A 115,343-nucleotide genomic window follows, 5' to 3' on the forward strand; every position below is an offset into this window, starting at 1 on the left:
GCGTAAAACGGACCACCGAGTGTGGTCTGGGCGGATGGTCCGTGGCCTCGAGGGGGTGGGCCCCCCGGGGCGGGGGGGCGCTCCTCGGGGCCGGCCCGGGTGGGCCGGGGTGCGAGCACGGTCCGTGCATCATCCGTTCATCCGCGCCCTTTCGAAGCCTCGTCGAGCTCGTGTACCCTCGGCGGATGGCCGATGATGTGTTCGGGATCGTCGGCACGACCCAGGGGGCGTTCAAGGTAGAGCGGGTCGTCGCCGAAGGTGGGTTCGGCGTCGTCTATCGGGCGTACCACGAGGCTTTTCGAGCGCCGGTCGCGCTGAAGTGCCTCAAGGTTCCGGCGACGCTGCCCGAGCAGCTGCGCGTGCAGTTTCTTGAAAAATTTCGTGAGGAAGCGGAACTGCTGTTCCGCCTGTCGGCCGCGATCCCTGCCGTCGTCAGGCCGCTGCACCACGACGTGATCTCGGCCGCGACCGGCGCCTTCGTGCCGTTCATCGCGCTGGAGTGGCTCGAGGGCCGCACGCTCGCGAGCCACATCGCCTCCCGCGCGGCGATCGGAGCGCCGCAGCTCTCGCCGGCGGAGGTGATCCGGCTGCTCGCGCCCGTCGCGCGGGCGCTCGAGGCGGCGCACCACTTCCCCGGGCCGAGCGGCCCCACGTGCGTCGTGCACCGCGATCTCAAGCCGGCGAACATCTTCCTCGCCCAGATCCACGGCGCGGAGGTCGTCAAGATCCTCGACTTCGGGATCGCCCGCGCCCGCGACGCCGCGACGGTCATGGCCGGCCAGACCGCCACCACGTCGGGCGGCCTCTCGACGGCGTTCACGCCGGCCTACGGGGCGCCCGAGCAGTGGGCGCCGAAGCGCTTCGGCAAGACGGGCCCCTGGACCGACGTCTGGGGGCTCGCCGTGACGGTCGTCGAGGCGCTCGCCGGCCGCGAGATCATCGGCGGGGATCACGTGGCGATGATGGGCACGGTGCTCGACGAGAAGCGCCGCCCCACGCCGAGGAGCGAGGGCATCTTCGTGCCCGACGCGCTGGAGGCCGCCTTCCGGCGGGCGCTGGCGGTGGACCCGCGCGAGCGCTTCCGGGACATCGGGGCGTTCTGGGACGACGTCGAGCAGGCGCTCGGGCTGCCGCGGAGCGCTCCGCCGATCGCGGTGCCCAGCCGGAGCCACGCGCCGCCCGCCGCCCGCGCCCGCTCCTCGGTGCTGCCCGCGTCGCCCTCGTCGCCGGGGTCGACGCGGTCGCAGGATCTCCTCCAGAGCACCGGCCTCGCGGCGCCGGCGGCGTTCACGGAGGCGGCCCGGGAGCTCCACCTGCCGGAGCGCGGCGGCGGCCGCTTGCCGCCGCACAGCCTCCCCACCGAGCCGGTGGTGCCGCTCGCGCTCGACTGGTCTCCTCCCGCGCCCTCGCCCTTCGCGAGGCCGTCCTACTCGCCGTCGAGGATGCCGCCCCCGATGATGGAGCGCGCGCCCGCCCGGCCCAGCCCGAGCACCGCGGAGCTCATGGCGATGTTCGCGTTGCCGGTGCGGCTCGCCGGCGCGGGCGTCGTCATCACCCTCCTCGACCTCGCGGCCGCGTCGCTGCTCTTCGACGGCCAGCGCATCGGCGTGGGCCCGATCGGGCTCTTCCACGTCGCGGTGGGCCTCGTGGTCCTGGGCATCGGGGTCGCGGTGTTCCGGCTGTTCTCGTCGGACCGCTAGCGCAGCCCATGCCCGCGAAGCCGCAGGACCTGGGCGACACGCGGTGGGACGACGTCCGCGTCTTCCTCGCCGTCCACCGGCACGGGAGCTTGGGCCAGGCGGGCGCGCGCCTCGGTCTCGACACGTCCACCGTCAGCCGCCGCTTGACGGCGCTCGAGGCGTCGCTCGGAGCGCGCCTCTTCGACCGCACCCGCGACGGCCTTGTCCCCACGCGCGTCGCCGAGCTCGTCCTGCCCGCCGCCGAGGCGATGGAGGCCGCGCACCGGCGCCTCGCGCGCGACGCCTCGGGCGCCGAGGCCGACGCCGAGGGCGTCGTCCGCCTCAGCGTCGCGCCGGGCTTCGCCGACTCGTTCGTGACCCGGAGGCTCCCGCGCCTCCGCGCCCTCCACCCCAGGATCCGCATCGAGCTCGACGCGTCCGTCCGGGTGCTCGATCTCACCCGGCACGAGGCGGACCTCGCCCTCCGCTCGATCCGGCCGGAGGGCGCCGATCTCGTCGTGACGAAGCTCGCGTCGGCCCGCTGGATCGCCGCCGCCTCGGAGCAGCTCGTGAAGGACGCCGGGCCCGTGGCGGCGTGGGACGCCGTGCCGTGGATCGCCTGGGATCGCGACCTCACCAGCTTCCCGGCGGCGCGCTGGCTCGCGCGCCACGCCCCCGGGGCGGAGATCGCCCTGCGCACGAGCTTCTTCGTCTCGCAGCTCACCGCGGCGGAGATCGGGCTCGGCGCCCTGCTGGTCCCCGAGCCGTACCTGCAGGTGCACGCCCTCGTGCCGCTCCGGTTCGCGAGCGCGCTCGAGGCGAGCGCGGCGGAGTGGCCCACGGACGATCTCTGGCTCGTCGGCCACCGCGCCCTGCGCGACGTCCCCCGCGTCGCCGCTGTGTGGAGCTTCCTGATCGACGAGCTCAGGTCGCCGTGAGCTCTGTCGCCCCTAGCGCCCCTCGCGAGCGGCGGAGCTAGGGCTCCTCGCGCCGCACGCCCGTCGAACCGTAGCCGCCCGCGCCGCGCGCCGTCGGCGCGAGCGCGGGGACCAGGACCACGTCGGCGAGGGCGACCGGGCAGATCACGAGCTGGGCGATCCGATCGCCGCGGTGCACCGTGAACGGCGCCGCGCCCAGGTTGATCAGGACGACCTTGATCTCCCCGCGGTAGTCCGGATCGATCGTCCCGGGGCTGTTCAGCACGGTGACGCCGTGGTGCAGCGCGAGCCCCGAGCGCGGCCGCACCTGCCCCTCGTGGCCGTCGGGGAGGGCGACCGCGTAGCCCGTGGGCACGAGCTTCCGCTCCCCGGGCGCGAGCGTCACCGGCGCGTCGATGGCCGCGCAGAGATCGAGCCCGACGGCTCCCTCGGACTGGTAGGCGGGGGGAGGGACCTCGATCGGCCCCACGCGAAGGAAAGGCACCTGGATGCGCACGCGGCGGAGCCTAGCCGGTCACGGGCGCGGCAGCACCGCCTCGAGCGCCGAGCCCCGGAGCGCCTCGAGCGCCGAGTCCGACCACGCCCGCGCCCGATCCGAGAACCCGGCCTCCACCGCGCGCCGGAGCAGCTCGATCGCCCCCTCGAGGTTCCCGTCCTTAGCGCTCGCGCGTGCCGCGCCGTACGCGTCCTCGCCGAGGCCCACGCGGCGGAAGATCGCCTCGTAGAGCCGCGCCGACCAGTCGAACGCGCCGCGCTCGAACGCGATCTCCGCCATCCGCCGCGCGTCTTCCTCCGAGAGCTGCTCCACGATGTCCAGCGCCACGGCCGCGGCCCGCGCCACCTCGCCCTGCTCCACGAGCACCCGGATCAGCGGGCCCGCGACCTCCTTCCGGTCGTCGCCGGCCTCCCGGGCCGCCTCGAGCGCCTTCCGCGCCTGCTTCAGGTCCCCGAGCGCGAGGTGCACCGCGCCGACCAGCGCCGGGTCCGGCTCGCCGTGCTTGCGCGCCTGCGCGACCGCTTCCCCCGCGCGCTTCGCGTCGCCGAGGAGCAGGTGCGACCAGCCGATGAGCTCGTGCGCCTCCCGGAGCGCGCGCTTCGGCGGCGCCGGCGACTGCGCGAGCACCTCGGCGGCGAGCGCCATCGCCTCGCCCGTCCGCTCGTCCTCCAAGGCCCGGCGCGCCCGCTCGAGCAGCACGGTCGTCTCGGGCGGCATCGGCTCCTCCTGGAACTCCGCGCGCCGGCGGTTCACGGAGGGCGACGGCGCCGCCGGCTCGGCGCGGAACCGCTGAAGGCTCTGGAACGCGGACATGACGAGGATGAAGGAGAAGAAGAAGAACCCCGCCCTCAGGAAGAGGATGGCGAGGAGCACGGCGGCGACGCCCGAGATGGCCGCCGTCAGCCGGGCCCGCTTCGGGCCGAGCGCGTGCTCGAGGACGTGGCCGCCGTCGAACGGGAGCACGGGGATCAGGTTGAGGAGGCCCCACCACACGTTGACCGTGATGAGCATTTCCATCCCGCTCAGCAGCATGGCCGGGAGGGCGTAGAGCGCCGGGGTGTAGCTGAGCACCAGGTGCAGGAGCCCGGCGACGAGGAAGCCGGCGAAGGGGCCTGCCAGGCTGATCAGCACGTGCTGGAGCCGCCCGACGGGCAGGAGCGAGCGCCAGGTCGTGGTCCCGCCCATGAAATGCAGCGTGATCTCCGGCTCGATCCGGTGCCGCTTGATGGCGAGCGCGTGCCCGAACTCGTGCATCAGGACCGACAGGAAGACGACCAGGATCCAGACGAGGAACGTCTGGTACTGCTGCCTGGCCAGGATTCCGTACCCGAGCAGGGCGGCGGAGAGCCAGAACCCGAGCTGGACGTCGACCGAGACTCCAAACAGACGGAAGCTCATGCGCATGTAATAAGCCGTGCGGGCCGTTCGCTCAATGATTGCCGTGCGGACGCGGCCGGCCGTAGAGTGCGCCGCGATCTTCCGCGCAGCCGCGCGCGCGTGCCCATCGGGGCGCGCCGTGCCCCTCTCTGGCCGCGCGGAAGCGGCGTCGGGAGCGAGCATGGGCAGGGAGATCCGGGTCAGTAGTTGGGCGCTCGCCGGGGTTGCCGCGGCGGGCATCGCGTGTGGGGCCGCACCGGCGCCCGCGCCGTCCCCCGGGGCCGCGGCGGCGCCCGCGCCGCCGTCCGAGGCCTCCGCGCCGGCCGCCGCCCGTCCGCCCGCGGCCTCCGCGCCGGTCGAGGCCGCTGCCGCGCCAACGGCCGCACTGCCGCCCGAGTTCGAGGTCCCGCCCAACACGGCGGTCCTCCACGTCGGCGACTCGTTCGCGGTGGCGGGCTTCGCGCAGGCGCTCCGCCCGCGGATGCAGGAGCACCACGTGCGCTACGCGGTGAAGGCGGAGACGAGCTCGTACACGGTGACGTGGGCCTCGAGGATGGAGCTCCTTGTCGCGAACTACCAGCCGGACCTCGTGATCATCAGCCTCGGCGCCAACGAGGTGGAGAACGTCAACCCGCCGGCCCACGCCGGCGCGATCCGCCGCATCGTCAAGGCGATCGGCGGCCGCCCGTGCGTGTGGGTCTCGCCGCCGCTCTGGCGCAAGGACACCGGCATCATCGACGTGATCCGGACGAACTCGGCCCCGTGCCGCTTCTTCGACTCCGACGCGCTCGTGCCGGGCCCCCTCCCGCGCCAGAAGGACAAGATCCACCCGAACGAGGTGGGCGGCGCGCGCTGGGCCGAGGCCTTCTGGGGCTGGCTCACGGCGGAGCACCTTCCGGCCGGCGGGGAAGAAGGCGCAGCGGCGCCGCAGCGCAGCCCCTGGGCGCTCCGGCCGTCTCCGCCGGAGGAGCACCGCTCCCGCGCGGACGCCCCGGAGAGCGCGGCCCATCGGGGCGAGCAGGTGTCGGAGCGGCGGGCGGAGTGACTCCGCGCTGACCGGCCGGCGCCCTACGCCGGCGACGTCGCGACGCCCGCGCCGCGGTGGATCAGCCCGGGATCGTGGCCGAGCGCCCCTGCGATCGCCGCCCTCACGTCCCGCATCAACCGGTTGCGGCCCCCGGCGCCATAGGGTGCCGGATCGATCGGCGGCATGATCGTGACAACCACCCGGTGGTGCTCCTGGACCACGAAATTCTTCGCCCGGAGCACGTGCCGCGTGCCGTCGATCGCCACCGGGAGGATGGGCGTGTTGGTCTCGATCGCCATCCGGAACCCGCCGCTCTTGAACGGGAGGAGCGCGCCGGTCTTGCTCCGCGTCCCCTCCGGCGCGATCCAGACCCGGGTCCCGTCCTGCAGCATCGACGCGCCGACCTGCAGGCTCGCGCTGGCCTGGACGTGATTGCTCCGGTTGATCCGGATGAACCCGGCCGCCTTCATCGCCTGGCCGAAGATCGGCACGTTGAACAGCTCTTTCTTGGCGATCATCCGGAGCCGCCCGGGGATCGCGCGGAACACCACCGGGATGTCGAAGAGGCTCTGGTGGTTCGACATCACAACGAACGGCCGCGCGCCCGAGGCGTTCTCGCGCCCGCGCACCACCAGATCCACGTCCGCGTCCTCGAGCACCTTGCGCGCCCACCAGTCCAGCCGCTCATCGCAGCGCTCGAGGGTCACACGCCCGATCATCGCGTCCACCACGGTCGGAAAGCAGATCCGGGCAGTGTCGAAGATTCCCATGAACGTCGTCTGAAGGCTCATCGCTCTCTTCCCGCTGATTCCGCTGAAAGGTGAGGGGATCGCGTGGCGCGCCGACGACCGAGCAGGCCCTGCCTTACGCGGCGGGCAAGCAGCCCCCGAGGGGCGCCGAGCTCATCCGGTGCTCATGCAGCGCTCATCCAGCACTCGTCCGTATGCGAACGCCGCAAAGTATACCACTCAACCCCCGGCTGTGGTGCCGGTCACGGTCACTACCACGCGGCGCCCGTGGGGAGAACTACGGTGCTCCCAGACATACAGGGCTTGCCAGGTCCCGAGCGCGAGGCGGCCGCCGGAGATCGGGATCACCTCGCTCGAGCGGGTGACGGCGCTCCTCAGGTGGCCCGGCATGTCGTCGGGGCCCTCGTCGTCGTGCTCGTAGTCGCGGCCCTCCGGGGCCAGGCGCGACATCCAGCGCTCCAGGTCGCGGAGGACGGCCGGATCCGCGTTTTCCTGGATGATGAGGCTCGCCGACGTGTGCTGCAGGAACACGGCGCAGAGCCCGACGTCGACGCCCGCGCCGGCGACGACGCGCGCGACCTCGCGCGTGATATCGACGAAACCCCGGCCGTTCGTGCGGATCTCGAGCGTGCGCTGGACGATGGTGGTCACCGCGCCATCTTAGCCGCCTTCAGCGCGCGCGCCCGGCACGACGTCGACGATGAGCCCCCAGCTCGTCCAGCGCTGGAACCACGCGCCCACGCGCTCGGCCAGCGCCGCGCCCGCCCCCTCTCCGGCGCCCTCTTCCTCGGTGCCGGCCGGCTCCCGAGCTCTGCTCGCCACCTCCTCACACGCCGGGACGAGCGGCACGCCCCGCCCGAGCGCCTCGAGGAGCGCGAACGCCTGAGGATCGAGCTCCTCGAAGCGGATCGTGAGGTCGGCGCCGCGGAACACGGCGAGGTGGACCGGGCGGGGCGCGGGCAGCGCGGGCGACAGGCCTTGCTTGAGCTCGCTCCGGAGGACGTGCGCCGGGTGGCCGAGCCGCACCAGCGCGAGCAGCGGGTGCAGGACGATCCTGGCGGTGGACCAGCCGTCCGCCGGCATGTCCGTCACCTTCGCCGGATCGAGCGGAGGGGGCGAGGCGCCGTCGAACAGATCGACGAGGGTGTGCTCGTACCGCGCCACGTCGCGCGCGAGATCCCGCAGGGCAGGGGGGAACCCGTCGTGGGCGCCCGCGAAACCGGCGACGTCTCGCCCGAGGTCGCGCAGCGTGAAGCTCGCGGGCGGGTGCGCCGCGAGGTAGGCCCGCGCGAACGCGTCGAAGCCGTCGTCGCCGAGGACGTGCGCCAGCGCGGGGTAGTCCTCGCGGAGCGCGTCCCTGTGCCGCAGCCAGAACTGCCGCCGGTAGATGTCGGCCTGCTCGGCGGGCGCGAGCCGCTCGCTCCCGGCGACGTGCTCGCGGCACAGGCCGGCGAGCACGGCGTCGTCCGCGAGCGGCGCGCCGGCCGTGAACATGCGGGTGAGCTGCCGCATCAGGGCGGCGAGGCCGGCCGGGGGCGCGGGGTCAGGCGGCGCGCGCACGCGCCACCTCCTCGCGGATCGCCCGCGCCTTCTCCGCCTCGGCGGCGAGGACCTCGAACGAGGGGATGTCGTCGTCCCACTCGATCAGCGTCGAGACGTCGCCGGCGCGGGCGACCGCGCGCCGGTAGAGCGCCCACACGGCGTCGACCACGTGATCGCTGTGGGTGTCGAGGATGTACGCGCCCTGGTGCGTGTGGCCGGCGAGGTGGAACTGCACGATCCGGTGGTGCGGCACGCCGTCGATGTAGGCCTCCGGATCGAAGCCGTGGTTGTACGAGGAGACGTAGACGTTGTTGACGTCGAGCAGGATGCCGCAGTCGGCCTCCTCCGCGACCGCCGAGAGGAACTCCCACTCGCTCATCCGGCTCGCCGTGAAGGTCAGGTAGCTCGACACGTTCTCGAGCGCGAGCCGGACCTCGAGGAAGTCCTGCACCACCCGCGCCCGCGCCGCGACGTGCCGCACGGCCTCGTCGGTGTACGGCAACGGGAGCAGATCGTGCAGGTTGATCCCGTGCGCGCCCGTCCAGCACAGGTGATCGCTCACCCAGGGCGAGCCCACCCTGGCCAGCAGCGCCTTCAGCCGGCGCAGGTAGTCGAAATCGAGCGGATCCGTGCTGCCGATCGACAGCGAGACGCCGTGCTGGACGAGGCGGTAGCTCGAGAGGAAGCGCTCGAGGTTGGCGATCGGCATGCCGCCGTCCACCATGAAGTTCTCGCTGATGATCTCGAACCAGTCGACCCGGGGCTGGTGCTCGAAGATGTGGCGGTAGTGCGGGATGCGCAGCCCGACGCCGACGCCGAGGTCGGGGAGTCCCAGCCGCATCCGTTCGAGGTTCACCATGGTTCACCGCGAGCCTGGATCAGGGGTGGAGGGATGCGCCGCGGCGCCTCACGGCCCAGCGGATCCGCACAGCTCGGCCCAAGGGCCCTGGCGGATCCGTGCAGATCGGCCCGACGGGTCCGGCGGATCCGCGTGGATCCGCCGGATTCCGCCGGGCCGGGCGCGCCGAACCTACGACGAGCAGTCGGCCGGCTTGCAGCCGCCCTTGCCCTTGCACTCGTTCTTGCCCGAGCACTCGTGGCCGGCGCCCTTGCAGCCGCCCTTGCCCTTGCACTCGTTCTTGCCGGCACAGCACTCCTTGGCGGCGGCCGCAGGCGCCTCGGTCGCCGCCGGCTCGGCCGCGGGGGCGGCGCCGCCCGTCTCAGGCGCGGGCGGAGGCGACGAGGCGCAGCCCGCGAGGCCCGCCACCATGCCCGACACCGCCGTCAACGCCAACGTCTTGCCCATGTCGATCGTCATCTGATCCTCCACGCTCGTCTTCGTCGCGATCACCGGGCCCACCGCGCGACTCGCCAGAATGGCGCGCCCGCACGCTGGAGCCCGTCGGGTCTCGCCGGCCTCTCGACCGCGCTGAGCCCATCGGCTACGCGTCACTACGCCCGACCGGTTCCACGGTTTCACTCCGGACGCGTTGATTCTTCATTCAACTCCCCGTAAGTGAGCGGGGTTGACCTCCACGCCCACGCGAGCCCCCCCTGCGTGCACGGCGTCCGGCGGCGTAGCCTCGGTGGCTGGGGCGCGCGGCCAGCGTGCAGCGTTCCATGCACGACGTAACTCGCTTCGGACGGGAGGCGCAAGACAAAGCGTCCAGCGCGGCGCGCCGGCGCCGTGGCGGGTCCTCGTCCACCCGCGTCGCGGGGCGCTCCCGGTGCTCGCGGCGCTCTCGCTGGGGGCGGCCGGCTGCGGGGGGGGCCCGAGTGGAGGGGCTCCACGTGGGGGGGCCGGCACGCCGGGCAGCGCGGCGGGTGATGCGGCCTCCGGGCGCGAGCTCCCTGTCGAGGCGATCGCCGCCGAGCTCGAGGCGCTGAGCGGCGCGATCCTCGAAGGGCGGGAAGCGACGTTCCGGGACATCCTGGCCGACGCGCTCGCGAAGGACGCGTACCTGTGCCAGCCGGCGCCGCGCCGCGTCTTTTCCGGAGCGCGCGGCGACGTGCCGGAGGGGGAGCGGCGGATCGCCGGGGTGATGCCGCACTACGGCCTCTTCTTCGGTCCGATGAGCTACCTCGTGCGGCGGCGCGGCGGCGCCTGGGAGGTCGGCGTGCGCATCGCGGTCGACCCGCCGGAGGGCGCGGGCTGGCTCGAGCTGCCCGACTGCGGGCTGGCCGCCCGGCTCGGGGGCGCCATCGCGTGCCGCGGTACGCCGTACGCGCGCTCGGGATCGACGGACGCTTGCCCGGGGTCCGGCGTGTTCACGGCGAGGGCGACGCCGGCCGCGATCCGCGCCCTGCTCGCGCGCTGGTCGGACGAGGCCGAGGGGTACTGGAACCGCGACGCGCGCGCCTTCGGGCTGCCGGTGCGCTACGACTTCGACTTCGTTCTCGCGGACGAGGCGCGCGCGCGGGCGCTCCGGGTCGATCTCGCGGTGCCGCTCTCGCCGACGTGCGGCAGGACGCCGTACTTCAGCGCGATGCGGGCCGGCTGGTCGCTGCCCGTGCTGGCCCACGAGGTGGGGCACGTGCTCGGGCTGCTCGACGAGTACGAGGCGCTCTCCGGGATCGTCCGCTGCTATCCGAAGACGCCGTTCCCGGGCGCCGAGATCAGCCGGATGGGGCTGTCGATGAAGGAGGAGACGCGGCTCCTGCCGATCCATCACTACCTCGTGCTCCGCCGCTTCTTCTGCCGCGAGCCCGCGTCCATCGACCCGTATGCCGGCGCGATCCGCTGACCTGATGCCAGCGCGATCCGCTGACCCGATGCCGGCGCGATCCGCTGACCTGATGCCGGCGCGATCCGCCGAGCGCCCCACGTGCCCCCGCGCCGGCCGCCGCCTCGCGGTAGCGGCGCTCGCCTACGTCAGCGCAGCGGCGCTCGCGTGGACGGGGCTCGCGGGCTGCCGCTCGGAGCGAGAGCGCGGCGGGGCGGACGCGGGGCCGAGCGCGGCGGACACGGGAGCCAGCGCGGCGGACACCGGGGCCGGGGCGCCGGACGTGGCGCCGCCGCTCGTGGGGGCGCCTCCGAGGCCGAGGCCGATTGCGCCGCCGGCGGAGCCGCGCTGTCCGCCGGAGATGGTGCGGGTCGCACGCCGGTTCTGCGTCGATCGCTACGAGGCGGTGCTGCTCGACAAGGAGACCGGGCTCGAGATCTCCGCGTTCTATCCTCCGTCGCGCCAGGCGGCCGCGTCCGTCGAGCGGGTGTGGTCGAAGATGCGGCTGCAGCTCGGGGACGACGAGGCGCGCCGCATGGATCTGCCGCTGCTGCCCGGCTGGCAGAAGCAGCGCGAGTTCGAGCCGCGCGCGGTGTCGCGCAGGGGCGTGCTCCCGCAGGGCTACACGACCGGCGCGCAGGCGGAGCTCGCGTGCCGGAACGCGGGCAAGCGGCTCTGCTCGCTCGAGGAGTGGCGGACGGCGTGCCGCGGCGAGCGGGACGAGCAGTTCCCGTACGGACCGACCTACGCGGACGGGCGGTGCAACGTGTTCCGCGAGGCTCACCCGGCCGGCGTGCTCCACCGCGACGTGACGCTCGGGCACAGCGATCCGCGGCTCAACCTGGTGCGCGTCGCCGGGGCGCCGCTCCTGCGGCGGACGGGCGAGACCGCGACGTGCGCGAGCGCGTGGGAGGACGACGCGGTCGCCGACATGGTCGGCAACCTCGACGAGTGGATCGACGATCCGGAGGGGACGTTCGTCGGCGGGTTCTACGCGCGCGCGACCCGGGAGGGGTGCATGGCGCGCGTCGCGTCGCACGACTTCACCTATTTCGACTACTCGACCGGCGTCCGCTGCTGCGCGGATCTCCGCGCGCCGCCGTGACGGGCGCGCGGTCGCGGCGGAGCGGGGCGATCTGGTAGCATCGGCCGCTGCGCGGAAGGACGTCGCGCTCGCGCGACACCGCGGGGAGGACCATCGATGCTCGCAGCCCGATATCACGTCTACGATTCAGCGGTGCTCGACGCGCCCATCGAGGAGGCATGGAGAGAGCTCCGCGATGTCGTCGCGCTCCTGCCGATCGTCTTCGGTGACGGCGTCAAGGACTACCGTTACGTGGACGGCGGCTCGGCGGAGAAGATCCCGTCGCGCTTCGAGTTCACGCTCCACCCGTCGGGAGACAAGGCCGTGGAGGAGGTGGTCGCGCGATCCGAGACCGAGCACTCCGTCACGTACCGGCTGCTCGGGCAGGTCCTGGGCATCGAGGGGTACATCGCGACGTACCGGCTCCGCCGCATCACGACCGAGCCGGGCAAGACGTTCCTCGAGTGGCCCCGGGAGTTCGGCGTCGCGCCGGGCCAGGAGCCTGAGAAGGTCGTCCCGTCGGTCGCGGCCCTCACCGCGAACGAGGTCCTCGCCATCAAGGAGCACTTCGCGAAGCGCCGCCGCTCGGTGTGATGCACAGCGGCCTCGGCCGAGCGGACGGGGCCGAGGTGGAGCCTCCGCCGGGGGTCTTCAACGGATCGCAACCGTTGGGAGGGGCCCGGCGCCGGGGGTCTCCAACGGATCGAGTGAGCGCGAGGGGCCCGCCGCCGGGGGCTGAAGCGGAGCCACCCGCTACGGCGACAGGACCCGGCTCACCTCGGTGACCTGGTGGTCGAGCGGGTACTCCAGGGCCGGTATCCAGCTATAGACCCGTGTCTGGATCACGCTGCCGGGGGGCGCCGTGAAGCCGAGCTCGAACTTCTGCCACCCGCCGTTGGAGTTGACCTCGGTGAACTGTGACGGCGCGAAGCGGCGGCGCGCCAGCACCTTGTTCGTCGTCGTGTCGAACACGTCGACCCACCCGAGGATGTGGCGGTCGTTCGGCATCAGCACGCCGTCGCGGTACTTGAAGTAGAAGCGCGCCACGTAGTTGCCGGGGTCGACCGACGTCGACGCGGAGGTGTCCACGTTCACCACCTGGTTCGGGCCGCCATTGGGCTGGCGGACGGTGCGGAGGGCGCCCTTGGCCGGGTCGTAAACCGTGTTGCTCGTTCCCGGGGTGAGGTCACACGCGCCCTGCGCGCACGCCCCGGCCCACCACTGGCTGAAATGCCCCGACGGCGTCGTGAAGTTGCCGGCGATCCACGGCAGACGCGGCCCGCTGGCCATCAGGCGGCTGCCGAACCTCGACGGCGCCGCGGCGCTGTATTCCTGGCCGAACTGGGCCAGGATCTCATCCACCGGGACCGTCCACAGGCCCTTGGAGTTCTGCGCCAACGGCTTCGTCACGGTGCTCCCGTTCAGGGTGGCCTGTACGTACGGACTGCCGCTGCCGTAGAAGGCCTGCAATACCAGGCCGTCCGTGAGGGCCGCCGAGTTGCTCCCGTGCGGGTCGAAGCAGCCGGGGGTGGCGTTGCAGGCCGCCGCGTTCGCCTTGCGCACGTGCAGGGTATAGGCCGTGGAGCTGGGCGTCGTCGCGTCGAGGGCCACCACCACGCTCAAGCTGTTGGGGTTGAACGCGTCGCGCGCCTCCCGCCCGCTCGGATCCATCGCGTTCCCGATGACGAGGATCTCGCCGAACTTGAGGAAGACGGGGTAATCCACCCGCTGGGTGGTGGACAGGGCGAAGGCCCGCATGCCCGCGTCGTACACGGTCGACGCATGCCCGCTGATGAACTCCATGTAGCGACCAGGCGGGAAGTACACGTTCATGGATAGCCCGGCCTGCTGCTGGGCGAGGGTGTCCGTCGCCCGCAGCAGCGGGCGCACAAGCAGGGCATTGCCGAAGAAGAACTCGTCGATGGGGTCTGACGTGTTTGCGGCAGACGGCGCTGCGTAGATCGTGTGCGCCGTGTCGGAGGCGTCGTCCAGCCACAAGGGGCGCATCAGGTGAGGCTGACCATCATCGAAGGTCCGGACGGCCTGATCGTAGGCGTACTGCTGCAGCCGCATGCGGAGCTGGTACGCCCACGTGACGATGTCCGCCCCGGAGCCGAGGTGCCAGAAGCCGAGCGAGCCGACAGCGCCGGGCATGAAGGCGTGGAGCTGCGCCTCGCGGACGAAGGAGGAGACCTCTCCATCGCCGATGCGGCAGCACTGATCGAAGCGCGAGGGCACCTCGTTTCCCTCCATGGGCTGGAGGACCCCATGGCTGTCCGCCGAGCACCACTTGCCGTCCACCGGTAGCAGGGTGCCATTCGCGTCTTTCTCCCCGGGGCAGACCAGGTTGGCGCAATCCGGCGAGCTGTCGCGTACCGAGGGCGACTTGACGCCCGCCTGCTCCAGCTTCGGGTGGAAGTAGCCGGAGGCCACGTGGGTGAGCATCTGATCCAGCCCGAACTTGAAAGGCCAGTAGCTCAGCAGCGATCCTGCCGTCGTGCTGAGCGTCTCCACGGAGCCCGGGCCATTCTGGAGATCCGTCGCGGTGCTGAACCAGTCGTTGCGGCCGAGGATGACGCTGTCGTCGATGTTCTTCCGGTAGTAATCGTACATGAGGCGGAACGAGCCGTCCGGAAGGTAGCGGTCGATCGGAGCGTTGGGGGGGCTGCCGGCCCCGCACTGGGTGATGGACTTGTCCTCTTTGTTGCGATCTGCAAGATTTTGATAGGACTCACGGTTCGTCGGAACGTAGCCGCTCGGCAGCATCCGCGTGTGCACGCCGATGAACATCTCGTCTTCCTTGATCGCGCGGAAGTTGCCGTAGCCCAGGTGCCCGTTCGACAACCCGGGCACCTGGTGCGCCGTCTGCACGAATTTCGTCATGGCGGCCGCGTTGAGCTGATCGAACGGGATGATGGCGCCGACCACGGTGTCCGTGGGCGCCATCCGCATGAACGCGAATACGCTATGTTCCGCCCGCTCCGGGAAGCGCAGGAACGGGTCCATGCCGAGCGTCTTGAGGACCCACTCGTAACCCTTGTATCTCGAGAGCGGTCTCCCGTCGATCACGGGGCTCTGGCACGGCGAGGCGGACCATGTCACGTCCGGCGGGCAGGCATTGACGTCGATGTCACCGTTCAGGTGCTCCATGAATTCCGACGAGCAGGCATTGGCGTCGAATTCACCGTTCAGGTACATCATGGCCAGCTGCGCCGCCCCGTGGTGGCGCATCCCGATACCGGGAGCGATGCGATAGCTATCCTCTAGCTCCTGCTCCCAGTCCGAGTACGAGGTGCCTTCCCGGAGCACGAGCGACTCCGTCGACGGGTGCGTCCAGATGCCGCCGAAGAACTTGGTCCAGGCGTTCGGGTGACACATGTTCGGCTTGGCCCAGTACCCGGAGCCCTGGATGAAGACGGATGGCGCGACGTGCGCGTCGGAGAGGCGCTGGCGGGTCTCCCGGAGCGCGGCCGAGGTCGCTCCACCGGCGAGCGGGATCTGCGTGTCGAACTCGCCGTAGGTCTCCCAATCGAGGCCGAAGGCCGCCTTCGACGGGAACTTGAAATCGAAGGCGTGCGGGTGCGTGCTCTCGACGTCGAGCAGGACCTTCTTCAACGCCTGACGATACAAGGAGTACGCGCTCGCCATGTCGTTGCCGCGGACGATGAGCAGCGGCGCGGGGGCGGCGTCCAGCAGCGGGTGCTGCCCGCCGTCCTTGTCCGTCAGGAAGGGCGCCTGCTTGAGCACGAACGACGTGTAGACGTTCATCCCGTTCAGCGGATCCGTGCCCTGCGGCGTGGGGTTGTTCGCGTCCTTCGAGCGCCTGATGCGCACCATCTTGGGGTTCGGCTGCAGGTACGCGATGATGAGGTTCTTCTCGGGCACCACGAACACCGGCGTGCGCAGCCGGCCGTAGTCCTGGTGATACTGGAAGTCCGCGCGAGCCCCGCTCGTGCAATTCGGGAGCATGGCGCAGTCGGCGTCGAGCTCGGCGTCGGTGCGCATGCGCCCCACGGCGAACTCGCTGTCCCAGAACTCTTCCTGGGTGCCCGGAGCGTCGGTCGCAGGAAAGAAGCGGACCCCCACCTGGTTGGCGAGCCCCTGCATCCCCAGGCCGTAAAGGCGCTTGACCCTGGTGTTCAGGTTGATCTGCCAGCGGTCGGTCTCGGACGGGCAGGAAGCGCCGCTGCAGGCCTGCGCGGTGAGAAAGTACGCGGCCCCCAGGCCCGAGCCCTGCGTGAAGTACCCGGTGACCGCGCTCCCCGGATTCTCGCCCTGGTGGGCGACGGTCATCCCCCAGAAGTTGAAGGTGCCATTGAGGTTGCCGAGGACGTCGTTGCCGCTGAAGAAGAGCGTGTCCGGCGTGCGAGGCGTCGCGCTGGAGGAGGTGACGAGCGGCGCCTTCACCTCGGCGACGTTCTCGTTCGCCTCTGTCGTCTCGGCCTGCCCACAGGCAGGCAGCGGCACCACGGCTGCCAGGAGCGCCGCACGGCTCCATGCGCTCGACGGGAAACGTCTCATGATCGCGTACCTTTCCGGCCCCGGTCCATCGCCAGCCGGGGAGCCCCGGGACCCTAGCGCCAGCGAGCGAGCGTCCCCCTTAAAGGTCAATTAAACCCCGTTTAATGTTCAGCCCCTGCCCGCCCTCGGCGCCTCGAACCTGGTCCGCTCTCACACCATTGCACCGTGACATCTCGTCACGGCCGGCGGCCGTGCCGGATGGGGCCTGCCCCTGGGATGGCGCGTGGTAACCTGCACGGTGATGCACGCCCATCCGTGGTCGCCGCGCCGATCGACGCGGCTGTCGTGGCTGTGGCAAGGGATGACGTCGAATGGTCGGCACGGACTCGCGTAGGCCGCGAGCGAGCGGCGCGGGCGGCGGGGACCCCGATCTCGCCCAGGTGCCATCGCCCGAGTCCTCGCGCGTGCTGCGGCGCGCGCCGGCGCCCCCCGCGCCGCTCGTCGATGCGTCGCGTTTCTTCGGCCGCGCGCAGGCGCTGGAAGAGCTCCAGGGCTACCTCGACGACGGGGCCAAGCTCGTCACCATCCTCGGCGGACCGGGCCTCGGAAAGACGCGGCTCATGCGCCACTTCGGGGCCTTGAAGCAGCAGGCCGGCGAGGCGGTGACGTTCTGCGACCTCACCGCCGTGACCAGCCTCGACGACATCTTCGTCGACGTGGCGCGCGCCCTCGACGTGCCGCTCACGGACGGCGCCACCGCCGAGGACGCAACGGCGCAGCTGGGCCGCGCGATCGCCGCGCGGAGTCGCTCGTTCCTCCTGCTCGACAACCTGGAGCAGGTCGTCGCGCACGCGCACGCGCCCCTGTCGAAGTGGCTCCGGGCCGCGCCGCAGACCACATTCCTCACGACCTCACGGGAGGTGCTCGGTCTGGAGGAGGAGGTGCTGCTGGAGCTGCCTCCTCTCGCGCCCGAGGAAGCCGTGGAGCTGTTCCTCGATCGAGCCCGCCGCGCAGCGCCTCGCGTGGCGGAGACCGAGCGCGATCTGGTCGCGCAGCTCGTCGGTCAGCTGGACTGTATCCCGCTGGCCGTGGAGCTCTCGGCGGGGCGCGCGGGCATCCTGTCGGTCGCCGATATGCTGGCGCGCATCCAGGACCGCTTCGCGCTGCTGCGGTCCACACGCCGCGGAGCTCCGGCGCGCCACTCCACGCTGGAGAGCGCCATCGACTGGTCCTGGAACGCGTTGACCGCGGCCGAGCGCTCGGCGCTCGCGCAGTGCGCGGTGTTCCGCGGCGGCTTCACCGTGGACGCCGCGGAGGCCGTCATCGACCTCTCGGGTGCGCCGGACGCGCCGCCCCACCTCGACCTCATCCAGGCCTTGCACCAGAAGTCGCTCCTCGTCAGCTACGTCGATCCCTCCTCGCGGACCTCGCGCCTCGGGCTCTACGAGATCATCCGCGCGTACGCGTCCCGCAAGCTCTCGGCCGCGGCCTTCACCCGGGCCGCGGCGTCGCACGCGCGCCATCACGTCCTTGAGGCCGAGCGCCAGGCTGCGCGCGTCGACCTCGACGGGGGGAATGACGCGCTCGAATGGCTCGCGCGCGAGACCGAGAACCTGCTCGCCGTCGTCCACCGGAACGAGGTCGAGCCATCGCTGCGCGTACGTGCCGCCCTCGCGCTCGACGCGCTGTTCGAGGTGCGCGGCCCGTCGCTGACGCGGCTTTCCTTGCTGCGCGCCGTGGCTCCGGCGGTGGAAGAGGACGGCGACGCCGAGCGCACCGTTCGCCATCTGCGCGCGCAGGGCGACGCGCATCGGCAGCGCGGTCACCTCGCGGACGCGCGGCTCGACCTCGATCGGGCCATCGCCACGGCGCGGGCCGCGGGCTGCGGCGCGCTCGAGCGCAGAGCGCTCGTCACCATGGCGCTCCTCGACTACGACCTGTCGCGCTTCGACCTCATCAAGGAGAGGTACGAAGAGCTCTACGACCTCGCCCTGCGCGCGGGGGACGACGAGGCGCGGAGGATCGCCATTTGCAGCCCGGTGGGGATCGCCCGGACGGACCCCGAGGATCCGGAGACGGCGGCGCTCGGGATCCGAAACCTGCGCATTCGGGCACAGACGCTGCTCCATCTCTGCGGCCAGCACATCTTCTTGCTGGGTGACGTCGAAGCCGGGCTCCGCTTCTCCTGGCGGGCCCTCGAGCTCGCGCGGCGCATCGGAGACCGCTTGTTCGAGCACGTGGTGCTGGGCTCGATCGGGGGGCTGGAGCTTTCGCTCGGCCGATTCGAGGCTGCGAGCGAGCATCTGGCGCTCGCCGTGCAGTCGCACCGCGAAACAGGCTCACGCCACCAGCTCGCCGACGCGCTCGTGCTGCTGGGCGGCGTCGAGAGCGCGATGGGGCGCTTCGACGAGGCTCGCGCGCTCCTCGACGAAGGCCTTCCGATCCTCGCCGAGCTCGGCGAGGAGGGGTGGGGGCGCGCTTGTGGTCTGGGGCAACGCGGCGTGCTCCACGCCATGCTCGGGCTGTTCGCGCAGGCCGAGGCGTGCGTGCGCCTGGCCCGGCGCGTGGTCGCCACGGCGCAGCCGGGCGCCCATGCGTTCGTGGATCTCTGCGCGGACCTCCTCGCGATCGCCCGCGCTCGAAATGCCGGTCAGCCGGCGAGTCAGACCGTGTGCGCGTATCTCCAGCGGCTGGAAGACGCCAGGAAGAACCCCGCGACGCGCATCGGTGCGAGCCTCATCGAGCCCCTGGGGGAGCGGGTGCTGGCCCTGCTGCCGGGTGGCGTCGAGGATCACGGCCATGCTGCATCGGAGCCCCCGCCCGAGCCGACGCCACCCGCGGATCTGGAGGTCGGGCCCGACGCGACGTGGTTTCGCGTGCATCCATCCGCCCCGGTCAAGCTCCAGCGGCGTCGTCCCCTGCGCAGGCTGCTCGCGCGGCTGCTCGAAGCGCACCGCGACGCGCCGGACAAGCCGGCCTCGCCGATGGTCCTCGTCGAAGCCGCCTGGCCAGGCGAGCGCATGTTGCCTGACGCCGCGCTCAACCGGCTCCGGAACGCAGTGGCCGTGCTCCGCGGCATGGGCCTCAAGGGCATGCTGCTCACGCGCGACGACGGCTACCTGCTACGCCCATCGCTCTCGGTGAGCGCCTCGCCGCACCTGCTGCTGGACGACGGATGACGGGTAACCATCACGGATCGAGCGAGCGCGAGGGGCCCGCGCCCGAGGGGCTGCAACGGATCGCGTGCGCTGGAGCGGGCGCGAGCGACAGGTCCGCGACGGATCGACTCCGCTGGAGGCGGCCAGGGCCCAGGTCTGCTGCCGCGCGACCACCGGGCCATCCGTCCACGCCGGCGCGCTTCGCACTTCCCGAGCGCACGCCGCCGTGACGAGGGCGCGCTCGAGCGACAGCGACCTCACCTGATAGCATCGCTCCGCCGCGCATGGCGGTGTCGCGCCCGCGGCATCGGGAGGAGGGAGCCATGATCGACGCGCGTTATCACGTCTACGACTCGGCGGTGCTGGATGCCCCCATCGAGGAGGTCTGGCAAGAGGTCCGCGATATCACGAAGCTCATCCCCGTCGTCTTCGGGGACAACGTCAGGGAGTACGGCTACGTGGAGGGCGGCTCCGCGGAGAAGGTGCCGTCGCGGTTCGCGTTCACGCTCGTCTCGGGGGAGAGCTCGCTGGAGGAGGTGGTCGCGCGCTCCGAGACCGAGCACGCCGTCACCTACCGGATCCACGGGCAGATCTTCGGCATCGAACGCTACACCGGGACCTACCGGCTCCGGCGCGTCACGACCGAGCCGGACAAGACCTTCCTCGAGTTTCCACGGGAGTTCGGGGTCGCGGCAGGTCACGATCCAGCGCAGGTCGTCCCGGCCATCGCCGCGCTCACCGCGAAGGAGGTCGCGGCGATCAAGGCGTACTTCGCGAAGCGCCGCCGCGCTGCGTGATCCTGCCGCCGCGCCGCGAACATCGCGGCACGGCGGCTGCCCGAGCGCGCTACACGCCGGGCGCGCTCATGTCGTGGGGCGGCCGACCGCGAGGAAGGCCTCCTGGCCCTTCGGGCGCCGCCGGTCGCGCCAGACGAGCGCCGCGGGCAAGATCAGCACGGCCGCGAAGAGGCACGCGAGCTCGCCGATGACCGCGGAGACGCCAAGGCTCCTCACCGCGTAGTTCTGCGAGCGGACCAGGGCGAGGTAGCCCAGCGTCGTCGTGAGGCTGCAGAGGATCACCGCGCCGCCCGTCTCGCGCACCGCGGTCAGCGCGCCGCCGGCGCCCTCCCGCGCGTACCGCTGCACGATGTTCACGGCGTAGTCGACGCCGATGCCGAACGTCAGCGGCAAGGCGATGAAGTTCAAGAAGTTGAGCTTCACGTTCATCAGCACGAGCAACCCCGCCATCCACGAGACGCCGACGAGCAGCGCGCCGAGCACCGCGAACGCCGGGCGGCCGCCGCGGAAGGCGACGAGCACGACGAGGACCGTCGCGGCCAGCGAGAACAGCACCGCCGGCGGCACGTCGTCGATGACCGCCGCCCACATGTCCGCGTAGATGACCGCGCGCCCCGAGCCGCGCACGACGCTGCCGTCGGGGAGCCGCGTCTCGCGGTACGCGTCCGCCCACCGGAAGAGGTAGTGCGCGTCGTGCACGCTCTCGGGCGTGATCGGGCTGATGTACACGATGCGCCCGCGCGTCCCGTCGGTCTCGGTGAAGGCGCGCGCCACGCCCGCCGGCAGATCGCCGATCCCGAACGGCGCGAGATCGTCCGGCGGGATGACCGCCTGGATGCGGCGCCAGTCCTCGTCGCCCACGAGGCCGCGCTTCCGCGCCCTGAGGACGCGATCCTTGATCTCCTGGAGCAGCGGGATCTTCGCCTCCTGATCCCGCGGGACCAGATCCTGGAGCGCGTAGATCTCCTTGAACGGCTTCGCGCCCTCGGGCGCCGCGTCGCGCCTCGCGTAGAGCGCAGCGCGGAGCGGCTCGACCTGCTCGGGCCGCTCCACGAGGATCGCCATGCCGTCGGTGCCGACGTAGCCGGTGATCTCCTCCGCGAGCGAGCTCAGGCGGATCTGCGCCGCGCGGGCCCCCTCGTCGTTGCGGAGGTTCTGGAGGTTGTACTCCATCGGATCGGCGCGCACGTAGCTCACCGTGGCGACGAGGCCGGCTGCGGCCAGGGCGAGGCCCGCGAGCGTGAGCGTGACCGGGCTCCGCGCCGCGAGCCGCGCGAACGGCGCGCCGAACGCGACGCCGCCCTGGGCGCGCCGCCGCAGCCTGCCGAGGAGGCCCGGCGACTCCTGCTCGAGGGGGACGATCCGGTCCATCACCGCGAGGATGCTCGGCAGCGCGACGAACGTGGCGACCCAGCAGAGCACCATGCCGGCGCTGCCGATGAGGCCGAAGTCGTGGAACCCGCGGAACTCGGTGACGAGCAGCGAGCCGTAGGCGGCCGCGGCCGCGCAGCCGGCCGTGAGCGTGGGCAGCCAGGTCTCGCGGTGGGCGACGCGCACGCCCTCGAGCAGGCTCGCGCCGCCGCGGCGCGCCTCGAGGTAGCGCGCCATGTAGATGATCCCGAAGTTGATGCCGTTGCCGGCGACGATCGAGAAGAGGAACCCGGTCGCCATGTTGAGGTGGCCGAGCGCGAGCTGGGTGGCGCCGAACGTCCAGGCGACGCCGATGCCGATCGTGATCAGCATGGCGACGAGCGTGCGCAGGCGCAGGTAGTAGAGGAACACGACGGCGGCGATGAGGACCGCGCCCGAGACGCCGACGTCGGTCAGGTCCTCGTTGATCGCCGCGTACTCGGCGATCCCGGTCTGCAGATCGCCGGCGAGGCCGTGGGTGATCCCCGCGTCGAACGAGGCGGGGCGCACGCGCTCGACGACCTCGCTCACGCGCCGGATCGCCTCGGAGCCGGCGGCGAAATCGCTGGCCATCACCTTCGAGCGGATGGCGACGACGACGGTCTTGCCGTCCTTCGACTGGTAGTAGCCGTCGGGGTAGCGCCCCGTGTCGACCCCCTGGAGGCCGAGGCTCTGCTCGATCGAGCTGGCGTTGATCTCGGGGGGCGGCTCGTCGTCGAGCAGCGCGCCCGTCGCCTTGCTGACCTCGTAGGTATAGCGCGCCTCGATGTCGTCCCGGAGCTTGGTGAGCCTGTCGCGCTCGACGTAGAGCCCGGCGCGCGGCGAGAGGAAGCGGTAGGCCTCGTGCACCCCGTCCTCGACGCTGCCGACCCACGGGGGGCCGATCTTCTCGATCTCCGGGACGAGCGCGTCCGCGGCCCGCTGGAGCGCGGCCGTGGGGGTGCCCTCGCCGCCCTGGAGCACGACGAAGAGCGTGGACACGCCGGCCGTCTTCGCCGCGACCCGGTCGAGCTCCTGCACGCTGGGCCGCGACGCCGGCAGCAGCGACTCGAACCCCGTCAGCACATGGAGCCGCGTCGCCAGGAAGAGGGCGATGACGGTGAGGATCCCGGTCACGAGCAGCGGCAGCGCCGGCCGCTTCACCTGGAGCTCGGCGAGGCGCGACGCGAGCCCGCCTCCGCGCGACGAGGGTGGCGGGAGCCGGGGAGAGCTCTCGCCGGAAGCTTCACGGGAGCTCTCAGGTGAAGGAGACGGGCGGGGCGCCGGAGGCGGTGGCATGTGCGGAGCGGACATGAGACGGTGTGTGAATCCGGGGCGGAAAGGGAGGTTGGAAGGGGCGTTGGAAACGCCGGTGGACCACGTTCTTAGGGAACGGGATCCCCGGAGGACAGCGGTCGCGTGCGGGCAGCGACGGCGCGCGGCCGAGGTCCAGGCGGCGGCGGAGGCGCGCGGGGCAGCGATAGCAAGAAATGGGGGGCGGCGCGACCGACGGTTGCCTGCGCTCGTTCATGTCACCATCGCATCCGAAGGCCGTTCTCTGGGATCTGGACGGGGAGCTGTTCGACTCCAGCGAGCTCCTTTTCATGGCCTGGCGCGAGGCGGTCGGGGCCGCGGGGGGCTCCGACGGCCACGCTGACCATGATGCGGTGTTCGGGATGCGCAACGACGATCTCGTGCGCTGACGGATCGGTCCCGAGGTCTCGGCGGCCGAGATCGCCCGCATCTCGGGGGAGAAAAAGCGGCACTTCCGGGAGCTCGTGGCGGAACCTCCGGGCGGCCGAGCAGGGCAGGTCCTACGTGCTCATGGGCGCACCCCTCGGGGATGCTCCCATAGGCGTTCACCAAGCTTCGCGCCGCGCTCTCCTACATCCGAACGTTTACGTGGTCGTTTACGTGAACGTGGTCGTTTACGTGAACGTGGTCGTTTACGTGAACGTGGTCGTGGTCGTGGTCGTTCACGGCCTACCGTCGACGACCACGACCACGACCACGACCACGACCACGACCACGACCACGACTACGTAAACGTCTACGTTGGTGGCCGATGATGGGGTGAATGGGGGGGCCGGGCTTCGTGCCCTGAGCGTGACCGAACGCGCTTGGTTAACGCCTATGCGGGGATGCTCTCACCTGCTCCCGGCGGCCATCGGAATGCTGCTACGTGCGCAACCCGGCCGGCGATGGATCGAGGCTTGTCTCGCCTCGGGAGCGCGATGAGCCCCTAGGGGCCGGGCGGGGTCGTGCCGGCATCCGCGGCCCCCGCGCGGCGAGGCTTCGCGACGCCGCCTGCGCCCCCGTCGCGGGGCGCGCCGGCGTCCGTCGCCTTGGCGCCCGCGTCGGCCGGCGTGGCGCCGGCGTCCACCGGCGCGGCGCCCGCGTCGGCGTCGGTGCCCGCGTCCGGCGGCGTCTGCTCGGGCACCGCGGGGGGCGCGGGCGGAGGGGGCGCAGGGGGGAGCTCGCTCTCCCAGCACTCCACCTTAGGGGGCGCCGCGAAGTGGACCGTGCGCGACGCGGCGTCGCCCTTCCGGGTGACGAGCTTGTCGGTCTTGTACACGGTCGCGTGGCCGCACGCGTACTCCGCGGTGTGCTTCGCCTCGCGCCCCACCACGTGGGTCCGAGGCGCGCGCTCGTTCTCGCACTGGGCCCACTCGATCTCGTACTCGGCGTCCTGGTCGGAGAGGAGGATGCGGCTCGGCGGATCGTCCTTGGACCGGCGCCCGGTGAGCGTCGTCCGGGTGATCGGCTCCTTGCCCTCGCGCACCGTCAGCGTGACGGGGAAGCGAAGGCTCCCGCGCATGTGGGCGCGCGAGGCGCCGACCTCGAAATCGGGGCAGATCGGCTCGCCCTCGATCGGGGACGGCGTGGGCGGGCCGCCGCACGCGGCGCTGGCGAGGATGCTGCCTAGGAAGAAGACGGCGAGGGGTCGGGCTCCGGGGCGGAGGTTCACGCCGGGATTACTCGTTTCCCCGGGTCCGCGCGTCAAGCGATCTTGGTCTTGCCCAGCTTCAGCACCCGATCGAAGTGCTCCTTCGAGACGGGCACCACGCTGAGCCGCGACCGCTTCAAGAGCGAGATCTCGGCCAGCGACTCGTCGCCGCGGATCGTGTCGAGGCTGACCTGCACCTTGAGCGGCGCGACCGGCTCGATGTCCACCACGCTCCAGTCCTCGTCGGCGTCGGCCGTCGGATCCGGGTACGCTTCGCGCTTGACGCGCGCCACGCCCGCGACCGCCTTGCCCTCGCTCGAGTGATAGAAGAGCACGAGATCCCCCTGCTTCATGCCCCGCATGTTGTTGCGGGCCTCGAAGTTCCGGACGCCGTCCCAGATCGTCTGGCCGTCGCGCACGAGCTGCGCGAACGAATATTTCTGAGGCTCGCTCTTCATCAGCCAGTAACGGCGAGACATGCACGATCTCCAGGGCAGGCGCGAGGGCGGCGCCGGCTTGGCCGTCGCGCTCTCATCCTCGACGGACAGCCCGTCGATTTGACCGGCTACCCTAGCACCGCCCGTTCAGTCGGTGATCACGATCTTGGCGCCGTCCGGCGTTCGTCGCGCGATCTCGTCAATCTCGTCGTCGTCGAGGGCGATGCAGCCGAGCGTCCAGTCGCTCTCCTTGTGCACGCCCGCGAGCTGCGCGCTGCCGACGCCGTGGATGCCGATGCTGTGCCCGACGCCGCGGCCCGGCGGGACCTCGCCGCGCCGCTTGAGCTCGGTGAAGCGCGCGCGGTCTTCGTCGTTCGGGTAGCTGACGATCAGGAACCGATGGAACAGGCCGTCGATGCGGCCCGCGACGCGGTACGTGCCGACGGGGGTGCGCTTGTCGCCCTCGTAGCGCTTCGGCCCCGGCCCGCCAGGCCCGAGGGCGACCCGGTAGGACCGGACGATCTTGCCGCCCGCGACGAGATCGAGCGTGTGTTCGCTCTTGTCGATCCGGATCTCGGTGACCGGCGGCGAGGCAGCGGCCCTCGGAGCGCGCCGCGCGGCCGTGGCGGGCGGCGTTCGCTGGGACGGCGCCGCACGAGGGGCACCGCCTGAGCCGGCCGTCAGGGAGGGGGCCGTGTGGGTGAGGGAAGCGGCGAGCAACGCCGCGGCAAGGACGAGAGGGGGCCTGAGGAGCATGCCCGACCGTCGGCGCCGCGCCGGAGAGTGTGACGCCCGGCCGGGGCCTGCAGTATTCTCGATCGGGCGCGTCACACTCCGCGGCCGCGGCGCGATGCAGGGTCGATGAGCACGCCGATGACCACCGAGGACCGCACCCCCGCGACGAACCCCCTGGCAGAGCCGGGGCTCCGCCGAGCCCTCGAGGATTTCGTGCGGCGGCGGGTCCCGAGCGGCGAGGTCGACGACGTGGTGCAAACCGTCCTCTGCGACGCGCTCGCTTCGCCGGGGCGCCCGGTCGACCCGACGGAGCTCCGGCGCTGGCTCCTCGGGATCGCGCGCCACAAGGTGGCCGACCATCACCGGCGCTCGGCGCGGGAGGCCGCGACGGAGCTGCCCGATCTGCCGGTCAGCCCGCCGCCCATCGAGGCGCGGGAGCTGGCGCGCTGGGCGGAAGAGCAGGCCTCCGCGAGCCGCGACGCCCGGCAGACGCTGTCGTGGATGGCCCGCGAAGGCGAAGGCGAGAAGCTCGAGAGCATCGCCGCCGAGGAGCAGGTGCCCGCCGCCCGGGTGCGGCAGCGCGTGTCGCGGATGCGGCGATGGATGCGGGAGCGCTGGATGGCCGAGCTCGCCGCGGTCGCGGCGCTGGCCATCCTCGCGATCCTCATCGCCCGGCTCCTCCGGTCGACGAGCGAAGCGCCGATGATCGCGCCGCTGCCCGAGCCGCAGCCGAGCGCGCCGCCCGACGGGCCTCCGCCGCCGGTCGCACCGCCTTCGCCGCTCGACGCGCTGGAGCGCGCGAGGTCGCTCCGGGCCGAGGCGCTGCGCGCGTGCGACGAGGCGGCCTTCCGCCGGTGCCTGGACCAGCTCGACGAGGCGGATCGGCTCGACCCGGCGGGCCGCGACGCGCCGGAGATCGCCGCGGCGCGCGAGCGCGCGCTCGAGGCGCTCCGCGCGCCGACGGAGAAGGCCCCGGCGCCGGGGCCCGTCCACGAGAAGCTCGACAAGAAGGACGAGAGCAACTCGCGCCCCGCGCCGAAGCCGCGCCCGAAGGTGGCGCCGCCGCCCGCACAGAAGCCCACCTCGTCGGTGCCCGCGGAGCAGATGCTCAAGGAACAGATGCTCAAGTCGAGGAAAGCAGCGCCGAAATCGAAGGCGGGCGGCGGGCTCGACGAGATGGATTTGCCGTCGGGGAAGCTCTAGCCGCTCGCGCCGAGGAGCAAACGACGCGCCGAGATCGCGCCGATCGCGGCGGCGCGCCGTCGCCTCCGGAGCGGGGGGCCGACGCGCTCTCGAGGGGGAGCGGGGCGCGCCGCCGTACGAATCCATCTCGCAGTTTCCGGCGTAGTCGTCTAAACACGCTGGCGCTCGGCGCCATCAACGACGCCAAGGAGAGGAGCCCAGGAGATGCGAACGACGAGATGGCTTGGAATGGCATTCGCAGTGTCGCTGCTCGCGGCGAACGCCGGCTGCGCGGTCGAGCCCCAGCAGCAGACCGCGAAGGCGCCGGCACCGCCGCCCGCGCCGCCGCCGCCTGCGCCGCCTGCGCCGCCCCCTGACGCGGACGCGGATGGGGTGCTCGACGATGGCACCGACAAGTGCGTCGCCGAGAAGGAAGACGGCCTGCCGCCCGACGCCAAGGACGGCTGCAAGTCGACCGACCCGGACGGAGACGGCTTCGTTGCCGACGCCGACAAGTGCCCGACCGAGGCCGAGGTCAAGAACGGCTACAAGGACGACGACGGTTGTCCTGACGTCCCGCCGGTCGCCGTGCTCGGCAACGAGGTGAAGCTCAACGAGAAGATCGCCTTTGTCGCCGGCAAGCCCGATATCGAGCCCGCCTCGCAGGGACTCCTCGCGAACATCGCGCAGGTCCTCAAGGACCATCCGCAGATCCAGTTCGTCGAGGTCGCGGCCTACTCCGAGAAGCTCGCCAACGACGCCGCCGCCGTGACGCTCACGAAGAAGCGCGCCGAGGCGGTGGTGAAGGCGCTCACCGCGCTCGGGGTCGAGAAGAACCGCGTGCGGGCCGCCGGCTACGGGGCGCACTGCGCGACCGATCCGGGCGAGACCGAGGAGGCGAAGGAGAAGAATCGCCGCGTCGAGATCAAGATCATGCGGCTCGACGGCAAGGACACCGGCGTCGAGCTCGCCTGCGCCGCGGCCGCCACCAAGGGCCTCAAGCCGGCCGGCGTGCCCGCGACCGCGCCGAAGGGCGCCGCGAAGGCCTCCGACGCGAAGCCGGTGGACCCGAAGGCCGCCGCCAAGCCCGCGGAGGCGAAGCCCGCCGCTGCGCCTGCCGCACCGGCGCCCGCCGCTGCGCCGCCGGCCGCTGCGCAGCCCGCCGCCGCGCCTGCCGCCGCCGCGCCCGCCGCTGCGAAGCCCGGGGACACGAAGCCGGCCGCTGCGAAGCCTGCGGACACGAAGCCGGCCGAGACGAAGCCTGCCAGCGTGAAGTAGGCGCGCGGCGCCGGGGGTGAAGGAGCTCCCGGCCCTGCGGCCATGATGGAACCGCCAAGGCGCCATCAGACGCCAAGAAAAACACAAGAATCATGGCGTCTTATGGCGTCTTGGCGTCTTGGCGGTTCAAGAGCCCCCACCTCCGCCGGAATGACCCCGGCGCCGGGCAGCGGGCAGGCTAGCGAGCCTGTCCGCGCGCGGCGGCGAGCAGGTTGGTGAGCGCCTCCAGCGCGGCCTGCCGGCGCTGCGGCTCGGGCAGCGCGCCCGGGCGCAGGCGCTGGATCTCGGCGCACAGCGCGGCGCGATCGCCGGCGAGAGCCTCGCCGCACGGCGCGGCGCGCGCGCCGTCTCCGGGGGCGTCGCGCGGCGCAGGCTCGCCGGAGAGCACGGCCGCGGCGGCCTCGATGAGGCGCGCCGTCGTCGCGGCGCTCTCGCTCTCACCCCGGAAGCGGCCGACGAAGTCGGGCTGCTTCGAGAGCCGCGAGAGGACGTCCCAGCGCTGCTCGCGCACGGCGAGCTCCGTCGCGAAGAGCACGACCTTCAGGTTGCGGCCGAGGTCGGGGAGGGCGCGCGTCTCGGCGTCGAGCGCCATGAGATCGTCGACGACGCTCGCGTCGAGCGCCGCGGCCGCGCAGCGCACCGCGACGCTGAGCAGATCCGCGCGCAGCGCGGGGCCGAGCGAGGGAGCGCGGCCGAGCGCGCGCGCTGCGGCGAGCACGACGGGGCCGCAGTGCCCCTCGCGGCGCTGCCGCGCCAGCATGACGCCGGCGTCGTAGAGCCGGCCGCTCTGCCGCAGCGCCTCCACGGCCGCCGAGAACGCGTCGGGGTCGTACGTCCCCCGCTCCGCCGCCGTGAGGAAGCCGTCGAGGCTGCGCAGGGCAGGGCACGCGGCCGCGCTGCCCGCGCGCCGGAGGTGCGGCAGCTTGCCGAGGACGTCGGCGATGCGCAGCGAGAGCGCGAGGGGGTAGGCGTCGCAGGCGGGCTCCTCGTAGCCGCCGAGCTCGACCCTGGCCTCGGTGCACGCGAGCGGTCTGGCGACCGCGGCGAGCGAGCGCGCGGTCCTCGCGACGAGCGGGTCGAGCCCAGGGACCGCGGCGAGGCCGGTCGGGAGCGGAGCGAGGAGCGCCGCGACCGCGGCGTCGTCCGCGTCCGGCGGCAGGAGGCCGCGGACGAGCGTCCAGAGGTCGCCCGCGAGGAAGGGGTGACCGGCCTCGGCCGCGAGCTGGGCGTCGATCGCGAGCAGCGCGCGGGCGTCCCGGCCCCAGGCGAGCGGCTGATCCGGGCGCAGCCCCCGCCGCCCGAACCGGAGGCCGAACGAGAGCGCGGCGATCGCCCGGCGCGCCGCGGCGGTGCCGCGCTCGGCGTCGCCCTCGAGGAAGTGGTAGGCGGCCGCGAGCGCGGCGGCGCTGACGTAGGCGCGCGCCGCGTCCTCGTCGCTCCGGGGCGAGCCCTCGGGCGCGAGCGCCGCGGTGAGGGAGCCCTCGGGCTCGCCGCGGGTGCGGAGGCCGAGGCCGAGCTGGAAGCTGTTCGCCCCTTCGAGGAGCCCGGCGCCGTACGAGACGTCGAAGCTGAGCGAGAAGACGCGGGTCGCGGTCTTCTCCTCGTAGCGGTAGGTCATGCGCGGCACGCGCAGGCCGCGGGCGTCGGCGGCGGCGAGGACGCTGTCGAGGGCGTCGCGCGCCTCGGCGCGCCGGCCGCCGGCGAAGTCGCGCACGGCGCCGACGAGGGCGAGCACGTCGCCCGTGTCGGCCGCCTGGCAGGCGTCGTCCGACGCCTTGCTCATGGCGCTTGCATAGGTCGACGGATCCGGGGCAATGCCGGCGCGGGCCTTCGCGATCTCGCCGAGGTACGAGAGCGCCCAGGCGACCCGGCTGCCGCTGTCGTTCGCGAGCGCGATGGCGTCCGGCGACGGCGGCCCACCCAGCACGGCGGCGCCGAGGAGCGAGGCGAGCAGCGCGAGGTCGGCCTGGTCGCGCAGCCCGAGGGCCGAGAACGCGCGGGCGTAGCCGACGAACAGGCCCCTGAGGTCGCCGCCGTCCCGCGCGGCGGGGAGCGACGCGAGCGCGTCGAGCAGCGCGCCGTCGGCGGGGCCTCGTCCGGCGCCGCCGCGCCGCGCCGGATCGTCGCGGAACGCCGCGGAGAGCCCGCGGAGCACCCGGCCGAGCGGGGCGCCGCTCCGCTCGGCGAAGCGCTCCGCGGTGGACGACTCGAGGAGCGCGCGGGCGAGCGCGTAGCCGCCGGTGAGCGCGTCGGCGAGGTCGCGGTCGACCCAGCCGGAGAGGCCTGCGGCGACGGTGGCCTCGGCGTCCGCGGTCGGGAGGGTGAAGCGCGGCGGAGCGACGCGCTCCGCCGCGCCGGCGGCGCGCGGCGCGCGTGCGGGCGCCGAGAGGAGATCGATCGCGTCGGAGAGGAGCGTCACGAGGAGCCGCGCCCGGCGCGCCCACGGGCCGTCGCCCTGCCTGTACCGAGGCGCGAGCAGGATCCGCCGGCGGACGTCGCCGAGCCGCGCGAGGGCGCGGCGGGCCTCGGGGCTCGGCCCGCGCCCGGCGGCGCAGGCGGCCCCGGCCGGCGGCGGCTTGCGCGAGCGCTCGGTGAGGAGCACGGCGAGGACGCCGTCGGCCAGCGCGGTGACGTCCTCGACGAGCTGGGGCGGCGGCGCCTCCGCGGCGTCGGCCGCGCCGGCGTCGGCATCGCGCGCCGCGAGCCCAGCGACGGCGCGCCGGAGCGCGTCGCGCGCCTGCCGGCGCTCCGGGGGGAACCTGGCTGCGTCGGTCGCCTGCGGATCCAGCCCGCCGGCGGCGCCGAGCGCGGCGTAGCGGGAGAGGCTCGCGGCGAGCGCCGCGAGGCCGGGGTAGGGCAGCGCCGGGGCGGACGCGAGCGCGCGCTCGATCTGCGCGGACGAGAACGCGAGATCCGGCGCCTGACCCGAGGCGAGCCGGTACAGCGCGTCGGCGGCATAGAGGCCGGCGACGCCCCAGCCGGCCTGCTCGGTGAGCTCGCCGCGGAGCTTGGCGGTGAGCGCGCCCTGCAGGGCGAGGAAGTGCGGGGGCTGCACCTCGGGCGGGTACGCCATGCCCGCGAAGACGCCGGCGAGCGCCGCGCCGAGGACGGCCTCCGGGTCGTGCGCCTCGGCCATGCGGCGCTGCACGGTGACCTGCGTGAGATCGACGATGGCGTCGCGGAGGGGCTCGTCGGCGAGCACCCCGGGGCTGTAGGCGAGGGGGATCAGCGCGAGCGCGCGGTAGCGGCGCGGCGCGGCCTCCGCGAGGGCGCGCAGCGCCGCGAGGTGCGCGAGCCCCAGCTCGGTGGCGCGCCGGTGGACGGCGCTGCCCGCCTGGCCTGCGGCGGGCGCGGGGCCGCGCTCGTGGAGCAGGCTGGGCGCGAGGGCCCACGTGGTGCTCGTCTGGTCGACGGCGCGGACGAGCGCCTCGTAGCGCGGCAGCCACGCGTCGAGCGGGAGCCGTCGTCCCGGCGCCGCCGCGGTGCTCGCGGGCGCAGCGCCAGGGTCGCCCGGGGCGAGGGCGCCGGCGAGCGCCGCGGCGAACACGAGGTCGCGCGGGCCTTCCATGGGGGGCGCGAGGTCCCGGCCGCAGCCGGGCGCCTTGCCGAGCAGGTCGTCGAGCGCGTCGCGCCGGTCCGCGGGGACGGCCCGCAGCACGGCCGCGCCGCGGGCGCGCCACGCCGCGCGGCCGTCGCGGGCCGTGCGCACGCGGAGGAGGTCGCCGTAAGGCATGTCGCCCGGCGCGGGCGGGGGGTCGAGCCGGGGGGCCGAGGACGCGAAGGGAGCGTCGTCCTCGGGCTCCTCGAGCGCGACGCCGGCGGTCGCGAGCAGCTGCAGCGCGTAGCGGCCGCGCAGGACCGGCTCGTCGTTCGGGTCGCGCCCCTTCACCGCGGCCGCGAGGGCGTCGGCCGCGGCCGCGGCCTCGACGTAGCGGAAGCGGCCGGCGGCGCCGAAGGCGCGGCGGACGAGCGTGGCGAGCGCGATGTCGTCCGCGACCCGCGAGAGCGACGCGTCGCCGCGCGCGATCGGCGCGAGGCCGGCCATGAACGGCGCGAGCGGATCGGCCGGAAAGAGCTGGACCGCGCCGTGGCGGGCGTGCGCGTGGACGAGGTGCTCGTACCCGAGGGCCTCACCGAGCGCGAGGAGCAGCGCGTCGGCGCCGAGGGCTCCGGGGGGCGGCAGCGGCGCGGAACGGAGCCATTTCGCCGCGTCCGCACGCGCTCGCGCCGTGGCGGAGGGCTCCGCGCCCGCCTCGACGATGACCGCGGCGCGGGGGCCGGTCCCGCCGCGCCGGTCGAGGTCGCGGAGCAAGAGCGCCCACGGGTCGTCGGCGTCGCGGAAGGCGCGGGCCGCGACATAGCCGAGGGCAAGCTCGCGCGGGGGCCGGCCCTCCGCGAGGGCCGAGGCGAGGGCGCGCTCGCACGCGTCGAGGTGCGCAGGATCGCACTGAGCGGCCTGCGGCGGCGTGGCGGCCGGGGAGGCCGCGCCCCCGCAGCCGGCGGCGAGCAGCGCGAGGAGCACCGCGGAGCAGAGCGGGAGAGCGCGCGGCGAGGAGGACACGCGATCGTGCAGCATGGCGCGCGCGCGACCTTACACGAAGACCGCGGCATGGCCGCGATCGTCTCGCGGACGGAGGAGCTCGGCCGCCCTGCACCCCGCCAGGTTGCGGTGTCCCCGAGGATCCGTTACCAGATCATTGTACCTCGACGCGACAGGGGCACCGCATGGCGATTTCTCCCGAGGACATCGTTCCGCTGAGCCAGGCGGAGGCCCGGCTCACGGAGCTCGCAGACGAGGTTCGCGCGGGTCACGAGAAGATCCTCACGCGGAACGGGGAGGGGTACATCGCCCTCGTCGACGCACGCAGGCTGGACCACTATCACCGCCTCGAACGCGAGCACATTCACCTCACGCTCCTGGAGGAGGTGGATCGGGGCCTCGACGATATCGAGGCCGGGCGCACGATGAGTGTGGAGGAGCTCCGCGCCAAGTACCGCCGATGAGCCGCCGCGCCACTGTTCGGGTCACCGAGAACTTCGAGCGGAACCTGGACGAGATCCGGCGGTTTCTGGAGGAGGCGGGGCTCTCTTCCGCTTTCGGCGATCTTCTGGATCTCGTCTTCGAGGACGTGATCCCGAGCCTGGAAGTCTCGCCCCTGCTCGGATTCGACTTCCTTGCGCGTGCGCCACAGTCCGCGGAGGTCGAGGCGCGGATCCTGGCGCTGAAGCGCCGCCTCGGCTCCGACTCGTCGCTGCGGGAGTACATCGCTGGTGAGTACCTGTTGCTCTACGCGCTCAGCGGTGAGCGGATCCATCTGCTGGCCATCAAGCACCATCGCCAGCTCTCGTTCGATTTGCAGGCGCTCTGGCGCCGGTGATCGCACACCGGTCGCCGACTTTCCTTGCTGTCGTCGATCGCTCGTGCCGTCTGGGACGCGTTCCGCGGAGCCTTGCCGTGCCTCGCGGGAGGGCGCGTATCTCCGGTGCGGCGCCCGGACCGGGCAACCCTGTCTTCCTGCCCCCGGAGCGCCATGCTACTTGCGCGATATGCAACGGGCTTCGGAGCGACGAGGTGCCGGCGGCGCGGGGGGCGGCGGGAGCGTCGGTTGCGGGGCGCGCGGCGCCGCCGCGGCGCTCGGGCTCGTGATCCTCGCGCTCTCGGCGTGCAGCGAGGGCGAAGGCGGGTATGCCGGGACGACCGCGCGCGTCGGCAAGGACACAGAGACGCTCTACATCAACAACGGCAGCGAGCCCGAGTACCTGGATCCAGGGAAATCCAACGACTCGGCGAGCTCCACGCTCGTGCAGCAGATGTTCGAGGGGCTGACGACCTACGGCGCCGGCGACCTCCGCCCGGTGCAGGGGGTCGCGACCCACTGGGAGCAGAGCGACGACAACCGGCTCTTCCGGTTCCACCTGCGGCCGGAGGCGCGCTGGTCGGACGGCAAGCCGGTGACGGCGCACGACTTCGAGTACGCGTGGAAGCGGGTGCTGCGCCCCTCCACGGCCTCGCTCGCCGCGACGAACCTCTACGTCCTGAAGAACGGCGAGCTGTTCAGCCTCGGCAAGCTCAAGGCGCTGCGGGAGGCCGCGCCCCTCCGCGCGGCCCCCCGGCCCGACGCGCCGTCCGCGCTCGATCTGCCGAAGGGGGCGTTCGTCGTGGTGCTGGCGCGCTCGCCGATCCAGGTGGACACAGCGATCGCGCCCCTCGCGGCGCTGCCGGAGGGCTCCGCCGCCGTGACGTTCGCGAAGGGCGACGCGAAGGGCGGCGCAGGCGATCGGCTCTCGTTCGGCGCAGCGGGAGGCGGCTCAGCAGGAGGCGGCGCGGCAGGGGGCGACGCGGCCGCTGGCGGCGCGGCGCCGCTCGGCTCGGCGCCCGGCGGCGGCTGGCAGGGCGCCGTCGTCGACATCGTCCGCGTGGGCCCGCCGTGCAAGTGCAACGGCGCCGCCGACCGGTGGTTCGAGATCGAGCGGGGCGGCGCGCGCGGCTTCCTCCCGGGCTGCGCGCTCGTCCCCCCCGCGGGCAACGGCAACCCGGGCAAGGAGAGCGCGGGCGGCGCGCCGCGGTCGGAGGCGTACGCCGTCGTCACGCCGCACACGAGCCTCCCCACGTACGAACCCGCGGCGCCGCCCTCCGGCAGCGCCGCGCAAGGCGACCCCCCCGTGGGCTTCGTGCCCGACGCGCTGCTCGTCGAGGACGACGGCGCTGTCGGCGTCCGGGCAACGGACGACCTGACGCTCGACGTGCAGCTGGAACAGCCCACGCCCTACTTCACCGATCTCACCAGCTACGTGACGCTCTTCCCCGTGCGCAAGGACGTGATCGAGGCGTTCGAGAAGCGCGGCGAGCCCGAGCTCTGGTTCCGCCCCGAGAACATCGTGGTCAACGGCCCTTACACGCTCGATGAGTGGAAGTTCCGTTACGAGATCACGATGAAGCGGAATCCGATGTACTGGAACCACGACAAGCTGAAGATCCACCGCGTCGTGTGGCTGGAGGTCGAGCTCTACAACGCCACGATGAACATCTACAAGGCGGGGGATCTCGACTACCTGGGCGACAACACCTCGCTGCCCGCCGAGCACATGGACTGGCTGTCGACCAAGCGGGATTTCCAGCGGTACCCGTACCTCTCCATCTACTGGTTCGAGTTCAACACGAAGAAGCCGCCGGTCGACGACGCCCGCGTCCGCTGGGCGCTCAACCTCGCGGTCGACAAGCGGCAGATCGTCGAGAAGGTCACGCGGGCGGGGCAGATGCCGGCCACGCACTACGTCCCGGACTACACAGGATCGGGCTATGACGAGGCGGTCGCCGAGGACAGGAAGCTCGGGGTCGATCCGTTCTCGTCGCCGGACGTCTCGTTCAACCCCGAGCGCGCCCGCGCGATGCTCGCCGAGGCGGGGTACGAGGTCGTCCGGGAGGGCGACGGGTACCGGGCGAAGAGCTTCCCGGCGCTCGAGCTCCTCTACAACACGAGCGAGGGCCACAAGCAGATCGCTGTCGCGGTCCAGGACATGTGGAAGCGTCACCTCGGCATCTCGGTCACGCTGCGGAACGAGGAGTGGAAGGTGATGCTCAAGAACGTGCGCGACGGTCACTACCAGGTCGTGCGGTTCGGCTGGATCGGCGAGTACAACCACCCGGCGACGTGGCTCGGCACGCTGCTCTCGTACAGCCCGCAGAACCGGACCGGATGGGCCGACCAGGAGTTCGACGATCTGATGCGCGCCGCCGCGGCGACGGCCGATCCGAAGGAGAGCATCCGCGCGTTCCGCAAGGCGGAGAAGCGGGCCCTCGACGGCATGCCCAAGCTGCCGCTCTACTTCTACACGAAGTCGACGCTGGTGAAGCCGTGGGTCAAGGGGTTCAAGGGCAACTCGCGCGGCCTTCAGCTCGTCAAGTGGCTGTGGAACGACCCGAGCTGGCGCGACAACCCGTCGAACGAGACCGCGTCTCCGGAGCTCGAGTTCCCGACGCCGGGGCGGCTCGGCGCGCCCTGACGTGGACTGACGTGGCGGACGTGCCCTGACGTGACTGCGGCGCCGGGCCGGCCGCGCCCTGAGGTCCCCGTTGACGCGGCGGCCTGTGCCGTGGCCTCATCGACGCGAGCGCGGTACAGACCCTCTCGGGAGAACGACATGAGCAAGACGATCCTGGTCACCGGAGGCGCGGGCTACATCGGCTCGCACACCTGCGTGGAGCTCCTCCACGCGGGCTACCGGGTGGTGATCCTCGACAACCTCTGCAACAGCCGCAAGGCGGCGGTGGAGCGGGTGGAGCGGATCGCCGGGAAGCCGGTGACATTCATCCAGGGCGACATCCGCGACGCGGCGCTCCTGGATCGGCTGCTCACCGAGCACCCGATCGACGCGACGATCCACTTCGCGGGGCTGAAGGCCGTCGGCGAGTCGGTCGAGAAGCCGCTCTCGTACTACGAGAACAACGTCGCGGGGACCGTGTGCCTGCTCAAGGCGCTCGACGCGCGGGGCGCGCGAAAGCTGGTGTTCAGCTCGTCCGCCACCGTCTACGGCGATCCCGAGCGCGTGCCGCTCGACGAGGGGAGCCGGCTCGGGCCGACCAACCCCTACGGGCAGTCCAAGTTCATGGTGGAGCAGATCCTCCGCGACGTGGCGGCCACCGGGGGCTGGTCGCTCGGGTCGCTGCGCTACTTCAACCCCGTGGGCGCCCACGAGAGCGGGCTCATCGGGGAGGATCCGAACGGGATCCCGAACAACCTCACGCCGTTCATCACCCAGGTCCTCGTGGGGCGGCGCGACAAGCTCCGGGTGTTCGGGGGCGACTGGCCGACGCCGGACGGCACCGGCGTGCGCGACTACATCCACGTGGTCGACCTCGCGCTCGGGCACCTCGCCGCCCTGAACCGCATCTTCACCGTCGGCGATAGCTTCACCGTCAACCTCGGCACCGGGCGGGGACACTCCGTGCTGGAGATGGTCGCCGCGTTCGAGAAGGTCAGCGGGAGGCGCGTCGCCCACGAGATCGTGGCGCGCCGCCCCGGGGACGTTGCCTCGGTGTACGCGGATCCGGCGCGCGCGGTGAAGCTCCTCGGCTGGCGCGCGGAGCGAGATCTCGAGACCATGTGCCGCGACAGCTGGCGCTGGCAGGAGCAGAACCCGAAGGGGTTCGCCGATTAGGGCCGCGGATCTATCCCTTGTGCCCTCGCGCCGCTGCGGCGCGCTGCTGCTCGCAGCCCTCTCGTGCCCGCTCGCGGCCTGCGCGGGCGAGGCCGAGGGCTACGTCGGGACGACGGCGCGCGTCGGCAAGGACGTCACGACCTTCTACGTCAACAACGCCGACGAGCCGGAGTACCTCGATCCCGGCAAGGCCGCCGACACGGTGAGCATGACGCTGCTCCACCAGATGTTCGAGGGGCTGACCAGCTACGCGCCTGGCGATCTCCACGCGGCGCAGGGGGTCGCGACGCGCTGGGAGCGCAGCGACGACAACCGGTTCTTCCGGTTCCACCTGCGGCCGGAGGCGCGCTGGTCCGACGGCAAACCGGTGACGGCGCACGACTTCGAGTACGCGTGGAAGCGGGTGCTGCGCCCCTCCACGGCCTCGCTCGCCGCGACGAACCTGCACGTCCTGAAGAACGGCGAGCTGTTCAACCTGGGCAAGCTGAAGGCGCTGCGCGAGGACGCGACGCTGCGCCGCGCGCCTCGGCCCGACGCGCCGCCCGCGCTGTCGTTGCCGCGGGGCGCGTTCGTCGTCGTGCTCGGCCAGTCGCCCGCCCGGGTGACGTCGGCGGTGGCGCCCCTCGCGGCGCCGCCTCCCGGGGTGACCTCGGTGACGTACGCCGAGCCCGACGAGGCGACCGGCGTTGGCGAGCGGCTCTCGTTCGACGCGGCCGGCGCGGCCCCGCCGCCCGCGCCGCGCGACGCCACCCCTGGCGGCGGGTGGCGGGGCGCCGAGGTCGCCCTCCTCGCGGCCGGTCCGCCGGTCGCTTGCAACGGCGCGGCCGACCGCTGGTTCGAGATCGAGGGGCCAGCGGGCCGCGGCTTCCTCCCGGGCTGCCTGCTCGCCCCCGTGGACGCCGCCGCCTACGCGCTGGTCGCGCCCCACGCGGATCTCCCCACGTACGACCCCGCCGCGCCTCGGCGCGACGCGCCTCCTTCCGGCTCCGGCGGGGCGACCGGCTTCGTCGCCTCGTCGTCGCTCGTGGAGGACGACGCCGCCGTGGGCGTGCGGGCCCGCGACGACCTGACCCTCGACGTCGAGCTCGAGAAGCCGACCCCGTACTTCACCGATCTCACGAGCTTCGTCACCCTGTTCCCGGTGCGCCGCGACGTCGTCGAGCCGTTCGAGGCGCGCGGCGAGCCGGAGCTCTGGTTTCGCCCCGAGAACATCGTGGTCAACGGGCCTTATCGGCTCGACGAGTGGAAGTTCCGGTACGAGATCACGATGGACCGGAACCCTTTGTACTGGGGCCATGACGCGCTCCGGATCCACCGGATCGTCTGGATGGAGATCGCCCAGTACAACGCCACCCTGCAGCTCTACAAGGCGGGGGACATCGACTACCTGGGAGACAACTGCGAGCTCCCTTATGACCACCTCGGCTGGCTGTCCGGGAAGAAGGATCTCCGGCGCACCGAGTTCCTCTCCACGGTGTATTACGAGCTCAACACGAGGAAGCCGCCGGTCGACGATCCGCGCGTCCGGTGGGCGCTGAACCTCGCGATCGACAAGCGGGAGCTCGTCGAGAAGATCACGCGGCTCGGGAAGCCGGCGACCCACTACGTGCCCGACATCACCGGATCTGGCTATGCCGAGCAGGCGGCGGAGGACAGGGCGCGCGGCGCGGATCCGTTCTCGAGCCCCGAGGTCGGCCACGACCCGGCGCGCGCCCGCGCGCTGCTCGCCGAGGCGGGGTACGAGGTCGTCCGCGAGGGAGACGAGCTGCGGGCGAAGGGGTTTCCGCCGCTCGAGATCCTCTACAACACGGGGGAGGGGCACGCGCAGGTCGCCGTGGCCATCCAGGACATGTGGAAGCGCCACCTCGGGGTCTCCGCGGCGCTGCGGAGCGAGGAGTGGCGCGTGATGCTCAAGGACCTCCGTGACGGCAACTTCCAGGTGATCCGGCTGGGCTGGCTGGCCGACTACAACCATCCGCAGACGTGGCTCGGGACGTTCCTGTCCCAGAGCCCCCAGAACCGGAGCGGCTGGGCGGACGCGGAGTTCGACAAGGCGGTCGCCGAGGCGGCCGCGACGGCCGATCTCGGGGAGAGCATCCGGCGCTTCCGGGCGGCCGAGCGGCGGGCGCTCGACGGGATGTGCAGGATACCGCTCTACTTCGAGGAGAAGCCGACCCTGGTGAAGCCGTGGGTGAGGGGGTACATCCCCAACGCGCGGAACACGCAGCTCATCAAATGGCTCTGGATCGACCCGGACTGGCAGAAGGGGCCGGCCGGAGAGCCGCCGCCCGTGCTGGAGCTGCCGCCGCCGGGGCGGCTGGGCGGGGGGCAGTGAGCGATCCCGGCGCGCCCCCCTTGAAGTAGCGGCGGGCCGGGCGCTCAGCGCTCCAGCAGCTCTGCCACCGAGTCGAGCACCCGCCGGTCCGAGAGCATCCAGCGGTGCAGCGCGACCGGCACGGCGCGCGTTGTGCGGGCGCCGGGGAGCTCGCTGGAGCGGGCGGGGACGATCATCACGTCGAAAGGCGTGTAGAGCACGTGCACCTCGACCGGGCCCCAGGGATCCGGGTCCGCAGCGAGGTCGCGCAGAAGAGGGCTGCCCGGGCGCATCTGCTGCACGCCCTCGTGGGGCAGCCACATGGCGTTGAGCGTGCCGCGGTGCGGGCCCGAGATGGAGACGAAGCGCCGGACGCGCGCGCGGCCGCGGCCGCGCTGGATGTAAAAGCGTGTCACAAGGGCGCCCATGCTGAAGCCGACCACGTCCACCGCCCCGCAGGGCGCCCCGGCGAGCGTGGACTCCACGGCGGCGTCGAGCTGGGCGGCGAGGCGCTCGATGGACGCACGGCCGTCGTTGGGGACGAGATCGAAGGCGCGGGCGCGATCGACGCCGCGAGCCGCAAGCCCGGCGCGCAGGCAGTCGATGCGCGCCGCCGAATCCCAGATGCCGTGCACCAGCAGGACGGGCGGCTTGCTCATGTCGTCGAGGAGTACGGCGCGGGCGGGCGCCGTCAAGGCCGCGCGACCGCAGAAGCGCGCGTAACTCGGCGTAGCCTGCGGGCGGTGCGGGTCGAAATGACAGGATCCAGACCCGGGACGCCCTTCGCGGCGCCAGCCGATTCGCCTGCTTCGGCGGGCGCCAGGTCAACAAGGGAAGGACCCACCGAGACGGCATCTCGGCGGTTCACGGGCGATCGTGGCGACGACGGCCAGGCCCGGGTAGATTCGCGCGATGCACCTCACCGACGCCTCGATCGGCGCGACTCACGTGCTCCTCTCCGGCGCCCGCGCCGCGATCGAGATCCGCTGTCCAGGCCCCGGCGTCCTGCGTGTGCGCCACGCCCCCTCGTCCGCCGTGACGAGCTTCACGCACCCCGAGCTGCCTCCCAAGCGCTCCTTCGCTGTGGTGGCCGAAGGCGCGTTGCCGCTCTCCGCCCGTCGCGAGGGCGACGCGCTCCACGTGAGCGCCGACGACGTCTCTCTCGAGGTATCGCTCACCTCGGGCACATGGATCTTCAGCGACGGACAGGGCCGCATCCAGGCGCGGTGCGAGGCGGTCTCCGGAGAGGTCCGGCCGGCGTTCCCCGTGGACGAGCTCCGCTCCCGGCTCTCGCTCGCGGCGCCGCCGGGCGAGGCCTACCTCGGGTTCGGCGAGAAGGTCGGCCCGCTCGACAAGCGCGGCCTGCGATTCACCTTCTGGAACACCGATGCTTTTCCGCCGCACGTGGAGTCCGACCCGCTCTACGCCTCGATTCCTTTCTTCATCGCCCTCCGCGGCGGGGTGGCCTGGGGCCTCTTCCTCGACGAGCCGTGGCGCTCGGAGGTCGATATCGCCCTCGACGATCCCACGCGCATCGAATGGGAGTCGCGGGGCCCCGAGCTCGACGTCTACCTCCTGGCCGGCCCGCACCCGGCCGACGTCCTGAGGCGCTACGCCGCGCTCACCGGGCGCCCGGCCATGCCGCCCCTCTGGAGCCTCGGGGCGCACCAGTCGCGCTGGGGCTACGAGACCGAGGACGACGTGCGCGGCGTCGTCCGCGGCTACCGATCGCGCGGCCTCCCGCTCGACGTTGTTCACCTCGATATCGATTACATGGATGCTTATCGGGTCTGGACCTGGGACCGCTCTCGCTTCCCCGACCCGGCGCGGCTCGCGCGCGAGCTCGCGGCCGAGGGCGTCAGGCTGGTGACGATCGTCGATCCGGGGATCAAGGCCGATGAGGGATATGCCGTCTACGAGGAGGCGAGAGAGAGAGACTACCTCGTCCGGCTGCCTCGCGGCGGCCCCCTCGTGGGAGAGGTCTGGCCCGACCCGGCGGTCTTCCCGGATCTCACACGCGAGGAGGTGCAGCGCTGGTGGGGCGATCTGCAGAAGCCCTTCGTCGACGCGGGCATCGCCGGCATCTGGAACGACATGAACGAGCCTGCGTGCTTCTCCGTCCGCCCGGACAGGGGCCTGCCGGCGCCGAGCGGCGGGCGCACCGCGGGCCTCGGCCCCATCGAGGGCAGCACGCTCCCCGACGACGCGCGCCACGGCGCCCGGCGCCACCTCGAGGTCCACAACGTCTACGGACTCGGCATGTCGCGCGCCGCCCACGAGGGCCTCGCGCGCCACGCGCCGGGGCGGCGCCCCTTCGTGCTGACGCGCGCCGCCTTCGCCGGCATCCAGCGCTACGCCGCTGTGTGGACGGGCGATTTCGCCAGCAACTTCACGCACCTGGAGGCGTCCATCCCGATGCTGATCGGCCTCGGCCTCTCGGGCGTGCCGTTCGTGGGCGCGGACATCCCGGGCTTCACGGGGCGCGCGAACGGCGAGCTGCTCGTGCGCTGGATGCAGGCGGGGCTGTTCTATCCGCTGATGCGCAACCACGCGGCGAGGGGCAGGCCGGCGCAGGAGCCCTGGCGCTTCGGCGAGCCGTACCTCGGCCTCGCGCGCGCGGCGCTCGAGCGGCGCTACCGGCTCCTGCCGACCCTGTACACGCTCATGCACGAGGCGGCGGAGACGGGGATACCCGTCCTGCGGCCGCTGTCCTTCGCGGCGCCGGACGACCCCGAGGCGCTCCACGCCTCCGATCAGCTCCTGTTCGGCGGCGATCTGCTCGTGGCGCCCGTGGTGCGGCCAGGGCAGTCGAAGCGGCTGGCGTACCTGCCCGCCGGCGCATGGATGGATTTCGCCAACCTGGAGCGCGCGGGGAGCGTGGATCAGGGCGGGCGCCACGTGATCGCCGATGCGCCGCTCGGCGTGGTCCCCGTGTGGCTGCGCGCCGGAGGCGCGGTGGCGCTCACCGCGCCTCGGATGCACACGACGAGCGCCAGCTGGGAGGAGATCACGTGGCACGTCCACGCGGCGGAGCGCGTGAGCGGCCGCCTAGTCGAGGACGAGGGCGACGGCCACGGCGCGTCGCGCGTCACGCGGCTCGAGGGCGGCCTCGACGGCGCCGCGTTCGCGCTCGAGCGCAGCGCGACGGGCGATCTGCCGCTGGCGCGCGAGGTGGAGGTTATCCGCGTCCACGGCGTGCCGGCGCCGCGCTCCGTGGTCGGGGCCAGGTCGCACCGCGCGATCGACGGGGGCGTCGAGATCGAGGTCGCGGCCGACTGGCAGCGGATCGAGCTCCAGCTGTCCTGATCGCGGCAGCGCCGCGCGCCGGGGCGGTCAGCGGTGCTTCATCACCCAGTCGATCGCCAGCCGCACCCGCGTGGAGAGCAGCCGCCGTGACGGGTACACAGCGAAGAGCTCGCGGGGCTCGACGGTGCGCCCCGTGACCGTGAGCTCGACGAGCGCCTTGCCCTGCTGCTCGATCACCTCGCGGGGGGCGCAGACCACGCCGAGCCCCTGCGCCGCGGCCGTGATCGCCACCCGCGGGTCGTTCACGCAGAGCTTCGCGCGCGGCCGGACCTCCTCGATGGAGCCGTCCCGCCGGCGAAGGCGCCACGCAGCGCCCGGGTGGCTCAGGACCGCGGGCACGGACCCGAGCGACGCGCGCGCGAGCCGCGAACGGCCCTCGAGCGCGTCCTGCACGAGGCGCGGCGACGCGGCCAGCGCGTACGGGAGCGACCACATCCGCCGCGCCACGAGGTCGGCGTCCTGAACGGGCCCGGCGCGGAAGGCGAGGTCGATGCCCTCCTCGACAAGGGGGACGACCGCGTTCGTGAGCGTGAGCTCCAGCGACAGGCGCGGGTGCCGGGCGGCGAAGGAGAACAACGCCGGCGCGATCCGCTGCGCGCCCGTCATCACGGGCGCCGTCACCCGGAGCCTGCCCGCGGGCTCGTCCTCCCGATCCGCGGCCCTGTCGAGCACCGAGCCGAGCTCGTCGAGCAGGGGCCCGGCGCGCTCGATCAGCCGCGCGCCCTCGCCGGTGAGGCCGACGCGGCGGGAGGTGCGCTGGAGCAGCCGCACCCCGAGCGCCTCCTCCAGCTGCGCCACCCGGCGGCTCACGGTGCTCGTGGGCACCCCCATGCGCCGCGCGGCCTCCACGAAGCTCAGGTGGTGAGCGACGGCCGCGAAGAGCCGCACGTCCTCGAGGGAGATCATCCCGCTCATGGGATGGAGCATGCCACAACATCCCATGGTTTGCCCGAGGCGCGCGCGCTACCCCTCGCTCATGAACCTTGAAGATCAGCATGTGGTCGTCATCGGCGGCTCGTCGGGCATCGGCCTCGGCGTGGCCAGGGCCTGCCTCGAGCGCGGCGCGTCGCTGACGCTCGTGAGCCGCTCGCGCGAGCGCCTCGCGCGCGCCGCGGCCGAGCTCGGCGAGCCACGCCGGGTGCGCACCTTCGCGGCCGACGCGACGCAGGAGGCCGAGATGCAGAGTCTGTTCGACGAACATCCGCCGGCGCGCCATGTGGTGGTGACGGCGGTGGAGGGGCATTATCAGCCGATTCGCGCGCTGGACATCGCCGCGGCGCGCCGCGTGATCGACTCGAAGCTCGTGGCGGCCCTCCACGTCGCCAAGCACGCGCGGATCGAGCCGGGCGGCTCGCTCACGTTCACGGCGGGGATCGCGGCGGAGCGGCCGGGGCCCAGCGGGGCGGTCGTGGCCGCGGTGAACGGGGCGCTCATGGCGCTCGCGCGCGCCCTGGCCGTGGAGCTCGCGCCGGTGCGCGTGAACGCGCTGTCGCCGGGCTGGGTCGACACGCCGGTCTGGGACTCCCTCGCGGGCGGCGCCAAGCAGGAGCGCTTCGAGCAGCACGCGCGCCGCCTCCCCGTCGGCCGTGTCGGCGCGCCCGCGGACATCGCCCACGCCGCGCTCTTCCTCATGGGGAACGGGTTCACCACCGGCGAGGTGCTGCGCGTCGACGGGGGACACCGCCTCGTCTGAGCGTGAGCCCGCCCAGGGAGGTGGCCGGATTCGATACGTGCGAAACCGGGGAAGGCAAGCGCGGGAGGCGTGGGAAGCACGAAAAGCGCGGGAGGCGCGGGACGTGCGGGGAAGAGCCGTGGCCACCGCCTGTTCCATCGAACAAGGCATGTTCCACGAGCTTGCCGCAGCGCTTCACCACGCGATCGCCATGAGACGTGGTTGACAAAAGCCGCGAAGTATGGTTGTGCTACTGCTCCCTAGGAGTGCACCATGTACCCTCGTTCTTTCTTTCTTCTGACGTTCGCAGCCGCGGCCCTGGCGTGCTCTTCGGCGCCCGACGAGAGCAGCGGCCCCACCTCCGGATCCGGCGGCAGCAGCGGGACGCCCGCGAGCAGCAGCGGGACGCCGACGAGCGGCGTTAGCAGCTCGACCGGCGACGACTTCGGGACCATCACGGGGGGCAACGTGACCACCGGCGCCGGCGGCGGCGGCGGCGGCGATTGCAAGAGCGTCCTCGACGTCACCTATCGCGACTTCAAGGAGACGCACCCCGACTTCGAGATGGCCAGCTTCAGGGGCGACGAACCCCGTCGCCAGCTCATCGAGCCGACGCTCGACGGCGATCGGAAGCCGGTGTTCCTCGACTCGGTAGGCTGCTTCGCGCAGCTGCCGGCCCCGCTCGGCTGCAGGGACGGGGTCGGCACCCAGAAGACCATCACGAGCGAGGAAAGCTTCAACCAGTGGTACCGGGACGTGCCGGGCGTGAACATGACGTTCCCCAAGGAGCTCGCGCTCCAGGAGTCGCCGCCCGGATCGGGGCAGTACGTGTTCGACAGCGCGGATTTCTTCCCGCTGGCGCCGGAGGAGGGGTTCGGGATCACCCCGCCCAACAACGGCAAGAGACAGAACTTCCTCTTCACCACCGAGATCCACCTGATGTTCGGATACGTCGCCGGTCAGAAGTTCACCTTCCGGGGCGACGACGACATCTGGATCTTCATCAACGGCAAGCTCGCGCTCGACCTCGGCAGCATGCACGGGCCCGCGGAGAGCGTCATCGACTTCGATGCTCAGGCCCAGGATCTCGGCATCTTCCCGGGCAACAGCTACGCGATGGACATCTTCCACGCGGAGCGCCACACCGACGGATCGAACTTCCGCATCGAGACCAACATCTCCTGCTTCGTGCCCGTCGACATCCCCCTGTGAGGCATCCGGGCTCGGGCCGCGCCCTCCCGCAGGCCTGAGCCCAATTCGCCCGCCACGCGGATTCAGACGTCGAGCGCGATGTTGTTGGGGTTGGCGGCGTCGATCTTGACCGGCACGACCAGGCCCGGCTGCACGCGCGGGATCGCCATCTGATGGATGACGGCGAGGATGGCCGCGCGGTACGGGGGCGCGTTCGGGCGATACACCTCGAGGTCGACACGGCACTGCGGCTGGTAGTTGATCATCGTGCCGGTGGGCTGGACGATGAGCACGCGGGCCTGCGCGGGCAGGCCCGTCATGCGGAGGTTGGCCGCCGCTGTCTGCGCCTGGATCATCTCGTTCGCGCCCGCGAGCATCTTGTTCGCGTTCTTCATCATGGGCAGAAAGACGGTGACGAACACCACGGCCATGACGCCCAGCACGACGAGGGTGATCACGATTCCTAAGAGGGGACCAGCGATCGACATGGGAGCCTCCACACGACTGCGTTGACGGGCCGGCGGTCGGCGGAGCGTGGGGGAGGACCCCGAGCTGCGCGTCGCGCCGGCGAGGGAGCGACCGATGTCACGGGCTCCTCCGCGATCACCAGGGGAGCACGAAAGGGAGCCAGCGACAATCCTGCGGAGCGCGCCGCCCTCGGCGTGGCGTGGCCGCGGGGGAGGTGCGGCGATCGAAAAAGAGGCCAGATCCACCGAAAGCGCCGCCAGTGACGCGCTCCTCGGGCGGTGACAGGCTCGTCTCCCATGATCGATGACAAGAGGACTGGCCGATGACCAACCGCGTTGAACCACTCAACTTCAGCGATGAAGCGCGCTGGACCGCCCTGGCGGCCAGCTACGAGCGCTGGGCCGAGCCGTTGACGGCGGGCTTCGCGCGCGCGGCGCTGTCGCTCGCGGGCGGGATCGGGCACGGCGTGCGCGTGCTCGACGTCGCCGCAGGGACGGGCGCCCTGACCTTGGCCGCGGCCGAGGCGGGCGCGCGCGTGCTCGCGACAGACATCTCGCGCGGCATGTCGGCGCGCCTGCGCGAGCGATTGCAGCCCTTCGCAGGGAGCGAGGCGCGGGTGATGGACGGGCAGGCGCTGGAGGTCGAGGACGGGACCTTCGACGTGAGCTGCTCCGTCTTCGGCGTCATGATGTTTCCCGACTGGCGCCGCGGCATGGCCGAGCTCGTCCGCGCGACCCGGCCCGGGGGCCGGATCATCGTGGCGACCTGGTCGAGCCCGGAGGGGGCAGGCCCGGCGCCGCTCTTCCTGCAGGCCTATCGCCGCACCTTCCCGGACGCGCCGATCCATCCGCCGCCCCAGGGCATGACCGTGCTGTGCTCGCCGGAGGGCCTGAAGGCCGAGATGCTCGGGGCCGGGTGCGGCGAGGTCGCCGTGCACGCGGTCGAGGGCGCATGGGGCGGAGCTTCGGTGGACCAGCTCATGGAGGATCTCGACGAGATCCTGCGCTTCATGCCCCTCTACGTCGCGCTGGACGGCGATGGGCGCGCTCGGCTGCGCGGCCCGCTGCGCGCCGTCATCGAGCCCTTCGCCGAACCAGGCGGGGCCGTGCGTGTCCCGGTGACGGCGAACATCGCGATCGGCCGCAAACCCGGCTGACCATGGAATGCAGCGCGACCCGTCCTGTCGGGGCGCGCTGCGTTCCTTCTCGACGCGACGCCCGACGGGCCGCGCTGCCGTCCATGGAGAAGGGACCACATCCCGGCGCCGAGCCGGGCGTGGTCACCGGGTGAGCTTCACGACGATCATCGATTCAGACGCTTCGGGGCTCGAGATCGGTCCGGCGCCGAAATCGATCGTGCCCTTGAACTTCCCGACGGCGACAAGGGCTCCGTTCGGGCCGACGGCAATCTGGGATAGTCCTCCGTACTCGGACGGTTCGAACGCGACGTTGCAGAAGTCCTCGCCGCGCGGGTCGAGCCCGGCGACGAAGAGGCCCAAGAAATTCGTGGGCATCGTACCGCAACCGAGGTCCGTTCCCTCGAGGAAGGTGCCGGCGAGCCAGGTGTTGCCGGCGGCGTCGGCGGCGATCGCTTGCGCTCTCGCGGAGCTCCTGGCGAACATCGCGGAGCCACCGGCGGAGAGCCTGGCGACGGACACGTTGCTCCCGTCGCCCGTCAGCGTGGTGTCACCGACCGAGAACGTCTCGAAGAAGGAGCTGAGCGTGACCACGCCGCCTGCCCCGTCCAGGACCGTGCCGACGTGATCGTCACCGTCGACGCCGCCGAGCCTATGGCTCCATCGGTGCTCGCCGGCTGGATCGAGCGAGGCGACGAAGACGTCGGACGCCCCGTTCTCCGGGAGCCCCGCGGCGAGGAGCGGGCCGCCGCCGAAGTCGATGGAGCCATGGAAGCTCCCCCCGACGGCGATATTCCCCGCCGCGTCCAGGGCGAGGGTCTCGGCGATCGCGCCCCCCGGCCCGCCGAAGCTCTTGCTCCAGAGGTGGCCGCCCGACGCATCGAACCTGGCGACGAAGGCGGTTTGCGTCGTCACGTCGGGCAAGGGCCCGCCGCCGAGATCCATGGTTCGCACGTAGTCACCGGCGACGACGACGCCGCCCGCCGGATGGAAGCCGACGCTGCGGACCGCCACGGACTCCTCTCCGAAGTGCTTGCTCCAGACGTGCTGTCCCGAAGCGTCGAGCAGGACGACGAAGCCGCTCGAGTTCCACCCGTTCTGCACGGGGCCGCCGCCGAGATCGGTCGCTCCACCGAACCGGCCCCCGACAGCGATATTCCCCGACGCGTCGGCCGCGATGGCCAACCCGACCTGGGTCTCGATCCCGGAGAGATCGCCGAACCGCCGGCTCCAGAGGTGGTTGCCGAGCGGATCGAGCTTGAGGACGAACGCGTCGACGTCGCCCGTGCCCACGAGAGGACCGCCCCCGAAGTCGACGGTGCCATCGAAGCCTCCCGTCACGAGGATGTTGCCCTGAGCATCGACGGCGAGGGCGTGGGGCTCGACGTTGTCGAACTGGCGGGCGAAATCGAGCGCGAGGCAACCCGCCTCGCACACGGGAGCGCTGCCGCCCACGCCGACGCTGCTGCTGCTGGCGCTGATGCTGCTGCTGGCGCTGATGCTGCTGCTGGCGCCGCCTTCCCCTGTGTCCGGGCCGCTCCCAGACGTCTCTTCCCCATCGTCGACGCTGACGCTGACGTTGCATCCGAGCGTGGCCAGCACGGCCGCGAGAGAAAGATGCCTCAAATAAGACGCGATTCTGTTCATCCCTGCCTCCCTCGCCGCGACGATATCATCGTTCGAAGAGGGCACGGATGAGGCCCTCGGGAAAGCCGGATATCGACGCCGGTGCGCCCTCGGGACGCGCTTTGGGCCGGAGGTGCGACGGGCCGCGGCGCAGCGCGGCGGGGGGGCCGCGCGGCCCGGTATGGGATCGGGCCGCCGGGATCAGCCGGTCACGTTGTCCCACGCGACGGCGGTCGGCCCGAGGAGCGAGCGTCCGCCGCTCGCGATGACCTCTCGGTACCAGGAGAACGAATCCTTCGGGATCCGTCGCTGCGTGGCGTAATCGACGTAGACCAGGCCGAAGCGATCTTTATAGCCCTCGGCCCACTCGAAGTTGTCGAGGAGCGACCAGGCCCAGTACCCGACGACCGGAACGCCCTCCTGGACGGCCCGCGCCAGGCCGAGCAGGTACCGGTGCATGACGTCGATGCGCTTCGGGTCGTGCACCTTGCCGTCGAGGAAGACCTGGTCCCGCGTCGCCAGGCCGTGCTCGGTGATCCCGATGGGCAGCTTGTACCGCTCCCAGAAGTACCTCGAGCCCCAGTAGAGCGTGCTGGGGACGATCTGCAGCCAGTCGAGCGTCCCGCGCGGGTAGCCCGGCGGGGAGACGACGCGCTCCGGCCTGCCGTCCTTGCCCTGCCGCCACGTGCCCGCCGAGTACATGTTGAGCCCGAGGTAGTCGATCGGCCGCTTGATCTGGTCGAAGTCGCTGGCGGGGAACTCGGGCATGTCGTCGCCGAAGAGCCGGAGGCCGCTCTCCGGATACCGCCCCTCGAGCACCGGACAGATCCACCAGGCGTTGTTCCACGGGTTCCTGTCGTAGACCGAGAAGATCGCCTCGCGCGCCGCCTCGATGTCTCCCGGATCCTCGGTCGCCGGGCGCTGCACCTGGGTGGCGAGCACGTAGCCGATCTTCGCGGCCTTGGTCGCGGCGCGCAGGGCGTCCACCTGCTTGCCGTGCGCCCGCATCTGGTTGTGGGCGGCGGTCAGGTACTCCCGGTAGGGGAGCTTGAGCCCGGGGGCGAAGACGCCGTTGAGGAGCGCGTTGCCGATGAACGCCTGCGGCTCGTTCTGCGTCACCCACCAGGGCACGCGATCGCCGAGCCGCCGGGCGACGACGGTCGTGTAGTCCGCGAACCAGTCGGCGACGTCGCGCTGGAGGAACCCGCCGCGATCCTGGAGCGCCTGGGGGAAGTCCCAGTGGAACAGCGTGCACATGGGCACGATGCCGGCGCGGAGGAGCTCGTCGACGAGGCGATCGTAGAAGTCGAGCCCCTTCGGGTTGACCTTGCCCGTGCCGTCCGGGAGGATCCGCGTCCACGAGACGCTGAAGCGGTAGCTCTTGACCCCGAGCTCCGAGAGGAGCCCGACATCCTCCTTGTAGCGGTGGTAGTGGTCGCACGCGACGTCTCCTGTGTGCCCTTCGAAGACCTTCCCAGGGGTCTTCGAGAAGACGTCCCACACGGAGGGCGTCCGGCCGTCCTCGCTCGCGGCGCCTTCGATCTGGTAGGCCGCGGTGGCCGTGCCCCACAGGAAGTCCGCGGGAAACGGCGCGGCCGTCGCGTCTGCTCGGCCTAGGCCAGCCGAGGCGGCGGTCACAGGCGGGGGCGCGGAGGACGGCGAGGCGGGAGAGGCGTTGCTCGCGGAGAGCGACTCGGAAGGATGGAGGGCCATGGGGGCATCATCCACGGCGTGCGCGGGACATCAATGGGTTCGATGCGCGTCGGCTTCGATGCGGGTCGATGATCGCGCCGGTCGCTTGACGGCCCAGCGCGGCTCGACAACATGGGCAGCATGCTCGCGATCCGACCGAAAGCCGCTGGCGGCCCCGAGGTGATGACGCTGGAGGAGCTCCCGACGCCCACGCCGGGCCCGGGGGAAGCCGTGGTCCGCGTCGAGGCCGCGGGGGTGAACTTCATCGACATCTACCAGCGGAGCGGCCTGTACACGCTCGAGCCGCCCATCCCGCTCGGCCTCGAGGGCGCGGGGCGCGTCGAGGCGGTGGGGCCGTCCGTCACCGAGGTGAGGGTAGGGGACGAGGTCGCGTGGACCGGCGGCCCCGGCTCGTACGCGACGCACGTCCGGATCCCGGCCGCGAAGCTCGTCCCCGTGCCCGCGGGCGTCGGCGCGAAGCGCGCCGCGGCCGCGATGCTCCAGGGCATCACGGCGCAGTACCTCGTGCGCTCCACGTTCCCGCTCGGGCCCGGCCACACGTGCCTCATCCACGCGGCCGCGGGCGGGGTCGGCCTCCTCCTGTGCCAGATGGCGAAGCGGCTCGGCGCGCGCGTGATCGGCACCGTCTCGACCGAGGAGAAGGCGCGCCTCGCGCGAGACGCGGGCGCCGACGAGGTGATCCTGTACACGAAGGCCGATTTCGAGGCGGAGGCGCGCCGGCTCACGGGCGGCGCCGGCGTCCACGTCGTCTACGACGGCGTCGGGAGCGACACGTTCGCGAAGGGCCTGGGCGCGCTCCGCCCGCGCGGCACGATGGTGCTCTTCGGCCAGTCGAGCGGCCCGGTGCCGCCGTTCGACCCGCAGATCCTGAGCCAGAAGGGGTCGATCTACCTCGCGCGGCCGAGCCTCGTCCACTACACCGCGACGCGCGAGGAGCTGCTCGAGCGCGCCGCCGACGTGCTCGGCGCGATCGCGCGCGGCGAGCTCGCGATCTCGATCGGCGCCACATACCCCCTCGCCGAGGCGGCGGAGGCGCACCGCGCGCTCGCCGGGCGGGCGACGACGGGGAAGGTGCTGCTCATCCCGTAGCGGACGGAACCGTCGCGCGGAGGTTCGATTCGAGGCGCGGAGGAGCTGGGGAGTGCAGCCCGGCTGCGGGCGCTCCGTGTCTCCACGTCCTCTCTCGGGCGTGCAGACCTGCGCTGTACTCGAGCCGTGCCTGGCCGATCCGGCCGTTGACCGTGTCGTCTTCGGGCCGGTACGCTGCCGGCGCGGAGGTGCTCATTCCATGGCAGAACGTCCCACGCTTGCTCCCGAGAATGTCTCGGACACGGTGAAATCGCAGCTCGCCGGCTTTCATCGGTCCATCATCGACGAGGTCGCGGCCGCGGTGAGCCGCGACCGGGTGGTCGTCGTCGGGATGGCCCAGAATCCCTTCGTGAAGAAGGCGCGCCAGCTGCTCGACGGAGAGGGCGTGAAATATACCTATTTGGAGTACGGGAGTTACCTCTCCAGGTGGAAGGAGCGGCTCGCCATCAAGCTCTGGGCTGGCTTTCCGACGTTCCCCATGGTGTTCGTCGGCGGCGTCCTCGAAGGCGGCTACGCGGAGCTCGTGAAGCTCCGCGACCAGGGCAAGCTCAAGGGGTAGCCGTGATCAGGCGCGGGTGAACGCCGGGCACAGCGCGCGGGCCGCCTCGGCCGCGGCGCTCCACGCGTCACGTCGCGCCGCGCGAAACGCCGCGGTCGACCGGCGGTTCCGTGATATGCGGGAAGGCGCGGCGCGCCCTCGCGGCGGTCGCCGCGCTGAAGGAAGGCAGCACGGAGGCACCTCGTGACATCGCTCGGGATCCACGGAAGGCGGCGGGATGACGAGGCGAACGGCGCGGCTCGACGGCCGGGAGGCGGCGCGCCGTGAGCACCTACGCCATCAAGCGGCTGCTCTCCATCATTCCCACGCTCTTCCTCGTCGCCACCCTCGTGTTCATCCTGGTGCGCATCGTTCCGGGAGGCCCGTTCGACCAGGAGCGGGCCGTGCCCGTCGAGGTCCAGCGGCAGCTCGACGCCAAGTACCACCTGAACGATCCGGTGCTGAAGCAGTATGGCGACTGGCTCCTTGCGCTCGTCACCAGAGGCGATCTGGGCCCGACGTTCAAGTACCCGAACCGCACCGTCAACGAGATCATCGCCCTCAGCCTGCCCGTGTCGATGCAGCTCGGCTTCTGGGCGATGCTCTTCGCGCTCGCGATGGGCATCCCGCTCGGCATCGTCGGCGCGATCCGCCAGAACACCTGGAAGGACACGGCGGCCATGGGGGTCGCCATGGTCGGCCTCAGCGTGCCGCGGTACGTGCTGGCCCCGCTGCTCATGCTCGTCTTCTCGCTCAAGCTCTACTGGTTCCCTGTGGCGCGCTGGGAGACGTGGCGGCACATGGTGCTGCCGGTCATCTGCGCCGGGCTCCCGGTCGCGGCCTACATCGCCCGGCTGACGCGCGGCGGGATGCTCGAGGTGATCCGCTCGGATTTCATCCGCACCGCGCGCGCCAAGGGGCTCTCCGAGCGCAAGGTCGTCCTGAAGCACGCGCTCCGGGGCGGGCTGCTCCCGGTCGTGAGCTTCCTCGGCCCCGGCTTCAGCGGCCTGCTCGTCGGCTCCCTCGTCGTGGAGAAGATCTTCAACATCCCCGGCATGGGCCGCTATTTCGTCGAGGCGGCCACGAACCGCGACTACAACCTCGTGATGGGGGTCATGCTCGTTTACGGCTTCCTGCTCATGCTCTTCAACGCGATCGTCGACGTGGCGTACGCCTTCATCGACCCGCGCGTGGAGCTGCGCTGACCATGCTCCACGCCGCCCTCCCGCAGCCCGCCGCCCCCGGCGATCCGCCCGCTGTCCCCGGCGGCGCGGGCGGCGCGGCGCCAAGCCCTGCCGGCCCGCTGCGGCTCGACGCGCTGGAGCAGGGATCGAGCCTCGGTCGCGACGCGTGGCGGAGGCTCCGGAAGAACCGCGCCGCGGTCGCCTGCGGCGTCGTGCTCATCGCGATGATCCTCGCCTGCATCCTCGTCCCCGAGCTGTCGAGCTACCGGTACGACAAGGCGGATCTCAAGCTCGGCGCGCAGCCCCCGTCGCTCGCCCACTGGATGGGCACCGACTACTTCGGCCGCGACCTGATGGCCCGCGTCTTCTTCGGCGGGCGCATCTCGTTCGCGGTCGGCATCGTCGCGACGCTCGTGAGCTTCGTCATCGGCGTGAGCTGGGGCGGGGTAGCCGGCTACTTCGGCGGCAAGGTCGACGCGATCATGATGCGCATCGTGGACGTGCTCTACACGTTCCCGTTCCTGATCCTCGTCATCCTGCTCATGGTCTTCTTCGCGAACGACCAGACGGTCCTCTACCGCGCCTGGAAGGTCGCGCTCGGCCTCTTCGTCAAGGAGCCGTCGGACCCGAGCTACTTCCCCGTCTTCCAGATCGTCGTCGTCTTCGCGGCCCTCGGCGGCATCTCCTGGCTCACGATGGCCCGCATCGTCCGCGGCCAGGTCATCGCGCTGCGCGGACAGCCGTTCATCGAGTCGGCGCGCTCGATCGGCGTCGGGCACGCCGCGCTGATCTTCCGGCACCTCGTTCCGAACGCGGTCGGCCCGATCATCGTCTACACGACGCTCACCATCCCCGAGGTGATGATGACCGAGGCGTTCCTCAGCTTCCTCGGCCTCGGCACGCAGGAGCCGCTGTCGAGCTGGGGCCTGCTCGCGTCCACAGGCGCCGACGCGATGGACCTCTTCCCCTGGCAGCTCATCTTCCCGGCGCTGATGCTCGCGCTCACGCTGATCTGCTTCAACTTCCTCGGTGACGGGCTCCGCGACGCCCTGGATCCTCGCATCCGAAAGGACTGAAGGGCGGCGCGCCCCTCCCGGGACGCGCGCCGGCACGGACCATGCTGCCATGCTGATCGAGGTCAAGAACCTGAAGACCCACTTCTTCACCGAGGAGGGGGTGGTCCGCGCGGTCGACGGCATCTCCTTCAGCCTCGATCGCGGCGAGGTCCTCGGCATCGTCGGCGAGTCCGGCTCGGGCAAGAGCGTGACGAGCCTCTCGCTCCTGCGGCTCATCCCCGACCCGCCGGGCAGGATCGTCGGCGGCCAGATCCTGCTCGAGTCCGAGGGCGGCGTCGTCGAGGACCTCGTGGAGGCGAGCGAGGCGCGGATGGAGCGCGTCCGAGGCGACCGGATCGCGATGATCTTCCAGGACCCGATGACGTCGCTGAACCCCTACCTCCGGGTGAGCGAGCAGCTCATCGAGGTGCTGGAGCTCCACCGCGGCATGGGCCGCGCCGAGGCGCGCCGGCGCTGCGTCGAGATGCTGCAGGCGGTCGGGATCCCCGCGGCGGCGTCGCGGATCGACGACTACCCGCACCAGCTCTCGGGCGGGATGCGGCAGCGCGTGATGATCGCGATGGCGCTCCTGTGCGACCCGGATCTGCTGATCGCGGACGAGCCGACGACGGCGCTCGACGTCACGATCCAGGCGCAGATCCTCGACCTGATCGGGGAGCGGAAGGAGGCGCTCGGCGCGGCCGTCCTCCTCATCACGCACGATCTCGGCGTCGTGGCGAAGATGGCCGATCGCGTCGCGGTCATGTACGCCGGGCGCATCGTCGAGGAGGGCCCCGTCGGCGCCATCTTCCACGCCGCCCGGCACCCGTACACGATCGGCCTGTCGCGCTCGATCCCGCGGCTCGACGACGCGCGCGGCGCGGACCTGGTGCCCATCCCCGGGATGCCGCCCTCGCTCGCGCGCCTGCCGTCGGGCTGCCCGTTCCACCCGCGCTGCGCGCACGCGATCGCGGCGTGCCGGGAGGAGGCGCCGCCGCCGCGCGTCGTCTCGGGCGAAGGCAACAGGAAGGCGCTGCACGTCGTGCGGTGCCACGTCGAGGACGTCGCAGGACGAGCGCCATGACCACCGCCGCAACACCCCCGCCGCTGCTCTCGGTGCGCGATCTCAAGGTCCACTTCCCGGTGCGCCGCGGCCTGCTCCAGCGGCAGGTCGGCACGGTGCGCGCGGTCGACGGCGTCTCGTTCGACGTCGACCGGGGCGCGACGCTGGGCCTCGTCGGCGAGTCCGGCTGCGGCAAGTCGACGACCGGCCGGGGCATCCTCCGCCTCGTCCCGCCCACGTCGGGGAGCGTGAAGATCGACGGCCGGGAGATCCTGTCGCTCGACCCGCGCGCGCTGCGGAAGGCGCGCCGCGAGATGCAGATGATCTTCCAGGACCCGTACGCGAGCCTGAACCCGCGCATGACGGTCCACGACCTCATCGCCGAGCCGCTCTCCACCCACGGCCTCGTCTCGTCGCGCGACGAGGCGCTCCGCGAGGTGGCGGGCCTCATGGAGCTCGTCGGGCTATCGCCCTCGTACATGCGGCGTTATCCGCACGAGTTCTCCGGCGGCCAGCGGCAGAGGATCGGCATCGCCCGCGCGCTCGCCCTGAAGCCGAAGCTCGTGATCGCGGACGAGCCTGTCAGCGCGCTCGACGTGAGCATCCAGGCCCAGATCGTCAACCTGCTCGCGTCGCTCCAGCGCGAGCTCTCGCTCACGTACGTGTTCGTCGCGCACGACCTCGCCGTGGTCCGCCACCTGTCAAGCGAGATCGCGGTGATGTACCTCGGCCGGATCGTCGAGCGCGCTCGTCCAGACGAGCTCTTCCGTTCACCGCAACATCCGTACACGCAGACCCTGCTTTCGGCGATCCCGATCCCGGATCCCGACGTGGAGCGCACACGCCGCCGGCTGCCCCTCGTCGGCGAAGTGCCGAGTCCGCTGAACCCGCCGTCGGGGTGCCATTTCCACACACGCTGTCCCTATACGATGGACCGGTGCAGCGCCGAGGCCCCTCCGCTGGAGGAGCGTCGCCCTGGGCACTGGGCCGCGTGCCATCTCACGGAGTTGCCCACGGCACCTACGCATCCGTGATGTGATCCGGCGGCGCGCAATACCCCACATCGGCTGAGCTCGTTGTCCAGACATGACGTGGAATGTCCGATGACAGGATTTTCCTGACCTCTGCGTGCGGCAGGGGGGTTAGGATCCCTGGACCGATGCCGCGAATCTCCGACGCCACGCTTCGCGCCCAGATCCCGACGGCCCTCCTCATCGGCGGCGATCAGGCGTTGCTCCAGCGCTGCCAGACGGCGGCGATGGATGTGGGGATCATCGTCAAGGCGTGCCCTGTATCGATGGCCGCCGCGCTCGCGGAAGAGCGTCGTCCGGTGGTCATCGTGGTCACGTCGTCGACTTACGCGCTCGCTCCCGAGGCGTTCGAGGAGATCGCGCGCGACGTGGTCAGCACGCTCGTGCGGGTCGACGAGGCGATGGTGGAGGACGAACTCGGGGCGATGCTGGCCACGGCGGCGCGCGAGAGCCGCAAGCAGCGCTCGCGGCAGCAGACGCCCGGTCGCTACTCGATGATGCCTGCGGACGAGGGCGCGTCGGTGCCGCGCTCGGAGCGCATGACCATCGGGGTGATGAAGGCGGCCCCGTCGTCGCGGCGCGACCCCGAGGCGACGCCGCTGCCGCGCTCCGGGCCGCGCAGCGCGGGCGCGCAGGAGCCGCGCAGCGCAGGCGCGCAGGAGCTCGCGTACCGCGAGCGCGTGGCGGCTGCCGTGGCTGCGCAGCGGCCGGAGCGCTCACGCGCGGAGGCGCCGGGGGAGGCGGCGTACCGCGCCCGCGAGGCGCCCGTGCCGCGCTCGGAGCGCCTGGGGGTCATGGTGGGGCCGCCCTCGTCGCGCGCGCGCCGTGAGCTGCCCGCTCCGACGCCTCTCCCGCCGCCGCCGGCTGCCGGCCCGGTGGTTGCGCGCCGGGACGCGTCTGCGCCGCCCTCGGTGAGGGGGGGCGCCCATGCGCGGCGGGATGTGCCGGTGCAGGCATCGCCGGCGGCTGGAGCCTACGTGCGGCGGGATACGCCGCTGGCGGGCTCGCATCCGGTCGAGGCCTACGTGCGGCGGGATACACCGGTGGCTGGCTCGCAGCAGGCCGGGGCGTACGCGCATCGGGAGGCGCCGGCCGCGACGTCTGCACGGCGGGAGACGTCCGCGCAACAGGCCGTTCCGAGCTCGCGGCAGCAGGCCGGGGTGGCTCCACGCCGGGATACGCCGGCGGCGCATGCGCTTCCGCGGCAGGTGCCTCCGTCGCCTGCCGCGCAGCCGTGGGAGCAGCGCGACCTGCAGCCGTGGGAGCAGCGCGACGCGCAGCCGTGGGAGCAGCGCGACGCGCAGCCGTGGGAGGAGAACATCGGCCCGCAGCCAGGCGCGGCATCCCCGCAGCGGGATGTGCTCGCGATGGGCTCGCAGGACGGCGAGGCGCACCGCGGTCACTCCGCGCCGTCGCCGAGCTCCCACCGCGCGCCGCCGAGCTCCCACCGCGCGCCGCCGAGCTCCCATCAAGCGCCGCCGAGCTCCCATCAGGCGCCGCCGTCCTCTCGCAGGGCGCAGTTCCACGTCGACATCGCTCTCCTGTTCGATGAGCGAGGTCTGCCGCGCGCCGATCCCCAGGCGAAGTGACGCTCGACCGGGGCGCGCCGTGCGGCTCATCCGTTGGCGGGGCGCCGGGCGATCCCTTTGTCGGCGAGCGGCCGCGTCGCACGGGTGACCGGCGGCGCGGCGGAGGGTAAGCTTCGCGCGGCCATGACGACAGGGACGAAGCAGGAGTCGATCCACGGCAAGCTCGTTCGCGCGCTCGATCCCGTGCACATCGAGGTGGAGAACGAGAGCCGCATGCACAGCGTGCCGGTGGGCTCGGAGACCCACTTCAAGGTGCTCGTGGTGAGCGAGGCATTCCGGGGCCTGAGCCCGCTCGATCGCCACCGCCGCGTCAACGACGTGGTGCGCGAGGAGTTCCGCGCCGGGCTGCACGCCCTGACGATCCGCGCGATGACACCGGACGAGTGGGAGCGGCAGGGGGGCGCGGACTTCCGCTCTCCCGCGTGCCTGGGCGGCTCCAAGGCGGCGCCGGAGCCCGGCGCCAAGTCGGGCTGAGCGGCGAGGCGCGCATGGAGCTCGTCGTCGCGCTCGTCTCGGACCTTCACTTCGGCCCGGAGGCATCGTTCGGGGGCAAGCTGCGCAAGCTCACCGGCGAGGCGCCCGCCCTGACCCGCGCCTTCGTGAGGCGGATGAACGAGGTCACGCGGCCCGATCTCGTCGTGAATCTGGGCGACGACATCGAGGACGAGGGGCCCGAGGCCGATCGGGAGCGCTACGGCGCCTGCATGGCCGCGCTCGGCGGCCTGAAGGCCGAGCTCTTCCACGTCGCCGGCAACCACGACGTGATCCACCTGAGCGAGGCCGAGCTGCTGTCTGCCTGGGGCAGACCCGAGGCGACGCGGCTCCACTACGCCTTCGACCGCGGCGGCTTCCATTTCACGGTCCTCCACACGCGCGAGCGCAAGGATCACGACATCTCGCTCGGGCCAGAGCAGCTCGCCTGGCTCGGAGAGGACCTCGCGGCGTCCTCGCTGCCGAAGATCGTGCTGATGCACCACAGCGCGGCCGATCAGGATCTCCGGGGCAACCGCTGGTTCGAGGGGAGCCCGCACATCTGCCTCGTGCGCGAGCGGCGCGCGATGCGGAAGATCTTCGAGGAGCACGGCGTGCTCGCCGTCTTCAACGGTCATCTGCACTGGAACCACCTCGACGTGATCCGCGGCATCCCGTACGTGACGCTCCAGAGCCTGATCGAGAACCTCGACGACGACGCGCCGGGTCGCCCCGCCGCGGCGCACGCGGTCGTGCGGCTCGGCCCGAAGCGCATCGTCGTGGAGATCGAGGGCGCCGAGCGGGCGCGCTACCAGTTCGACCGGCGGTAGGGGGCGGAGCGCGCCCGAGCGGCAGATTGAACGGGGAGACGGGGAAGCGGGGAGATGGGTGGGATTTCACTCCCCGTCTCCCCACCTCCCTGTGAACTTCACGAGAAATTGGAGGGGATTCTTCAGCCGGCGCCCGCCGATTCAGCCGATGTCGTGAGCGCGGCGCGTCGCCGGCCCGGCCGGGAATCGGCCGAGAGATCCGCGCCATTGCCCGGTTCCGATCGTCGGTTTCAGGCGTGCGTCGGCTCGGAACTCCAATTGACACCTCATTCCGGGGCACTTTAGCGTTATTCTCGACTTTCATGCGTCGCAACGACTCACGCCTCCGCCCCGCTCTCCTCCTCGCGCTCGCCTTGTTCGGCGCCGATTGCGGTGACGACGCCATCTGTTCGCCAGGCGCCCTGTCCGCCTGTTTCCTCGCCGACGGGTCGCTCGGCGCGCAGCAGTGCAACGCGGATGGCACCGCGTTCGGCGCGTGTGCCCCCGTGGCGAGCGGGTCTCGACGAGGGTGCGAACACCTCGACGAAGCGTGCTGCCCCGCGCTCCCCGAAGAGCTCGTCGCGGGCTGCCACGCCGCAGCGAGCCAGGAGAACGACGCCGCGTGCGACGATTTCCTCGCGAGCGCCAACGCGGTCGATCTCTGCACCGGAGGGCCCGGCGAGGGCGGCGCGCCGGTGGTCCCTTATGGCCCGAGCTGCGCCGGCCTGCTCGACGCGTGCTGCGCGGCGCTGCCGGCGCAGCTCAGAGAAGCGTGCCACGCGACCGGATTCCGGGGCAACGAGCAGCTGTGTCACCGGTTCCTGGAGAGCGACGCCAAGGACAACGGCTTTTGCGCCGACGTCGACCCCGCGGCCGAGAGCTGCGGTTATCTGTCGGAGCGGTGCTGTCCCTCGCTCCCCGAGGGGGCGCGCGAGCGCTGCGCCGCCCTCGCGGGGGAGTCCGACGCGGCGCGGTGCCTCGACTACCTCGGCGGCGCAGCGGACGCGGGCCGCTGTCCGAGGCTCGCCCCGGACGAGCCGTTCAGCGCGGCTCCGTGCGAGGCGCTGCTCGATACGTGCTGCGCGACGCTCGATCCTGAGCTCGCGGTCGAGTGCGATCTGGCCGCGATGTCGGGGGGCCATGCCCGCTGCGCGGCGTTCACCAGCTCGATCCGCGCGTTCGGCCTCTGCCTCGACGGCGACGGCGCGGGGGGCGGCGGCGACGGCTGCGGGGACACGTCGAGCGACGTGGACAACTGCGGATTCTGCGGCAACGTCTGCGGCGACCAGCACGCGACGCCCTCGTGCGCGGCCGGCAGGTGCTCGCTCGCGTGCGACCTCGGCCACGCCGACTGCGACGGCGAGCCTGCGAACGGCTGCGAGGCAGACGTCGAAGGCGACGCGAACAACTGTGGGGCCTGCGGCAACACCTGCAGCGCGCTCCACGCCGCCGCGACCTGCGTCGCGGGCGCCTGCGAAGCCGTGTGCGACGCCGGGTACGCCGACTGCGACGGCCAGCCTGCGAACGGCTGCGAGGTCGCGCTCGCCTCGGACCCGTTCAACTGCGGCGCGTGCGGCAACGACTGCGCGGGCGGCCTCTGCAGCGCCGGCGGGTGCGCCCCGGGCGCCACCTCGCTCGCCTCGGGCCTCGCGGTGCCTTCGGCGCTCGTCCTCGACAACAGCGCCCTTTACCTGGTCGGCTTCCAGCACGCCGGCGGCATCGCCGTCCGCGTCGACAAGGTCTCCGGCGGCGCGACGTGCCTCGCCAACGGGGCTCCTCCCGGGGTCGTGGGCTGCAGCGCCGACCGCTTCGAGGACATCGCGCTCCTCGGCGCCGACGCCGTCGTCACCGGCTCGTCCGGCGTGGTCCGGTACCCCTTGTCCGGCGGCGCCGCGATCCCCCTCACCACAGAGATCCCCGACCCCTGGGCCGTCGTCACCGACGGCAGCGAGGTCTGGTTCACCTCGCTCTCCCAGGGCGGGATCTACCGCGTCGACGCCCTCGCGAGCGGACAGCGCGCGCAGGAGATCACCGGCGTGTTCTCCGAGCCCGGGGGCGCGCTCGCGAGCGACGCGGAGCACCTCTACTGGTCCCGGATCGACGGCACCGTCGTGAAGCTCCGCAAGGACGGCACCGAGCGGCGCCAGATCGCGTCCGGACAGGTGGTGGACACGACGAACCTCACGCCTCACACCCTCGCCGTCGACGCCGGACACCTCTTCTGGAGCAGCCCGAACGGGTTCGTGTTCCGGCTCGCCAAGGACGGCGCCGACCTCACGGTGCTCGCCGACGACCAGCCGAACCCCGCCGGGATCGCCGTCGATCCCGGCGACGGCGGCGCTGTCTACTGGGCCAACCGCGTCGGCTCGATCCGCAAGGTCCCGAAGGCCGGAGGCGCCGTGACGACGCTCGCCGTCGGCCAGCGCGACGCGATCGCGATCGCCGTCGACGAGGCGTTCGTCTACTGGGCGACCCGGGCGGGGGACGTCCGCAAGATCGCGAAGTGAGCTGAGAGCAGCCGGGAGATGCAGCGCATGCACGATCGCGTCGAGGGCAGTCCGTCGCACCGAAGCCCTGTCTCGAGCCACCTCCGGCGTGTGCCGGCGGTGCGCCTCCTCGGGACGCTCGCCGTGCTGCTCGCCGCCGGGGTGGTGGCCGGCATGGGCTGCGGCAGGGAGCCGCCCCCGCCCGCCGTCGCGGCGCCGCCCCTGGGCGCGCAGGCGAACGACGACGCGTGCGCGTGCAGCGGCGGCTTTTATTACAACGGCGAGGCGATCCCGATCGAGGACACCCGGTGTGACAGCTTCGTGTGCGGGCGCGACCTCATCGCCTATCACTGCGTCGACCTCGGCGCGAACGACAACTGGCGCAGCTTCCCGGGGAACAGGTGCGGCGATCTCTCCTGTCCTGGCGCAGGGACCTTCTGCGGCGCGGACGTCGTGAACGGCGAGCCCGCGGCCCTGTACCAGTGCGCGGGCGCGGGGCAGATCCCGCTCGAGTGGACGATCTGCGAGGGGGGCTGCCGGCGCGGGGCGTGCACCGAAGCCGCGACCAGCGAGTGCCCATGCGAGGTCCCGCCCGTGGCCGGCGGCGAGCACATCCCGCGCACCTGCGGGCAACGCGTGTGTTTCCCGACCGGCGCTGGCAGCGACGGGGTGAAGATGGTGTGCACCGCGGATGGGTGGCAGAGCCTGGGGCTCTCGTGCACGCAGCGCGCGGGCACCTGCAGCGCCTGCCGCGGGGTGCAGGACAGCTTCGACAACGAGGTGACCACGACCGCGTGCGGCGAGACGATCTGCGGCCTCGGGCACGGCAACCGCAGCGAATGGATCTGCGGAGAAGCGGGGTGGCTCGACCTCAATCGCCCCTGCGAACCGGGCGAGCCGGAGGACGAGGGCGCGGAGTTCGGCCGCTGCCCGGAGCAGTTCCAGGACAAGGACGGGAAATGGAAGTCGGTCGAGCAAGGCCAGACCTTCTGCGGTGATCAGGTCTTTCGCAGCCCCTGGAACAACGACCTGGCGCGGAGCTTTGGCGAGCCCTTGATCCGCATCAAGGGAGAGGCGACGCAGCTCTTCGCCTGCCCCGGGCCGGGCGCCCGCCCTGTGCCTTATCGCGACTGCTCCGCGCTCGGCGGCAGCGGCGAGTGCAAGCCCGTGCGGGAGCTGCCGGGCATGCACTACCACGAGGTCACCGGCGAGCAGCCCCAGGACGGCGCCAGGACGATCCGCGACTGGGACCGCTGCGACGAGGGGTGCCCCGCGGTCCCCGACGTGGTGTACGCCATGGCGGGGCCGGACGGCAACCGCTTCTGCCGCCATCTGTTCTGCGGGCAGCACGGGGTCACCGGTCGCGTCGGGACCTTGTACCAGTGCGCCTACGACGATTGGTCGTTCTGTCCACCGCCGGCGCAGTCCACGAGCGCCGTCGTGGGCCGCCCGGTGCCGTACGAGGAGTGTTCCGCGGCGTGTCTTCCGCGCGACGCCAAGACCCAGCACGACGTGTGTGATGCCACCTCGGATCAAGAGCCGTTCGGGATCCCGGATCCGGCGCCGGATCCGAGCCCTTCCTCGCGATGCGATGCGATCGTCGATTACCAGGGGAACGAGGTCCCTCTGTCGTCGCGGCGGCGGGGCGCGAGCGTCTGCGGCCGCGGCGGGCAGGTGTTCGAGTGCCGCGATCGGCAGCTCTACCGCCCCGACGGCTGGCACGCCACGGGCGTCTCCTGCGGCACGGCGTGCGGGATCTGTGGCCCCGATCCGTACGGGACCCAGTCCTCGTTCTGCGAGTCGGTCACGGACTTCTTCGGCAACGCGTGCAGCGATATCACCGCCGATCCGGGGGCGATCCTCTGCAACAACGTCGAGAACGTGGGGTTCAACGAGCCAGCGTACTGCGGCCACAACCCAGACCTGCACGCCCCGGGCGACCCGTGGATGCTCTACCACTGCAAGGCGTACTGCGAGCGCCAGGACGGGGCCGAGACCCGCCTCGTGCCGTGCGAGGGGAGCGAGGGTTATGACCCGACCGGGCGAGAGAAGAAGCGCCACTACCTCTTCGACCACGCGACCTACTGCCCGCTGGGGTGCATGATCAACGAAAGGGTGAACGACGCGTGCCTCGCGCCGACAGGGACCCTCCAGTTCCCCTTTCCCGATCACAGGATGATCCAGAACATCGGTCACAAGCCGGACTGGCAAGATGGACGGCACCTCGGCGAGGACATCGGCAAGGTGAGCGGCCGGACGGACGGCACCTACGTGTTCCCGATCGCTCCGGGCAAGCTCCTCCGGGCCGGGATCAACTGCTCGCAGTACCTCGGCATCGCGCTCGTCGAGCATCGCTTCAAGGAGAACGGCGAAGAGAAGCGGTTCTGCTCGTTCTACGGGCACCTCGACGTCGATGAGCTGGCGACGGCCCTCGTGGGACAGGACGTCGGCACGGAGACGCCGCTCGGGAAGATCGCCTATTGGGACGACATCCCGAGGCAACACAACATCCATTGCGCGGAGAAGTGGACGGAGTGCCCGTCAGAGGACAGCTTCCCCTGCGACGCGGGCAACTCGCACCTGCACTACACCGTGCTCTCCGACGCCGAGTGCGGGCGCTTCGACGACGGCGGCGGCGCGCCGCCCGGGTACGATGGGTGCGACAAGGAATCGGCGGTCGGCTACCTCGACACGGAGACGCGGATCGAGTCCTATACCGCGCTCGACGCCACCTGCGAGACCACCATCTCCCAGCCCGACGGATACATCTCCCCGGAGTGGTTCGTGACCTCTCGTCTGCATTGACCCACCGTCCGCGCCAGCGTCGGGCGCCGCGCGGGGAGGCAGGTGTCCTCGGTCCCGCTCGCGCCTCGCGCCGGCGGGCGCGCGACGTCAGGCGGTGGTCGGCGGGAGCGGCATCACGCACTCCACGAAATAGCGCAGGATGTCCTGCGGGGTGATGATCCCGACGAGGCGCCCCTCGCGCACGACCGGCAGGTGGTGGATCCGGTTCGCGCGCAGCAGGGTCATCACCTCGTCCGTGGGCATGAACTCGTCCACGCAGATGGGCGGGGTGCTCATCACGTCTGCAGCCGTCATGCCTGCGTACTCCTTGCGCAGGAGCACGCCCAGGAGATCCGTCTCGCTGACGAACCCGATGATGCGGTGCCCCTCGTCGATGACCGGCGCGCCGCTCAGGCGATGGTTGGCGAACAGCTGCAACATGTCGAGGACCGGCGTGCCGTGCTCCAAAGCGATCACGCGCTCGGTCATCAGATTGCGCGCATGGCCCTTCATGGTCCGGGGCATGTAATGCTCGGCACGCAGCGGCGTCAAGTGCGCGCCGACGCACCGCGCCGAGCAGCCCGTTCAGCCGCCGTCCTTTCCACGTCCCACGTCTCACGCCGATCCATGCCCACGCCGGGCCTCGCGCACGCCCTCCGTCGAGCGACCGCTGCGGACGGCCGGGAGGCGCGACGCACCGGTCGGCTCGGCGCTCGGCCGGCCTCGGCGCCTCCTGCCGGCCGCCCCGGCGGCCCGCAGGTCCGCCGAGGGAGCTCAGGACGCCGACCGCGGGGGCCCGGGAGGCGCAGGCCCAGGCCGTCGTCCGCTCGGATGGAGCGAGCCCACCGAGCGCCTTCGGGGCGCCTCCCGGCCGGAAGGTTGGCTGTCAGCTACAGGCCATCATGTCGCCGCCAATCGCACTTCGACCTCGCCCCATCGCTCCTCCGTCCCCGGTGCCAGCATCGCTGTCCATGATGCCTTGGACAGAGCGGGAGTCTCGCGCCGACAGCGCCAACAGAGCGATCGCACCCCGACACAAAAAAAGCGACCCTTGCGTGCGCGTCGGTCTTTGCCCGGCGGTGTATCAGTGACATCTTTCCATTTGTTGCTGTAGCGGAGATGGCCCCATCGGCCGCTCCGACTCGTGGGCTTCTTCGCGGCTCGTGCATCTGAACAAGATCACGCACCGGCGTTCGATGCGCGCACCCCTTGGCCCGCGCCTCGGCGCCGGTCGTTTCGGGAGCCCGTGGGCCACGCGCTCATGGGCATCCCAGGGGGGCGTTATCCATGGAGCATTCGCCGAAGCTGGCTGCACTCCTCCTGGCCATCGCGGCGCTCTTCGCGAGCGCGTGCGCGGTGGCGCTCGATCCGGACGCTCCGGCCGAGGACGCCGGGGACGCCGCGTCCCAGGCCGCTCAGACGGCGAACGCGCTGACGTCGAACGCGTTGACGTCGAACGCGCTGACGTCGAACGCGCTGACGTCGAAGGCGCTGATCTCGAACGCGCTCACGGCCGAGGCGCTCTCCGGCCACCCGCTCACGGCCGAGGCGCTCCGTGACCCGGCCGCGCGCACCCTGCTGAAGTACGTCGCGGGATGCGCGCTCCCCGCGGGCGAAGGCTTCACCGTCGCCGTCGGCGACGACGAGTTCTCCTTCCCGGGGGAGCTCGGGCTCGCGGCGAGCTGGGGTGAGGAGGGCGGCGCCTGCGACGAAGCTTGCCGGTCCTGGGTCAGCGGCTGCGTCCTCGCCCGCGTCAACTATCTCGGGCACAGGGTGAGCATCTCCGTCCGCGGGGATCGCAAGGAGCTCCGGGCCGACAAGGGCGAGCGCGCGGCCTACCCGAGGCGCGAGGCCACCTACTACGGCAACATCTTCGCGCCGCAGCGCCGCTACCACGCGTGCCTCCCCCCCGAGCCTTCGTCGCTCGTGCGATCCTGCGGGCCGTCGCTCGAGACGTGCGCGATCCAGGTCGCCGGCTCGTGCGGCAGCCTGTGCGACGCGCCGAACAGCGACGGGAGCTTCCCGAACTGCCGCGGCAAGATCCGCAGCAACTCGGGCAAGCTCATCGTCGAGAAGACGCCGAACCTCGGCTCCGTCACCGTGTTCCTCATGGACGACTGACGTGGGCCACGCGGAGATCATCGCGGGGCGCTTCGCCGTCGAGGGCGAGGCCGCCTCCGGAGGGATGGGCACCGTCTACAAGGCCTACGACCGCCTCGGCGGCGCGGCGGTCGCCCTCAAGATCGTCCGCCTGAGGAACGAGATCCAGATCGAGCGGTTCGAGCGGGAGGCCGCCCTCCTCGCCGCGCTCGTCCACCCGGGCATCGTGCGCTACGTCGCGCACGGCAGCACCCCGGAAGGCGATCGCTACCTCGCCATGGAGTGGCTCGACGGCGAGGACCTCGCCGCGCGCCTCGCGCGCCGCGTCCTGCCGGCGAGCGAGGGGCTCTTGCTCGTGCGCCGGGCCGCCGACGCCCTCGCGTTCGCGCACGCGCGCGGCATCGTCCACCGCGACATCAAGCCGAGCAACCTCTTCCTCCCGGGCGGGGACGCCGGGCGGGTCAAGCTCGTCGACTTCGGCATCGCGCGGCCCAGCAGCGACGCCGGGCGCGTCACGGTCACCGGCGGCGTCCTCGGCACGCCGGGGTACATGGCCCCGGAGCAGATCGAGGCGCACAGCGCGCCCGACCCGCGCGGCGACGTGTTCTCCCTCGGGTGCGTCCTCTTCGAGTGCCTCGCCGGCCGCCCCGCCTTCGCGGGCGCGAGCCCGATGGCCGCGCTCAGCAGGGTGCTGCTGATGAATCCGCCCCGCCTCCGCGACGTGCGCGCGGACGCGCCTGCGCCGCTCGACGAGCTCGTCGCGCGCATGCTCTCCAGGCAGCCCGGCGACCGCCCGCGCGACGGCGCCGAGGTCGCGGCCGAGCTCGACCGGATCGCCGCGATGGGGGGCGGGTGGACCGCGCCGCCCGACGCGCCGACGCTCTCGGGCGGCGCGCCGCTGGACGCGCCGGCCCACGGCCTCGCCCCACGCGACCGCGCCGCCCTCACGCTGGGCGAGCAGCGCGTGGTGAGCCTCGTCTTCCTCGGCGAGCCCGGCCACGGCGCAGCCCGGGCGCCGCAGCCCGCCCCGCCGGCCCAGGAGGCCCCTGGCGAGCCGCCGCCCGGCTCGCGCAGGTCGCAGCTGCCGCCCGCCTCTTGCAGGTCGCAGCCGCCGCCCGGATCGAGCAGGTGGCAGCCGCCCACGACGAGCGCGCGGGCCGCGGAGATCCGCTCGCTCGTCGAGCTCCACGGCGGCAGGCTCACGCAGCTCGTCCCGGGCGTGGAGCTCGTCATGATGTCCGGCCCCGGCAGCGCCGTGGATCGCGCCGAGCGCGCCGCCCAGTGCGCGCTCGCCCTCCGCGGCGAGCTCCCGGGCGCACCGCTCTGCGTCATCACGGGGCGGGGCGTCATCTCCGCGGGCCTCGCCGAGGGCGATGTCATCGACCGCGGCCTCGCCGAGCTCCGCGCGGCGCTCGATCAACGTGAGGTGCGCGCGGTGCGCATCGACCGCGCGACCGCCGACATGCTCGGCCCGCGCTTCGTCGTCGCGCACGCCGCACCCGCGGCGCGGAGCGGGCCGCTCGTCCTTCACGGCGAGCGCGCCGTGGACGAGGTCGCCCCCGCCCTGCTCGGGAAGCGCACCCCGTGCGTCGGCCGCGCCCGCGAGCTCTCGATGCTCCACGGCGTGCTCGCCGGCTGCATCTCCGAGGCGCTCGCGAGCGCGGTGCTCGTCCTCGGGCCGCCCGGCGCCGGCAAGTCCCGGCTCCGCCTGGAGCTCTTCGCCACCCTGCGGCAGCGGGACGAGCCGATCGAGATCCTCTGGGGCCGCGCCGACTCGGGCTCTCCCGGCTCGCCGTTCGGCATGATCGCGGACGTGCTCTGCCGGGCCGCCGGCCTCCGCGCGCGCGACCCGGCGTGGGCGCGGCAGCGCAAGCTGAAGCAGCGGCTCGGGCGTCACCTGGGCGGCCCGGCGCTCGATCGCGCGGCGGCGTTCCTCGGCGAGATCACCGGCGCGCCGTCGCCGGAGCACGCCCGCATGGTGCGGGCGGCGCGCCAGAGCGCCACCGGCATGAGCGACGGCGTGGGGGCCGCCTGGGAGGACTGGCTCGCCGCCGAGTGCGCCGCGCGCCCCGTGCTCCTCGCGCTCGAGGACCTGCACTGGGGCGACGCCGCCACCGTGCGCCTGCTCGACGCGACGCTGCGGAACCTCCGCGAGCTCCCGCTCATGCTGCTCGCGCTCGCGCGCCCGGACGTCCACCGGCAGTTCCCGAGCCTGTGGGCCGAGCGCGAGGTGCAGACGATCAAGCTCGGCCCGCTGCCGCGCCGCGCGAGCGCGGAGCTCGTGCGCGCCGCGCTCGGCGAGCCCGTGCCCGAGGGCGTGGTCGCGCACCTCGTCGAGCGCGCCGGCGGCAACCCGTTCTACCTGGAAGAGCTCATCCGCGCGGTCGCGAGCGGCAAGGAGGAGCTCCTGCCCGAGTCGGTGCTCGGCACGGTGGAGGCGCGGCTCGACGCCGAGGGCAACGAGGGCAAGCGCGTGCTCCGGGCGGCCAGCATCTTCGGCGATCGCTTCTCGAAGCGCGGCGTCGCGGCGCTGCTCGGCGGCGAGGAGCGCCTCGCCGACGTGGAGGCCTGGCTGACGGCGCTCGCCGACCGCGAGCTCGTCGCGCCGGCCTCGGCGTCGGCGGGCCTCGCCGACGCCGTCGACTACGTCTTCCGCCACACGCTCGTCCGCGAGGCCGCGTACGCCATGCTGACCGAGCGCGATCGCGCCCTCGGCCACCGGCTCGCGGGCGCGTGGCTCGAGCGGAGCGCCTCCGCCGATCCGGGGGGCGTGGCCGAGCACTTCCGCCGCGGCGGAGAGCCCGGCCGCGCGGTGCGCTGGTACCGCCGCGCGGCCGAGCAGTCGCTCGAGGCGAACGACCTGCGCGCCGCGATCGAGCGCGCCGCGTGCGGCGAGGCGTGCGGCGCCGAGGGCGAGGATCTCGGCGCGCTCCGGCTGGTCGCGGCCGAGGCCAGCGTCTGGACGGGCGACCTCGCGGCGGCCGAGGAGCTGGGCGCGTCCGCGGCCGAGCTGCTCCCCGCCGGCTGCGCCGGGTGGTTCCGGGCGCTCACCCAGATCGCCGCCGCGGCCGGGAAGCTCGGCGCTGTCGACCGCGTGGCGCGGTGGGCCGCCGTGGCCGAGGGGATGTCCGCGGCGCCGCCCTCCCACGCGTCCGCGGCGCCGCCGTCCTGCGCGCCTCCGGCGCCGACCTCCGCCGCGCCCGCGGGGCCGCCGTCCGCCGCGTCCGGGGCGCTGTCCTCCGGCGCGGCCGCGCTGCGCCGCGCCCGGATCGCGTGCTTCTGCGAGTGCGGCGCGCAGCTCGTCTTCGGCGGCCGCTACGCCGAGGCCGACGCGCTGCTCGCGCGCATCGACGAGGACCTCCGCGCGCCTCCGCCGCCGGACGCCGAGCTCGTCGCGATCGCGCAGCAGCTCCGGGCGATCCGCGCCTCGGCCGGCGGCGATCCCGAGGCGTGCCTCGAGGGCCTGGAGGCGGCGCTCGCGGCCTTCGAGCAGGCCGGGGACAGGCGAAGCGCGTGCGTGATCGGCGCGAACCTCGGCTTCATCTACGCCGAGCTCGGCGAGCTCGGGGCGGCCGAGTCCGTCCTGCGCGCCGCCCTGGAGGCCGCCGACCGGATGGGGCTGCGCGAGCTCGAGACGGTGGCGCTGCACAACCTCGGCCACGCGCTCGGGCTGCTCGGCAAGCTCGACGAGGCGCTGCTCGTCGAGCGGCGCGCGGTGGAGGCGTTCCAGCGGCGCGGCGACCTCCGCATGGAGGGCGTGGCGCGGACCTACCTCGCGAAGATAGCGCTCCTCTCCGGCGACGCCGCGACCGCCGAGCGGGAGGCGCGCGCGGCCGAGGCGGCGCTGCACGTGGCCCCCCGGCTGCGCGCGGCCGCCGTGGCGGTGCGCGCGCGGGCGCTGCTCGCCGCGGGCGAGGTCGCGGCGGCGCTCGGCGCGGCGCGGGCGGCGTTCGGCGAGCTCGCGGCGCTCGGATCCCTGGAAGAAGGGGAGTCGCTCGTGCGGCTCGCCTACGCCGAGGCGCTCGCGGCGTCCGGCGCCCACGGCGAGGCGTCCGCGGTGCTCTCGGAGGCCAGGGAGCTCCTGCTCGCGCGGGCGCGGCGGATCGCGGACCCGCGGCGGCGCGAGCGGTTCCTGACGGCGGTGCCCGAGAACGCGCGCATCGTCCTCGGCGCGCTCGGCGCGACGGCGACCTAGCCGCCCCGAGGGCTCGCGCCCTCCGCCTCGCCCGCCCGCGTGTCCCCGGCCCTCGCCGCGACATGGGGGGTTGGGCGCCCCTGCGCTGATGCCCTGTCGCGCCGCCTGGACCGACGTGACCGGTGGAGGGGAGGACACCGGCCTGCCGATTGTCCAGGATACGCGAGGTGCTTGTTGCGCTGAGAGCCTGTGAGTTCTGCTTGATTCGAATTAAAAAAATACTCTATCAGAGGTGACAGGTGATCAGACGAGCTCATTCCTCCAGCACGCGCGCCGCACTCCCCACCGCCCTCACACCCGCTCGAAATCAGGAGAGAGTCGAGAGAAAACGATGGGCCGGGCGCCGAATGTGGATTGACGCATTGCGGTGCACGGCGGGAGCCGTCGTGATGCTGCTCTCGCAAGGATGCGTCGCGTCGATGGACGAGCCGGCGGACGCGGAGCGCGCCGAGGTCGGCGAGGGCGCGCTGGCGATGAAGAGCTATGCACAGACGCGGTATCCAATCGTGCTCTGTCACGGAATGGCCGGCTTCAAGGCGATGTTCGGGGTGATCGACTACTTCGGTGGGATCGCGGCGGCGCTGCGCGCCGGCGGAGCGGAGGTGTATGCCACCGAGGTGCCCCAGTTCGACAGCACCGAGGCGCGGGGGGAGGCGCTGCTCGCGCAGGTCGAGGATATCGTCGCGCGCACCGGGAGCGGGAAGGTCAACCTGGTCGGGCACAGCCATGGCGGGCTCGACGCCCGGTATGTCGCCGCGGTGCGGCCGGATCTCATTGCCTCGGTGACCACCATCGGGTCTCCGCATCAGGGGGCCGAGCTCGCCAGTTTCCTCCAGGAGAACCTGCGGGAGGGCGGGTTCGCGGAGGGGGCGCTCTCGTTCCTCGCCAACAGCCTCGGCGCGGTGCTCAGCCTGCTCAGCGGGCACACGGCGCCCCAGGACGCGATCGCCGCCGTCAGGTCGCTCTCCGCCGCCGGGATGCGCGAGTTCAACGCGCGTTACCCGGCCGGGCTGCCCGACGGCCGGTGCGGGCAGGGCCCCGCCGAGGAGGGCGGCGTGCGCTTCTTCTCGTGGTCGGGGACATCGATCGTCACGAGCCTCATCGATCCGACCGACCTGACGCTCGGGCTCATCTCCAAGCTGTATTCGGAGTCGAACGACGGGATGGTGGGCAGGTGCAGCTCCCATTTCGGGGTGGTGCTCCGCGACGACTATGGGATGAACCACCTCGACGAGGTCAATCAGCTCTTCGGGTTTATCAACCTGTCTGGGCCGAACCCGAAGTCCGTGTTCCGGTCGCACGCGAGCCGGCTGAAGGGCATCGGTCTCTAGCCTCCTGGGGGCCCTTCGTGGTGCGTCGTCGCAGGACAGCTCTACTCGTGGCCATGGCGCTCGTCGCGACGATCGGCGTGGGGCGCCTCGTCTCGGGGGAGCGGCACCGGCAGGCCGCGCCCTCCGGCCGGTCGAACGGGGCCGCGCGCGTCGGTCGGAAGGAGACGCTGCCCGCGCTCTCGGTCGCGCCGTCCCCCGCGCGCCTCCGGCAGGCGCTGTCGGTCTCGCGGCCCCCCGCGGCGCCGCGCCCGCCGACGAACGCCGCGCCGCCCTCGCTCCGCGGCACGGACGTCGACGGCGCGGTGACCGTCGACGAGCGCGGCGATCTGGTCGTCGGCCCGGAGCTGCTCGGGCTGTTCGACTACTTCCTCAGCGCCACCGGCGAGGAGCCGGCGCCGGCGATCAGGGCCCGCATCGTCGCGGCGATCCGCGAGCGGGCCGCGGGGCCCGCCGCGGAGCAGGCGATCGCGCTCCTCGACCGGTACCTCGGCTACCGCGAGGCGGCCGGCGGGGCGCGCGTGGAGCAGGAGGCCGATCCGGCGGCGCGCCTCGCCGCGCTGCGCGAGATCCGGCGCGCATGGTTCGGCGAGGAGGCCGCGGAGCGGCTGTTCGGCGACGAGGAGCGGGAGATCGACGCGGCGATCGAGGAGTCCCGCATCCTCACGGACGAGGCCCTCTCGCCGGAGGAGCGCGACGCGCGGATCGCGGACGTCGAGGCGGCGCTCCCGGAGCCCGTCCGCGAGGCGCGCGAGGCGGCGACGCGCCCGCTCGCGCAGCAGGCCGAGGAGCAGGCGCTCCGGGAAGCGGGCGCCTCGGACGAGGAGATGCACGCGCACCGGGTCGCGACGGTGGGCCCCGAGGCCGCGGACCGGCTCGCGGAGCTCGATCGGCAGCGGGCGGCCTGGCGGCAGCGCCTCGACGCCTTCGCCGGCGCGCGCGCGGACATCGAGGCGACGGCGGCCGATCCCGACGCGCGGCGCGCCGCCGAGGAGGCGCTCCTCGAGCGCTCGTTCACGCCCGAGGAGCGGCTGCGCGTGGGGGCGATCCTGGGTCTCGCCCGGTGACGGCCGCGCCTACATCGATCCGCTGATCGAGAGCCCGAGCCCGCCGGGGGTGACGAGCGGGGCTGCGCCCACCTGGAGGACCTGGCCGCGCTGCAGCGGCACGCGCAGCTGCCGAGGCATGGCGACGCCGCCGAGCAGCATCCCCAGGCCGACGGCTTGCCCTGCGCCGAGGAGGGAGAGGCCGACCGCGCTGGCCGCCGTCGGCCGCCCCGTGCCGAGGTGGATCCACGGACCCGCGAGGGGGATCAGCAGCGAGGCGGGGTTGGCCGAGGTGCGTTCGAGGCGCCGGACGAGGAAGCAGGCGCCCTGGGAGCACTGCGGCACCAGCCGGATCCGCACCTCCGGCTGTCCGAGGGAGAGGGCGGCGCCGCGGACGGCCGACGCGGCCCAGAAGCCGCCCAGGGTCGACGCGCCCGCGATGATCCAGCGCGCCCTCCGCGGGTTCTCGACGTAGGTGACGCTCGCGGCCCGCTGCGGGGCGCGCTGCGTGACGGTCGCGGTCCGCTGCGGCGGCGCGGCACGACCCTGCGCCGGGGCCTGAGGCGAGACGGCCTGGGTCGTGCCAGCAGCGGAAGCGCTGGAGACGCCGAGACAGAGGCCGATCCCGAGAAGCCCGGCGAGCCCTTGGACGACGCCTTTCCCCCTTGTTGACCTACCGCTGGTTCTCCCCGTCTTCGAAGTCCACATGCGCCCCTCCCGGTGCCATCGACCGCACCTGCGCTGGAGAGAGCAAGCCACGGGCCTCCTCCGGGACATGCCTTTCGCCCCCGTCGATCGAGCGCCCGGCATCCGGCCAGGGAGGTGCAGTGAGCACAGAGGGCAAGGAGCGCACAGCGATTCTCTGCGATCGGCTGGGATTCCTTGGTGCTCCTGGAACACCGATCAGCTTGGAAACCAGAGGAATGAACCGCCAAGACGCCAGAAGACGCCAAGAAAACAACAAGAATCTGGCGTCTTTGGGGGTTTCGGCTTCTCGCTGTTTGCGTGAGACTTCAACCCGTTTGTCGCTCCAGGATTCCGCTTCCTGCGGGACGAGGTGCCGAGTCCCGCGTCCCGGGAGGACGTCGCAGACGAGGAGCGTCTGACAGGGGCAGGCCCCGCGATCCGCCACGCTCTCCGTCTCTCTGTCTCTCTGTCTCTCTATCTCTCCGTCTCTCCCGCCTTCGTGCGCTGCGGGCATCGCGGGCGGCGCTCACCGCAGGATCAGGCACGTCGTGGTGGCGTGGGCGTAGAGGGTGCCGTCGGCGTCGCGCAGCGTCCCGTCGGCGGTCGCGTGGCGCTTGCCGAGGTGGACGACCCGGCCCTCGGCGATGAGCTCGGGCCCGCCGGCGCGCGGGGCCTTCACGAAGCTGACCTGGAGCGAGACGGTCGTGTAGCCGACCCCCGCCTCCAGCGACGCGTGCACGGCGCAGCCCATCGCGGAGTCGAGCATCGTGCTCAGATAGCCGCCGTGGACCATCGCGATCGGATTGTGGTGCTGCTCGCCGGGAGATCCGGTGATGACGACCCGGCCGGCCTCCACCGCCGCGACCCGCAGCCCGAGGAGGCTCGCGATGGGCGCCATCGGCAGCTCGCCGTTCATCATGGCCGTGAGGTAGGCGAGGCCGGACATCGATCTCACCCTCTCCACGGCCGGCGCAGGATCTTGCCACGTCACCACCAGCTGTCGTTCCTGATTCGTCGTCATGACTCCCTCTCTCCCTGTTCCTGAATCTGACGTTCGCGACGTCCGTGACGCCCGTGACGTCCGCGCGAGCCCGAGATCGATGATCCTCGGAGCCTATCCGTGCAAGGCAGCGAGCTCAAGGCCACCGCCGTCCTTCCGCCCGGCGCGGCGCGCGCCGGCGTCGGAGATCGCGACGCGCGCGGCCTGCACCTCCTCGTCGCAGATCACCGCGCGGACCATCTCGGTGATCCGCCTCCAGACGGAGTCCCTGCGGTACGGGAGCCCGACCTCGCGGCACAGCGCCTCGACCTCCCTCGCGACCTCGGGGTATTGCCGGAGCGGCAGGTCCGGCCAGAGGTGATGCTCGATCTGATACCCCATGTAGCCGTGCAGGAAGTCGGCGGCGCTGCCGGGGCTCTCGTAGTTCACCGAGCCGACGATCTGCCGGACGTAGTACTCCTCGCGGCTGCGCGCGGCGCCCTCGAAGATGGGGATATCCAGGCCGGTGTGGGTCGGCGCGATCACCGCGAAGCTGTGCAGGTTCGACAGGAGCTCCGCCGCCACGCTGTTGACGAGCACGCCGAGCGCTGCCCCGCGGCCGAGCGGCAGGAACGCGAGCGGCAGGAGGACGAAGTGCACAAGGGCATACGGCAGGTACGAGCGGAGCAGCATCTCGCGGTCGAGCAGCACGCTGGGCGACCAGGCCGCGCGCTCGCGCCCCTCCGTCGAGGCCTCGGCCGCGCGCTCGCGCCGCTTGCGCAGGGCGCTCCGGGTGGCCGGGCCATAGTAGAGCCACTTCCACGTGCACGCGGCCAGCCTTCAGCTGGAGGTCCCGGCCTCCATGGGAGGAACGCCCCCGCGGCGCCGCGTGAGCGCTCCGGACGCCGAACAGCGGCTCCGGGCGGGCGGCGTCGAGGCGCGGCCGGCTGGCACCGCGGTTGCCATGCACGAACCGGCATCGACGACGGCATCACGGCCGCGCTGCTCGCCGGCCGCGCCAGCGTCCCTTGCAGACCGCAGGTCTGCGCGAAGGAGCATACCCATGAATCCCGTGGCAATGTCTACAGGGGCTCTCCAGATCGTGGCAGGTGTTGTGATCGGTTATCTCACCGTCTCCATGGCAGAGTCGTTTCTCCACCGGAACGCGCTGCACGCGACCCTCAAGGTCCGCCGCGCGGCGAAGCGGCTCGGCTTCGTGGGCCGCCCCCTCTTGCGCGCGCATACGAGTCACTCGGTCGTGCATCACGGCAAGACCTACCGCGTGAGTCACGTGCGGCAGTTCGAGAGCCGCGAGGAGCAGGAGCGGCTGGATCGCTGGATCGTCGAGACCCAGGGCGACCGGCGGATGATCCGCGAGCAATACGGCGTCTCGCTGGCCGGCCTGGGGATCCTCGCGTTCGCCGCCCCCCGTGCTGCCGTTCTTCGCGCTGTACGCCCTCTTCCTCCCGGCGCAGGTGGTCATCGGCGCCTTGCTACCGCTCGTGATCTACCCGCTGTCGTCGCTGGTCCTCCACCCGTACCTGCACATGCCGCGGGCCGAGGCCATGGCCCGCGCGTCCCGGCCGATGCGGTGGCTGCTCGGCACGCGCTACGTGCGCTTCATCTCCCGCCACCACTACCTGCACCACCGGTACATGCACTGCAATTACAACCTCCTCTGGCTCGGCGACCTGCTCCTCGGGCGGCACCGCCGGCCGAGCGACGAGGATCTCGCCGAGATGCGCGGCCAGGGGATGATCTGCTGATACCGCAGGTCAGACATCCTGACATGGCTCTGCCCCGCGAGCGGGGAGATATTCAACGCAAAGGCGCCAGGTGCGCAAAGGCGCAAAAAAAAAATAAGCAAGGTGTCTGTCCTTGGTTGCGCCTTCGCGGAAGAGTGGCTCCGGGGGTTCACGAAGCTGGACGCCTGCCGTAACGGAAAATTACACCACAGCGCGCTACTGGCAGGGAGAACCGTCGTGACCGGCTCGGCGACGGGATGCGCCGGGCAAGAATGCGCGGCCGCGTCCCTGACGACGCGCTGCGATTTTCCTGCTCCGATGAATGCGTAGCCCGTTCACCGCATCGTAGTCGCCGAGCCGCTGAGGGCGTGGGGGACGGGCGTGTCCTGGAGACGTTCAGGTTCGTGGGGCTCACTTGTCTTGCGGAGGTAACCTATGAGGTGTGCGCGACGCGGCAGCGGACGCATGTGGGTAGCTTGTTGTTTGCTTGTCGGATTCGGCTCGGGGTGCGAGAGCTCGGTTGTCGTTCCCGAGCCATCTTCCCAGAGCGACTCGGTCGATCCGCCGCAGGACGAAGAGGCGGCTGACGTCGGCTCGCCAGACAGGCCCGTTGCCCAGCCGGGGACGGCCGAGCGCGTCGTCGATGTGCCGACCGGCGGTGGCGCGTATGTGCCGACCGGCGGCGGCGCGGGCGATCGATGCGCGGGCCCGTTCCCTGGCGAGGAGCCGAGCGACGGCAGCGGCTACTACCTGAAGCCCGGCCTCCTCTATCCCGCGGAGTCCTCTGGCGTGTACATGGGTCAGCTGTCGCTGGGCGACATCGACGGGGACAGGCGCTTCGACTTCGTGAGCACGGATCGCAGAGCGCTGTACTTGCAGACGCATCCGCGGGTACGGGAACTGAACGGCGAAGTCATCTACACCCCTTCCACGGCGGCCAACTCGGTCGAAGACACGTTGCTGCTCGACGCGGACCACGACGGCGCGCTCGACATCGTCGCCGCGCAGCAGGGAGGGCTCGTCTTCCTCCACAACCGGGGCGGCGGCGCGTTCGAGCCCCCGAGGACGATCGCCGGGCCAACCACGTTCTCCCCGACCGCCGTGGACCATGACGGGGATGGCGTCCTCGACATCGTCGGGCTCGGGTACAATAGCAAGATCCTCGTCTACCGGGGCGACGGCGGCGGCGGCTTCGAGCTGGATCACGAGCTGCCGGCCGGCGTGTTCATGTCCGGCATCGTCACCGGTGACGTGACCGGGGACGGGTACCCCGACGCGGTGATCGCGATGAACGGCGTGGGCGCGGGCATCGCCGTCTTTCCGCACGACGTCGAGCGGGGGTTCGACACGACCGGGCAGCAGATCTTCTTCGAGACCACGCCGCCGAGCTCAGGTGTCTCGTTCGTCACGGTCGCGGTGGGCGATGTGAACAACGACGGACGCCAGGACGTCGCCGCCGTCACGCACGAGTACACCGACGGGCCGATGCGGGTCTGGATCCTGCTGCAAGACGACCTCGGCCACCTGACGACGCCGCAGCCGCTGCTGACCATCGATGATCACCAGTACTTCGTCTCCGGGGGCCTGCAGATCGCCGATCTGAACCTCGATGGGCGGAGCGATCTCGTCGCGGTCAGCCGAAACACCGCCGAGATGTGGTCGTTCCTCCAGACGCCGGAGGGCGCGTTCGAGGCCCAGCCGGCGCCATTCCCTGGCACCTTCGAGAACATCGACGGTTTCGGCGTAGGCATCACCGATTTTGACTGCAATGGGTGCCCTGACGTCGTGGGCGTCCAGCTCGACGGTCTGGTCGTCTTCCGCGGTCGCGGCTGCGCAACGGCGCCTTGAGCGCTCCCGCGGGCGGCGTCTCCTGCCCCTCGTCCAGCCCGTCCTGAGCTCGTCCCGCCGGGAGCGGGGTGTGCCATGATGCGGCCGCCATGTCGGAGCCGTTCCTGATTCGTGCAATCCGACCGTACGAGCTCACTGACAGAACTGGCCCTATGCGATCAGGCAGGTCTTCCACGCCCGAAACGCCTGGGATCACCGCGACGTAGCACCAGGCGGAAGGCATCCTACCGTAGAGCTGTGCGCTAGTGGCTTCGGGCTCCCTGGCGGTTCTTTTTTACGGGATCTCGCGAGGCCGTCGGCCATCTCGACGTGGGGCCCCGGCAGGAACGCGGCCAGCGCCTCCTCGCCGCTCGCGTCCACCGGAACCATGGATGCTCCACCACGCGCCGGCGAGCACGACGCACACGCCGACCATCTCCAGGCCCGAGGGACGCTCGCTCGTCAGCAGGATGGCCAGAAAGAGCGCTCCTACCGTTTCACCTGGGGATACCAGCGCGATCAACGAGGGCTTCACGTGGGGGGTCGCCCACTGCACGATCGTGTGCCCGCCGAGGGTCGGGACAAGACCGAGTCCCAGAATGGCGAGCGCCGCCCCGCCGGACAGATGGAAGCTCGCGCCCCGAAAGAAGGCCGCGACGCCCAGCAGGATGGCCGCGGCGAAGAAGACGATCGCGCCGAGCGCGCTCGGCCGCTCGACATGGCCGTTCGCCCGCACCGCGGCGAGGTAAAAACCCCAGAGAAAGACGGACACGAGCACCAGCAAGTCCCCCGATACGCGGTGATCGCCCGTGCCGCCGCCGCCCATGACCAGCAGGGTCAGGGTCCCCGCGACCGCGACGCCGAGCCCAACCCACTCGTGCCGCTTGGGCGTGCACGACGACAGCAGCCACGCAGTCAGGACCACGCCGAACGGCTCGAGCGACACCAGCGTCACAGCTGCGGCGATGGACGTCTTCGCCAGGCCCATCAGGAAAAAACCGAAATGGGCCGCGAGCAAGAGCCCCGCCCCTGCCATGAGGGCGATCTGCCTCGCCGTTGCCCGCGTGAGGAGCCTAAGGACCTCCAGCGGGCTCGCGAGGAGCAGGACTGCGGAGGCGATCGCGCACCTCGCCGCTGCGACGAGCACCGGATCCGTCGAGGAGGCGAGCCGGGCCAGCGGGGCCCCTGCGCCCAGGCAAAGCGAGGCCATGAGGATGAGCGCGACCCCTCGCGACCGTGTCCATGGCCGCCCGTCCGACGCCCGAGCAGCGCGTGACATTGGTTGCTCTTCCATGTGCTTCCTGCCCGGTGCCCTGCAGCCCCTGTGCCGGTACGCGGGGTTTTATCGTCGCGACGAGGTCCGAAGTCCGTTCGCGCCTCAGCGCCCCGGCGATCCCATGAGGCCCATTTGCATGAGCGCGCAAGGACTTGCGCGCAACACAGCGCCGAAAGCGAGCGGCTTGGGCCCTTGCGCGTCATGGATCGCAGCCCTGTGGTTTGCCCTCCCTCGGCGCCGCCCGTGGCGCGGTGGTTGCTATTGGATGTCGGAAAGAAGGAGGACGACGATGGACATCATCAAATAATCATCGCTCATCAAATGGTTCGTGACGGCGGAGGTACGGCGGGCGCTCGACGCCCGGGTACCTCCGCGTTCTGCGACGACACGCACAGAAATAATCAATAGATAGAAAGCCAGCAGCGGAGGGACGATCCCATGGCGATTCCAGGTGATTTCAAGCGCCGCGTCGAGGACGCGATGCGGCTCGAGGTGGACGCGTTTTTTCGTACGGTTCACTATGCGTCTCACCTCGCCGAAGGCGAGGAGGCGCTCGATGAGGCGTACTATATCCGCCACCGGGTCGAGACCGTGCGGCGTATCCGCATGACGAGCCGCACGGACGCGCTCGCGCTCGCGGCGATGATCGGTGAGGATTACGACGCCGCCCGCGCGTGGGCGCGGTATACGGCGCAGGAGCTCAACCACGATCTCCTCTATCTACAGGACCTGCGGCGGCATGGCTTCACGGGCGAGCAGGTCATCGCGACGCCACCGCTGCCGGCGACCGTAGCGCTGCTCGACTATCTTGAGCGCGGCATCGCGCGCGTCGGGTCGCTCGCGGCCGTCGCCTACTCGCTGTTCGTCGAGTGGAACTCCGCCCAGTACTCGGCCAAGGTCGTCGCCAAGGCCGAGGCGCAGTTTTCCCCGAGCCACGTGAAGGGGTCCAAGGCCCACCTTACCATCGACGAGGACCAGGATCATTATGCGATGATGCTCGACGTCGCATGGCGGCTCACCGCGCGGCAGGGCGACGAGCGCCCCCTGTTCGGGCTGATCCACGATATCGCTGGCCTGCTATCGGAGTACTTCCGCGAGCTCCACGCGCAGACGGTCGGCCAGCAGGCGGACAGATCCTGGCGGGCCTGCGACGAAGCGGTGGCGAGCTGACCAGCTGCGATGTCGGGAGCGCCGGAGGTTGCCGCAGGGATGGCGCTTCGTCACGCGGCGTGATCCTGCGCCCGATGCCCGCGCTGGGGACCGTGTGCTGCCGGCTCATCACCCGCCGCGGCGTCGATCTGACCCCGGCCGCCGAGCGGCTGGCGGCGCGGATCGTGGAGGTCGGCAAGAGCGCGGAGGCTGACGGCTCAGCGAGGCGCCCACCAGGTGGGGCGGTCGCCGAGGGGCGGGCCAGGGGCCGGCGGCGGAGGCCGTCAAGCTGGCCCGCAAGGAGTTCGCCCTGGAGCGGTCGCTAGAAAATCGCTCGCCTTGATGCGACGCTCACTTCATGCAGAGACTCCATTGCCAGCTCCCTGTTCAGCTCAATCGTTCTCCCACAACATACCATCATGTGCTCGCCATCTCCCTCGTGACCCTCTTCGGGTTCCAGGGTGGATGCACGCCGTCTGGCGACGTGACCGGCGACCTGGATCTCGAGGTCCCGAGAGGCGCCCTCGACGGCCCCTCTCCGGGAGGGCTCCAGCCGCCCATCTCGTCGGAGAGCGGGTTGATCGATCCGATCCTGAGCAAGAGCCCGGGGAACGAGCCCGCCGTGGCGTGCGGAGACGACGTCTGCCTCGTGGCCTGGCGTGACGACCGCGACAGGCGATCTCGGATCTACGGCGCCCGTGTCGCGCTCGACGGCACCGTCCTGGACCCCTTGGGCATTCCCCTCCTGGCGGCCGGATACCCCGCTGTCGCCGCCCAGGGGGACGGTTTCCTCGTCGTCGGCGTGGGCGCGGCGGAGGACGGCAGCGGCGCCCAGGTGCGCGGCGCGCGCGTCAGCGCTGCGGGCGCCGTGCTCGACCCGGGCGGCTTCGCGCTCTCGCCCTCGTCGCCGAGGATCTTCGGCGGCCCAGCGATCGCCTTTGACGGCACGAGCCACCTGGTCGCGTGGGTGCGCCGCAGCGGCGCGGGGATGTGCGACGGCGTGATCGAGGCGACGCGGGTCTCGACGGCGGGCGTCGCGCTCGACCCACCGGGGACGATCGCGCTGTCAACCACGGTCTGGGGCCATGTCCATCTCGCCTCGGGCGGCGCGAGCTCCTTGCTCGCCTGGGTCGAATGCCCAGGAGAGGGGCTGGCTCGGGTGCGCGGCGCGCGCGTCAGCCCCGAGGGCGCGCTGCTCGACGCCGCGGGGTTCGCGATCAGCCCCACGTACCCTTTCAACAATAACTCCTGGTTGCCCTCCGCGGCGCTTGCCTTTGACGGCACCAACTACGCGGTCGCCTGGCATCGCTGGGACGATGGCTCGCTGTCGCAGATCGAGGCCGCGCGGGTGACGCCGGCGGGCGCGGTGCTCGACCCGGGTGGGCTCACGGTCGCGACGCTGCCGCCGTACGTCTCGACCAACCGGCTCGCCGCGGCGTTCGATGGCGCCGCCACCGTGCTCGCCTGGGACACCTTCCCGACGGACGACCCAGACTTCCCGACGGAGACCGCCCGAGTGAGCCCTGCGGGGGGCGTGATCACGCCTCCGGCACCGGCGTTGAGCACCGGTCTGAACATCGCCTTGGCCTCGAGCGAGGCGGGCGTGCTCGCCGCCTGGGTGAACCTCGGCGCGGGGACAACGCACGTGGCAGGCGCGCGGCTGAGCGCTCTGGGAGCGAGCCTCGACGGTCCGGCCGGATTCCCGATCTCCAGGCACGCAGACGAGCAGCGGGTGCGCGCGGCCGCGTCCGACGGCGAGAATTTGCTCGTGCTCTGGAGCGACGATCGGGACGAGCTGAGCGGCAACCCCGGGCTCATCGCCGCGCGCGTCACGCCGACGGGCGCCGTGCTCGACCCCACCGGCATTCCGATCGCGAATGAGCCGGGCGGCATCGCGCGCGCGGTCTTCGACGGATCGAGCTTCCTCGCTGTGTGGTGGTCCCCCGACGCCAGCGCCCTCCGCGCGGCGCGCGTGAGCCCGAGCGGGGTCGTCCTCGACGCGAGGCCGTTCGATCTCCCCCTCTACTTCGAGGGGATCCCCTACGGCATGGCCGCGGCCTCGAATGGCGAGGGCACGCTCGTTGTCGCGCCTGACGAATCGCTTGGCACCGGCTTCCTGAGAGCGGTGCTGGTGGATCAGGCGGGCGCGGTCACCCTGCAGCCCGAGCCGCTCAGCTTCCCCTCGTTCAACCGCGTTTGGGTCGACGCCGTCGCCGGCGGGTCGGGCTATCTCGTCGTGTGGCACGACGGTTCGACGCTGTGGGGTCAGCGCCTCGATGGCGGAGCCGCGCCCATCGACGCCGCGCCGTTCATCGTTGCCGTCAACCCCGATAGCAGCTCCAGCCCTGAGAGCGCCATGCGAGGGCTGAGCGTCGGCTTCGACGGCGGCGGCTTCCTGGTGGTGTGGGAGCAGGGCGCGTGGCTCCATGGCGCGCGCGTGAGCCCCGACGGCTCTATCCTGGATCCCGACGGTTTTCCCATTGCGCCTGTCGACATCGGCGCTGCTTCCTGGCCCAACTGCGAGTGGTCCGCGGCGGGCCCCGGCTGCCCGGCGCTCGCGTTCGACGGAAAGCGCTTCGTCCTGGCCTGGAAGTCTCGCTCTGTTCCAGGCGACGACGGCTCCCTGGATCTCTTTGGCGCCGAGCTGAGCTCGGAAGGCGCTGTCCTGTCGAGCTTCCCGCTCTCCACGGAGCCAGGCGTCGAGGGGCCGGCCGTGCTCGCGTCCGCGGGCGACAGCAAGACCCTCCTTGCTTATACGCGTTTCCTTCCGGAGGCACCGTTCAGCGCCGGGCGCGCGCGGGTGCGCCTGCTCGACAGCTCCGGCAGCGGCGGCGGCGCTGGTGCAGGCGGCGAGGGCGGCGCTGGTGCAGGCGGCGAGGGCGGCGCTCGTGCGGGCGGCGAGGGCGGCGCTGGTGCGGGCGGCGGCGGTGCGGGTGGCGGCACTGGTGCGGGCGGCAGCGGCTCAGGTGGCGGCGCTACCTCGGGTAGCAGCAGCGCGGCAAGCAGCAGCTCGAGTAGCGGCGCTACCTCGGGTAGCAGCAGCGCGGTAAGCAGTAGCTCGGCAAGCAGCAGCTCGGGTAGCGGCGCTGGCGCGAGCAGCAGCGGCTCCGGTGGTGGCGGCTCATCAGGAGGCGGGTGCCAGATGGCGGCCGCGTCCTCCTTCACGACGCCGGCATTCCTTCTGGTGCTTGCCGGCTTGTTCCTCCAGCGCCGAAGACGCCCTCGTAGAGTGGGTTGAGTGCGTGTCCTGCTCTTCTGGATGAGTTCATTTTTCTTTTGAAGGATTCTGAGTACTCTCTCACCTCAAAGCCTGTGTTGCATAGGACACAGAAAGGGGCGCGTAGGAGGGGCGGTGGGCTTCGCAGGAGGGGCGGTGGGCTTCGCAGGAGGGGCGACACGGCCGCGCAGGAGGGGCGGTGGGCTGCGCAGGGGGGGCGACACGGCCGCGCAGGAGCCGCGCGATTGTGGCACAGGATACAAAAAGTGGCGCGCGGGAGGGGGGCGGGGCGGCGCAGGAGGGGCGACACGGCCGCGCAGGAGGGCGGCGGGGCGGCGCAGGATGCACGAGCGGCGCCCTGGTAACACCTCTGACCGAGAGCTGCGGTGACACTTCCTTTGGGCTACGGCCCCATGCTCCGGGAGGACTGGAAACAGCGACCGGATCCTCGTCGACGCGACACGCTCACCGCACTTCCTCAGACCGCCAGGATCTAACCACGAGCCGCTCCCCGTGGTCGCAGTACACAGCAAGACCTACCGTGAGAGTCGCGTGCGGCAGTTCGAGAGCCGCGAGGAGCAGGAGCGGCTGGATCGCTGGATCATCGAGACCCAGGGCGACCGGCGGATGATCCGCGAGCAATACGGCGTCTCGCTGGCCGGCCTGGGGATCCTCGCGTTCGTCGCCCCGTGCTGCCGTTCTTCGCGCTGTACGCGCTCTTCCTCCCGGCGGCGGTGGTCGTCGGCGCCCTGCTACCGCTCGTGATCTACCCGCTGTCGTCGCTCGTCCTCCACCCGTACATGCACATGCCGCGGGCCGAGGCCATGGCCCGCGCGTCCCGGCCGATGCGGTGGCTGCTCGGCACGAGCTACGTGCGCTTTATCTCGCGGCACCACTACGTGCATCAGCGGTACATGCACTGCAATTACAACCTCCTCTGGCTCGGCGATCTGCTCGTCGGGCGGCACCGCCGGCCGAGCGACGAGGATCTCGCCGAGATGCGCGGCCAGGGGATGATCTGCTAATTCCGCGGGTCAGCGCTCCTGCCAGAAAAGCCGGTCGATACCTGGCCGTCGCTGGCGCCAACCTGGATCGACCGCCTCACGGCGCCATCATGGACGGCGCGGGAGCGCACGATGCGGGAATGCGGGCCCAGGGCTGGGTCCATGATGAAGTGCCACAGCACCCACGTCCACGAGCGGTGCGAGACCAGCGTGTCGTAGTGGCGCTTGGCGATGCGGTGCAGCGCGGGCAGGCGCCAGCCGGGCACGTTCATGAAGTCGTGGTGCTCGACGTGGTAACCCACGTTGAACGTCACGTGGTTGAGCGGCCCGTAGTAGCTGTAGGTCTCCTGGTCGGGCGCGTACACGTAGTGCTCGTGCACGAAGTGGGCGGCCACCGGGTGCAGGCTGTGGCCGATCAAGGTCGACAGCAGCAAGTAGGCGAAGCCGGGCGCGCCGAGCAGGCGCCACGAGAGCCACGCGGCGGGCAGCTGGATGGCCAGGTTGATCCACTCGTCGCGGCTCGGCGGCTTGGCGAAGCGCGCGGCGCGGCCCAGGTAGGCCACGAAGTAGAAGAACAGCCACAGGAACTTGCGCACGCGGCCGGTGCCGATCAGCCGCACCTCGAGCGAGCGCGGCAGATCGGTGTCCTCGCCGGCCACGCCGAGCAGCGCGTGGTGCGCGAGGTGGTAACGGCGGAAGCTCATCGCCGCCGGCAGCACCATCGGCAGGTTGGCGAACAGCGCCAGCAGCTTGTTCGAGCGCGCGCGGCGCGCGGCCAGATCGTGCGCCGCCTCGTGGATGGCCATCGCGCACCAGTGCGAGAGCACCGCGCCGAGCGTCGCCGCCGCCAGCGTGACCACCCACCAGGGCGCGGCGAACACGCCGAGCGACCAGGCGACGGCGAACTGCGCGAGCACCACCGCCAGCGTGACCGCGATGGTGCGCCGGTCGTAGCCGAACAGCGCGCGGATCTCGGGGTGCTCGCGCAGGATGCGGCGCCGGCGGGCGCGGTGCGGCTCGGCGCGCGTGACCCATTCGAAGGAACGCATGCGCCTCGATCTAGGCAGCGCGACCGGCGCCGCCCATTCGCATTCCCGGCGCCGCGCCCGCGCGCGCCGGCGGCCGTCAGTCGGGCCGTAAATAGCCGTACAAAAGCCGGGTGAGCTCGGCCTGCGCGGCCGGCGCGCGCAGCATGTCGCCCTCGCGGAAGGCCGCCATGCCCAAGGTGTTTCGCATTGCGTGGAACAGGAAGAAGCCGCCGAGCTGCGGATCCACCGCGCGGGTCTTGGGCCGGATGCGCACCAGGAGCTCGGCCAGCGCGGCCTCGGCCTCGCGATCGGCGTCGGCGATCAGATCGAAGTCGCCCACCCGCACGAACCACTTCATGAGCGCCCTCATCACGCGCGCGTGGGCCAGCTCGAGCTCGATCAGCCGGCCGGCCAGCCGGTGCAACGCCGCCTCCAGCGGGAGCGGCTCGACCTCGTCGAGCACCCGGCGGATCTCGGCGAAGCGTTTTTGCACGAAGCGGCGCAAGAGCGCCGCGACCAGCGCCTCGCGGTTGGGGAAGTACTGATACAGCGAGCCCACGCTGACGCCGGCGCGCTCGGCGATGTGCGTGGTCGATACACGGCCCTGCTTCGCCTCCTCTTCGCGCTCGATCAGCTGACCGGCGGCCTCGAGGATGGCGTCGACCGTGCTGCGCGAGCGCTCCTGGCGCGGATCCTTGCGCGGCTTCTGCGGCGACGTGCTCACGCCGCACATCCTCGCACGGCCGCCGCTGGCCGCGTGAGGCCGACGTGCCAACGCTCGCAGGCGCAAGCGGGGCGGCCGCCGGCCATGGGCGATTCTCGCGAACGCAATTGGGCGAGGAGCGAGATTCCCTGTCGCCAGGGGCCTCGTGACCACTCACCTGTCCAGAGACGGCAGCGGGCTGTCCACGAACGGCAAGATAAGCAGCCCGACGCGCGCCGCCTTGCTGACTGGCCGCAACCCCCACTCCGTCGGCATGGGCTGTATCACCGAGCTGTATACCGCCGTTGTGCCCCGACTTCGCAGGTAGCGGGGACAACCGCTTTACAGGCAAGGTGCACTGGGCGGAGATCGAGCTGACGGGCGAACCCGCCGAGGTGAGCCCCGAGCACGAGTTGCACGCGCTGGAGGCGATCCAGTGACACCTTGACCCGGCCGGACGGGCGGCCCGCTTCCGCGCTCAGCTCTGGTACTACAGTCGTACTTCGATGAGGCAGGCGACCCCGTCCTGCCGCCGCAGGCGCCTTTTGGGTGGTCGCGGCCGGCGAGGGGGCTCTCGTAGCCGGGCGGTGGCTACACCGCGCCGTCGCGGAGCCACTCGCCGAACCGCTCGCCGATCATCAGCGCTGTCAGGTTCGTGTTCACGCTCGGGATGGTCGGCATGATGCTCGCGTCCGCGACGACGAGGCCCTCGACGCCGCGGACCCGCCCGCGCCCGTCGACCGCCGCCGAGACGTCCCCCTCGGGCCCCATCGGGGCCGTCCCGCACGGGTGGTAGCCCGAGCCGCAGCTCCTGTAGATCCACCGCTCCAGCGCCTCGCGCCGCCTCAGCGTGCGCTCCATCGGCCAGACGAACCAGCCGAGCTCGCGCATCGGCGCGGTGCGGGCGATCTCGTACGCGAGCTCCAGCGCGTCGACCGCGCGCGACAGGTCGTCGCGGTCGACGAGCAGGTTCGAGACGATGCGGGGCCGCGCGTGCGGATCGGCGCTCAGGTGCTCGATGCGGCCGACGCCGCGCGGCTTGCCGATGCAGCACGCGATCGCGAACGCCGGTATCGTGAGGCGCGGGTGCAGCGGGAAGAACGAGCCCGGCTGGAGCATCACGTCGTTCGGGTACTGGCTGCCGCGCGACGTGTAGCGGAGCATCGTCTGGACGAGCGGCTGGCGAAGGACGTCGATCAGGCCGCGGCGGCGCGGCCACAGGCCGATGGCGGCCCCCGGATGATCGAGCAGCCGCGCCCCCACGGCGGGCACGTCGGACACGAGCGCGACCCCGAGGCGCGCGAGCTCGGCCCGCGGCCCGATCCCGCTGCGCAGGAGGATCCCCGGCGTCGCGATCGCGCCGGCGCTCAGCACCACCTTCCGCGTCGCGACGACCTCGACGCGCCCGTCGGTCTCGATCTCGACCCCCTCGACGCGGCGGTTCCGCACGAGCACCCGCCGCACCGTCGTGCGCGGCCGGAGCCGAAGGTTCTCGCGCCGGCGCACCTCGGCGGTCAGGTAGCAGCGCGCCGCGCTCATGCGCTGTCCGTCGATCTTGTTCATCGCGTGCGGCCCGACGCCGCCGGGCGCGCGCGGATCGTTGGTGTCCGCGCACTCGGGGTGGCCGAGCGCCCTGCACCCGTCGACGAACGCCGCCTGCCACGGCACGAGCTCCTCGCGCCGGGCGCGGCGGATCGGCACCGGGCCGCCCTTGCCGTGCCAGGGCTCGCCGAAGTCGAGATCGTCCTCGAGGCGCTTGAAATAGGGCAGGCAGGCGTCGAAGCCCCACTCGGGAAGGCCGAGCGCCGCCCACTCGTCGTAGTCGTAAGGCTGGCCGCGGACCGCGATGCACGTGTTCACGGCCGACGAGCCGCCGACCACCTTGCCGCGCGGGAAGAGGAACATGATCTGCCCGGGCGTCGGCCGGTGGCGATAGCCCCAGTCGTGCGCGAGCCACGAGTTGCGGGTGCCGTCCCGCAGATCGGCGGGCAGGCCCTCCGGGTCCGGGTAGTCCGGGCCAGCCTCGAGCAGCAGGACCTCGCGATCCGCGCGCTCCGTGACGCGCGCCGCGATCACGGCGCCCGCCGAGCCGGCCCCGACGACGACGAGCTCGGCGGCGCCGGCCGGGCGGGGCGAAGAGGACAGTGACGATCGAAACACCTTGGAAACTCGACCTACACGGGATCGCGCCGCCGGGCAACGAACCCTCGAAACTGTCCTCGCTGTATGACGGTGGTGCGGCGCCAGAGCGCCGCGGCGCGCGCCGGGCGGCGTACGGCGCGCCCCCGTCCGATGGTCCGATGATCCGCCCGGGAGGCCACATTGGAAACACCGAGGTTCATACAGGGTGTCTACTCGTTCGAGGGGCAGGGCCTGGAGCAGCCGGTGCCCCTTCGTCCTGCGGTCGGGTACACCGTCCCGCGGGACAAGCGCGCTCAGCTCATCTACCTGCGCGCGGGCAACTCCACGTCCGAGCTCATCTACCTGCTCCTCAAGCGCGACGGGCACCCGATGCGCTATTTCCCGATCGGCGCCAAGGGGGCGATCCACGTGCCCCTCGTGATCGTGGAGGACATCCACCCGGAGAGCGTGATCGAGCTGTGCGTGGGCGCGCCCGAAGGCGCGCGCGGGCTCGCGACGATCGACATCGGCCTGGCGGAGATCTGAGCCATGCAGAAGAAGCGAAAGCTCGTGTTGATAGGCAACGGGATGGCCGGCGTCCGCACGGTCGAGGAGATCCTCGCGCGGGGCGGCGCCGATCAGTTCGAGATCACCATCTTCGGCGACGAGCCCTATGGCAATTACAACCGCATCCTGCTCTCGGAGGTGCTGAACGGCTCCCAGGACCCGAGCGAGATCTTCCTGAATCCCCTGGCCTGGTACCGGGAGAACGGCGTCCAGCTCCACGCGGGCGTGCGCGCGCGGGCCATCCACCGGCACTCGCGCCAGGTGACCGGCGATCACGGGGTCGTCGCGCCCTATGACAACCTGATCATCGCGACGGGCAGCTCTCCGTACATCCCGCCGATCCAGGGGGTGCGGCTGGAGGGCGGCAGGGAGAAGCCCGGTGTGTTCGTGTTCCGCAGCCTGGACGACTGCCACAAGATCGCCCAGTACGCGCGGGGCAAGCGGAGCGCCGCGGTCATCGGCGGCGGGCTCCTCGGGCTCGAGGCCGCGCGCGGGCTGCAGAACTTCGGCCTCGACGTCCACGTCGTCCACATCAGCGGTCACCTGATGGGGCAGCAGCTCGACGCCACGGCGGGCGGCATCCTGAGGACCACGCTGGAGCAGCTCGGCGTGACGGTGCACCTCAACAAGAGCACGAAGGAGGTGCTCGGAGACGACCGCGTGACGGGGCTCCGCTTCGCCGACGACGAGACGCTCGCCTGCGATCTCGTGGTGATCTCCGCGGGCATCCGGCCGAACGTGGAGATCGCCCTGCGCGCCGGCCTGACCGTCGAGCGCGGGATCGTGGTGGACAACCACATGCGCTCGCCCGACGACCCGAGGGTCTACGCCGTCGGCGAGTGCGCGCAGCACCGGGGGCAGGTCTACGGGCTCGTGGCGCCGCTCTGGGAGCAGGGCAAGGTGCTGGCCGACCACATCACGAAGCGCAACGAGAAGGCCTCCTACGCCGGCTCGAAGGTCTCCACGAAGCTGAAGGTCATGGGCATCCAGCTCGCCTCGATGGGCATCACCGAGCCCGCCGACGATCGCGACGAGATCGTGCAGTTCCTCGAGCCGAAGAAGGGCACGTACAAGAAGCTCATCATCCGCGACGGCAGGCTGCTCGGCGGCATCCTCCTCGGCGACGTCAGCAAGGCCGCGTACCTGATGCAGGCGTTCGACAAGAGCACGCCGCTCCCGGAAGAGCGGCTGTCGCTGCTGTTCGATATCGGCGCGCCCTCGCCGCAGGCGACGATCGAGGAGATGCCGCAGGGGATGCAGGTCTGCAACTGCAACGGCGTCACCAAGGAGGGCCTCGTCGCGTGTGTGCGCTCCGGCAAGCGGACGCTCCGGACCGTCATGGACGCGACGCGGGCTGGCATGGGCTGCGGCGCCTGCAAGCAGCTCGTCTCGGAGGTCGTGGCGTGGGCGTGCGGGGGCGCGGCGGAGCAGGACCCCGCGGCCAGCTACTACGTGCCTGGCGTTCCGCTGAGCAAGCCCGAGCTGGTCCAGGCGATCCGCGAGAGGAGGCTACGGTCGGTGTCCGCCGTGTTCCGCGAGCTCGCCGGCGGGAACGAGGACCCGGGGAGCAAGCCGGGGCTCGCGTCGCTGCTCCGCACGTTATGGCACCACGAATACGACGACGAGCGCGACGCCCGCTTCATCAACGACCGAGTTCACGCCAACATCCAGAAGGACGGCACCTTCAGCGTGATCCCGCAGATCGCCGGGGGCATCACGTCGGCCGCGCAGCTGCGGCGGATCGCGGACGTCGTCGACAAGTACCGCGTGCCGCTCGTGAAGCTCACCGGCGGCCAGCGCATCGACCTGCTCGGCGTGAAGAAGGAGGACCTGCCGGCGGTGTGGCGCGACCTCGAGATGCCCTCGGGGTTCGCTTACGGAAAGTCGTACCGCACGTGCAAGAGCTGCGTGGGGAGCGATTTCTGCCGGTACGGGCTCGGCGACAGCATCGCGCTCGCCGTGAAGATCGAGGACCGCTTCCAGGGCATGGACACGCCGGCCAAGCTGAAGCTCGCGACGGCGGGCTGTCCACGCAACTGCTCCGAGGCGATGGTGAAGGACGTCGGGGCCGTCGCGGTGGAGGGCGGCAAGTGGGAGATCTACGTGGGCGGCGCGGCCGGCGCCCACGTGCGCAAGGGCGACGTGCTGTGCACGGTCGACGCGCACGAGGACGTGCTCCGGCTCATGGGCCGCTTCATCCAGTATTACCGCGAGAACGCCAGGTACCTGGAGCGGACGTACGGCTTCGTGGAGCGCGTCGGCATCCAGAAGATCCGCGCCGTGGTCGTGGACGACAGCGAGGGCATCGCGGCGCGCCTCGACGAGGAGATGCGGAAGACGGTTGAGGCGTACCGCGATCCGTGGAGAGAGGCGTACGCCCCGGCGACGCCGAACCAGTTCCGATCGGTGCTGCCGATCGTGCAATGAGGGGTGCGACATGGAGATCACGATTGGACCCCTGTCGGCGATCCCGCCGGGCGAGGGGCGCGCGTTCGAGGTCGGATCGGAGCGCATCGCGGTGTTCGTGACGCGCGAAGGCCGCGTGTTCGCCACGCAGGCGAGCTGTCCGCACCGCGGCGGCCCGCTGGTCGACGGGCTGCTCGGCGGCTGCACGCTCATCTGCCCGCTGCACGCCCAGAAGTTCAACCTGGAGACGGGAGAGGCCCTGAGCGGCGGGGAGGGGCTCAAGACCTATCCCGTCCGCCTGAGCGCGACGAACCAGATCCTGGTGCGGATCGAGGGCGGCGTGGGCTGAGCGCCACCTTCCCCGCCGGGGGGCTCTGCGATAGCGCGTCTTTGGGTACGCTACCGGAGCGCGTCGCGCGTCACGCGACGTTGCCTGGAGGGTTCCCGTTCGTCATGGTCGACCCCACGACAGCCGCACCGCTCGCCCCCGGCACCGTCCTCGGGGGCGATCTCCGCATCGTCCGCCCCCTGAGCCAGGGAGGCGTCATGACCCATGGCGCCCCCTCTGCCTGAATTCGGTATTCATGGAAAGCCGCGTGTGGCCGGAATCAACTTTGATCCCACAAAGTAAGAATTGGAACAGGTGGACCCGCCTTGCGGGTTTTTGAGCTGGGTTCTAGGAGCAGGGAATGAGGATCGAGGCGGTTCGTGTCCGCAAAGATGTGCGTTCCAGCGCGAGCATCGCCTTCGCGCGTCCGGTCAGCGAAAACATCGATTACATGGTGAACAAGCCAGAGGGGGCGCACGACGACCTCATCGCCGGCCTCCTCGCCGTCGCGTCGGTGTATGCATACTCGGACATCTACACGTTCGCCGAGACGATGGTTGAAACCGGCTTGGGCGGCGGGGCCGAGATCGTCGGCATCGCCAACGCTATCCCGGAGATGTTCGTAGATACGAACGCCTACCTCATCCAGACCGCGGACAAGCGGCTGGCGGTCCTCTCCATCCGGGGGACGAGGATGACGAACATCAGCAATTGGTTCGGGGACGCTAGCATCGCCTCGGTCATGTACACGACGAGCTCGTTCGTCGAGACCTTCGCAGGGCGTATCCATGGCGGCTTCCTTCAAATCGCTTCGGTGATGATGCCCTCAATCTATCGCATGCTCAAATACGCCTTGAAGGGCTATTCCATCTGCGCCGGCGCGGTCCGGGAAAATGCCAAATTCCAGGATTGTGTGACGGAGGCATCGTGGCGTGGCGAGATGAACCGACCGGGCACCGAGAGAGAAGAGGAACCGGGCGTCGCGGGTCATCTCCCGCCGCTGCCCCCGGAGAACGCCCCGAACAAGCTGGAAGCGCTCTACATCACCGGTCACAGCCTAGGCGGCGCGCTCGCCGTCTTGATGGCGGCGACGCTTCGGTGGCCCCTCAGCGAAAAGCTGCGCGGCATTTACACCTACGGGCAACCGATGGTCGGCGACAAGCGCACGGCCGAGAGGTACCAGCCAAAATTCGGCCACAAACTCTACCGCCACATCTATGGTGTGGACGTGATTCCGCGCCTGCCCCCGCTCACGATGGGGAGGTTCGTGCATTTCGGCAAGGAGTTCGCATCGAGCCATCGAGGGTGGGTGCCCCGCAGCGGGGCCGTGACCCCGGTGTGCACGGGTACGGGGGCGGCTGTTCTTGGTCTCTTCGGCCTCCTTCAGGAACAGCTGATCGGCGTCCCGTCACTTCAGCGGTTGCCCCTGCCTTACTCCTTGGCCGATCACAAGCCGCTTAACTACCTGTACATGTCATGGGCGGATTTCGTCGTGGGCGCCGCTGTCCCGATGATCGGGTGAGCGGGAAAGATCGCGCATTCTTCCTCATCCGCCATTGAACACCCTCTTCAATGGACCGAAGTGGAGGACTACCCCGCGGCGAGCGACTACGTGCCCGGCGTTCCGCTGAGCAAGCCCGAGCTCGTCCAGGCGATCCGCGAGCGCAGGCTCAGGTCGGTGTCCGCCGTCTTCCGCGAGCTCGCCGGCGGGAACGAGGAGCCGGGGAGCAAGCCGGGGCTCGCGTTGCCGCTCCGCACGCTATGGCACCACGAAGACGAGGCGGAGCCCCTCGATCGCGCGTCTTTGGGTACGCTACCGGAGCGCGTCGCGCGTCACGCGACGTTGCCTGGAGGGTTCCCGTTCGTCATGGTCGACCCCACGACAGCCGCACCGCTCGCCCCCGGCACCGTCCTCGGGGGCGATTTCCGCATCGTTCGCCCCCTGAGCCAGGGGGGCATGGGCGCCGTGTTCGTCGCCGAGCAGCTCTCGACGGGCAAGCCGCGCGCGGTGAAGCTGATGCACGCGCAGCTCGCGCAGGACCCGCGCTTCCGCGAGCGCTTCGAGCAGGAGGCGAGGGTAGGGGCGCGGATCGACAGCGATCACGTCGTCGAGGTCGTCGCCGCGGGGGTCGAGCCCGCGACGCAGACGCCCTGGCTGGCGATGGAGCTGCTCGACGGGGCCGACCTTTCGGCCGTGATGGCGCAGCGCGGCGCGCTGCCGCCCGACGAGGTGCGCGAGCTGATGGGGCAGCTGTGCCACGCGCTCGGCGCGGCGCACCGCGCGGGCGTCGTCCACCGCGATCTCAAGCCCGAGAACATCTTCATCGCGCGGCCGCGGCAGCAGAACGTCCGCTTCAAGGTGAAGGTGCTCGACTTCGGCGTCGCGAAGATCGTGGCCGAGGCGCGGGCGACGACGTCGGTCACCGCGTCGGTCGGGACGCCGCTCTGGATGGCGCCCGAGCAGACCGAGCTCGCTGCGCAGGTCGTCCCGGCGTCGGACGTCTGGGCGCTCGGGCTGCTCGCGTTCTACCTGCTCACCGCGCGCGTCTACTGGATGGAGCCGAGCCGTGGGCCCGGCGCCTCGGTCATGTCGCTCATGCGCGAGGTGCTGTTCGGCCCGCTGGATCCGCCGTCCGCCCGCGCCGCGCAGCTCGGCTGCGCGCACCTGATCCCCCCCGGCTTCGACGCTTGGTTCGCCCGGTGCCTCGCCCGCGACGTCCGCGCTCGCTTCGCCGACGCGGCGCAGGCCATGGCGGCGCTCGATCCCGTGCTCGCCGCGGCCGCCCACAGGTCCGCGCCGCTGCAGGCCGTGCCCTCCATGCCCACACCCCCGGTCTATTCCGGCCATTCCGGGCCGATCACCGCGCCGACCCAGCCGGGGGTCTCCCGCACCGACGTCGGCGGCATGACCGGCGGCACGCTCGTCCCGGTGCCGGCGTTGCCTCCGCGCAGGGCGCCCTGGGGCCTGCTGCTTGCGATCGCCGGGGGCGGGCTGGTCGCCGTTGCCGCGCTCCTGGTCGGCGGCTTCGTGGCCTTCCAGCGGCTCCGCGCGGCGGACCGCGCCGACGGCGCGCCGACAGCGCCGCTGTACGGCGGGGGCGATGCGCCCACGGGTGGGGCGCCGACGCCGCCGGCCAGGCCGTCGAGCGCCGCGGCGAGCAGCGACGTCGATCTGGCCGGCACCTACGACATCGTGTCGTCGCGCAACCCGGGAGGGCAGGGCAGCTACACGGGCAACGTCCTCCTCTCCCGGAGCGGCGACACGTACCGCATCGCCTGGATCATCACGAAGGGCGCGGGCTACGAGGGGATCGCGTTCGTGCAGGGGCAGACGCTCGCCGTGGGATGGGCGAGCGGCGGGCCCTACGGCGCGGCCGCCTACCGCATCGACGGCGGCCGCCTCCACGGGCAGTGGATCGCCACGGACCGGCCAGGCCAGGTGACGACCGAGGAGCTGGAGGGCCCTGAAGGGCTGGTCGGCAGCTACCGGATCGTCGACGGCGCTCGCAAGGGCACGGTCGTCATCGTGCCCACGGGCGAGACGTACGCCGTCACGTGGGCGCTGAGCACCGGCGCGCTGAAGGGGGTAGGCATCCGCTCGGGCGATCAGCTCGTCGTGGGCTGGTCGCCGAGCCAGCAGGTCGGGGTGGTCAGCTATGCGATCGCGGGCCGGCAGCTCGCGGGGCGATGGGGGACCCTGGGCGGCACGCTGGCGGGGAGCGAGGCGCTGGTGCGCCGCTGACGAGCGGACATTCCCCGATCCAGCGTGCGGGGCAGAGGTCCTGCCACGATGTCATCGACAGGGCGGCCCCGGTGTGGGGCGCGGCGCGCTGGAGTTCGCGGAGGACGGATGAGGGCCGTCGCGTCGCCCGCTCAAAGCGCTGGCGACCCGCGCCGACCATGGCAGCATGTGTCGCACATCACCCGCATCAGGGCTCCCGTGGGCACCAATCCCGTCTCGTCCGATCACGGGTCTTCGTCCCGTTACGCCATCATCGAGACCCTCTACGAGGGCTCAGACACCCTTCTCTACCGGGGTGTACGCGAGGACGACGGCCATCCCGTGGTGCTCAAGGTCCTCCGGCGCGATCACGCGAGCCCTCGCGCCCCCGAGCGGCTTCGCCACGAATACGAGATCGCTCGGGCGCTCGACACCACGGCCATCGTCAAGCCCTATGCGCTCGAGATGCTCGGCGATCAGCCGGCGCTGGTCCTGGAGGATTTCGGCGGCGTGTCGCTCGATCGGCTCCAGAACGGGCCGACGCCGCTCGAGCGCTTCTTCCCCCTCGCCATCCGCGTTGTCGAGGCGCTCGCCGGGCTGCATCGGCACGACGTCGTCCACAAGGACATCAAGCCTCAGAACGTGCTCCTCAACCCCGCCACCGGCGAGGTGAAGATCACCGACCTGGGGATTGCGTCCCGGATACCCCGCGAGCTCCAGCACCTCGAGCACGTCGGGCTCATCGAGGGGACCCTGGCCTACATGGCCCCGGAACAGACGGGCCGAATGAACCGCTGGATCGACCAGCGGACCGATCTCTACTCCCTGGGCGTCGTCTTCTACGAGATGCTGACGGGCGCTCTGCCGTTCCAGGCCGGCGATCCCGTCGCGTGGGTCTATTGCCACATTGCCCAGGCGCCGCAGCCGCCGCACGCGGTCGTCCCCTCGATTCCCCCGCAGCTCTCCGCGGTGGTGCTCAAGCTGCTCTCCAAGGCCGCCGAGGAGCGTTATCAGAGCGCGGCGGGCCTGCGGCACGACCTCGACGAGTGCTTCGCCACATGGCGGGCGAGCGGCTCCATTCCGCCCTTCGCGCTCGGGGGGCGCGATCTCTCTGACCGGTTCCAGGTCCCGCAGCGGCTGTACGGGCGTGAGCGCGAGGTGGAGGCGCTGCTCGCCGTGTTCGAGCGCGTGGTCGCGAGCGGCCGGCCAGAGCTCGTGCTCGTGTCGGGCTACTCGGGCATCGGCAAATCGTCGCTCGTCGCCGAGCTGCACCGGCCGGTGGTGAGGGAGCGCGGCTTCTTCCTGTCCGGCAAGTTCGAGCAAGCCGCGAGGGACGTCCCCTACAGCGCTTTCCATCAGGCGTTCCGGGCGCTCTTTCAGGAGATCCTCTGCGCGAGCGAGGAGCAGGTCGAGCGCTGGAGACAGCGTTTCCGGGAGGCCCTCGGCGAGAGCGGCAGGTTGCTCGCCGACGTGCTCCCCGAGCTCACGCTGCTCCTCGGGCCTCAGCCGCCCGTGCCCGAGCTGCCGCCCGCCGAGGCCCAGAGCCGGCTGCACGCGACGCTCCAGCGCTTCGTCTCGGCGTGCGCCCGGAAGGACCACCCCGTGGCGCTCTTCGTCGACGATCTGCAGTGGGCCGACGCGGGAAGCCTCCAGTTGCTCGATCAGCTCGCCACCTACGCCGGGTCCGAGCACCTCCTGCTGATCGGCGCGTACCGCGACAACGAGGTCGGCCCCGCGCACCCGCTGCGGCTCACGCTGGCCGAGGCGCGGAAGCGCGGCGCCGCTGTCTCCGAGCTCGTCCTCGAGCCGCTCTCGGCCACCCATGTCGGGGCGCTCGTCGCCGAGGCGGTCCACGCGACGCACGCGCCGCACACGCCTGCAGAGCAGGCCGAGCCGCTCTCGCGGCTTGTCTACGAGAAGACCGGCGGCAACCCGTTCTTCGTGCTCCAGTTCCTGATCGCCCTGCATCAGGAGAGGCTCATCACCTTCGACGCGGAGGAGGGCAGGTGGCGGTGGGACATCGCCGCGATCCGGGACAAGGAGTTCACCGACAACGTCGTCGAGCTGATGGCGGGCAAGCTGAAGCGGCTCTCCGGCCCGACGCGGGACGCGCTCATGCTCGCCGCGTGCCTCGGCAGCAGCCTGGAGCTCGACACGCTCGCGGTGATCGCGGGCCGTCCGGCGGCGGAGCTCCGCGACGCGCTCGAGGAGGCCGTGCGGGAGGGGCTGCTCCTCCGCCGGGACGGCGCCTATCGATTCCTCCATGACCGGGTGCAGCAAGCCGCCTACTCGCTCATCCCGGCGGGACAGCTCGCCGAGATGCACCTCCGGATCGGGCAGCTGCTCCTCTCGGCACAACGCGCCGAGGAGCGCGACGACGCGCTCTTCGACGTCGTCGGCCACCTCAACCGCGGCGCCGCGCTTCTGCGTTCCCAGGCGGAGCGGGATGAGGTCGCCGCGCTGAACCTCCGCGCCGGCAGGAAGGCCAAGGCGGCCGCGGCCTTCCAATCCGCCGCCGCGCTCTTCGCGGCTGGCCTTTCCCTGCTCGCGCCGGCCTCGTGGGAGACAGGTCACGAGCTGACCTACGGCCTGACCTTCGAGCGCGCGCACATCGCGTACATCACCGGCAGCTTCGAGGAAGCCGAGCGGCGCCTGGAAGAGCTCATGGATCGCGCGAGGACCCGGCACGAGACGGCCGCCGTCGTCGAGCTCGTCTCCGCGCTGAATGTCACCCGCGGGCAATACTGCCGCGCGGTGGAGATCGGGCTCTCGTGCCTCCGCGCGTGCGACGTTGATCTGCCGCTCCACCCCACCGACGCACAGATCGAGAAGGAGACCGAGCGCGTCTGGCAGGCCCTGGGCGATCGGGCCATCGAGGACCTGATCCATCTGCCCCCCATGACGCACCCGGAGATCAAGATCACGATGGGCGTGCTGCAGAGCGTGTCCCTCCCTGCGTTCTTCGTGGACCCGAACCTGTACAACCTCGTCGTCATGCGCATGGTCAAGCTCTGCCTGCGCCACGGCAACACCGAGCACTCCGCTTTCGCGTACGCCGCCTTCGCGATGGTGATCAGCTCGAGGTTCGGGCGATATCAGGAGGCTTACCTGTTCGGCCGGCTCGGCCACGACCTGGCGGACCGGAGCGGCCTCCTCACCACGAAATCCTTGGTGGTCATCCTCTTCGGACACTATGTCGTCTTCTGGACACGCCACTACAGAGAGACGTATCCATACACGCGCGACGGCTTCAGCGCCGCGGTCGAGTCCGGTAATCTGAACAACGCGTGCCTCATCTGCATCTGGGCCGCGCTGTTCCCGCTGCTCTCTGGCGAGCCGCTGGAGGACGTGCTCCACGAGGTCAAAGAGCGCCTCGGCTTCGTGCGCAGGGTCGGTTACGCGTTCCCGCACAACGCCCTCCTCGGCGGCCACGCCATGATCCAGACGCTGCGCGGGAGGCCGGTCCGCTCCTTGATGCGGGACGGGTCCGAGCTGGATCCGCCGGGCTTCGAGGCGCAGCTGGAGGAGGCTGGGCATCTGGAGGCCGCTCGCGACTTCTATTACGGCTTGAAGGCGCAGGCGCTCTTCGTGCTCGGCTCTCCCCGAGAGGCGCTCGCGGCGGCGACCCGCGCGATTGCCGAGCACCCCCCCGGGGTCCGGCCGCACGCGCTCATCGCCGAGAGCTTCTATTATCGCGCGCTCGCGCTCGCGGCCCTCTCTGACGGCGCGCACGAGGCGCAGCCATCCCCGCTGTGGGTGCTCCCCGAGGGGCTCCTCGAGTGCGAGCGGCAGCTCGGCGCGTGGGCCAGGAGCGGCCCCGACAACTTTCTCCACAAACACGCCTTGGTCCGCGCCGAGATCGCCCGGATCCTGGGGCGCGAGCCGGAGGCCAGCCGGCTTTACGAGCAGGCCATCGCGGCGGCGCGCGAGGGCGGCTTCGTCCAGCATGAGGCCATCGCCTGCGAGCTTGCCGCGGAGTTCTACCGCGCGCGCGGCCTCTCGACGCCCGCCGACAGCTACCTGCGGAGCGCCCGCGCCGGCTATTTCCGCTGGGGCGCCCGCGCCAAGGTGGAGCAGCTCGATCAGCGCTACCCTCACCTCGTCGAGCGCAAGCCGATCGCCCCCACCGTCACCTTCGCCGTACGGGCCGAGCAGTTCGACGTCCTGTCGGTGGTGAAGGCCGCGCAGAGCATCTCTGGCGAGCTCAAGCTCTCGCGGCTGCTCGAGATGCTGCTGCGCATCGTGGTCGAGCACGCGGGCGCCGAGGAGGGCTGTGTCCTCCTGGTCCGGGATGAGCAGCTGTGGATCGCGGCGATCGAGACGCCGGGAGGCGCGGTACGGCAGCTCCATGTGGGGGAGGCGCCTTCGGCTGTGCTGCCGCAGTCCGTCCTCAACTATGTTCGCCGGAGCCACGAGCTCGTGCTGCTCGACGACGCCGCCGCCCGGCACCCCTTCATGGAGGACGAGTATTTCCGGCGCAAGCGCCCGAGATCGGTGCTGTGCCTCCCGATCGTGCGCCAGGCACGGCTCATCGGCCTGCTCTACCTGGAAAACAACCTCGCCACCGGGGCGTTCACCCCTGGGCGGCTCAGCGTCGTCGAGCTGCTCGCCTCGCAGTCGGCGATCTCGCTGGAGAACGCGATGCTCTATGCCGAGGTGGAGCAGGAGAACGCCGAGCGGCGGCGGGCGGAACAGGCGCTCAAGGCCAATCAGAAGATGCTCCAGGCCATCGTCGACAACTCGGCGGCGAGCGTCTACGTCAAGGATCACGAGGGCCGATTCCTGCTCGCCAACCGGCAGGTAGGCGCCCTCCTGGGCGTGCCCAGCGAGCAGCTCCTTGGGAGGACCGATGCGGACCTCTTCCCTGCTCCCTTCGCCGAGACGGTCCGCGAGCACGAGCGGAAGGTGCTCGAGACCGGTGCGCCGATGGAGTGGGAGGAGACTGTGCCGCTGGAGGACGGGCTGCACACGTTCCTGTCGATCAAATTCCCACTCGATGAGGGGGTCATGCCCGGCGTGCTCTGCGGCATCTCCACCGACATCACCGAGCGCAAGCGGGCCGAGCAGGCCGAGCGGTTCCTGGCCGAGGCGAGCCGCAAGCTGATGACGCTGGGTTACAGCGCGACCTTCGAGAGCGTGGCGCAGCTCCCGGTGCCCGAGCTCTCGGATCGGTGCGTCGTCGAGGTGCTCTCCGAGGACAGGGCGCCGGGCCCGACGGCCGTCGCAGGGGTGCCCGGCGAGCAGCTGGAAGCGCTGAAGGACGCGCTGCGCGCTCTGGCAGGAGCGTCGCCGGCCGGAGTCGACGGGGAAGAGGGTCGCGCCACGCCGCTGGTCCAGCAGGTGCATTCGCTCGACCCGCGGCTCAGGCCGCTCTGGGAGCGGCTCGGCGTCCACGCGTTCCTGAGGGTTCCGCTGCTCGCGCGCGACCGGTACTTCGGCGTCATGACCCTGCTGGCGACCGCGGCCGAGCGCCGTTGTGGCGCCGCCGACCTGCGGCTGGCCGAGGAGCTGGGGCGCCGCGCGGCGCTCGTGCTCGACAATGCGCGCCTGTACACCGAGGCTCAGGAGGCGATCCAGCGGCGGGACGAGTTCCTCGTCGTCGCCTCTCACGAGCTCAAGACCCCGCTGACCTCGCTGCAGATGCAGGCGCAGAGCATCGAGCGGCTGCTGCGCCGCCGCTCGCTCGCGGACGTCCCCGCGGCGCGGATCGAGGCGATGCTCCAGATCCTCGGCCGCCAGACGTCGCGGCTCGGGCGACTTGTGGACGAATTGCTCGACGTCACGAGGCTGCACGCCGGGCGGCTTTCGCTCGCGCGGGCGCCGGTCGATCTGGCGGCGCTGGCGGGCGAGGTCGTCGACCGGATGCGCCAGCAGCTCGCGGCGTCCCGCTGCCCGACGCAGCTGGATCTGGGGGCGCCCGTGGTCGGGTACTGGGATCCGGATCGCCTGGAGCAGGTCGTCGTCAACCTCCTGTCGAACGCGATGAAGTACGGCGCAGGCAGGCCTATCCTTATCGGCGTGCGGCGGCAGGCCGATCGCGCGCTGCTCGTCGTCCGGATGAGGGGATCGGGATCGCGGAGGCCGATCAGGGCAGGATCTTCGAGCGCTTCGAGCGCGCGGTGTCGGTGCGCAACTTCGGCGGCCTCGGCCTCGGGCTCTACGTCGCACGCGCGATCGTGGCGTCGCACGGCGGCTCCATCCGGGTGGAGAGCAAGCCGGGCGCGGGCGCGACGTTCGTGGTGGAGCTCCCGGTGAGCCCACCGGAGAGCGCCGTGCCGGCCGGATCCGTCGCAGAATAGGGCGCGCGGTTCGCCGAAGCCCCGCGCGCTCCGGGCACGCAGCTCGCAGCCGCGATTCGGAGGCGCTGGCGGTCACCACCGCGCAAGCCGTCGAGGAGGCGCTGGAGGAGGAGCCGGAGGCGATCGCGAAGGACGCGATGGGGGAGAGAGAGGGCGAGGCGCCCTGAGCCCCGCGCCGCGACCGGCCTGAGCGAGAGCGACAAGGCGAGCGGCGTTCCTGGCGCGACCGATCAGAGCTGCCCATACTCACGGATCCGGTCGCGCTCTTCTCCCTTGTCTCCCTCGTCGGGCTCCAGATCGACGACGATCCCGAGGCGCGACTCGACGTAGGCCACCCAGAGGGTTCCATGCGGTGGAACGCTGGTCCAAGCGTTCATTTCCGTGATAGACAGGAGCCCATCCATGCTTCGATCGAAGATTCTTATGTCCCTGAACCGTAATCCGCACGTGAAGCCGAGCTGGGCGTTCAGGTTACGGGAATAGACATCTCCGCCGAGGAACAGATCGACGTGCGTGGTCCGGACAAGGGTCGCTTGCGGCCTCAAGGTCGTGGTGAACATGGGAAGAACGGCTCCGATCACTTGGTAGAGTTGAAAGCTCGTGGCCGCGCTCGCCCGGAACGGTCCGGCCTCGTACGTGGCGTGGATCCCCAGCTTCTTGTCTTCTATCGTCGACATGTTCTCCTTGCCCACTCCAACGCCGATGAAGTATCCGATGTTGAGCTCCTGGGTGGGGCTCGCGGTCTGTCCGAAGCTCACCATGACTGTATGGACAGCCCCCGGAGCCGTTCCGCCGTCATATGTGGATCCGAGTCTCGCAAGATGGGGGAGCTTTGTCTGAACAATGCCGCTGAAGTAGAGGCCGTCCCAGTAGAACTTCTCTGGGGGCCGTTGCTCTTGCGCTGATGTCAGAGCAGTAACGGAGAACACTACAAGCCCTGATAGCGCGCGCATGAATAGCTGCCATGGCGTGCTCGAACAGCGGGTCGATGGCGCCCGCGAGATGAACGGCGGTGCGAAGTTGGCACGATTCATTCGGTCTGCATGCGGGCTATACACTCAGGATTCTTCACCAACCCGTCGACATCGACGTCTCCGAAGTCGCTCCTGAACATATAGGCACTTTCCATCGCATCGAGACCGAGAATGTTGTTCGTGATATCCGGCTGCGACGCATCCTCGAAGGATCTTGCAACGGCGATACAGTTCGAGTGTTGCGCCTGGGCCAAATCTCGAATGCTCAAGATGGTCTCGCAGTCGATCGTGTTGCTGCCCAGTATTTCCTCGTACGCGTTGAATTGCCACCTGAAGTTCCTGCAGTTTGTTGCCATCGTATGCAATTCTTTCACCAGCGACCTGATGACGCATTGCTCCGAAGGCTCTTGTTCGGGTGATGGAGTGGATTCATCTTCGTTGGCACGAGGCGCCTTCTCTCTCTTCTGAAGTTGTGGATCGCGACGCTGGAGCGACTTTTCGCAGCTGGCCAACCGCTTCCGTGCGACGCTCAGGGTCGCCTGAAGATAGGGTTCGTTCTTGCTCGCAGCGTCCTGGCGTGCTTGAGTCTTTTTGTCGCTCTCGGCCGAGATTCTTCCCAGATGGAATGCCGCCGCCAGGGTCGCGACCGCGATGGTCCCAAATCCAATCCATGTTGTCGGCTTCGGTGATGTTCCCATGTGTCGAACGTTGCGGGTTGAAGTCCTGGTGCGTGCGCGAGAACGGCGGCCCTGGCCCGTTCTAACAGCGGGTCGATGGCTCCCGCGAGATGGACGGCCGCGTGAAGTATGGTCGAGTCATCTGGTCTGCATGCGGGCTATGCACTCTGGGTTTTTCACAAGCGCATCAATGCCGTCGACATCGCCGTGCTTGCTCTTGGTTGCATAGGCATCCTCCACCGCGTCGATGGCGATGGGGCCGTTTGTCGCATATTGCTCGCTAATTTCCTCGTTGACATTTATAATGAGAATGCAAATCTGGTATTGCATCCGGGCAAGGTCTCGAATGCTCAATACGGATTCGCAGCCAATCGAATTGCTGCCCAAGATTGCCTTGTATGCATCAAAATGTGTTCTGAAGTCCCTGCAATTCGCGGCCGCCATATTCTGCTCCTTTGCTTGCATTGCGATGATGCATTGCTTCGGAAGCTTTGGCTCAGGTGGAGGTGTGGGGTTGTCTTCGTTGGCGTAGGGCTCTTTCTCTCTCTTCTGAAGATGTGGATCACGACGCTGGAGGGTCTTCTCGCAGCTGGCCAACCTTTTCTGGGTGGCGCTCACGGCTGACCGAAGATCGGGATCGCCCTCGCTGCCGGCGTCCTGGTGCGATTGAAGCCGATTGTCGTTCGCCACCGACATTCTTCCCAGATTGTATGCTATCAAGGCGACGACTGAGATGGATCCCAATGCAATCCATGTTTTCGGCTTCGGCGATGTTTCCATGTGTCCAATTTCGCGGAGCGTGGCGATTGCAATCGCTTATTGAATGTTAGTTGACATGGCGGGAACGGGTCACTGAATGACTCTCTAGGGTGGTGTTGGCTAGTAGTAGCAGGGTTCCTTCTTGGTCGGCGTTATTCCAACCATTTGAGGGGTGATGTTCAGAGGGGTACCACTGCTGGGCTGCAGTTCTTCGCGCCATTGATTGCACGTCTTCGCGTTTACCGTGTTCACGAATTGGTTCTGTAGCGGCGTCGTTCTCATGCAGTTGATTAGCTGAGGGCGTCGGTCTTCTGATGCACACAGCGCTTGGCACTCGGGGGATGGATCCATGCACGTTTGTACTGGTTTTTCGTCGAAGATCGTGCATCCGGCCTGGGATAGTACCGTCGCGGAAATGATCTGGGCGAGGCTGGGACGGATTGTCCTCGAACGACGACGTGCTGCGGTCATAGGCTCTTGCTCCGAGGGCATCTGGTGGTGGCTCGCGTTTGCCTATAACGGGAGGCAGGAGGATACAGGGAAGGCTGTCGTTCTTCGATGAATCCGTGGACATGGCCATGGCCAGACGTCGCGAGCGAGTCGCGATCCGCGCGGCATGCGCGAGATGTCCAGGACGTCCGGAGCAAGCGATGACTCGCGCGGCCGGTCGCGGACAATCTCGCTTCGCTTTCAGGGGATCGACGGGGGGCAATCGGTTCGCGCGGTCCACGCCGCGAACGCTCGTTGGCAGCGGACCCATTCCCTGGAGCGCAGCCGCCCCTCGGACGTCCGGGCCTACGCGGCCAGGTAGCGGCTTCGGGCCGAGGGACGCGGCGCGCTCGCGGGGTCGATCATGGTGTTCTGAGTGCGTGAGCCGGTCGGGCCGATGGTCGGCTCGGGGCCGCTCGCAGGCGCCCTGGTCGCGGCCCTCCGTGACGAGGAGCGCGGAGGGCTCGCGGATCGGGTGGAGCTGCTGCTGAGCGCGAGGCGATGATCGCCTGTTCTTCTCGCGGGCCTATGCCTGGCAGCAGAACGTCGACGGTTCGGCCGGCAGCAACTCGCCGGTGGGCTCACCGCCGCTCGGGGCGCAGCCGCCTGGGTCCACGGCCACGACCTCCGCCGACTTGCTGCCGAGCGCGACGCCGGGCGGCGTGACCCCGCAGAACGGCGTCGTCGAGCTCACGACGATCGACGCGAGCGCCTCCCCGCACGTGCCGTCGCTGTAGACGGAGGCCTTGATGGTGCACGACGCGCCCTCCGGCTCCCCGCAGCCGCACTCGGAGCAGCCGCGCGTGTCCTCGGCGCCGCCGTAGAAGACGTGCCGGTCGAGGTAGGGCTCCTCGCACGTCACGTCGCCCTCGTGGAAGATGCACGTCAGGTAGCCACCGGGCGGCGGGACTCCGGGCTGCTCCGGCGAGGGCATGCAGGTGCTCCGGTCGCCCATGCACTCCGTGTAGGCGCCGGGCACGCAGGCGAGCGCCCGGGTCTGCCACGGATCGAGGAGCGCCGGCGGCGGCGGTTCGTCCACCCTGGGCGTGCACGCGCCGGTAGCCGTCACGATCGGCGCCTCGATGGAGACCGACTGCACGCACGGCTTCCCGCCGCAGTCCTGGCCGGCTGGGATCGCGTTCGCGGCGGTGCAGGCGCCGTCCCAGCCGTCGGGCGCCGCGAAGGGGGTTGTGACGCCGCCGAGGTCGCCGGGACACGCCGAAGAAGCGTGCGCCGACCAGCCCAGCGGGAGCTGACACGAGGCGGTGGCCGCGTCAGGCGGATCGCACAGGCAGGCTGCGCAGGCGAGCGGTGCGGGCGCCAGGTCGGCGAACCCCTCGTAGCCGATGTTCGGCGCGGCGGCGGGGCAGTCCGGCACCTGGTCCCGCGCGCCGAACCAGAGGAGCGCCGGGCCGAACCAGCCGAGCGGCGCCGGCGGGACGCAATCGCCGGCGCAGGCGGTCTCGTCACCGCCGCCAGCCCCGCCGCCGCCGGCCCCCCCTCCGCCCCCATCCCCTCCATCGCCCGCATCCCCGGTGCCCGCCTCGGGGTATGGGCATGCTGGAGAGCCGTATTCACTGGGCTGACAAGGTCCGTAGACGGTCGGATCTCCGGCGCAGCCCGGCAACAGGAGAAGCCCTGCCATCAATAAGGGACAGATCCGCATGCCGGGCAAGCTACACGATGCTGCTCCACGCAGACAACGACCATCTTCCGTGACGGCCGCAGTCGCCAGCGAGCTCACCATTTCGAATTCAGCCATGTACTCTCACCATTCCTCGCGGCGTTGGATTCCGTTTCGCATGTCCGCTCAGTAGGTGGCCGTAACGCCCAGTCCGAAGGCTGCTCCAAGCGGCGGCGACGTCCAATAGAGCGGCGCTGGCGTTACGGCATGGTCCACCTGGCGCCTGAGCAACGCGTCTTCCACGATCCAGATCGCTTCCGCGTAGCCGTGCACAGACCATCTGTCGGAGAGTCGCCACGCGCTGCCAAACCGCGCCCCTATTCCGAACAGGGCCGTGCTGCGTACACGCATGTTCCACGGATCTTCTGGGACGAACCGGACAGCGCCGAGCGTCGCAAGTCCGCAGCCGAACAGGTGGCGGCCGCGAAGGCAGGTCACGGTGGCTGCCGTGAAGGCCGTCGTCCCCAAGCGCATGCCCTCGACCTCCTTCGCCAGTGAGACCAGCCCCCGTCCTTCCACCGCGACCGACCAGTCGGGCCGGCGAACGCCGACGGACATGGTCATGCCAGCCGCGGCCCCCGGTGTGATCCCCAGGCCGAGCGTCGCCCCGAGCCCCGCCTCCAGCCGCCAGCGCTCTGTCGGCGCTGGCATCGCCTCATGCAGCGGTGGTTCCGGCGCGGTCCGGCGCGCCTGCGGAAGCGGCGTTGAAGGCGGCAGCGAGCGCTCGGAGGGCGATGGCGCCCGCTCCGGCGCGTTCAGGATCTGCGCCACGATCGCGAGGGCCACACCGGAGATCAGCTCCGCGCAGCCGCGCCGGGTGCTGAACCCCTCGGCCCAGGCTGTATCGCCCGCATCCTCACTCTCGCGCAGGGCCATTAAGGCGGTGAGCTCCGGCCCCTCCTGCGCGATGCTGACCGTGAGCACCCGCGACGCGTCGTCCTCGAACGGATCGCCGCCGAGCCCGCGCGCCACCTCGGCGCGCAGGAGCGCCTCGTCGGCGCAGCCCTCGGCGCCGGGGCCCCGCACGACCTCCAGCCGCATCGCAGCCTGCGGCAGATCCGGCGCGGCGCGCGCCGCGGCGACGCACAGCAGGACCGTGGCCGCCGTGGCCGCGGCGACGGCAGCGCGCGCCAGCCACCTCGCGCCCCCGCGCGGACCGATGCCGCACCGGGCCAGGCGCGCGCCGAGCCTCGGTCTGGCGCAGGGCCCGCTCATCGCGACGGCTCGCTCCCCGGCGCGCCCTGCTTCGGAGCGGCGAGGCGCGCCAGGGCGACCGTGCGAAGCCGCTCCCGCACGTTCTTCAGCTGGCCCCCGGGAAACCGCTGCTCGTGCGCGGTGATCTGCCGGAGCGCCCCCGCCGCATCACCGGCGGTGAGGCGCTCTCGCGCCGCGCTGAGCAGCCGCAGTTCCTCCGCGAACGAGTCATCGCGCTCGCTGGCCTCGATGGCCCGTGGCGCCGCCCGCGGAGCAGCAGGGCACGGGCGGTGGGGCGCCTCGGGCGCGCGAGCGACGGGCCCCGGCTCGGGCGCCTGCTGCGGCGGGGGCGCTGCGAGGCAGGCGCCGCCCGCGGGCCGCAACTCGGGCAGCACCGGCCCGAAGCGGCGAGCCCAGAGGGCCGGCGGCGGCGCGAGGGCGGTCAGCACGGCGACCGTTCCGGCGACGCCCGCCGCAGCCGACCCGAGGGCGACGCCGATCCGGCCAGGCCTCCGTGGCAGGGCCGAGGTGGCAGGCGAACGCGGCGGCGGTGCCGGCGGTCCGGGCGGAGCTGGCGGCACAGGCGCTGCCGGCGGCGGTGCGGGTGCCGCAGGCGGCGCAGGCGCCGGCGGTGCGGATGCCGCAGGCGGCGCAGGCGCCGGCGGCGGTGCCGCCTGCGCCATGGTGCTCGCGCCGCCATCGCGCGCCAGGAACTCCGACGCCAGCGGGAACGGGAGCCAGCACGCGCGCAGCGCCTCCCGCTGGTCCGGGCGGAGCCGCGCGACGGCGGCGCGGTAGTCCTCACGGGCCAGGCGCAGCCGGTTGGCGGCGGTGTTGTAGTTGATGCCGAGCTCGCGCGCGATCTCGACGATCGGCACCTCGCAGGCCTCGTGCAGGACGAGCAGGACCCTCCGCTCGGGGGCGATCGTGCTCAACACGTCGATCGCGAGCTCCAGCCGCTCTCGCTCGACGACGCGCTGCTCGCTGCTCGGCGCGGGATCGACGGCGTGGCCGCGCGGCGCGGGGTGCAAGCCGTCCGGCACCTCGCGGCGGCGGTAGGCGCGTTCCAGGTGCTTGCTGACCTTCCGCCACGCGATCCCGAAGAGCCATCGGGCTTCCGCGCTGCCGCGCGGGCGCCGGCCATCCCGCTGCGGCGGCTCGCCGGCCGCGTCCGCCTCGCGCGGAGGCGACGACGAGGCGGAGGCCGGGTAGTCGGGATCGAACCGATCCAGGCTCTCGTACGCCGCAAGGAGGACGTCCTGGACCAGGTCCTCCACGTCGGGCGCGGCGACCCCCAGGAGCCGGAGCGAGCGCGGGAGGGTTTCGAGCGCTGCGGCGTGGACGGAATTCCATGTAGCGGTGCGGGAGGCGTCAGCGGCGGGAGGAACGTGGGTGCTCATACCCAGAATTGCGGGGAGCTCTTCGGGTCTGTTTGGAAAACGCACGGCCCGGCGCACGGGACGGAGGCGCTCCTGCGGCGAGCGTCGCGCTCATGACAGGCTGCGGCTCTCCGGCGGGATCCGCGCCGAGTGGGGCGAGATCGTCTCCATGTGGGCCAGCACCTCGGCCTGACCCCAGCGGTCGAGCGCGTCCATTTCCGCCGGGCCGAGCAGCCGGCGGATCGCCCCCCAGGTGCGCTCGAACTCGAGCGCGGACAGGTGCTGCGACAGCGCGGTGAGGGGGCTCAGGTCGGAGTCGTCGCCGCGGTACGCCGCGTAGGCCTCGGCGTCCCATCCTTCCAGCGGGAGCGCTTCCGCCTCGTCGATGCGCCGCTCCAGCGCGTCCTCGGTCTCCGCCCAGGCTCGGGCGATCTGGAGGAGCTTCGCGATCTTGTCGAGCGGCAGGCCGAAGCGCGCGACGCGGTGCTCCTTGCGGCGCGATAGCCACACGACGAGCACCTGCCACATGGTCCGCCAGTCCGGCAGCCGGTCGAGGACGAAGTAGCGCTCCTCGATCCACGCGCGGATCTGCGCCGCAGCCGCCGTGCCCTGGGAGCGCTCCACCTCGGCGAGGAACGCCGCGATGTGCACCGCGATCATGCCCTCGTAGTCCCGCTCCTCGTCGTCCAGCGCCTCGATCGCGATCTCCGCCCGGACGCAGCGGCGCGCGGCCGTCTTCACCGCCTCGACGTCGTCGATGCGGAGCCCGAGATCGGGCCAGAAAGGCGTTGCCCTGTCCAGGCTGAGGAGCCGGACAGCGCTCGTGTAAGCGTAGGATACATCGAGGTCGAGGAGATCGAGGGTGGTGTTCATCGGCAGCGCAGCCCGGCGTGGTCTGGAGCGGCCAGCGTAGCCGCGCCGGGGGTGAACAGGTAGGTCGCCCTGACCTCGGATCGCCTCTCCGGCCGGAGCCGTTCCACAGCGGTCTCCGCCCACCTCTGCACCGGAGCAGAGCGGCGGTCACCCGCACAGGAGACGGGCCCAGATCGGCGTTTTCGGCGCGCAAGCGCGCTCCGGTGCGCTGAGCACCGAAGACGCCGAGGTGGGCCCGTATCCGAAGCGGGTGACCGCCGCGCTAGACTGCGGGCATGCGATTCGAAGGCCCACGCGCTCCGGGCACGCCGCTCGCGGCCGCGATTGCCGCCTCGCGGAGGTCGTCGTGACCGAGTCCGCCCACCGGCCCGAGATCGAGCGCGCGCTCCGCTTCATCGCCGCGAACCTCGAGAGGCCCATCACGGTCGCAGACGTCGCGCGCGCGGCGCGCCTCAGCGAGTTCCACTTCCACCGGGTGTTCCACGCGGCGGTCGGCGAGCCGATCGGGCGGTTCATCACCCGGAGGCGGCTCGAGCAGTCGGCGCTGCGGCTCGCGTACGAGCCGGACCGCAGCATCACGGATGTGGCGCTCTCGTCCGGGTACTCCTCCGCGTCGAACTTCTCCAAGGCGTTTGCGGCGCACTTCGGCTGCAGCCCGTCGCAGGTGCGGAGCCCGGAGCGCGGCCTCCCCGTCGCGATCGGGAAGCTCACGTCGCTCTACGGAAAGGACTTTCGGCCGGAAGAGCTCTACACGCTCCCGCCCGAGCGCGGGGTCGACGAGCGGCGCCGCGAGGCGGCGGCGTGGAGCGCGCGGGTCCGCTTCGAGACCACGAGCGGGCTCGATTTCGCATGCCTCGCCAGCCCGGGCGGGTACGACCTCTCGGCCCTCGAGCGCCTCTGGTCGGACCTCATCGCCGCCGCCCGGCAGCTCGGGCTCTGCGAAAACGCCGTGGATGCCTGGGGCGTGCCGCACGACAGTCCGCAGATCACGGCCCCCGAGCTGTGTCGATACCACGCTTGCGTGCCCTGTCCGAAGGCCATCCCGCTGCCGCCCCCGCTCTTCCGCGGCCGGATGAGCGAGGGCCGCTACGCCGTCTTCCGCTATGCCGGCGAGGTGTCCGGGATTCCAGAGGTGTATCGCAGCATCTATTCGTGCTGGTTCAGGGAGAGCAGCCTCGCGCCCGACGACTTCACCTCCCACGAGCGCTACGTCACGGACGCGCCGGAGGGCGGCCGCGTGGACCTCGAGCTCTGGTTCAAGGTGAGGCCGCGCCGCTGACCGCAGCAATCCAGGAGAACTCCTCCGCAGCCCCGGAGATGCGACGCCGGCGCCCCCGGCCGTACGGTGTCTCGTGACCGGATGGCCCGGTCCACCATGGAAAGGGTTGCGGGAGGCGCGATGGGAACGCTGAGCACTTCGAAACGAATCCTTGTCACCGGCGCGTCGCGCGGGATCGGACGCGCGACCGCGCTCGCTCTCGCCAGGCAGGGGCACACGGTGGCCCTCGCCGCCCGCGACGAGGGCGCGCTGAGGGAGCTCGCCGGCGAGATCGCGCGCGCGGGCGGGAAGGCCGAGGTCGCCCCGATGGATGTGACGGACGACGCGAGCGTCGAGCGAGGGATCGCGCGGCTCCTCGAGGCGGGGCCGTGCGACGTCGTGATCAACAACGCGGGATCCTGCGACCAGGCGGACTTCCTGGTACAGAAAATGGAGACCCAGCGCTCCGAGATGGATCTCAATTACTGGGGCGCGGTGCGGGTGACGCGCGCGCTCCTGCCGTCGATGCTCGCGCGCCGCTCGGGCGTCGTCGTGAACGTCTCCTCGATGCTCGGGATCGTCGCGTCGCCGACGACGGCCAATTATTCGGCGACAAAGGCCGCGCTCAACGCATGGTCGCACGCGCTCCGGGGCGAGGTCGGTCGCTTCGGCGTTCAGGTCGTCGTGTTCGTGGCGCCCCACACCGACACGGCGTCTGGCCGCCGCGTCCGCTTCGATGGCGTGGTGAGCCTGCCTGTCGAGTACACGGTCGAGGCGCTGCTCCGGGCCGTCGATCGGGCACCCCGGCAGGCGGCGGCGAGCCCCGTCTACCGGCTCCTCCTGCGGCTCGCAGGGCTCTTTCCGGCCTTCATCGAGTCGCGGGTCGCCGCGTCGGCACGGCCGCACCTGCTGCCGAGCTACGGGGCTGGGGCGCGCGAAAGTCCGGCGCTGCCGACGGGTCCTATCCAGGGAGCTTGAGCAACAGCCCCTGAGCCTGGCCAGGTCAAGCCGACGAGTCGGGGGCACGGCGCAGAGGGCGCGACGACCGCCCCACAGGCGCCCGCCTCGACGCCGGCCCCGATCGGTTGTCCATCGCACCAACATCGCATCATGGCGCGAGCGCGGCTTCCCAACCGCGATGCGCTTCTGATACAGCCATCTTATTGCGGGGGGAACTACGGGAGGGAAACGATGGCGAACGAAATGGACGCCACTTCGGGGCTGCTGCATACATTTCTTGCATCCTGTCCAGAGATGCTCTTCATCGCGGGCGTCGATGGGGATGTGCTGCAATCGAGCCGCGCGCTCCGTCAGGCGCTGGGGGCCGGGATAGAGCATGGCAATTCGCTCACGGCGCTCGTCCATGAGGAGGATCGAGCCGACTTCGCCGCTGCCTGGACCCGGCTGAAGGAGCAAATAGAGCCGGTGCAGGTCGATGTGCGCCTGATGGACGCCCAGGGGGCGTACCGGCGCCTGACGTGCAACGCGAGCCGGGCGCCCGAAGGGGGCACGATCCACGGGTCGTTGCGGCAGGTCGACGCCGACCGCGAGAGCAGCCGGGCCGAGCCGAGCCTCAAGGAGCGGCTCCTCGACGGTCTGGCGGACAACCTCCAGGTCGCCATCTGGGCCATCGATACCCAGGGGACCGTCATCTACCACGACGGGAAGGGGCTCGACGCCGCCGGGCTCGCGAGGGGCGAGCTCCTCGGGAAGAACCTGCTCGAGCTCTATCCCGAGAAAGACCGCATCATCTTGCGGGGAGCGCTCGCCGGCGCGATGGCCCATGACCACAACACGGCGCACGGCGTCCATTGGGAGAGCTGGGTCGTCCCCGTGCTCAACAGGCGCGGCGAGGTCGACTCGGTGCTCGGGTTCTCGCTCGACATCACCACGGTGAGGCGCGCGCAGGACGAGCTGCGGGCCAGGATCACCCAGATCGAGAAGCAGCAGGAGGTGATTCGCAACCTCTCCACGCCGATCATCGAGGTGTGGAACGGGGTGCTGACGCTCCCCATGATCGGCGTGGTCGACAGCGTGCGGACGGCCGAGGTGATGGACGCGCTGCTCGCGCGCATCATGGAGAAACAAGCCCATTTCGCGATCCTCGATCTGACCGGGGTCGAAGTGGTGGACACGAAGGTGGCCAGCCATCTCATCGAGCTCGTGGCGGCGATCCGCCTGCTCGGCGCCGAAGGCATCGTGGCCGGCATCAAGCCGAACGTGGCGCAGACGATGGTCGCGCTGGGGCTCGATCTCTCGACGATCGCGACGCAGCGCGATCTGCGGGCTGCCCTGAGCTACTGTATCCGGCGCATGGCGCCGCAGCCGCCGCAGGAGAACCGCGCCGGCGTGACCGCGAGCTGACGGGGCCCCACGCGCGGCGGCCCCAGCGAAGGTCGAGCTCGCTGCGGCGCCGGAGAGCGCCTCCGGCGCGCCGCCGTCTCCCTTTTTTCGGCGAATGCGGCGCACCGGGAGGGTGCAGAAGCGCGGCAACGGAGCGATGATGCGCCGGTTGCAGCGAGGGCCGCGCTCGGCCTCGCATCGGGCTCACGGGGTGGGTGCGTGCACACGACAGCCGAAGACAGAGCAGAGACTCTCCGCATCGATCCGCGCCTCCTGATCGAGGCCCTGGACGACCCCGCGCTCGTCATCGACGCGCAGGGCGCTGTCCTGTGCAAGAACGAGCAGCTCGATCTCCTCCTGGCGGGGCTCGGGGCCCCGAGCCTGCCGCTGTCGCCGGAGGGCGATCGCGTGCTGCTGTCGCTGGCGCCCGCGGCCGCCGACGTCGCCCGGATCCAGGCGCTCCTCTCGGGCGAGGTCGATCGAGCCGACATCGACCTGCCGGACCAGGGCCCCGGCGCGCCGCGGTGGGTGCTCCGCGGGCTCGCCTGCACGATCGGCGGCGGCCGCGGCGCGCTGCTCCGCCTCGTCGATGAGGGCGAGCGCCGCGTCCGGGAGCACCAGCGCCGGTGCGCGCAGGTGGTCGAGGCGGTGCACCTCGGCTGCACCTTCCTCTCCCTCGAGGCCCCGGCGGACGACCGGTCGCTCCGGTACGTCTACATGAACCGTGCTGCCGAGCGGATCGCCAGCAGGCCCACCGCGGCGATGCTCGGCCGGACCATGGACGAGAGCGTCCCCAGCCTTCGGCAGCTCGGCATTCCTCAGCGCCTGGCGGAGCTGATCCGCAGCGGCGGGACCGACGAGAGCGAGCTGGTCCTCCCCCAGGAAGCGGGCACGCGCGTCATGACGACGTGGTCGTTCCCCGTCGGAGATCAGTGCGTCGCCGTGGTCTACGACGACGTCACAGAGCGCAGGGCGACCGAAGCGTCGCTCGACAGCACGCGCGTCCTCCTCGACGGCATCATCGAGCACCTCCCGCTCCTGCTCTTCGTCAAGGACGCTGCGGATCTCCGCTACGTGCGGGTGAACAGGAGGTTCGAGGAGTTCCACGGGCACGCGCCGGGAGAGCTGATCGGCAAGCGCCTCGTCGACTATTTGCCGCAGGCGCTGGCCGCGAAGATCGATGCCGAGAGCCGCGCCGTGCTTGCGGGGGGCGTGCCGGTCGAGGTGCCGGAGATACGCATCCCGTCGAAGCTCCTCGGGGACCGCATCGGCCACGCCCGGTGGATCCCCATGGAGGACGCCAAG

The 115,343-nt window shown here is 71.4% G+C and carries 84 protein-coding genes and 2 pseudogenes (1 of these 86 cut by a window edge); 53 read left to right on the forward strand and 33 right to left on the reverse strand.

From position 1 onward, the window contains the following. Positions 1–185: 185 nt before the first annotated feature. Both POL72_RS51880 and POL72_RS28155 read left to right on the forward strand, forming a co-directional pair. Positions 186–1,067 (forward strand): annotated as a pseudogene (locus tag POL72_RS51880) (serine/threonine-protein kinase); the annotation flags it as partial. A 641-nt stretch (positions 1,068–1,708) separates the two neighbouring features. Further along, positions 1,709–2,617: a LysR family transcriptional regulator gene (locus tag POL72_RS28155; RefSeq protein ID WP_272098897.1), complete on the forward strand. Its 909-nt coding sequence runs from the start codon at positions 1,709–1,711 to the stop codon at positions 2,615–2,617. 37 nt (positions 2,618–2,654) lie between these two features. On the opposite strand, the gene dut is transcribed toward POL72_RS28155, so the two are convergent. Together dut and POL72_RS28165 are read right to left on the reverse strand one after the other, a co-directional pair. Then, positions 2,655–3,113, reverse strand: coding sequence for a dUTP diphosphatase (dut, locus tag POL72_RS28160; protein ID WP_272098898.1), 459 nt, complete (start codon positions 3,111–3,113; stop codon positions 2,655–2,657). A gap of 18 nt (positions 3,114–3,131) precedes the next feature. Then, positions 3,132–4,511 (reverse strand): hypothetical protein, encoded by a 1,380-nt coding sequence (locus POL72_RS28165; protein WP_272098900.1) that lies wholly within the window; start codon positions 4,509–4,511, stop codon positions 3,132–3,134. A gap of 160 nt (positions 4,512–4,671) precedes the next feature. Between POL72_RS28165 and POL72_RS28170 the strand changes: the two genes are divergently transcribed. After that, the gene (locus POL72_RS28170) at positions 4,672–5,535 is read left to right on the forward strand and encodes an SGNH/GDSL hydrolase family protein (protein ID WP_272098902.1); all 864 of its coding nucleotides are present in this window, start codon (positions 4,672–4,674) and stop codon (positions 5,533–5,535) included. A gap of 23 nt (positions 5,536–5,558) precedes the next feature. Here the strand turns inward: POL72_RS28170 and POL72_RS28175 are convergent, their stop codons facing one another. From POL72_RS28175 to POL72_RS28195, 5 genes are all read right to left on the reverse strand, one after another. After that, positions 5,559–6,308: a lysophospholipid acyltransferase family protein gene (locus POL72_RS28175; RefSeq protein WP_272098904.1), complete on the reverse strand. Its 750-nt coding sequence runs from the start codon at positions 6,306–6,308 to the stop codon at positions 5,559–5,561. Positions 6,309–6,485: 177 nt separating this feature from the next. Further along, the gene (locus POL72_RS28180) at positions 6,486–6,917 is read right to left on the reverse strand and encodes a secondary thiamine-phosphate synthase enzyme YjbQ (RefSeq protein ID WP_272098906.1); all 432 of its coding nucleotides are present in this window, start codon (positions 6,915–6,917) and stop codon (positions 6,486–6,488) included. 9 nt (positions 6,918–6,926) lie between these two features. Then, a complete protein-coding gene (locus POL72_RS28185) occupies positions 6,927–7,826 on the reverse strand; it encodes an HvfC/BufC N-terminal domain-containing protein (protein WP_272098908.1) in 900 nt (299 codons plus the stop codon). Continuing rightward, the gene (bufB, locus tag POL72_RS28190; RefSeq protein WP_272098909.1) at positions 7,810–8,667 is read right to left on the reverse strand and encodes an MNIO family bufferin maturase; all 858 of its coding nucleotides are present in this window, start codon (positions 8,665–8,667) and stop codon (positions 7,810–7,812) included. The genes POL72_RS28185 and bufB overlap by 17 nt, the downstream gene beginning before the upstream one ends. A 171-nt stretch (positions 8,668–8,838) precedes the next feature. After that, entirely contained in the window at positions 8,839–9,159 is a 321-nt protein-coding gene (locus POL72_RS28195; protein WP_272098910.1) for a hypothetical protein, read from the reverse strand. 376 nt (positions 9,160–9,535) lie between these two features. Between POL72_RS28195 and POL72_RS28200 the strand changes: the two genes are divergently transcribed. The 3 genes from POL72_RS28200 to POL72_RS28210 all read left to right on the forward strand — a co-directional run bounded on the left by POL72_RS28200 (position 9,536) and on the right by POL72_RS28210 (position 12,209). Then, positions 9,536–10,552 (forward strand): hypothetical protein, encoded by a 1,017-nt coding sequence (locus POL72_RS28200; protein WP_272098911.1) that lies wholly within the window; start codon positions 9,536–9,538, stop codon positions 10,550–10,552. 52 nt (positions 10,553–10,604) lie between these two features. Next, positions 10,605–11,636: an SUMF1/EgtB/PvdO family nonheme iron enzyme gene (locus POL72_RS28205; protein WP_272098912.1), complete on the forward strand. Its 1,032-nt coding sequence runs from the start codon at positions 10,605–10,607 to the stop codon at positions 11,634–11,636. Between the two features lie 96 nt (positions 11,637–11,732). Next, complete coding sequence (locus POL72_RS28210) at positions 11,733–12,209, forward strand: SRPBCC family protein (protein WP_272098913.1); 477 nt, start codon at positions 11,733–11,735, stop codon at positions 12,207–12,209. Between the two features lie 159 nt (positions 12,210–12,368). Here the strand turns inward: POL72_RS28210 and POL72_RS28215 are convergent, their stop codons facing one another. Next, the gene (locus POL72_RS28215) at positions 12,369–16,136 is read right to left on the reverse strand and encodes a glycoside hydrolase family 31 family protein (RefSeq protein ID WP_272098915.1); all 3,768 of its coding nucleotides are present in this window, start codon (positions 16,134–16,136) and stop codon (positions 12,369–12,371) included. A gap of 311 nt (positions 16,137–16,447) precedes the next feature. On the opposite strand from POL72_RS28215, the gene POL72_RS28220 reads away from it, so the two are divergent. Both POL72_RS28220 and POL72_RS28225 read left to right on the forward strand, forming a co-directional pair. Next, on the forward strand, positions 16,448–19,255 hold the full coding sequence (locus tag POL72_RS28220) for an ATP-binding protein (RefSeq protein ID WP_272098917.1): 2,808 nt from the start codon (positions 16,448–16,450) through the stop codon (positions 19,253–19,255). A gap of 302 nt (positions 19,256–19,557) precedes the next feature. Next, on the forward strand, positions 19,558–20,031 hold the full coding sequence (locus tag POL72_RS28225; protein ID WP_272098919.1) for an SRPBCC family protein: 474 nt from the start codon (positions 19,558–19,560) through the stop codon (positions 20,029–20,031). 66 nt (positions 20,032–20,097) lie between these two features. Here POL72_RS28225 and POL72_RS28230 read toward each other — a convergent pair whose 3' ends face one another. Further along, positions 20,098–22,584: an efflux RND transporter permease subunit gene (locus tag POL72_RS28230; RefSeq protein ID WP_272098920.1), complete on the reverse strand. Its 2,487-nt coding sequence runs from the start codon at positions 22,582–22,584 to the stop codon at positions 20,098–20,100. A 365-nt stretch (positions 22,585–22,949) separates the two neighbouring features. Between POL72_RS28230 and POL72_RS28235 the strand changes: the two genes are divergently transcribed. Together POL72_RS28235 and POL72_RS28240 are read left to right on the forward strand one after the other, a co-directional pair. Continuing rightward, complete coding sequence (locus POL72_RS28235) at positions 22,950–23,123, forward strand: HAD family hydrolase (protein ID WP_272098921.1); 174 nt, start codon at positions 22,950–22,952, stop codon at positions 23,121–23,123. Positions 23,124–23,322: 199 nt separating this feature from the next. Further along, the gene (locus POL72_RS28240) at positions 23,323–23,466 is read left to right on the forward strand and encodes a hypothetical protein (RefSeq protein WP_272098922.1); all 144 of its coding nucleotides are present in this window, start codon (positions 23,323–23,325) and stop codon (positions 23,464–23,466) included. Between the two features lie 196 nt (positions 23,467–23,662). Here the strand turns inward: POL72_RS28240 and POL72_RS28245 are convergent, their stop codons facing one another. The 3 genes from POL72_RS28245 to POL72_RS28255 form a co-directional block, all read right to left on the reverse strand. After that, positions 23,663–24,388, reverse strand: a complete 726-nt coding sequence (locus POL72_RS28245; protein ID WP_272098924.1) for a hypothetical protein — start codon at positions 24,386–24,388, stop codon at positions 23,663–23,665. Positions 24,389–24,420: 32 nt separating this feature from the next. Further along, on the reverse strand, positions 24,421–24,846 hold the full coding sequence (locus POL72_RS28250) for an EVE domain-containing protein (protein ID WP_272098926.1): 426 nt from the start codon (positions 24,844–24,846) through the stop codon (positions 24,421–24,423). 105 nt (positions 24,847–24,951) lie between these two features. After that, the gene (locus POL72_RS28255) at positions 24,952–25,560 is read right to left on the reverse strand and encodes a L,D-transpeptidase family protein (RefSeq protein WP_272098928.1); all 609 of its coding nucleotides are present in this window, start codon (positions 25,558–25,560) and stop codon (positions 24,952–24,954) included. A gap of 105 nt (positions 25,561–25,665) precedes the next feature. Between POL72_RS28255 and POL72_RS28260 the strand changes: the two genes are divergently transcribed. Next, complete coding sequence (locus POL72_RS28260; RefSeq protein WP_272098929.1) at positions 25,666–26,742, forward strand: RNA polymerase sigma factor; 1,077 nt, start codon at positions 25,666–25,668, stop codon at positions 26,740–26,742. 228 nt (positions 26,743–26,970) lie between these two features. Beyond that, positions 26,971–27,999, forward strand: coding sequence for an OmpA family protein (locus POL72_RS28265; RefSeq protein WP_272098931.1), 1,029 nt, complete (start codon positions 26,971–26,973; stop codon positions 27,997–27,999). A 178-nt stretch (positions 28,000–28,177) separates the two neighbouring features. Here POL72_RS28265 and POL72_RS28270 read toward each other — a convergent pair whose 3' ends face one another. After that, a complete protein-coding gene (locus POL72_RS28270; RefSeq protein WP_272098933.1) occupies positions 28,178–32,575 on the reverse strand; it encodes a hypothetical protein in 4,398 nt (1,465 codons plus the stop codon). A gap of 149 nt (positions 32,576–32,724) precedes the next feature. On the opposite strand from POL72_RS28270, the gene POL72_RS28275 reads away from it, so the two are divergent. From POL72_RS28275 to POL72_RS28295, 5 genes are all read left to right on the forward strand, one after another. Next, the gene (locus tag POL72_RS28275; protein ID WP_272098934.1) at positions 32,725–33,003 is read left to right on the forward strand and encodes a type II toxin-antitoxin system prevent-host-death family antitoxin; all 279 of its coding nucleotides are present in this window, start codon (positions 32,725–32,727) and stop codon (positions 33,001–33,003) included. After that, entirely contained in the window at positions 33,000–33,377 is a 378-nt protein-coding gene (locus tag POL72_RS28280) for a type II toxin-antitoxin system RelE/ParE family toxin (RefSeq protein ID WP_272098936.1), read from the forward strand. Before POL72_RS28275 ends, POL72_RS28280 begins: the two co-directional genes overlap by 4 nt. Positions 33,378–33,546: 169 nt before the next feature. Continuing rightward, a complete protein-coding gene (locus POL72_RS28285; protein WP_272098938.1) occupies positions 33,547–36,003 on the forward strand; it encodes an ABC transporter substrate-binding protein in 2,457 nt (818 codons plus the stop codon). A 138-nt stretch (positions 36,004–36,141) separates the two neighbouring features. Further along, complete coding sequence (gene galE, locus POL72_RS28290) at positions 36,142–37,158, forward strand: UDP-glucose 4-epimerase GalE (RefSeq protein ID WP_272098940.1); 1,017 nt, start codon at positions 36,142–36,144, stop codon at positions 37,156–37,158. Positions 37,159–37,177: 19 nt separating this feature from the next. Then, positions 37,178–39,493 (forward strand): peptide ABC transporter substrate-binding protein, encoded by a 2,316-nt coding sequence (locus tag POL72_RS28295; RefSeq protein WP_272098941.1) that lies wholly within the window; start codon positions 37,178–37,180, stop codon positions 39,491–39,493. A gap of 44 nt (positions 39,494–39,537) precedes the next feature. Here POL72_RS28295 and POL72_RS28300 read toward each other — a convergent pair whose 3' ends face one another. After that, on the reverse strand, positions 39,538–40,131 hold the full coding sequence (locus tag POL72_RS28300; protein ID WP_272098943.1) for an esterase/lipase family protein: 594 nt from the start codon (positions 40,129–40,131) through the stop codon (positions 39,538–39,540). A gap of 253 nt (positions 40,132–40,384) precedes the next feature. On the opposite strand from POL72_RS28300, the gene POL72_RS28305 reads away from it, so the two are divergent. Then, the gene (locus tag POL72_RS28305) at positions 40,385–42,778 is read left to right on the forward strand and encodes a glycoside hydrolase family 31 protein (RefSeq protein ID WP_272098945.1); all 2,394 of its coding nucleotides are present in this window, start codon (positions 40,385–40,387) and stop codon (positions 42,776–42,778) included. Between the two features lie 27 nt (positions 42,779–42,805). On the opposite strand, the gene POL72_RS28310 is transcribed toward POL72_RS28305, so the two are convergent. Next, positions 42,806–43,705, reverse strand: a complete 900-nt coding sequence (locus tag POL72_RS28310; protein WP_272098946.1) for a LysR family transcriptional regulator — start codon at positions 43,703–43,705, stop codon at positions 42,806–42,808. Positions 43,706–43,754: 49 nt separating this feature from the next. Between POL72_RS28310 and POL72_RS28315 the strand changes: the two genes are divergently transcribed. Beyond that, positions 43,755–44,471 carry an SDR family oxidoreductase gene (locus tag POL72_RS28315; protein ID WP_272098947.1) on the forward strand — a complete coding sequence of 239 codons (717 nt, stop codon included), beginning with the start codon at positions 43,755–43,757 and terminating at the stop codon, positions 44,469–44,471. 252 nt (positions 44,472–44,723) lie between these two features. Then, complete coding sequence (locus POL72_RS28320; protein ID WP_272098949.1) at positions 44,724–45,662, forward strand: fibro-slime domain-containing protein; 939 nt, start codon at positions 44,724–44,726, stop codon at positions 45,660–45,662. A 62-nt stretch (positions 45,663–45,724) separates the two neighbouring features. Here the strand turns inward: POL72_RS28320 and POL72_RS28325 are convergent, their stop codons facing one another. Continuing rightward, complete coding sequence (locus POL72_RS28325; protein WP_272098950.1) at positions 45,725–46,129, reverse strand: hypothetical protein; 405 nt, start codon at positions 46,127–46,129, stop codon at positions 45,725–45,727. 302 nt (positions 46,130–46,431) lie between these two features. On the opposite strand from POL72_RS28325, the gene POL72_RS28330 reads away from it, so the two are divergent. Next, a complete protein-coding gene (locus tag POL72_RS28330) occupies positions 46,432–47,265 on the forward strand; it encodes a class I SAM-dependent methyltransferase (protein ID WP_272098952.1) in 834 nt (277 codons plus the stop codon). 123 nt (positions 47,266–47,388) lie between these two features. On the opposite strand, the gene POL72_RS28335 is transcribed toward POL72_RS28330, so the two are convergent. Together POL72_RS28335 and POL72_RS28340 are read right to left on the reverse strand one after the other, a co-directional pair. Beyond that, positions 47,389–48,891 carry a hypothetical protein gene (locus POL72_RS28335; RefSeq protein WP_272098954.1) on the reverse strand — a complete coding sequence of 501 codons (1,503 nt, stop codon included), beginning with the start codon at positions 48,889–48,891 and terminating at the stop codon, positions 47,389–47,391. A gap of 180 nt (positions 48,892–49,071) precedes the next feature. After that, positions 49,072–50,583 (reverse strand): GH1 family beta-glucosidase, encoded by a 1,512-nt coding sequence (locus POL72_RS28340; RefSeq protein WP_272098956.1) that lies wholly within the window; start codon positions 50,581–50,583, stop codon positions 49,072–49,074. A gap of 120 nt (positions 50,584–50,703) precedes the next feature. On the opposite strand from POL72_RS28340, the gene POL72_RS28345 reads away from it, so the two are divergent. The 11 genes from POL72_RS28345 to POL72_RS28395 all read left to right on the forward strand — a co-directional run bounded on the left by POL72_RS28345 (position 50,704) and on the right by POL72_RS28395 (position 64,703). After that, positions 50,704–51,672 carry a quinone oxidoreductase family protein gene (locus POL72_RS28345; RefSeq protein ID WP_272098958.1) on the forward strand — a complete coding sequence of 323 codons (969 nt, stop codon included), beginning with the start codon at positions 50,704–50,706 and terminating at the stop codon, positions 51,670–51,672. A 199-nt stretch (positions 51,673–51,871) separates the two neighbouring features. After that, positions 51,872–52,231, forward strand: coding sequence for a glutaredoxin (locus POL72_RS28350; RefSeq protein WP_272098960.1), 360 nt, complete (start codon positions 51,872–51,874; stop codon positions 52,229–52,231). 263 nt (positions 52,232–52,494) lie between these two features. After that, a complete protein-coding gene (locus POL72_RS28355) occupies positions 52,495–53,415 on the forward strand; it encodes an ABC transporter permease (protein WP_272098962.1) in 921 nt (306 codons plus the stop codon). A gap of 2 nt (positions 53,416–53,417) precedes the next feature. Continuing rightward, complete coding sequence (locus tag POL72_RS28360; protein ID WP_272098964.1) at positions 53,418–54,470, forward strand: ABC transporter permease; 1,053 nt, start codon at positions 53,418–53,420, stop codon at positions 54,468–54,470. 49 nt (positions 54,471–54,519) lie between these two features. After that, complete coding sequence (locus POL72_RS28365; RefSeq protein WP_272098966.1) at positions 54,520–55,533, forward strand: ABC transporter ATP-binding protein; 1,014 nt, start codon at positions 54,520–54,522, stop codon at positions 55,531–55,533. Further along, the gene (locus tag POL72_RS28370) at positions 55,530–56,546 is read left to right on the forward strand and encodes an ABC transporter ATP-binding protein (protein WP_272098968.1); all 1,017 of its coding nucleotides are present in this window, start codon (positions 55,530–55,532) and stop codon (positions 56,544–56,546) included. The genes POL72_RS28365 and POL72_RS28370 overlap by 4 nt, the downstream gene beginning before the upstream one ends. 125 nt (positions 56,547–56,671) lie before the next feature. Beyond that, the gene (locus POL72_RS28375) at positions 56,672–58,132 is read left to right on the forward strand and encodes a hypothetical protein (RefSeq protein WP_272098970.1); all 1,461 of its coding nucleotides are present in this window, start codon (positions 56,672–56,674) and stop codon (positions 58,130–58,132) included. Between the two features lie 123 nt (positions 58,133–58,255). Further along, a complete protein-coding gene (locus POL72_RS28380; RefSeq protein ID WP_272098971.1) occupies positions 58,256–58,606 on the forward strand; it encodes a BolA family protein in 351 nt (116 codons plus the stop codon). Between the two features lie 14 nt (positions 58,607–58,620). Then, entirely contained in the window at positions 58,621–59,433 is an 813-nt protein-coding gene (locus tag POL72_RS28385; RefSeq protein WP_272098973.1) for a metallophosphoesterase family protein, read from the forward strand. A gap of 302 nt (positions 59,434–59,735) precedes the next feature. Next, complete coding sequence (locus tag POL72_RS28390; RefSeq protein WP_272098975.1) at positions 59,736–61,919, forward strand: hypothetical protein; 2,184 nt, start codon at positions 59,736–59,738, stop codon at positions 61,917–61,919. Between the two features lie 18 nt (positions 61,920–61,937). Beyond that, a complete protein-coding gene (locus POL72_RS28395; protein ID WP_272098977.1) occupies positions 61,938–64,703 on the forward strand; it encodes a hypothetical protein in 2,766 nt (921 codons plus the stop codon). An 87-nt stretch (positions 64,704–64,790) separates the two neighbouring features. Here the strand turns inward: POL72_RS28395 and POL72_RS28400 are convergent, their stop codons facing one another. After that, positions 64,791–65,207, reverse strand: coding sequence for a CBS domain-containing protein (locus POL72_RS28400; RefSeq protein WP_272098979.1), 417 nt, complete (start codon positions 65,205–65,207; stop codon positions 64,791–64,793). A gap of 762 nt (positions 65,208–65,969) precedes the next feature. Here POL72_RS28400 and POL72_RS28405 point away from each other — a divergent pair. The 4 genes from POL72_RS28405 (at position 65,970) to POL72_RS28420 (ending at position 73,372) form a co-directional block, all read left to right on the forward strand. Then, a complete protein-coding gene (locus POL72_RS28405; RefSeq protein WP_272098981.1) occupies positions 65,970–66,803 on the forward strand; it encodes a hypothetical protein in 834 nt (277 codons plus the stop codon). Position 66,804: 1 nt separating this feature from the next. Further along, a complete protein-coding gene (locus tag POL72_RS28410) occupies positions 66,805–70,977 on the forward strand; it encodes a serine/threonine-protein kinase (protein WP_272098983.1) in 4,173 nt (1,390 codons plus the stop codon). 419 nt (positions 70,978–71,396) lie between these two features. Beyond that, positions 71,397–72,308 (forward strand): esterase/lipase family protein, encoded by a 912-nt coding sequence (locus POL72_RS28415; protein ID WP_272098985.1) that lies wholly within the window; start codon positions 71,397–71,399, stop codon positions 72,306–72,308. 53 nt (positions 72,309–72,361) lie between these two features. Beyond that, complete coding sequence (locus POL72_RS28420; RefSeq protein ID WP_272100024.1) at positions 72,362–73,372, forward strand: lipase secretion chaperone; 1,011 nt, start codon at positions 72,362–72,364, stop codon at positions 73,370–73,372. A gap of 9 nt (positions 73,373–73,381) precedes the next feature. On the opposite strand, the gene POL72_RS28425 is transcribed toward POL72_RS28420, so the two are convergent. From POL72_RS28425 to POL72_RS28435, 3 genes are all read right to left on the reverse strand, one after another. After that, positions 73,382–74,059: a hypothetical protein gene (locus POL72_RS28425; protein ID WP_272098986.1), complete on the reverse strand. Its 678-nt coding sequence runs from the start codon at positions 74,057–74,059 to the stop codon at positions 73,382–73,384. Between the two features lie 505 nt (positions 74,060–74,564). Further along, positions 74,565–75,059 (reverse strand): PaaI family thioesterase, encoded by a 495-nt coding sequence (locus tag POL72_RS28430; protein WP_272098987.1) that lies wholly within the window; start codon positions 75,057–75,059, stop codon positions 74,565–74,567. Positions 75,060–75,152: 93 nt separating this feature from the next. Then, a complete protein-coding gene (locus POL72_RS28435; protein ID WP_272100026.1) occupies positions 75,153–75,854 on the reverse strand; it encodes a fatty acid desaturase family protein in 702 nt (233 codons plus the stop codon). Between the two features lie 593 nt (positions 75,855–76,447). Here POL72_RS28435 and POL72_RS28440 point away from each other — a divergent pair. Continuing rightward, positions 76,448–76,783 carry a hypothetical protein gene (locus POL72_RS28440; RefSeq protein WP_272098989.1) on the forward strand — a complete coding sequence of 112 codons (336 nt, stop codon included), beginning with the start codon at positions 76,448–76,450 and terminating at the stop codon, positions 76,781–76,783. A gap of 462 nt (positions 76,784–77,245) precedes the next feature. Then, positions 77,246–78,610 carry an FG-GAP repeat domain-containing protein gene (locus POL72_RS28445; protein WP_272098991.1) on the forward strand — a complete coding sequence of 455 codons (1,365 nt, stop codon included), beginning with the start codon at positions 77,246–77,248 and terminating at the stop codon, positions 78,608–78,610. Between the two features lie 274 nt (positions 78,611–78,884). Here POL72_RS28445 and POL72_RS28450 read toward each other — a convergent pair whose 3' ends face one another. Then, positions 78,885–79,883: a DMT family transporter gene (locus tag POL72_RS28450; RefSeq protein WP_307730630.1), complete on the reverse strand. Its 999-nt coding sequence runs from the start codon at positions 79,881–79,883 to the stop codon at positions 78,885–78,887. A 420-nt stretch (positions 79,884–80,303) separates the two neighbouring features. Between POL72_RS28450 and POL72_RS28455 the strand changes: the two genes are divergently transcribed. The 3 genes from POL72_RS28455 (at position 80,304) to POL72_RS28465 (ending at position 85,256) form a co-directional block, all read left to right on the forward strand. Continuing rightward, positions 80,304–81,035, forward strand: coding sequence for an iron-containing redox enzyme family protein (locus POL72_RS28455; protein WP_272098995.1), 732 nt, complete (start codon positions 80,304–80,306; stop codon positions 81,033–81,035). A 400-nt stretch (positions 81,036–81,435) separates the two neighbouring features. Next, a complete protein-coding gene (locus POL72_RS28460) occupies positions 81,436–84,252 on the forward strand; it encodes a hypothetical protein (protein WP_272098997.1) in 2,817 nt (938 codons plus the stop codon). 668 nt (positions 84,253–84,920) lie between these two features. Beyond that, positions 84,921–85,256: a hypothetical protein gene (locus POL72_RS28465; RefSeq protein WP_272098998.1), complete on the forward strand. Its 336-nt coding sequence runs from the start codon at positions 84,921–84,923 to the stop codon at positions 85,254–85,256. On the opposite strand, the gene POL72_RS28470 is transcribed toward POL72_RS28465, so the two are convergent. Together POL72_RS28470 and POL72_RS28475 are read right to left on the reverse strand one after the other, a co-directional pair. Continuing rightward, entirely contained in the window at positions 85,253–86,284 is a 1,032-nt protein-coding gene (locus POL72_RS28470) for a fatty acid desaturase (protein WP_272099000.1), read from the reverse strand. The two genes, POL72_RS28465 and POL72_RS28470, sit on opposite strands and share 4 nt — an antisense overlap. Positions 86,285–86,360: 76 nt before the next feature. Further along, positions 86,361–86,987, reverse strand: coding sequence for a TetR/AcrR family transcriptional regulator (locus POL72_RS28475; protein ID WP_272099002.1), 627 nt, complete (start codon positions 86,985–86,987; stop codon positions 86,361–86,363). A gap of 284 nt (positions 86,988–87,271) precedes the next feature. Here POL72_RS28475 and POL72_RS28480 point away from each other — a divergent pair, with 284 nt between their 5' ends. After that, a complete protein-coding gene (locus tag POL72_RS28480) occupies positions 87,272–87,406 on the forward strand; it encodes a hypothetical protein (protein WP_272099004.1) in 135 nt (44 codons plus the stop codon). 151 nt (positions 87,407–87,557) lie between these two features. On the opposite strand, the gene POL72_RS28485 is transcribed toward POL72_RS28480, so the two are convergent. Further along, the gene (locus tag POL72_RS28485; RefSeq protein WP_272099006.1) at positions 87,558–89,126 is read right to left on the reverse strand and encodes a GMC family oxidoreductase; all 1,569 of its coding nucleotides are present in this window, start codon (positions 89,124–89,126) and stop codon (positions 87,558–87,560) included. 162 nt (positions 89,127–89,288) lie between these two features. On the opposite strand from POL72_RS28485, the gene POL72_RS28490 reads away from it, so the two are divergent. The 6 genes and pseudogenes from POL72_RS28490 (at position 89,289) to POL72_RS28515 (ending at position 102,408) form a co-directional block, all read left to right on the forward strand. Next, a complete protein-coding gene (locus POL72_RS28490; RefSeq protein ID WP_272099007.1) occupies positions 89,289–89,633 on the forward strand; it encodes a molybdopterin oxidoreductase in 345 nt (114 codons plus the stop codon). Between the two features lie 3 nt (positions 89,634–89,636). Continuing rightward, positions 89,637–92,081 (forward strand): nitrite reductase large subunit NirB, encoded by a 2,445-nt coding sequence (gene nirB / locus POL72_RS28495; protein ID WP_272099009.1) that lies wholly within the window; start codon positions 89,637–89,639, stop codon positions 92,079–92,081. Positions 92,082–92,091: 10 nt separating this feature from the next. Further along, complete coding sequence (locus POL72_RS28500) at positions 92,092–92,409, forward strand: Rieske (2Fe-2S) protein (protein WP_272099011.1); 318 nt, start codon at positions 92,092–92,094, stop codon at positions 92,407–92,409. Positions 92,410–92,749: 340 nt separating this feature from the next. Beyond that, complete coding sequence (locus tag POL72_RS28505) at positions 92,750–93,910, forward strand: lipase family protein (RefSeq protein ID WP_272099013.1); 1,161 nt, start codon at positions 92,750–92,752, stop codon at positions 93,908–93,910. Positions 93,911–93,970: 60 nt separating this feature from the next. Further along, positions 93,971–96,130 carry a serine/threonine protein kinase gene (locus tag POL72_RS28510; protein ID WP_272099015.1) on the forward strand — a complete coding sequence of 720 codons (2,160 nt, stop codon included), beginning with the start codon at positions 93,971–93,973 and terminating at the stop codon, positions 96,128–96,130. A gap of 198 nt (positions 96,131–96,328) precedes the next feature. Beyond that, a pseudogene (locus POL72_RS28515) lies at positions 96,329–102,408 on the forward strand (AAA family ATPase). 230 nt (positions 102,409–102,638) lie between these two features. Here the strand turns inward: POL72_RS28515 and POL72_RS28520 are convergent. The 3 genes from POL72_RS28520 to POL72_RS28530 all read right to left on the reverse strand — a co-directional run bounded on the left by POL72_RS28520 (position 102,639) and on the right by POL72_RS28530 (position 104,839). After that, positions 102,639–103,442: a hypothetical protein gene (locus POL72_RS28520; RefSeq protein ID WP_272099017.1), complete on the reverse strand. Its 804-nt coding sequence runs from the start codon at positions 103,440–103,442 to the stop codon at positions 102,639–102,641. Then, positions 103,439–104,080 carry a hypothetical protein gene (locus tag POL72_RS28525; RefSeq protein ID WP_272099019.1) on the reverse strand — a complete coding sequence of 214 codons (642 nt, stop codon included), beginning with the start codon at positions 104,078–104,080 and terminating at the stop codon, positions 103,439–103,441. Before POL72_RS28525 ends, POL72_RS28520 begins: the two co-directional genes overlap by 4 nt. Before the next feature lie 117 nt (positions 104,081–104,197). Continuing rightward, on the reverse strand, positions 104,198–104,839 hold the full coding sequence (locus POL72_RS28530; RefSeq protein ID WP_272099021.1) for a hypothetical protein: 642 nt from the start codon (positions 104,837–104,839) through the stop codon (positions 104,198–104,200). 844 nt (positions 104,840–105,683) lie between these two features. Here POL72_RS28530 and POL72_RS28535 point away from each other — a divergent pair. Continuing rightward, the gene (locus POL72_RS28535; RefSeq protein ID WP_272099022.1) at positions 105,684–105,812 is read left to right on the forward strand and encodes a hypothetical protein; all 129 of its coding nucleotides are present in this window, start codon (positions 105,684–105,686) and stop codon (positions 105,810–105,812) included. A 21-nt stretch (positions 105,813–105,833) separates the two neighbouring features. Here POL72_RS28535 and POL72_RS28540 read toward each other — a convergent pair whose 3' ends face one another. The 4 genes from POL72_RS28540 to POL72_RS28555 all read right to left on the reverse strand — a co-directional run bounded on the left by POL72_RS28540 (position 105,834) and on the right by POL72_RS28555 (position 110,437). After that, entirely contained in the window at positions 105,834–106,952 is a 1,119-nt protein-coding gene (locus POL72_RS28540) for a hypothetical protein (RefSeq protein ID WP_272099023.1), read from the reverse strand. Between the two features lie 165 nt (positions 106,953–107,117). Further along, positions 107,118–108,032, reverse strand: coding sequence for a hypothetical protein (locus tag POL72_RS28545; RefSeq protein ID WP_272099025.1), 915 nt, complete (start codon positions 108,030–108,032; stop codon positions 107,118–107,120). 170 nt (positions 108,033–108,202) lie between these two features. After that, positions 108,203–109,585: an RNA polymerase sigma factor gene (locus POL72_RS28550; RefSeq protein ID WP_272099027.1), complete on the reverse strand. Its 1,383-nt coding sequence runs from the start codon at positions 109,583–109,585 to the stop codon at positions 108,203–108,205. Between the two features lie 90 nt (positions 109,586–109,675). Continuing rightward, entirely contained in the window at positions 109,676–110,437 is a 762-nt protein-coding gene (locus POL72_RS28555) for a hypothetical protein (protein WP_272099029.1), read from the reverse strand. Between the two features lie 346 nt (positions 110,438–110,783). On the opposite strand from POL72_RS28555, the gene POL72_RS28560 reads away from it, so the two are divergent. From POL72_RS28560 to POL72_RS28575, 4 genes are all read left to right on the forward strand, one after another. Beyond that, positions 110,784–111,716 (forward strand): AraC family transcriptional regulator, encoded by a 933-nt coding sequence (locus POL72_RS28560; RefSeq protein WP_272099030.1) that lies wholly within the window; start codon positions 110,784–110,786, stop codon positions 111,714–111,716. Positions 111,717–111,836: 120 nt separating this feature from the next. Next, entirely contained in the window at positions 111,837–112,673 is an 837-nt protein-coding gene (locus tag POL72_RS28565; protein ID WP_272099032.1) for an SDR family NAD(P)-dependent oxidoreductase, read from the forward strand. A 225-nt stretch (positions 112,674–112,898) separates the two neighbouring features. After that, positions 112,899–114,059: a PAS domain-containing protein gene (locus POL72_RS28570; RefSeq protein ID WP_272099034.1), complete on the forward strand. Its 1,161-nt coding sequence runs from the start codon at positions 112,899–112,901 to the stop codon at positions 114,057–114,059. Positions 114,060–114,257: 198 nt separating this feature from the next. Next, on the forward strand, positions 114,258–115,343 hold the 5' portion of the coding sequence (locus POL72_RS28575) for a PAS domain-containing protein (RefSeq protein ID WP_272099035.1). It continues 522 nt past the right edge of the window; the window shows 1,086 of its 1,608 coding nt (coding positions 1–1,086); it begins with the start codon at positions 114,258–114,260; its stop codon lies beyond the right edge, outside the window.

It is taken from the genome of Sorangium aterium (assembly GCF_028368935.1).
Lineage (GTDB): Bacteria > Myxococcota_A > Polyangia > Polyangiales > Polyangiaceae > Sorangium > Sorangium atrum.

Bases quoted from the DNA above. Each gene is read 5' to 3' on its own strand.
- POL72_RS28155 (WP_272098897.1), top strand. From the start codon at position 1,709: ATGCCCGCGAAGCCGCAGGACCTGGGCGACACGCGGTGGGACGACGTC.
- POL72_RS28165 (WP_272098900.1), bottom strand. From the start codon at position 4,511: ATGAGCTTCCGTCTGTTTGGAGTCTCGGTCGACGTCCAGCTCGGGTTC.
- POL72_RS28170 (WP_272098902.1), top strand. From the start codon at position 4,672: ATGGGCAGGGAGATCCGGGTCAGTAGTTGGGCGCTCGCCGGGGTTGCC.
- POL72_RS28175 (WP_272098904.1), bottom strand. From the start codon at position 6,308: ATGAGCCTTCAGACGACGTTCATGGGAATCTTCGACACTGCCCGGATC.
- bufB (WP_272098909.1), bottom strand. From the start codon at position 8,667: ATGGTGAACCTCGAACGGATGCGGCTGGGACTCCCCGACCTCGGCGTC.
- POL72_RS28205 (WP_272098912.1), top strand. From the start codon at position 10,605: ATGCCGGCGCGATCCGCCGAGCGCCCCACGTGCCCCCGCGCCGGCCGC.
- POL72_RS28210 (WP_272098913.1), top strand. From the start codon at position 11,733: ATGCTCGCAGCCCGATATCACGTCTACGATTCAGCGGTGCTCGACGCG.
- POL72_RS28215 (WP_272098915.1), bottom strand. From the start codon at position 16,136: ATGAGACGTTTCCCGTCGAGCGCATGGAGCCGTGCGGCGCTCCTGGCA.
- POL72_RS28220 (WP_272098917.1), top strand. From the start codon at position 16,448: ATGGTCGGCACGGACTCGCGTAGGCCGCGAGCGAGCGGCGCGGGCGGC.
- POL72_RS28225 (WP_272098919.1), top strand. From the start codon at position 19,558: ATGATCGACGCGCGTTATCACGTCTACGACTCGGCGGTGCTGGATGCC.
- POL72_RS28235 (WP_272098921.1), top strand. From the start codon at position 22,950: ATGTCACCATCGCATCCGAAGGCCGTTCTCTGGGATCTGGACGGGGAG.
- POL72_RS28250 (WP_272098926.1), bottom strand. From the start codon at position 24,846: ATGTCTCGCCGTTACTGGCTGATGAAGAGCGAGCCTCAGAAATATTCG.
- POL72_RS28255 (WP_272098928.1), bottom strand. From the start codon at position 25,560: ATGCTCCTCAGGCCCCCTCTCGTCCTTGCCGCGGCGTTGCTCGCCGCT.
- POL72_RS28260 (WP_272098929.1), top strand. From the start codon at position 25,666: ATGAGCACGCCGATGACCACCGAGGACCGCACCCCCGCGACGAACCCC.
- POL72_RS28265 (WP_272098931.1), top strand. From the start codon at position 26,971: ATGGCATTCGCAGTGTCGCTGCTCGCGGCGAACGCCGGCTGCGCGGTC.
- POL72_RS28270 (WP_272098933.1), bottom strand. From the start codon at position 32,575: ATGCTGCACGATCGCGTGTCCTCCTCGCCGCGCGCTCTCCCGCTCTGC.
- POL72_RS28275 (WP_272098934.1), top strand. From the start codon at position 32,725: ATGGCGATTTCTCCCGAGGACATCGTTCCGCTGAGCCAGGCGGAGGCC.
- POL72_RS28280 (WP_272098936.1), top strand. From the start codon at position 33,000: ATGAGCCGCCGCGCCACTGTTCGGGTCACCGAGAACTTCGAGCGGAAC.
- POL72_RS28285 (WP_272098938.1), top strand. From the start codon at position 33,547: ATGCAACGGGCTTCGGAGCGACGAGGTGCCGGCGGCGCGGGGGGCGGC.
- galE (WP_272098940.1), top strand. From the start codon at position 36,142: ATGAGCAAGACGATCCTGGTCACCGGAGGCGCGGGCTACATCGGCTCG.
- POL72_RS28300 (WP_272098943.1), bottom strand. From the start codon at position 40,131: ATGAGCAAGCCGCCCGTCCTGCTGGTGCACGGCATCTGGGATTCGGCG.
- POL72_RS28305 (WP_272098945.1), top strand. From the start codon at position 40,385: ATGCACCTCACCGACGCCTCGATCGGCGCGACTCACGTGCTCCTCTCC.
- POL72_RS28310 (WP_272098946.1), bottom strand. From the start codon at position 43,705: ATGCTCCATCCCATGAGCGGGATGATCTCCCTCGAGGACGTGCGGCTC.
- POL72_RS28315 (WP_272098947.1), top strand. From the start codon at position 43,755: ATGAACCTTGAAGATCAGCATGTGGTCGTCATCGGCGGCTCGTCGGGC.
- POL72_RS28320 (WP_272098949.1), top strand. From the start codon at position 44,724: ATGTACCCTCGTTCTTTCTTTCTTCTGACGTTCGCAGCCGCGGCCCTG.
- POL72_RS28325 (WP_272098950.1), bottom strand. From the start codon at position 46,129: ATGTCGATCGCTGGTCCCCTCTTAGGAATCGTGATCACCCTCGTCGTG.
- POL72_RS28330 (WP_272098952.1), top strand. From the start codon at position 46,432: ATGACCAACCGCGTTGAACCACTCAACTTCAGCGATGAAGCGCGCTGG.
- POL72_RS28335 (WP_272098954.1), bottom strand. From the start codon at position 48,891: ATGAACAGAATCGCGTCTTATTTGAGGCATCTTTCTCTCGCGGCCGTG.
- POL72_RS28340 (WP_272098956.1), bottom strand. From the start codon at position 50,583: ATGGCCCTCCATCCTTCCGAGTCGCTCTCCGCGAGCAACGCCTCTCCC.
- POL72_RS28345 (WP_272098958.1), top strand. From the start codon at position 50,704: ATGCTCGCGATCCGACCGAAAGCCGCTGGCGGCCCCGAGGTGATGACG.
- POL72_RS28350 (WP_272098960.1), top strand. From the start codon at position 51,872: ATGGCAGAACGTCCCACGCTTGCTCCCGAGAATGTCTCGGACACGGTG.
- POL72_RS28360 (WP_272098964.1), top strand. From the start codon at position 53,418: ATGCTCCACGCCGCCCTCCCGCAGCCCGCCGCCCCCGGCGATCCGCCC.
- POL72_RS28365 (WP_272098966.1), top strand. From the start codon at position 54,520: ATGCTGATCGAGGTCAAGAACCTGAAGACCCACTTCTTCACCGAGGAG.
- POL72_RS28370 (WP_272098968.1), top strand. From the start codon at position 55,530: ATGACCACCGCCGCAACACCCCCGCCGCTGCTCTCGGTGCGCGATCTC.
- POL72_RS28375 (WP_272098970.1), top strand. From the start codon at position 56,672: ATGCCGCGAATCTCCGACGCCACGCTTCGCGCCCAGATCCCGACGGCC.
- POL72_RS28380 (WP_272098971.1), top strand. From the start codon at position 58,256: ATGACGACAGGGACGAAGCAGGAGTCGATCCACGGCAAGCTCGTTCGC.
- POL72_RS28385 (WP_272098973.1), top strand. From the start codon at position 58,621: ATGGAGCTCGTCGTCGCGCTCGTCTCGGACCTTCACTTCGGCCCGGAG.
- POL72_RS28390 (WP_272098975.1), top strand. From the start codon at position 59,736: ATGCGTCGCAACGACTCACGCCTCCGCCCCGCTCTCCTCCTCGCGCTC.
- POL72_RS28395 (WP_272098977.1), top strand. From the start codon at position 61,938: ATGCAGCGCATGCACGATCGCGTCGAGGGCAGTCCGTCGCACCGAAGC.
- POL72_RS28400 (WP_272098979.1), bottom strand. From the start codon at position 65,207: ATGCCCCGGACCATGAAGGGCCATGCGCGCAATCTGATGACCGAGCGC.
- POL72_RS28405 (WP_272098981.1), top strand. From the start codon at position 65,970: ATGGAGCATTCGCCGAAGCTGGCTGCACTCCTCCTGGCCATCGCGGCG.
- POL72_RS28415 (WP_272098985.1), top strand. From the start codon at position 71,397: ATGGACGAGCCGGCGGACGCGGAGCGCGCCGAGGTCGGCGAGGGCGCG.
- POL72_RS28420 (WP_272100024.1), top strand. From the start codon at position 72,362: ATGGCGCTCGTCGCGACGATCGGCGTGGGGCGCCTCGTCTCGGGGGAG.
- POL72_RS28425 (WP_272098986.1), bottom strand. From the start codon at position 74,059: ATGTGGACTTCGAAGACGGGGAGAACCAGCGGTAGGTCAACAAGGGGG.
- POL72_RS28430 (WP_272098987.1), bottom strand. From the start codon at position 75,059: ATGACGACGAATCAGGAACGACAGCTGGTGGTGACGTGGCAAGATCCT.
- POL72_RS28450 (WP_307730630.1), bottom strand. From the start codon at position 79,883: ATGGAAGAGCAACCAATGTCACGCGCTGCTCGGGCGTCGGACGGGCGG.
- POL72_RS28455 (WP_272098995.1), top strand. From the start codon at position 80,304: ATGGCGATTCCAGGTGATTTCAAGCGCCGCGTCGAGGACGCGATGCGG.
- POL72_RS28470 (WP_272099000.1), bottom strand. From the start codon at position 86,284: ATGCGTTCCTTCGAATGGGTCACGCGCGCCGAGCCGCACCGCGCCCGC.
- nirB (WP_272099009.1), top strand. From the start codon at position 89,637: ATGCAGAAGAAGCGAAAGCTCGTGTTGATAGGCAACGGGATGGCCGGC.
- POL72_RS28500 (WP_272099011.1), top strand. From the start codon at position 92,092: ATGGAGATCACGATTGGACCCCTGTCGGCGATCCCGCCGGGCGAGGGG.
- POL72_RS28505 (WP_272099013.1), top strand. From the start codon at position 92,750: ATGAGGATCGAGGCGGTTCGTGTCCGCAAAGATGTGCGTTCCAGCGCG.
- POL72_RS28520 (WP_272099017.1), bottom strand. From the start codon at position 103,442: ATGAATCGTGCCAACTTCGCACCGCCGTTCATCTCGCGGGCGCCATCG.
- POL72_RS28525 (WP_272099019.1), bottom strand. From the start codon at position 104,080: ATGGGAACATCACCGAAGCCGACAACATGGATTGGATTTGGGACCATC.
- POL72_RS28530 (WP_272099021.1), bottom strand. From the start codon at position 104,839: ATGGAAACATCGCCGAAGCCGAAAACATGGATTGCATTGGGATCCATC.
- POL72_RS28540 (WP_272099023.1), bottom strand. From the start codon at position 106,952: ATGGCAGGGCTTCTCCTGTTGCCGGGCTGCGCCGGAGATCCGACCGTC.
- POL72_RS28545 (WP_272099025.1), bottom strand. From the start codon at position 108,032: ATGCGGCTGGAGGTCGTGCGGGGCCCCGGCGCCGAGGGCTGCGCCGAC.
- POL72_RS28550 (WP_272099027.1), bottom strand. From the start codon at position 109,585: ATGAGCACCCACGTTCCTCCCGCCGCTGACGCCTCCCGCACCGCTACA.
- POL72_RS28555 (WP_272099029.1), bottom strand. From the start codon at position 110,437: ATGAACACCACCCTCGATCTCCTCGACCTCGATGTATCCTACGCTTAC.
- POL72_RS28565 (WP_272099032.1), top strand. From the start codon at position 111,837: ATGGGAACGCTGAGCACTTCGAAACGAATCCTTGTCACCGGCGCGTCG.
- POL72_RS28570 (WP_272099034.1), top strand. From the start codon at position 112,899: ATGGACGCCACTTCGGGGCTGCTGCATACATTTCTTGCATCCTGTCCA.